Origin of the sequence: Micromonospora sp. NPDC093243, assembly GCF_044753725.1 — a bacterium.
Classification (GTDB): Bacteria; Actinomycetota; Actinomycetes; order Mycobacteriales; family Micromonosporaceae; genus Micromonospora.
Window position 1 is genome coordinate 567,779 of sequence record NZ_JBIVNT010000003.1, and the last position, 113,517, is coordinate 681,295.

The following is a 113,517-nucleotide window of genomic DNA, read 5'->3' on the forward strand; positions in this document are numbered from 1 at the left end:
GGCGCCGACGACTGAGGCCGCCGCCGGGCGGGCCGGCCGACGAGGGTACGCGGTACCGGTCGGTGGCGCCGCTGCCGGCGACGCGCGGCGTGCCGGGGGCCGCGGGTAGTGTTCGAGATGTTGGCCGGTCGGGGGCCGGGTGGCGGGTGCCGCCCGTTTCCGGCTGGGAGCGGGACACCGTGGAGGTGGCGGAGATGACGGATCCGGCCAAGGTACGCCGGCACGCGGAGCGGGTGCGCGAACTGGTCGCGTCGGTGGTGCGGAGCCAGATCAAGGACCCGCGGCTCGGCATGATCACCATCACCGACGCCCGGATCACCGCTGACCTGCGCGACGCCACGGTCTTCTACACCGTGCTCGGCGACGCGGCCGCCCAGTCGGGCACGGCCGCCGCGCTGGAGAGCGCCAAGGGTCTGCTGCGCAGCACGGTGGGCAAGGCCCTCGGGCTGCGTCACTCGCCGACGCTGACCTTCGTCCTCGACGACGTGCAGGACCAGGTCAAGCACATCGACGACCTGCTCGCCGCAGCCCGCAACGCCGACGCCGAGGTGCAGCGGCTGGCCGCCCAGGCCAAGTACGCCGGTGAGGCGCAGCCGTACCGGCTCGACGAGGAGACGGACGAGAGCGACGCCGAGGACGAGGACGACAACCCGCCCGCGGGCGGGGATCGGCGGTGACCGGGGCGGGTGTTCCGGCCGGCGCCGTCGTCGAGGCGGTGCCGGAGACCGGCCCGACCGCGGCCGACTGGGCCGCCGCCGAGGCTCTCATCCGTGAGCTGCCGCCGGACGGCCGGGTGCTGCTGATCTGCCACGTCAACCCGGACGGCGACGCGCTGGGCAGCATGCTCGGCTTCGGCCTGGGCCTGCGGCGGCTCGGCGTACGCCGGATGCAGGCCACCTTCCCGGGGCCGCCGGAGGTGCCCGAGCCGTTCCGTGGCCTCCCGGGCCTCGACCTGCTGGTGCCGGCGACCGAGGCGTACCCGGATCCCGATCTGGTCATCTGCTTCGACGCGGCGAGCGAGTCGCGCCTCGGCGAGCTGGTCGACCGGCTCGACACCGCGGGCGCCGCGCTGGTGCTCGACCACCACGCCTCGAACACGCGCTTCGGCGGGGTGCACCTGGTCGACTCGCGCGCCGCGGCCACCTCGGTGGTCGCCGAGCAGCTGCTGGCCCGGTTCGGCGTCCCGCTGGACGCCGGCATCGCCGAGTGCTTCTACGTCGCGCTGACCACCGACACCGGTTCGTTCCGGTTCGACGCGACCACGCCCGAGGTGCACCAACTGGCCGCCCGGCTGCTCGCCACCGGCATCCGTCCCGGTGATATCTCCCGGCGGGTCTTCGACACCCGACCGTTCGGGGCGATCCGGCTCTTCGGCGAGGTGCTCGGCCGGGCGCGGCTGGAGCCGGCCGCGGCCGCCGGCCGGGGATTGGTCTGGACCTGGGCCACTCTGGACGACCTGGCCCGGCACGACCAGCGTCCCTACGTGCTGGAGGCGCTGATCGACTCGGTGCGCTGCACGGCCGAGGCCGACGTGAGCTGCGTGCTGAAGCAGACCGTGCCCGGCGAGTGGGCGGTCTCGATGCGCAGCAAGGGGGCGGTGGACGTCAGCCGGGTGGCGGTGGCCCTCGGTGGCGGCGGGCACCGGTTCGCCGCCGGGTTCACCGGGCGGGGCGCGGCCGAAGAGGTCGTGGCGACGATTCGTGGGCAACTCGACGCGGCGCTGATCCCGACCGTGGTGGGCTGACGCCGGGGAAGATCGGGGTCAGCTCCGGGAGCGGCACCCTTCCCGCACCCGCCGCGGGCGGGGAGAATCACGGAATGGAGCAGCCCCACGACCTCACCGTCACCGTCGAGGCGCCCCGCGCCTGGGACCGTCCCGCCGTCTCCGTACCCGTGCTGGTCTGCCTCTCCCTGGTGGGCGGCCGATTCGCCTCCTTCTCCACCGAAGCCAATCTCTACACGCTCGGCACCGGCGGGGTGCTGATCTGGCTCGGACTGAGCAACCGGGTGCCGCGCCGGCCGGCGCCGGCCCGGCTGGGCACCGGCGCCGCGTGGTGGGCGCTACCGGTGGTGATCTTCGGGGTCTTCGAGGGCGCCACCTTCGTGCTCGCGGTGGGCGACGACTTCCCCACCTTCTCCCGGCTCGCCGATCCGCTGCTGGAGGACCAACTGGCCCGCTCTGCGGCCTGGTTCGCCTGGCTCGCCGCCTTCTGGGGGCTGGTGCGGCGATGATGCGGGCGCTCGCCATCGGTGGCTTCCTCGCCGCCATGGCGCTCTTCGCGACCATCGAGTGGCTGGCCCGCCGGGAGGGCTCCCGGATCCCCACCCTCGGCGAGGTCTGCGCGTACGTCATGCGCTACGAGGTGGGTCCGGTGCCGGTGGGCCGGATCGGTCTCTTCGGCTTCTGGTGGTGGCTGGGTTGGCACTTCCTGGCCCGCTGACGTCGCCGTCCCGACTGTCCAGATGCCGGGAACGAGGCGCAGCCCGGCTGACTGAACGCTAATTTGGGAACGGCCCTCGCCGCATTGATCGGCGCAGGTCACGGGGGTGGCGCCACACCCGGTGCCGCCTCTCTCCAGGGTCGACCGACCCGGGCTCACGCTGCCCAGCCGGCCGCTCCGGCAACCCCGGACCGCCGTCGAGGCGCTCAGCAGGACCGCCCGTGAGGGCCGCCGTCCGTCGGTGGCTCGCACCCTGGAAGGGAGCACCACGATGCCGAGCAAGCCCAAGACCGAGACCACTGACGACGCCCGCGAGCAGGCCCGCCGCGCGCTGCAGACGTCGATGGACACCCGTCAGTGAGCCGTACCGTCCGGCGGTGACGCCGCCGACGCCCCGCGCCGACAGCGTCACCGCCCCTCCGGCGTCGACGTCCTGACCCGACCGGCGCGCCGGTACCCGCCGGCTCCCGGCGGGCGCTACCGTCGCCCGGTGCACCGGATCCTGGTCGTCGGCAGCGCCGGGGCCGGCAAGACCACCCTCGCCCGCGAGATCGCCCGCCGGCTCGATCTCCCGCTGATCCACCTTGACCGGCACTTCTGGCAGCCCGGCTGGACGCCGCCCGGCGAGGCCCGCTGGCGTGAGACGGTCGCCGAGTTGGTTGCTCGACCCTCCTGGGTGATGGACGGCAACTACGGCGGCACTCTCGACCTGCGCCTGCCCCGGGCCGACCTGCTCGTCCTCTGTGATCTGCCCCGGCTGCGCTGCCTGGGCCGGGTGCTGCGCCGTCGTTGGGCGCACCGCGCCACCCCGCGCGACGACCTGCCCACCGGCTGCCAGGAGCGGATCGACCTTCAGTTCCTCCGCTACGTGTGGCGCTATCCCCGCGACTCGCGACCCCGGCTGCTCGCCGCGGTCGCGTCCCGGGCCCCGAACCTGCCGGTGGTCCGCCTGCGCGGTCGCGCCGACGCCCGCCGCTGGCTCAATTCGCTTCCCGCCGCCCCGCCCTGAGGCCCAGGACCCCCTGCGGTCCGGCGACCCCGAGTCTGCCGAGGAAGATCGACACCTTGTCGGCGGCATTGCGGTGTCCAACGCCTCAGGACCCCCCAATATCGGCGATACGGAGTGGATCACCACCTGAAGGGCCGTTCCGTAGCGAGATCTGGACCGGCGGGCGACGGCGGGCGTAAGTCATCAGCCGTCTTGCGCTCCTTACGGAGGTCGTGCCAGGATCGGCGGCGATGAGCCAGCCAGCCGCCTCCGTCACCGCGCCCGCCACCGGCGGGTCCGTCTCGCCGCGCCGGATCGCCGCGCTCGCCCTGCCGGCCCTCGTCGTGCTCGCCGCCGAGCCGCTCTACGTGCTGGTCGACACGGCCGTCGTCGGTCATCTCGGCCGGGTTCCGCTGGCCGCGCTCGCCGTCGGCGGCACCGTCATGACGCTCACCGCCTGGCTCGGCACCGTGGTCGCGTACGGCACCACCGGCCGCTCCGCCCGCCGGTTCGGGGCGGGCGATCGGGCGGCCGCCGTCGCCGAGGGCGTGCAGTCGTCCTGGCTCGCGTTCGGCGTGGGGCTGCTGGTCGCGATCGGCATGCAGCTCGGCGGCGGGGCGCTGGCCCGTACCCTCGTCGGCGCCCCCGGCGAGGTGGCCGACGCCGCCGCGCAGTGGCTGCGGATCGCGTCGCTCGGCGCCCCGGGCCTGCTGCTCGCCGCGGCCGGCAACGGCTGGCTGCGCGGCATCCAGGACACCCGTCGTCCGCTGCTCTTCGTGCTCGGCCCCAATCTGCTCTCCGCCCTGCTCTGCCCGCTGCTGGTCTACCCCGCCGGGCTGGGTCTGGCGGGCTCGGCGGTGGCCAACGTGGTCGCGCAGACCATCGCCGGTGGGCTCTTCGCCGCGGCGCTGATCGCCGAGCGGGTCTCGCTGCGGCCCCGGCCCCGGCTGATCCGGCAGCAACTGGTGCTCAGCCGCGACCTGCTCATCCGCGGCGCCGCGTTCCAAGCGAGCTTCCTCTCCGCGACCGCCGTGGCGGCCCGCTTCGGCGCGGCGGCGGTGGGGGCGCACCAGATCGCCCTGCAACTGTGGTTCTTCACCGCGCTGGTGCTCGACGCGCTCGCGATCGCCGCCCAGTCGCTGATCGGCGCCGCGCTCGGCTCCGGAGACGCCGCCGCAGCCCGGGCGCTGGCCCGCCGGATCGGGCTGCTCGGCGGCGTCTGCGGCCTCGGTTTCGCGGTGCTGATCGCCGCCAGCGCCGGGGTGCTGCCCTCCTGGTTCAGCTCCGACCCGCAGGTCCGTGAGCAGGCGATGGTGGCCTGGCCGTGGTTCGTCGCGATGCAGCCGCTGGCCGGGGTGGTCTTCGCCCTGGACGGCGTGCTGATCGGCGCCGGCGACGTCCGCTACCTGCGCAACCTCACGGTGGTGGCCGCGCTGGGCGGCTTCCTGCCGGCGATCTGGCTGGCCTACGGGCTCGATCTGGGGCTGGGCGGCATCTGGGCCGGGCTCACCCTCTTCGTGGTGCTCCGGCTGGTCGCCCTGCTGCTGCGGCTGCGCTCCGGCGGCTGGGCGGTGGTCGGCGCGGTCCGCTGACCGGCGGCCTCAGCACTCCTCGCCGTCGCCCGGACGCCAGTCGGGCTGGTAGACGTCGCCGGTCGGGCCCGGGGTGGGGATACGGATACCCAACCGGTCCTTCTCCGCGAGTGCCAGATAGCCGCGCTTGATCGCGGCGCAGTCGGCGTTCTGCAGGGTGCTGGCGGCCTCCTGCACCCAGAGGCCGCGGGACGCCGGCAGGACGTCGGCCGGCAGCGGCAGGTGCCAGACCACCCGGTCGCGGACCGTGACCAGCTCCGCCCCGGGCGGATACTTCTGCGCCTGCCACAGGTCGAAGGAGTAGACCCAGAGGAAGCTCGTGGTGATCTCGAGGACGCGGATGCCGTCGCCGTCGGTGGTCGCGCGGTAGGTGATCGTGCCCTTCGCCCGGACGCCGTCCTGCTCCACCCAGTCCGGGTCGGCGTCCCGGTCGATCCGGGTCGCGTAGTTCAGGGCCACGCCGTCGGTCAGGTCGCCCCGGATGTCGGCCCGGTTGTCCGGGGCCAGCAGGGCGAGGAAGGGCTTCGCGTCGTTCGCCGCGACCATCGAGCGGTCGAGTCGCGCCTTGATGAGCGCCTGCCGTACCCGGCCCAGCCCGTCCGCGACCTGCTTGGTGCTGAACGGTCCGGCCGCGCGGGCGGCCGGCAGTTCGATCGCGTCGGCCCCCACCGCGAAGGACTCCGCGGGGGTGCCGACGTACACCCCGAGGGTGTTGCCGCTGGCGTCGGTGGGTCTCGTGTCGACGGTCCGGTCGCGGCGTGGCAGCAGCGGTTCGCCGTCGCTCATCCGCTGGCGGAAGCTGATCGCGCTCACAGCCAGCACCACGACCAGGCCGGCGGCCATCAGGGCGCCGACGCCGCCGAGCAGCTTGCCGCCGTGCTCCTCCCAGCCCAGCCGGAACCGCTCGGATCCGGTCAACGGGTGCTCCGTCCGCGGCTCACGCATCCAGTCCGGGATCCGGACCGGCGGGTCGTCGTCCACGTCGGGCACGACGGTGCGGGTCGGGGTGGGGGCGGAAGGATCGATGCTCATACGGGGTCGGTCCAGGGGGCGAGGCGGCGAGGGGCGCATGATCATCGCATCCGCCGGTGCCCGGTGCGGGCCGCGATCGCTGTCCCCGGGTGATCCGAGCCTTCCGACCGATCTCCGTACCAGCCGAACGCCTGACCACGCCGGCGGCGCCCGGCCAGGCAGCGGCGCCCGTGGGGTCGTCTGGCAGGCTTGGGTGTCGTGAGCACAGACGGTCTGATCGTGGTCGACAAGCCCGGCGGCATGACGTCGCACGACGTGGTGGCGCGGATCCGCCGGTTGGCCCGGACCCGTCGGGTGGGCCACGGCGGCACGCTCGACCCGATGGCGACCGGGGTGCTGGTGATCGGTGTGGGCCGGGCCACCCGGCTGTTGACGTACGTGATCGGCGCGGGCAAGAGCTACACCGCCACGATCCGGCTCGGCCAGGCCACCGTGACCGACGACGCCGAGGGGGACGTGATCTCCACCACCCCGGCGGGGCGGATCACCGACGAGGCGATCCGGGACGCGCTCGCCCCGCTGACCGGCGAGATCGACCAGGTGCCGAGCGCGGTGAGCGCGATCAAGATCAACGGACAGCGGGCGTACAAGCGGGTACGCGAGGGGGAGAGCGTCGAGCTGCCGGCCCGCCGGGTCACCGTCTCCCGGCTGGAGCTGCTCGCCGTCCGGCGCGACCAGCCCGACGTGATCGACGTGGACGTCGACGTGACCTGCTCGTCCGGCACGTACATCCGGGCCATCGCCCGGGACGTGGGCCTCGCCCTCGGGGTGGGCGGGCACCTGACCGCGCTGCGGCGTACCGCGGTGGGCGGCTTCGGGCTCGCGGAGGCCGCCACGCTCGACGAGCTGGAGGAGCGCGCGCCGGAGGTGGTCACCCTGCCGCTCGCCGCGGCGGCCGAGCGGTTCTTCGCGCGCCGGGACGCGACCGCCGCCGAGGCGACCGTGCTCTCCCATGGCGGGCCGCTGGACCCGGCCGGCATCGCCGGGCCGTACGCCGTCTTCGACCCGGCCGGCGGCCTGATCGCTATCGTCAGCGAGCGGGACGGCCGGGCCCGCGCGGAGATCGTGCTCGCGCCGGCCTGACGGCGGGGCGGGGCCGGCGGTAAACCGGCGGGTTCGCGGGGCAGGCCGGCGGGGCCGGACGGAGAGCAGGGGAGAAGCGGCATGCAGCGGTGGCGGGGGTACGACGCGGCGCCCGGTGGATGGGGGCGCTCCGTCGTCACCATCGGTGTCTTCGACGGCGTGCACAAGGGGCACCAGGCGACCATCGGGCACACCGTGGCCCGGGCGCGGGAGTTGGGCGTGCAGTCGGTGGTGGTCACCTTCGACCCGCACCCGGCCGAGGTGGTGCGCCCCGGCTCGCACCCGGCGGTGCTCACCGAACAGGCGCGCAAGGCTGAGTTGATCGAGGCGCTCGGCGCCGACGTGCTCTGTGTGGTGCCGTTCACCCCTGAGTTCTCCCGGCTGTCGGCCGAGGCGTTCGTGCACGACGTCCTGGTCGAACACCTGCACGCCGCGCTGGTGGTGGTCGGTGACAACTTCCGCTTCGGCCACAAGGCGGCCGGTGACGTGGCGCTGCTGGAGCGGCTGGGCCGGACCTTCGGCTTCGGGATCGAGGCCGCCCCGCTGGTGGCGGCGGACGGCACCGTCTTCTCCTCGACGTACATCCGCTCCTGCGTCGACGCCGGGGACGTGGGCGCCGCGGCGGCCGCCCTGGGCCGGCCGCACCGGGTGGAGGGCGTGGTGGTCCGGGGCGACCAGCGCGGCCGCGAGCTGGGCTTCCCGACCGCCAACCTGCTCTGCCACCGGTACGCCGCGATCCCCGCCGACGGGGTCTACGCCGCCCGGCTGATCCGCCGGGGCCAGCGGGAGCCGCTGATGGCGGCCGTCTCCGTCGGCACCAATCCGACCTTCTCCGGCCGGGAGCGGCGGGTGGAGGCGTACGCCCTGGACTTCGACGGTGACCTCTACGGGGAGCGGCTGGCGCTGGACTTCGTGGCGCACCTGCGCGGTCAGGTGCGCTACGACTCGATCGAGCCGTTGATCGCCCAGATGCAGCAGGACGTCGAGCGGACCCGCCGGGCGCTCGGCTGACCACCCCGGGCGCCCCGTCGGGTGCTCGCGGCGGCGCGGCGCGAACCCGGCACGTGGCCCTTGACCGGGTGCTCCCGGCGACAACTGGTAGTCTGGCGGGGACGTCGGATGACCGACGTGGGGCCTCGCGTGCCTGCTCGACGCCGCGGGTGCGAGGTGCCGGTCCGAGTCCGGTCCACCGGACGGACGGCGGACATCATTGATCAACCCATCGAAACAGGGAGAACATGGCGCTCGACCAGGAAGCCAAGGCCAAGATCCGCTCGGAGTACGCGACCGCCGAGGGCGACACCGGTTCGCCGGAGGTGCAGGTCGCGGTCCTCACCAAGCGGATCGCTGAGCTGACCGAGCACCTGAAGGTGCACAAGCACGACCACCACAGCCGCCGTGGGCTGCTGCTGCTGGTCGGCCGTCGCCGTCGGCTGCTCAACTACGTCCAGAAGAAGGACATCAACCGCTACCGGTCGCTCATCGAGCGGCTCGGCCTGCGCCGATGACGTGACGGGGGAGTGGCCACCGGGCCGCTCCCCCGTTTCCGGTACCACAGAAGAACAGGGCCGCGCGACCACCCGACAGGGAGCCGGTCAGCGTACCGGTCTCCGGTAGTGGCCCCCGGGAATCCCGGCATCATGCCGGCCACCCGGGCGCTTCGATCGAAGACCGGCCGTCTGAGCAGCTCCCCGTGTCGTGGGCCCACGACGCGAAGGAGCACGACAGCACATGACCGAGACCAACCTCGGCACCGAATCCCGCACCGCCGTGATCGACAACGGGTCCTTCGGCACCCGTGAGATCACCTTCTCCACCGGCCGGCTCGCCCGTCAGGCCGCCGGCTCCGTCGTCGCCCAGCTGGGCGAGACGGTGGTCCTCTCCGCCACCACCGCCGGCAAGCAGCCGAAGGAGCAGTTCGACTTCTTCCCGCTGACCGTCGACGTCGAGGAGCGGATGTACGCCGCGGGCCGGATCCCCGGCTCGTTCTTCCGCCGCGAGGGCCGGCCCAGCGAGGACGCCATCCTCACCTGCCGGCTGATCGACCGGCCGCTGCGCCCGTCGTTCGTCAAGGGCCTGCGTAACGAGGTCCAGGTCGTCGAGACCGTCCTCGCGCTCGACCCGCAGCACCCGTACGACGTCGTGGCGATCAACGCCGCCTCGATGTCCACCAAGCTCTCCGGCCTGCCGTTCTCCGGCCCGATCGGGGCAACCCGGGTCGCGCACATCGACGGCCAGTGGGTCGCCTTCCCGACCCTGGAGGAGCTGGCCCGGGCCACCTTCGACATGGTCGTGGCCGGCCGCACCCTGCCCGACGGCGATGTCGCGATCATGATGGTCGAGGCCGAGGCGACGCCGAACGCGGTGACCCTGATCGCGGGCGGCGCCACCGCGCCGACCGAGGAGATCGTGGCCAGCGGCCTGGAGGCCGCGAAGCCGGCGATCCGCGAGCTGTGCCGCGCGCAGAGCGAGCTGGCCGAGGTGGCCGCCAAGCCGGTCGCCGAGTTCCCGGTCTTCCTGGACTACCAGGACGACGCCTTCGCGGCGGTGGCCGACCTGGCCCGCGCCGAGGTGGCCGAGGCGCTCCAGATCGCCGGCAAGGCCGACCGCGAGGAGGCCCTGGACCGGGTCAAGGCCAAGGTCGCCGAGGAGCTCGGCGGTCGGTTCGAGGGCCGGGAGAAGGAGCTCAGCGCCGCCTTCCGGTCGCTGACCAAGTCCGAGGTGCGCAACCGGGTGCTGCGCGAGCAGATCCGCATCGACGGCCGCGGCCCGCGCGACATCCGTCCGCTGACCGCCGAGGTCGGCGTGCTGCCGCGGGTGCACGGCTCGGCGCTGTTCGAGCGGGGCGAGACCCAGATCCTCGGCGTCACCACGCTCAACATGCTGCGCATGGAGCAGATGGTCGACACCCTCTCCCCGGAGAACCGCAAGCGCTACATGCACAACTACAACTTCCCGCCCTACTCGACCGGTGAGACCGGCCGGGTCGGCTCGCCGAAGCGGCGCGAGATCGGCCACGGCGCGCTCGCCGAGCGGGCGCTGATCCCGGTGCTGCCGTCGCGCGAGGAGTTCCCGTACGCCATCCGGCAGGTCTCCGAGGCGCTCGGCTCCAACGGCTCCACCTCGATGGGTTCGGTCTGCGCCTCGACGCTGGGCCTGCTCAGCGCCGGTGTGCCGCTGAAGGCGCCGGTCGCCGGCATCGCCATGGGCCTCATCTCCGACGAGGTCGACGGCAAGACCCAGTACGTGACGCTGACCGACATCCTCGGTGCCGAGGACGCGTTCGGTGACATGGACTTCAAGGTCGCCGGCACCCCGGAGTTCGTCACCGCGCTCCAGCTCGACACCAAGCTCGACGGCATCCCGTCGGACGTGCTGGCCGCCGCGCTGCAGCAGGCGAACGAGGCCCGGCAGACCATCCTCGGCGTGATGCAGGCGGCGATCGAGGCTCCGGCCGAGATGTCGGAGTACGCGCCGCGGGTCACCACCGTCAAGATCCCGGTCGACAAGATCGGCATGGTGATCGGCCCGAAGGGCCAGACCATCAACGCCATCCAGGACGAGACCGGCGCCGAGATCTCCATCGAGGACGACGGCACGATCTACGTCGGTGCGACCAACGGCCCGTCGGCCCAGGCCGCGGTGGACCGGATCAACGGCATCGCCAACCCGACCCTGCCGAAGGTGGGGGAGCGGTTCCTCGGCACGGTGGTCAAGACCGCCGCGTTCGGCGCGTTCATCTCGCTGCTGCCGGGTCGCGACGGCCTGCTGCACATCTCCAAGGTGGGCGACGGCAAGCGGGTCGAGAAGGTCGAGGACTTCCTCAACGTCGGCGACCGGGTCGAGGTGGAGATCGCGGACATCGACGCCCGCGGCAAGATCTACCTGGACAAGGTCCGCCCGGAGGGCGCCGAGGCGCCGGCCGCCACGGAGGCCGCCGACGGCGAGCGTCCGGCTGGCCGCGACCGCGGCGACCGGGGCCCGCGGGACCGTGGTGACCGGGAGCGCGGCGGCAGCCGTGGCCCGGAGCGCGGTGACCGTGGCCAGGGTGGTCAGGGCGGCGAGGGTGGCGAGGGCGGCGAGCGTCCGCGCCGCCGGACCCGGCACAGCTGACCGTCCGTACCGCAGCACCTCCACCCCTCGTCGATCTGGGAGCAACACGTGAGTCGGGCCATTCGTGCGCCGTTTCCGCCGGATCGACGGGGGGTGGCTCCGTCCGGGGCCGCCGGGGCGGGTCGCTCCGGCGGCGCCGCCCGAGCGGTGACCCGGACGATCAGCGACGACCCGCTGGGCGGCACGGTACGGCGTACCGTGCTCCCCAGTGGGCTGCGCGTGCTCACCGAGGCGATCCCGGCGATGCGCAGCGTGTCGTTCGGCATCTGGGTGGCGGTCGGCTCGCGCGACGAGACCGGCCCGCAGTCCGGTGCCGCGCACTTCCTGGAGCATCTGCTCTTCAAGGGCACCCGCAAGCGCAGCGCGCTGGAGATCTCCTCGGCGATCGAGGCGGTGGGCGGCGAGACCAACGCCTTCACCACCAAGGAGTACACCTGCTACTACGCCCGTGTGCTGGACGAGGACCTGCCGCTGGCGATCGACGTGATGTGCGACCTGGTCGCCGACTCCGTGCTGGAGGAGGCGGACGTCGAGACCGAGCGGGGCGTGATCCTCGAAGAGATCGCCATGCACGACGACGAGCCCGGTGACGAGGTGCACGATCTCTTCGTCCAGGCCGTCTACGGCGACCATCCGCCGGGCCGGCTGATCTCCGGCACCGAGGAGACGGTCACCCCGATGACCCGGCGGCAGATCCAGGACTTCTACCGCAGCCGCTACACCGCTCCGCAGATCGTCATCGCCGCCGCCGGCAACCTGGACCACGCCGCGGTGGTCAAGCTGGTCCGGCAGGCGCTGCGCGACACCCCACTGGACACCGACGCGGCGGTGCCCGCGCCGCACCGCTCGACCACCCCGGCCGTACGCACCCAGCCGGCGACCACCCTGGTCGAGTCGAAGGAGACCGAGCAGGCGCACGTCATCCTCGGCTGCCCGGGCATCGACCGGGCCGACGATCGCCGGTTCGCCCTGGGCGTGCTCAACAACGTGCTCGGCGGGGGCATGTCCAGCCGGCTGTTCCAGGAGATCCGCGAGCAGCGCGGCCTGGCCTACTCGGTCTACTCCTACGCCAGCCAGTACGCCGACACCGGCCTCTTCGCCGTCTATGCCGGCTGCGCGCCGGGCAAGGTCGACGAGGTGCTTCAGCTGACCCGCGCCGAGCTGGCCCGGGTGGCCGCCGGTGGGCTGACCGAGTCCGAGGTGGCCCGGGGCAAGGGGATGTCCAAGGGGTCGTTCGTGCTGGGCCTGGAGGACACCGGCTCGCGGATGAGCCGGCTGGCCAAGGGCGAGCTGCTCTACGGCGACCTGATGCCGGTCGACGAGCTGCTCTCCCGGGTCGACGCGGTGACCGTCGAGGAGGTCAACACCCTCGCCGCCGAGCTGCTCGCCCGGCCGATGTCCCTGGCCGTGGTGGGCCCCTTCGCCCCGAAAGACTTCACCACCCTCTGACCCGCGCCTTCTGCCGGCGTCGATCATGCAGTCGTGGTGCCAGGCTCAGCCACATTCGCGCCTTTCATCACCCACCACAACTGCATGATCGACGGGATGGGCCGGGTGGCGGACCGCGGGGTGTTGGGCGGCCTGGTTGGGATAGGTTGTGGCCCGTGAGTGACGAGCAGGAGAGAAACCCGGTCGAGCCGCTGCGGGTGGGCGTGTTCGGTGCCCGGGGCCGGATGGGCGTCGAGGTGTGCAAGGCGGTCGACGCGGCGTCCGACCTGGAGTTGGTGGCGGTGATCGACCAGGGCGACGGCCTCTCCGCCGCCTCGGACGCCGGCGCCGAGGTGGTCGTCGACTTCACCACCCCGGACGTCGTCATGGACAACCTGCACTGGTGCATCGACCAGGGCATCAGCGTGGTGGTCGGCACGACCGGCTTCACCGAGCAGCGACTGCAGCGGGTGCGCGGCTGGGTGGCCGGCAAGCCCGGGGTCGGCGTGGTGATCGCCCCCAACTTCGGCATCGGCGCGGTGCTGATGATGCAGTTCGCCGCCCGCGCGGCCCGGCACTTCGAGTCGGTCGAGATCATCGAGCAGCACCACCCGCGCAAGCTCGATGCGCCCAGCGGCACGGCGACGCACACCGCCCGGCAGATCGCCCAGGCCCGGGCCGAGGCCGGTCTCGGGCCGGTGCCGGATGCCACGAAGGACGAGGTTCCGGGTGCCCGTGGCGCCGAGATCGACGGCGTACGCGTGCACGCGGTGCGGGCCACCGGGCTGGTCGCGCACCAGGAAGTGATCTTCGGGACCACCGGAGAGACGCTGACCATCCGGCACGACTCGTACGACCGGGCCTCGTTCATGCCCGGGGTGCTGCTGGCCGTCCGCGCGGTGCGCAACCGCCCCGGCCTCACCGTCGGCCTGGACGCCCTGCTCGACTAGCTCGACGCCGATTATCGCGTGGCCGCCATGCCGGCGCGGTCCTAGGCTGCCCCGGTGATTGATGCTGATTACCGCGATCGGGACGGGCGCCGGGTCACCCTCCGCCCGGTGGACGACGACAACTGGCGGACGGTGGCCGACGTCGCGCCCCGTGACGACCAGCGGAACTGGGTGGCCGCGCTGGCCGCCCGGTACCTGCTGCTGACCAGTCGCAGCGAGGTGTGGCGGTCGCTCGCGGTGTACGCGGACGAGACCGTCGTCGGCCACGTCATGTGGGGCGTGGACGACGACGGTTCGCACTGGATCGGCGGCATGGTGATCGACGCGGCGGAGCAGGGCCGGGGAGTCGGCCGAGCCACCGTGGCCACGCTCGCCGGCTGGCTGGCCGTTCGGGACGGCAACCCGCCGGTCCGGCTGTCGTACCACCCGGAGAACACCGCCGCCGCGGCCCTCTACACCGCTCTCGGCTTCCGCCCCACGGGAGTGGTGGAAGACGACGAACTGGTGGCCGAGCTGACCACCCCGCCCACCCCGTGAACCGGTCGATCATGAGGTTGCGGTCGTTCTGGAGATCCAGAACGCCGTCAACCTCATGATCGGCGCTGGTGCGGAGCAGGCGGGGTCAGCTGTGGGTGGGGGTCGCGGTCGGAGCGGGACGTGGGGCCGGGACGGCCGGGGTCTGATCGCTGATCACGGTCAGTGGCGCGGGTAGGCCGGTGACGGTGGGGTGGCCGGCGCGGTCGACCGTCACCGTGACCGGGGCGCCGGCGACCCGCAGCCGGTCCACCGTGACCGCGCCCAGCTCCGGCCCGGCCAGCGGCGCGAGCCGGACGGTGCCGCCGGGCACGTCCGGGTAGAGCCCGGCGGCGGCCTGGACCAGCAGCACCCCAGCGGCCGCTGCCCAGGCCTGCGGCCGGCACGCCGCGGGGTACGGCACCGGACGGCCGACCAGCGACCGATCGTCGCCGCCGTACAGCTCGGGTAGCCGGTAGTCGAACGCCTCGGCCGCGCCGAGCAGCCCGTCGGCGAGGCCGAGCGCGGCGTCCCGGAAGCCGGCTCGGGCCAGCCCGGCGAGCACGATCGCGGTGTCGTGCGCCCAGATCGACCCGCAGTGGTACGACAGCGGGCTGAACCCGGCGTCGTCGGTGGACATGGTGCGCAGGCCGAACCCGCCGGCCAGCGCGTCGCTGCCGAGCAGCCGGGCCACCTGCGCCTCTTCCTCGCCGGAGAGCAGCCCGGTGCCGAGCAGGTGGCCGATGTTGCTGGTCAGCGAGTTGACCGGGCGCTTGTCCCGGTCCAGGGCGAGCGCCGGCTGGGGGCCGTGCGGCCCGTCCACCCAGAACGCGGCCCGGAACCGGCGGGCCAGCCGGTCGGCGTACCCGCGCCAGCGCTCCCCGCCGGGGCGGTCGAACGCGTCGAGCAGCGCGGCGGCGTGAACGGCCGCCTCGTGCGCGTAGCCCTGCACCTCGGCCAGCACGATCGGCGAGGTGGCCAGGGTGCCGTCGCGGAACCGGACGGCGTCGCCGGAGTCCTTCCACCCCTGGTTGGCCAGGCCGTGACCGGTGGTGTCGATGTATTCGACCAGCCCGTCGCCGTCGGCGTCGGCGTGGTCGGCGAGCCAGCCCAGCGCCGCCTCCAGGTGTGGCAGCAGCGGCTCGACCTGCTCGGCGGGCAGGCCCCAGCGCCAGGCGTCGTGCAGCAGGTTGATCCAGAGCATGGTCGCATCGACCGTGCCGTAGTAGGCCGGCGGCAGCCGCAGCGCGTCGTCCAGCGTGAACTCGTGCCGCCGCAGCTCGTGCAGGATCTTGCCGGGCGCCTCACCGGTGCGCGGATCGACCCGGGTGCCCTGCCGGCGGGCGAGCACCCGGAGCGTGCTGGCGGCCAGCTCGGTGCCGAGCGGCAGCATCATCCGGGCGGCCCAGAGGCTGTCGCGCCCGAAGAGGGTGAGGAACCAGGGCACCCCGGCGCCGAGGAAGACGTCGTGCGGTGCGCCGGTCTCGGCCAGCCGCAGGCCGCGCAGGTCGTCCAGGCTGCGGTCGAGGAGCCGAACCAGCCGCCGGTCGTCGGCCCGCAGCGCCGGCCGGGACCAGGTGGGTTCGCCCGGCGGGCAGACCACCACCGCCCGCGGGTCGTCGACGGTCAGCCGCCAGTGCAGCACCGCCGTGCCGCCGGGCGGCAGCTCGACCGGCCAGGTCAGCCGGGGCGTGCTGGCCCGCTCGCCGGTGGCCTCGGTCTCGGCGTCGTCGCCGGTCACGGTGACCGTGATGCCGTCGGCCGCCCAGGTCAGCTCGCCGGGCCGGCCGGTCTTGGCGGTCAGCGCCTCGGTGGCGCCGCCGGACTTCACCACCTCGATCGGGGCCAGGTCGCAGCCGAGCTCGACGCTGACCCGGGCCCGCACCGGTACCGAGGCGGTGGAGACGACCCGCAGCTCCTCGCTGAGCCCGCGCGGGGTGAGCCGGCGCAGCCGTTCGATCCGGACGGTCGGGTCGGGGGTCGGGTCGCCGAGCCACCGGGCCAGGCCGACGAAACGCACGGCGTGCGGACCGTCGGCGCCCTGGGTGAGCCCTTCGGGTTCCCGGCCGTCGACTCGCAGCTCGGCCCGGGAGAGCACCCGGGCGTCGGCGTGGAAGACGCCTTGGACACCGGCCGGGCGGATCTGCCCGGTCGCATCCCCCAGCGCGCTGGTGGGGGCGAGGACGGTACCCACCAGCTCGTGCAGCAGGGGTTGCAGAAGGCGTTCGGTCACGGTGCGGCTCCAGATCCTGTGGGGGCGGGACGGACGTCTTGACAACTCGTCCCGGGCGGTGCAAAGTGCGAAACATTCCAGAAACTTGAACGATCTAATCCTGCCGTATCCAAATTGGATCGTTCAAGATGGCGAGAGGGATTTTGTGGCCGAAAAGGTGACCATCGCGACGGTGGCCCGGCACGCCCACGTGAGCCGCCAGACCGTCTCCAACGTGATCAACGCGCCGCACATCGTGCGCGAGGAGACCCGGCAGCGGGTCCAGGAGGCGATCAGCGTCCTCGGCTACCGGGCCAACCAGGCCGCCCGGCAGATGCGCACCGGCCGTTCGCAACTGATCGCCGTCCGGATCGAGCCGACCCGGGACGGGATCAACGGCTCGGTGCTCGACCGGTTCCTGCACGGCCTCACCGAGGCCGCCGAGACCGCGGGCTACCGCACCCTGCTCTACACCGCCGCCGACGACCAGCAGGAGATCGCCACCTACGACGACCTGCTCAGCGCGTACGACCTGGATGCCTTCGTGCTGACCGGCACCGACCACGGCGACCCCCGTACGGCCTGGCTCGCCGAGCGCGGCGTGGCCTTCGTGACCTTCGGCCGGCCGTGGGACGACCCGACCGCACACCCGTGGGTCGACGTCGACGGCGCCGCCGGCACCGCCCGGGCCACCGCCCACCTGTTGACCCGCGGCCACCGCCGGATCGGTTTTCTCGGCTGGCCCGCCGGGTCCGGCGTCGGCGACGACCGGCGTGCCGGCTGGCGGGAGACGCTGCGCGCGGCCGGGATCGACCCGACCGACCTGGACCGGGCCACCGAGGACGGCGTCGCCGAGGGCGAGCGGTTGATGCGCGACCTGCTCGTCGCCGCCGAGCCGCCGACCGCCGTGGTCTGCGCCAGCGACTCGCTCGCGCTCGGGGCCATGCAGGCCGTCCGCGGCGCCGAGCCGGCGGTCGCGGTGATCGGCTTCGACGACACCCCGGTCGCCGCCGCGATCGGGTTGACCAGCGTCAGTCAGCCCCTCGCCGAGGCCGCCGCGAGCTGCGTGGACCTGCTCACCGCCGTCCTCGACGGCGACCAACAGACCCCTGCCCCCGTGCTGCTCCAGCCCTCGCTGGCCCTGCGGCACACCGCTTAACCCCCTTCCCCCAACAGGAGAACCAGATGGCACCTCGAACCCTCACCCGGGCGACGGTGGCCGGCCTCGCCGCCGTCGCCCTGCTCGGCTCCGCCGCCTGTGGCAGCGGCTTCGACGACAACTCGGGTGACGCCGCCCAGTCCAGCGGCCCGGCGAACATCCAGATCCTGATCGGCTCCTCCGGCGACGCCGAGACCAAGGCGGTGCAGGACGCGGCGGCCAAGTGGGCCAGCAGCTCCGGCAACACCGCCACGGTGACCGCCGCGCAGGACCTCACCCAGCAGCTCGGCCAGGCCCTCGCCGGCGGCACCCCGCCGGACGTCTTCTACGTGGACGCGACCCGGTTCGCCGATTACGCCAGCGTCGGCGCCCTCGAGCCGTACGGCGACAAGATCAGCAACACCGGCGACTTCTACGAGAGCCTGCGCACCACCTTCACCTACGACGGCAAGCTCTACTGCGCGCCGAAGGACTTCTCCACCCTCGCCCTGCAGATCAACACCGACCTCTGGACGAAGGCCGGCCTGACCGACGCGGACGTGCCGACCACCTTGGACCAGCTCACCGCGACCGCCCAGAAGATCAAGGCCAAGGGTCAGGTGGCGCTGGCGCTGGGAGACACCCGGGACCGGATCGGCGCCTTCATGGTGCAGAACGGCGGCTGGCTGATGAGCAAGGACGGCAAGCAGCCCACCGCCGACACGGCGGAGAACCTCGCCGCCCTCCAGTACGTCAAGACCATGCTGACCACCGGCCTGGCCCGCTACCCCAAGCAGCTCGACGCCGGCTGGTCCGGCGAGGCGTTCGGCAAGGGCAAGGCCGTGATGACCATCGAGGGCAACTGGATCAAGGGCGCGCTGCAGAACGACTTCCCGAACGTCAAGTACAAGGTCGTCCCGCTGCCGGCCGGCCCGAAGGGGCAGGGCACGCTCTCCTTCACCCAGTGCTGGGGGATCGCCGCCAAGTCGGCGCACAAGGAGCAGGCGATCAAGTTCGTCGAGGCGATGACCAGCGGCGAGCAGCAGATGGCCTTCGCCACCGCGTTCGGTGTGATGCCGTCCCGCCAGTCGGTGCGTGACCAGTACACCGCCGCCTTCCCGGCGGACAAGCCGTTCATCGACGGCGTCGAGTACGCGCAGGGCCCGGTGAACGCCCCGAAGATGGACAGCGTGCTGCGGGACCTGGAGGCCGGCCTGCAGAGCCTGGCCAACGGCGACCCGAAGACCGTCCTGGCGAACTTCGACAAGAACGCCGAGGCGGCGCTCGGCGGCAGCTGAGGCGATGGTGCGGGGGCCCCGGGGAGATCCCGGGCCCCCGCACCCGCCTCCGCCCGGACAGGGAGGGAGGGGAGATGGCGACCGAGGCGATCGCGGCACCGGCCACGGCGGGCGGTGACGCGCCCCGTCGGCGCGGCCGCGGCACCCGCAGCAACGAGAACGCCGCCGGCTGGCTCTTCATGGCCCCGGTGATCGTGATCCTCGGGCTGTTCCTGCTGCTGCCGATCCTGATGGCGCTCTGGGTGAGCCTGACCGACTGGAACGGCCAGGGCAGCCCGTTCACCGCCGACGTGCCGTTCGTCGGCACCGAGAACTACACCCGGCTGTTCACCGAGGACGGGCTGGACCGCCGCGACTTCATGACCAGCATCCGGAACAACATCTACTACGTCGGCATCGTGGTGCCGGTGCAGACCGCGCTCGCCCTCGGCCTCGCGCTGATGGTGAACAACCGGATGCTCAAGGGGAAGGGCTTCTTCCGCAGCGCCTTCTACTTCCCCTCGGTCACCAGCTCGGTCGCGATCAGCGTGGTCTTCCTCTTCCTGTTCGCCAACTCGGGCGTGATCAACAACCTGCTCGGCTTCGTCGGCATCGACGGGCCGGAATGGTTCGCCGACTCCCGGGGCGTCCTGCATCTGCTCTTCGGTGCGGTCGGCGTGGACACCCCGCCCGCCGCGATGACTTCGGGCGGCCCGCTCGGGCTGACCTGGTGGGACTGGCTGTCCGGGCCGAGCGTGGCGATGATCTCGATCATCACGCTGGTCATCTGGACCACCTCCGGCACCTTCATGCTGATGTTCCTCGCCGCGTTGCAGAACGTCCCGGTGACGCTGGACGAGGCCAGCACCCTGGACGGGGCGACCCGCTGGCAGCGGTTCCGGCACGTCACCCTGCCGATGATCAAGCCGACCACCTTCCTGGTGCTCACCCTCGGCCTGATCGGCTCCTGGCAGGTCTTCGACCAGGTGTACGTGATGAGCCAGGGCGACCCGGCCAAGACCACGCTCACCCCGGCCTACCTGTCGTACCGCACCGCGTTCCGGGACTTCGACTACGGCTCCGGCGCGGCGATCTCGTTCGTGCTGTTCCTGATCATCATCGTGCTGACGCTGATCCAGCGCCGGGTGCTGGCCGACCGGGACCCGGTCCGGCGGCGGCGCGGCCGGTGGCGTCGGCGCGTACCGGAGGGGTCGTGACATGGCCGTGCTGACCGACCGCCCGCCGGTGGCGGCGGCGCCCGCGCGGCGCGGCCGCCGCCCGGCCCGCACTGTGGTGTCCCGTTTCCTGGGGTACGCCACGCTGGTCTTCTTCGGGCTGGTCTTCCTCTACCCGTTCGTCATCCAGCTCGCCAACTCGCTGAAGACCGAGCCGGACTCGGCGGCCAACCCGCTCTCGCCCTTCCCCGACCCGCTGACGCTGGCCGGCTTCGAGCGGATCTTCGCCGGCACCAACTTCCCGCTCTGGGTCGGCAACTCGCTGCTGGTCACCGTGCTGGTCACGGTGGGCCGGGTGTTCTTCGACTCGCTCGCCGGCTACGCGCTGGCCCGGCTGCGCTTCCGCGGGCGGTCCGGGCTCTTCGCCGCGGTCATCGCGGTGATGGCGGTGCCCGGCGTGGTGCTGCTCATCCCGAAGTTCCTGGTGCTCAACCAGCTCGGCATCTACAACAGCTACGCCGGCCTGATCGTGCCGTTGCTCGCCGACGCGGCCGGCGTGTTCATCATGAAGCAGTTCTTCGAGTCGATCCCGGTCAGCGTCGAGGAGGCGGCCCGGATCGACGGGGCAGGAGTCTTCCGGACCTTCTGGTCGGTGGTGCTGCCGATGGCGAAACCGGCGCTGATCACCCTGACCATCCTCTCCTTCCAGGGCTCCTGGAACGAGTTCCCGCACAGCCTGGTGGCGGTGCAGGACCCGAACCTGTTCACCCTGCCGCGCGGCCTGGCCGACCTGGTCAGTGGCTCCCTGGGCAAGGGGAGTCAGTATCCGCTCAAGCTGGGCGCCGCCCTACTGGCCACCATCCCCGTCGCGATCATCTTCGTGATCTTCCAGCGCTACTTCGTGCGCGACGCCAACGACGGCTCCGACAAGGGCTGAGCTGAGCGGTGGCGGTCCCCGGGTGTGCCGGGGACCACCACCGGCTCAGCTCTGCTCGATGACCGACATGATGTTGCCGGCCGGGTCGGTGAACCAGGCGATGGTCGGCCCGTTGCCGCGCATGATCCCCTTGTCGTCCTGCGGCATCCCCTCGTAGCGGGCGAAGGTCACCCCGCGCGAGGTCAGCTCCTCGACCGTCGCGTCGACGTCCTCGACCGGGAAGTTGAGCACCGTGTAGCTGGCCGGCACATGGTCGGCCTTCGGATAGACCAGCACCGGGCGGTCCCCGGCCAGGTGCAGCGTCAGCAGCCCGCCCATCGCGTCGTCCCGCGTCACCCGCAGGCCGAGCGTGTCGGCGTAGAACCGCTGCGCCCGGTCGGTGTCGTCGACCGAGAAGCCACTGAACGCCCGCGAGTCCGCGAACATGGTCGTCTCCCTCGTCCGGTCGTGCTCCGTCGGTGGGTCGTGCCGGGCCGCTGGGCCCTTCCTGCGTCACAGTAGGCGCGCGATCCGACGTGCGCGGGCGACACGACGGTGACGGAGGAGTGGACGACCGATCGGCGGTGCGTTCAGTCCGCCTCGACCGGCTCGGTCGGGACCGCGACGTGCAGCCGCAGTTGGGGAACCAGCATGTCGTCGACGTCCAGCGCACGGACCGCGCCGTCCGGCTCCCAGCCGGTGCTGGTGAGGAACTTGCGGGTCGCCTCGTCGGCGTCGAACGCCCAGGCCACCGCGCGGTCCGCGCCGTCCTCCCGCCACAGGTCCACGCTGGCGGCGAGCAGCCGGCTGCCGTGCCCGCGCCGGCCCCAGCGCGGCTCCACCAGCAGGTCGGTGACGGCCACGACGCCGTCGCCCAGCCCCTCGGCCGGCTCGCCGGGGGCGAGCGCCTCGGCGTCGGCCGGACCGGAGGCGGCGAACCCCACCAGATACGATTGCTCGGCCTGTTCGACGGCGACCAGCACGCGGTGGGCGCCGGAGGGCGGCTCCTGCACCGCGGCGGTCCACCGCCGGGCGAGCCACGCCTCGTCCAGGTTGTCGAGGACGTGCCGGGGGAGGATCCGGCGATAGGCGACCCGCCAGGTCGCGAGCTGGATGCGTGCGATCTCGCCGGCGTCCTCGGGACGCGCCGGGCGGACGTACCCGAGAGCCATGGGACGTGAGCCTACGCAGGGCGAGGGAGGCGACGGTGGCGCAGGGTGCCAGAAGGACGACCGGGCAGGTCGTGGGCGTGCTCCTGCTCGCCGTGGCGGTGGCCGCGTTCCTGTCCGTCGCCGCCGTCCGGCACGGCTTCTTCGACCTTCAGGTCTACTACGGCGCGCTGACCTGGTGGGTGCACGACGGCGGGGAGATCTACGACTACCTGCGTCCGTTCACGCAGTACGGCTTCACCTACCCGCCGTTCGCGGCCCTGGTGATGTTGCCGATGGCGTACCTGCCGTGGGTGGCGGCGATCGTGGTCAGCGTGACCGCCACCGTGGTGGTGACCGCGATGCTCCTCTGGTGGCTGCTCGACCCGATCGTCCGCCGGGCCGGCTGGACCCCCTGGTTCACCCTCGCCGTGGCGCTCTGTCTCGCCGCCGCCTTCGAGCCGATGCGCGAGACGGTCAACTTCGGCCAGGTCAACATGCTGCTGCTCTTCCTGGTCGCGGTCGACCTGCTGCGGCTGCTGCCGGCCGGCAACCGCTGGGCCGGCATCGGCATCGGGCTGGCCACCGCGATCAAGCTGACCCCGGGCATCTTCATCGTCTACCTGCTGGTCACCCGACGCTGGCGGGCCGCGCTCACCGCGATGGCCACCACGGCCGGCGCGAGCCTGCTCGCCGCCGCGCTCTTCCCGGACGCCTCCCGCGAGTTCTGGACCGAGGCGCTCTGGAACACCGGCCGGGTGGGCGAGTTGGCGTTCGTCTCCAACCAGTCGCTGCGCGGCGTGGTCGCCCGGCTCGACCCGGAGCACCCGAGCACGCTGGCCTGGTTGGTACTGGTGCTCGGCACGCTGGCGCTCTGGGCCTGGCGCTCCCGCCTCGCCGCCGCGGCCGGCGACGAGGCGACCGGGCTCGCCCTCACCGGCGCGGTGATGTGCCTGGTCAGCCCGGTGACCTGGGTGCACCACCTGGTCTGGCTGCTGCCGGCGCTGATCCTGCTGGTGGAGCACGCCGTGCGGGCGTCCGCCGGCGGCCGTCGGCGCCGCCTGCTGCTGGTCGCCGCCATCGTCGGGTACGGGTTGCTGTGCAGCCGGATCGTCTGGGCGTGGGAGAAGGACTTCACCGGGGTCGACGGGTTCCTGGGCAGCAACACCTACGTCTGGATCAGCCTTGCCGTGGTGGCGTTCCTGCCGGTCCGCCGCTGGGTCGCGCGGGACGGGTCAGCCGCCGAGGCGTCCGGCGTACCGCAGCTCGACCAGGCCGACGGGCGGGCGCCCGCCGGCCAGCGGCACCGGATAGGTCGACCGCTCACCGTCCGGTGACAGGCCGGCCCGCTCACAGAACCGGCGGGCCCGGTGGTTCTCCGCCAGCACCCAGAGTCGGTAGGCCGACCATCCCCGGGCCGCCAGCCCGTCCCGCGCCGCGGCCAGCAGCGTCCGGGCGGTGCCGTCCCCCCAGTGCGCCGGCTCGACGAAGAGGGCGAGCACCTCGCCGCAGCCCGGGTCGAGTTCGGCCCGGTCCTGGTTGACCCGGTACGGGCCGAACGAGGTGAAGCCGACGACGTCCCCGCCGTCCGCCTCGGCCAGCAGCGTGGTGAACGGGTGCTCCGGATCGGCCGTGCCGATGTCGCGGCGACGCTGCGCCCAGGCCGCCACGTTCAGCCGCCGCAGCACCTCGTCCGGCATGATGCCGGCGTAGCCGGCCTGCCAGCCGTGCACGTGCACCCGGGCGACCGCCTCGGCGTCGTCCGGCTCCTCGGAGCGGATGGTGAGCATTGCACCGTTCTATGCCTCACGGGGCGGTAGGTCCAGTATCGCGCTACGGCGTCGTACCCATGAATTAAGGTCGCCGACGATGACCGCACCGGAATCACTCTCGCTCGCCCAGGCCCGGCGGGTGGCGCTCGCCGCCCAGGGCTTCGCCGACCCGCCGCCCACCGGCGTGTCGACCCGCCGGCACCTGCGCCGGGTGCTCGACCGGGTCGGGCTGATCCAGATGGATTCGGTCAACGTCCTGCAACGCGCCCACTACCTGCCGCTCTACAGCCGGCTCGGGCCCTACCCGACCGAGCTGCTCGACACCGCCGCCTACCGCCGCCCCCGGGAGCTCTTCGAATACTGGGGGCACGAGGCGTCCCTGGTCCCGGTCGCGCTGCACGCGGCGCTGCGCTGGCGGATGGCCCGGGCGCGCAGCGCGTCCTGGGGCGGCATGCAGCGCATCGCCGAGGAGCAGCCCGAGCTGGTCGCCTGGGTGCGCGACGAGGTGGCCGCCCGGGGGCCGTTGACCGCCGCGGAGATCGAGCACGACGCACCCCGGGAGACCGGCAACTGGGGCTGGAACTGGTCGGCGGTGAAGCGGGCGCTGGAATACCTGTTCTGGGCCGGCGAGGTCACCGCGGCCGAGCGCACCAGCTCCTTCGCGCGCCGCTACGACCTGCCCGAGCGGGTGCTGCCGGCGGCGGCGCTGGACGCGCCCACCCCGACCGACGCCGAGGCCTACCGGGCCCTGGTCGCCCTCGCCGCCCGGTCGCTCGGGGTGGCCGCCGAGCCGGAGCTGCGCGACTACTTTCGGCTGCCGCTGCTCGGGGCCCGGCAGGCGATCGCCGAGCTGGCCGAGGCCGGCGAGCTGCTGCCGGTCACGGTGCCCGGCTGGCGGCAGCCGGCGTGGCTGCACGCCCAGGCCCGGCTGCCCCGGTGGATCCGCGGCAATACCCTGGTCAGCCCCTTCGACCCGCTGATCTGGGAGCGGGCCCGCACCGAGCGGCTCTTCGACTTCAGCTACCGGATCGAGATCTACGTGCCGGCCCCGCAGCGGGTCTACGGCTACTACGTGCTGCCCTTCCTGCAGGGGGACCGGTTCACCGCCCGGGTCGACCTCAAGGCCGACCGGAAGTCCCGGGTGCTGCTGGTGCCGGCCGCCTGGGTCGAGCCCGGCGCCGACCCGGGCGAGACGGCCGTCGCCCTCGCCGCCGAGCTCTACCGGCTCGCCGGCTGGCTCGGTCTCGACGCGGTGGCCCCGCCCACCGGCGGTGACCTGGCCGGCCCGCTGGCCGCCGCGCTGGTGGGCGTCGCCGGTGTACGGTGACCCCGTGACGAGCGTTGACGGCGCCGGCCCGCCTCAGCCACCGACGGGCGCGCTGGACGCCCCGCCTCAGCCGTGGCCGGCCGGGCAGGTTCCGCCCTATCCGGCGCCCTACCCGATGCCGGAGCCCGACCGGCTCACCCGGTTCGTGGTCCGGCTGCACGACCGCTCGCCGCGCTGGGCGGTGCCGCTGGCCGCGGTCGGCTGTGTCGCCGCCGGCATCGGCTACGCGCTGATCAGCGACCCGACCCACTCGTCTCCCGACGCGGCACCGACCTGCCTGCTGAAGCTCACCACCGGGCTGGACTGCCCGGGCTGCGGCGGCACCCGCGCGCTCTGGTACGTGCTGCACGCCGACCTGCCGGCCGCCGCCCGGCACCACTTCCTCTTCGTCTTCGCGCTGCCCTTCCTGGCCTACCTCTTCGTGGCCTGGGCCGGCCGGCAGGCGTTCGGCTGGCGGCTGCCGCAACTGGGGATCAGCAGCAAGGTGATCGGTGGGTTCCTGGCCGCCTGGCTCGCCTTCTCGGTGCTGCGCAACCTGCCCTGGGCCCCCTTCACCTCGCTCTACGTCTGACCGCCCCGGCTGACCCGGCCCCGGCTCCGCCTGCCGAGGCCGCCGGGCCTGGGCTGTCCCGGTGTTCCGAAGCTGTCGACCTGCTCCAGATATGAACACCCGGGGGTGCGCGTCCTCGTTGCCGGACGGTGGGCATCTGTTCGGGGCCAGCGGCGCACGGCTGGCGACCACCCTGCTGGTTCACATATGGAGCAGTTCGACAGCGCCGCATGATGACGTGACCGGTGTCGAGCGGGCCTTCGGCGGGGCGTCGGGCGGCCGGTGGGGTGACTGACGTTGCATCGGGGCGAGCCGGACTTGGGCCGTGCCGCCGCCACCACTACAGTCCCAGGCATGCCGGAGATGGTGCAGCCCCAGGTGAAGCTCGTCGCGTGGACCCACTTCGAGGCGCCGGACGAGGTGCCGTGGTCGACCGACGCCGACGGCGGCCAGGCGCTCGCCGAGTTTGCCGGGCGGGCCTGCTACCAGAGCTGGAAGAAGCCGAACCCGGCCACCGCCACCAACGCCGGCTACCTGGCGCACATCCTGGAGGTCGGCCACCTCTCGGTGCTGGAGCACGGCTCGGTGACCTTCTACTTCACCGGGGTCTCCCGCTCCTTCACCCACGAGCTGATCCGGCACCGGCACTTCTCGTACTCCCAGCTCTCCCAGCGGTACGTCCCGGAGCGGGACGCGGCCATGGTCGAGCCCGCGGTGATCGCCGAGGACCCGGAGCTGCACAAGAAGTTCGTCGAGGCCGCCGAGGCGAGCGTCCGGGCGTACACCGAGCTGCTGGAGGGCTTGGAGCAGCGCTTCGCCGACGAGCCGAACCCGACCCTGCGGCGCAAGCAGGCCCGGCAGGCGGCCCGGGCGGTGCTGCCCAACGCCACCGAGACCCGGATCGTGGTGACCGGCAACTACCGGGCCTGGCGGCACTTCGTCGCCATGCGGGCCACCGAGCACGCCGACGTGGAGATCCGCGAGTTGGCGGTGGAGTGCCTGCGCCAGCTGCAGAAGGCGGCCCCCAACGTCTTCGCCGACTTCGTGATCACCACCCTCCCGGACGGCACCGAGGTGGCGTCCAGCCCGCACGCCGAGCTCTCCTGAGCCCTTCCCCGGCGGGCGGCCGAGGCTCGTCCGCTAGGTTGGAAGCATGACGCACGACCACCCTGACACCCCCGCCCGGGCGGTGTCCCGTCCCTTCGGGCGGGTGCTCACGGCCATGGTGACCCCGTTCACCGCCGACGGCTCGCTCGATCTTGACGGTGCCGCCCGGCTGGCGAACCACCTGGTCGACGAGCAGGGCAACGACGCGCTGGTGGTCAACGGCACCACCGGCGAATCGCCGACCACCACCGACGCGGAGAAGGAACGACTGATCCGGGCGGTGGCGGAGGCGGTCGGCGACCGGGCGAAGGTGGTGGCCGGGGTCGGCACCAACGACACCCGGCACACCATCGAGCTGGCCGCCGCCGCCGAGAAGGCCGGCGCGCACGGGCTGCTGGTGGTCACGCCGTACTACAACAAGCCGCCACAGAGCGGGCTGCTGCGTCACTTCACCGCGGTCGGGGACGCCACCGGCCTCCCGGTGATGCTCTACGACATCCCGCACCGCTCCGGCGTGCCGATCGCCACCGAGACCATGGTGCGTCTCGCCGAGCACGCGCGGATCGTCGCGGTGAAGGACGCCAAGGGCGATCTCACCGCGACCAGCTGGGTGACCAGCCGCACCAACCTCGCCTTCTACAGCGGCGAGGACTCGCTCACCCTGCCCGCGCTGGGCGTCGGCACGGTCGGCGTGGTGGGCACCTCCACGCACTTCACCGGCGCGCTGACCAAGCAGATGATCGAGGCGTACGACGCGGGCGAGAACGCCGCGGCGCTCGCCCTGCACCGGCGGCTGCTGCCGCTGTACACCGGCATCTTCCGTACCCAGGGCGTCATCCTGGTGAAGGCGGGCCTGGCGGCGGCCGGCCTGCCCGCGGGCCCGGTGCGGCCCCCGCTGGTGGACGCCACCGACGACGAGATCGCCCAGCTGCGCGCCGACTGCGCGGCGGCGGGTCTGGAGCTCCCTGAATGACCGAACGACACTACGGACGCCGGATGACGGCGTCCAAGAATGAGGTGGACGCGTGACCGAGGCGCACATCGAGGCGGAACTCCCCCCACCGCTGCCGGAGGGCGGACTGCGGATCATTCCGCTCGGCGGGCTCGGCGCCATCGGTCGGAACATGACCGTCTTCGAGTACGACGGCAAGTTGCTGATCGTCGACTGCGGGGTGCTCTTCCCCGACGTCGAGCAGCCGGGCGTGGACCTGATCCTGCCCGACTTCGGGCCGATCCTGGACCGGCTCGCCGACGTCCAGGCGATCGTGCTCACCCACGGCCATGAGGACCACATCGGCGCGGTGCCCTACCTGCTCGCCCACAAGCCGGACATCCCGCTGGTCGGCTCGCAGTTCACCCTGGCCCTGGTCGAGGCGAAGCTCGCCGAGCGGCGGATCCAGCCGTACACGCTGACCGTGCGGGAGGGCGGCCGGGAGCGGCTCGGCCCGTTCGAGTGCGAGTTCTTCGCGGTCAACCACTCGATCCCGGACGCGCTCGCGGTGGCCATCCGCACCCCGGCCGGCCTGGTGCTGCACACCGGCGACTTCAAGATGGACCAGCTCCCGCTCGACGGCCGGATCACCGACCTGGCCGGCTTCGCCCGGCTCGGCGCCGAGGGTGTGGACCTGCTGCTGTCGGACTCCACCAACGCCGAGATCCCCGGCTTCGTCACCCCGGAGCGGGAGATCGGGCCGGTGCTCGACTCGATCTTCGCGAAGGCCAAGGGGCGGATCATCGTCGCCTCGTTCGCCTCGCACGTGCACCGTGTGCAGCAGGTCTTCGACTCGGCCATCGAGCACGGCCGCAAGGTCGCGCTGATCGGCCGGTCCATGGTCCGCAACATGGGCATCGCCCGCGACCTCGGCCTGCTCAACATCCCGGCCGGCCTGGTGGTCAGCATCGAGGAGGCGACCACGCTGCCGCCCGAGCAGATCGTGCTGATGTCCACCGGCTCGCAGGGTGAGCCGATGAGCGCCCTGGGCCGGATGGCCAGCGGCGACCACCGGCACATCACGATCGCCCCCGGCGACACGGTGGTGCTGGCCAGCTCGCTGGTGCCCGGCAACGAGACCTCCGTCTACCGGGTGATCAACCGGCTGGCCCGGGCCGGCGCGGTGGTCGTGCACAAGGACGTCGCCAAGGTGCACGTCTCCGGTCACGCGCCCGCCGGTGAGCTGCTCTACCTGCTCAACGTGGTCCGGCCCAGCAACCTCATGCCGGTGCACGGCGAGTGGCGGCACCTGCGTGCCCACGCCCGGCTCGGCATCGAGTCCGGGGTCGCCGCGGACCGGGTGGTGCTCTGCGAGGACGGCGACGTGGTCGACCTGGTCGAGGGGCGCGCCGCCCTGGTCGGGCGGGTGAAGAGCCGGTACGTCTACGTCGACGGCCTCGCCGTCGGCGACGTCAGCGAGTCGCTGCTGACCGAGCGGCGAATCCTCGGTGACGGCGGCTTCATCGCCACCACCGTGGTGGTGGACTCGGTCACCGGCAAGGTGGTGGCCGGCCCGACGCTCTCCGCGAAGGGCTTCTCGGAGGACCCGGAGGCGTTCAACCCGGTGATCCCGCTGGTCACCGAGGCGCTCAACCGGGCCGCCGCGGACGGCATCACCGACCCGCACCAGCTCCAGCAGATCGTCCGCCGGACGGTGGGGCGCTGGGTCAACGACGCGTACCGCCGGCGACCGATGATCGTTCCGACCGTGGTCGAGGTCTGACCGGCGCCGAACCACGTCGACCCGGGTCGGCTCCGACGTCCCCGTGAACGTCGGTGCCGACCCGGGTCTGTTCTAGGCGGCCCGCCGGCCGTCGGATCAGCCGCGGGCGAGGCGACGCCGGAGCAGCAGCAGACCGGCTCCGAGGGCCAGCAACGCCGCGCCCAGCAGGGCGTACGTCAGACCGGCCGGCCCGGTGCGGGGCAGTTCCCCGGTGCTCTGGCCGACCGGGGCCGCGGTGGGCGTACCCGTGGCGCCGGCCGGCGGCGCGGTGGTGGCCGGGGCGCCGGCGCCGGCGAGGCGCAGGGTGACCGAGGTGTCCGGGTTGGTGTAGCGGTTGCCCGGGCCGAGGAAGAGCCGGACGGTCTTGCTGCCCCCGGTGACGGCCAGCCGTAGCCGCACCGTCTCGGTGGCGCCGGCGGCCAGCTCACCGGCGCGCAGCACCTCGCAGCCCGCGCCGTTCATCCGGCCGCTGTCCGAGCAGCCCGGCTCGATCACCCGGACGCCCTGCGGCGTCATCAGGTTCAGCGAGTACCCGCCGAGCCGGAAGGTGCCGGCGTTGGTCACCCGCGCCGTCACGGTGGTCTCCCCGTTGACGACCGGGCCGGCGCTGGCCCGCAACCGCAGCGCGATCCTGTCCGGCCAGTTGACCCGGAACTCGGTGGGCCGTTGTGTGGCGCCGGCCGCGTCCCGGCCGGCGACCGTTCCGTGCGCGCTCACGCCGAACACCGCTTCGGGGGTGGACGAGGTCACCGTCAACCGGTACTCGCGTCTGCCGCCGGGCGGGATCTGCGCGCCACCGCAGGTCCAGTCCTGGCCGGAAGCGCCGGCGGGGCGGCAGTCCCCACGCCCGGTCAGCTCCGTCCAGGGCGGCAGGCGCAGCACGAAGAAGCCCTTCGCCGCCGCGGCTCCCTCGTTGACGACGGTGACCGCCAGCGGCCCGGACGGCCGCCACGGGTCCTTGCTGAGGAAGACGATGTCCGCCCGGGCGAGGATGGTCGGCCCGCCGGCCCGGGCGGTGGCGCTCGGCGAGGAGGTGGGGGACGACGACGGGGTGGGGGCCGCCGGGGCGTGCGCGGCGGCGGGCGCGGCGACGGCGGTCAGGCCGAGCAGCGTGGCGGCGGCGGCGAGGGCGCTGGCGCGGAACGGACGGATCATCGTGGGCTCCCGGTTCGGTGTGGGTGACGGTGACATCACCCCCGTGCCGGGGACCGGGTTGCGTCGCTGTCGGATCGCCGCCTGTGACAACCCCGGCCGCAACCGTCGGGGCCGCTCGCGGGTCAGGGTAGGGCGGCGACCGCGTCCGCGTACGCGACGCCGGTGCTCACCGCCGCGTCCAGCAGGACGGTCAGCTGCGCCGGGGCCACCCCGTGCGCCAGGTCGGTGCTGACGTCGCCGGCCAACGCCAGCTCGACACCGAGGTCGTGCACGTAGGCCTTGGGCAGCAGCCGGTCGTGGTTCCACGCGTTGCAGAACGCGTACGCCTCGATCCGCCGCCCCGCCGGCAGCCGGCGGGTGGCGAGCGCCCGGGCGTGCAGGATCTCGCCGCGCTCGCCGACCTGCCGGAACTGGATGACCGCCGCGCCCCACCGGCCGACCACCGTGCCGCCGTCGTCCACCGCGTACCGGTCGCCCCGGCGGTCCAGCGCGGCCGTGATCATCGACAGGGTCAGCGGCGCCGGTTCCAGTTCGGGCGGCTCCGGGTCGTCCGGCGCCGCGTCTGCGGCGTCGTCGGCCGGGTCGGTGTCGGCGGGCAGCGTCGCCGGCGTGGCCACCGGCCGCTCGGCCAGCCAGGCCGCCATCCGGCCGGACTGGTGCCCGGTGCCGTTGCGAGCGTCGAAGCTGCCGGCCAGCTCGGTGGCGATGCCGAGCAGCACGGCACCGAGCGTCGCGACGTCGAGGTCGGTGGCCGGTCGGTCGCCGAAGGCCGGCCGGTGCACCGTGCGCCCGCCCAGCCCCGCCTCGACGGCGAGCGCGCAGACCAGGGCGCCGGCCGCGGCGAACTCCATCGCGGGAAGGTCGTCGTGCGGCTGGTCGAGCCGGGGCAGCTGCTCGGCGAGGATGTCCAGTCCGCGGCCCGGATGCCCACCGATCGCACAGAACCGCAGGTGCGCGGCGAGGTGCGGGAAGGCGGCACGCTCCCCGCGGTGCCGCCGGTAGGCCCGCACGTGCGCCGCGCCGGCGCGCTCCGGCTGCCCGGTGCGCAGCCAGGGCAGCAGCGCCACGACCAGCGCCCGCTCGGGCTGGTCGGTGCAGTCGACCGTGCCGTCGAGCACCTCCCGTAGCTCGGCCAGCGCGGCGGACCACTCGCCCCAGCCGGCGAGCAGCTCCGCCCGGCGGGCCGGCGCGCAGCCGGGGCAGCCGTCGGCCGGCCCGGGCTCGGCCGCGGCCCAGCGGTCGTACCAGTCGCGGGCGGTCGGCTCGTCACCCAGGTGGTCGGCGATCCGGCTACGCAGCTCCGCGACCGCCTCGGCGTCGGCGCCGACCCGGCGGGCCAGGTCGTCCACGGACCGCACCTGGTCCAGCCCGACGCGTGGGGTGCCCAGGAGCGCCTCGACCGCGCAGCGCTGGTGGCGCAGCAGCAGGTCGGCCTCGATGTCGCTGAACAGCTCCGGCCGGCGGTCGAGGACGGCCAGGCAGCGCCGCACCGGCTCGACCAGCCGCCACCGCTCGCCGTGCAGCAGGGCCGTCTCGATCAACGCGAACCGGGCGTCCACCGCGGACCGGTCGTCGCCGCTCGCGTCGGCCTGCGCGGCGATCCGCTCCAGCTCCACCAGCCGGGCCGGGCCGTCGGGCAGGTCCCGGGCGTCGGCGAGCGCGGCGGTCAGCTCGCGGTTGCGCGGTGCCGGCCCACGGTTGCGCCCGACCAGGTCGGCGAGGTCGCCCAGGCGGCCGGGCCGCCGTTCGCCGGGCCCGGTCACGCCACCACCCCGCCGGGGAGCTGGCGGACCCCGGCGGCGAGCTGGCAGCCGGCGGTGATGCCGCAGTCGAGCAACTGGTCGAGCTGGTGCGGGGTCACCCCGCGCTCCAGGTCGGTGATCACCTCGCCGCAGATCCGGGCCCGACCGCCGTCGTCGACGTGCACGAACGCCTTCGGCCAGAGCTGGTCGTGGTTCCACCCGTTGCAGAACTCGTAGAGCGCCGGTACCTGCTCGATCGGGAAGGTCGGCGCGACCATGGTGCGGATCTGGAGCAGTTCCCCGGCGGCGCCCAGCCGGAGGAACCAGATCAGGTTGTCCTCCCAGCGGCCGACCAGATCGCCGTCGGAGTCCGGCGTGACGACGTACCCACGATTGCGCAGCACCGCGGCGATCAGCTCGCCGGTCAGCGGTCGCAGCCGCCGCGGGTGCCCGGCCAGCGGGTCGTCCGGACCGTCCTCGATTCCCGGCGACGCCATCGGGCATCCCTTCTGAGGCAGATATCACGGCTTGCAGCGGAGTCCGTGCTGCGACGCGCGGACACGACCCGGAAAAGCGGCGTTCTGCCGGGCCGCGCCGTTACGGTGATGCTATGGCGGGCCGTACCTCTCAGGCGAGCCGGCGGCGCGGCGCGTCGCCGCGCGGTGCGACGAACACTCGCGCCCGTCAACCGGCGAAGAAGACCCGCGCCCCGGTCCGTCGCCGCACCCGGCCCGCCCGCCCCGGCCCCGCCGTCTACGTCGGACGGGCGGTCGGTGCGTTGTGGATGGGGCTGGCGCACGGCGTCGGCTGGGCGTTCCGGGCGGCCGGCCGGCAGGCGGCCTCGGCCCGCGACCTCGACCCGGAGCACCGGCGCGACGGCGCCGGGCTACTGCTCTTCGGGCTGGCCCTGCTCAGCGCGGTGGGGATCTGGTTCTCCGGCGCCGGTCCGGTGGGTGCGCAGCTGGCCGACACGGTCCGGCTCTTCCTCGGCGCGATCTCCGTCGTGGTGCCGGTGCTGCTGATGATCGGAGCCTGGCGGTTGATGCGTCAGCCCGGCGACCCCGAGCACCGTGGCCGCGGGTTGGTCGGCTGGGGCTCCATGCTGATCGCGACCGCCGCCGTGCTGCACATCGGGCAGCAACCGGTCGACCCCGGTCAGCGTGACTTCGCCGGCGGCCTGGTGGGCGCCGGGGTCGGCAGCATGCTGGAGCGCGCGGTGACCGCCTGGGTCGCCGTGCCGCTGCTCATCCTGCTGCTGCTCTTCGGCCTGCTGGTGGTCACCGCGACGCCGATCAACAAGATCCCGGAGCGGCTCGGTCTGCTGGCCGGCACGCTGGTCGCCGCACCGTCCACCCCGGACGCCGAGGAGACTCCGGTCAAGCCGGCGCGCAAGCGGCCCGCGAAGCGGGTGCCGCCGCTCGACCCCGACGACTTCGACGACGACCTCGAGGGCGCCGACCTGCAGGAAACCCTTGTGCTGCCGCGCAAGGCGCCGGGCAAGGTGCCGGCCAGCCGGCGGCCGGTGGAGCCGCCGGAGCACTCGCCCGCGCCACCGACCCGGGCCGAGCAGCTCGCGCTGACCGGCCTCGCCGGCGACTACACCCTGCCGCCGGCCAACATGCTGAGCGGGGGAGCGGCGCCGAAGACCCGGAGCAAGGCCAACGACGAGGTCATCGCCGCGCTCACCGGCGTCTTCGACCAGTTCGACGTGGACGCCGCGGTGACCGGCTTCACCCGCGGCCCGACGGTCACCCGCTACGAGGTCGAACTGGGTCCGGGCGTCAAGGTCGAGCGGATCACCCAGCTCTCCCGCAACATCGCGTACGCGGTGAAGTCGCCGGATGTGCGGATCCTCAGCCCGATCCCGGGCAAGAGCGCGGTCGGCGTGGAGATCCCCAACACCGACCCGGAGAATGTGGCGCTCGGCGACGTCCTGCGGTCCCGGACGGCGACCAGCGACCACCACCCGATGGTGGTGGCGCTCGGCAAGGACATCGAGGGCGGCTACGTGGTCGCCAACCTGGCCAAGATGCCGCATATCCTGATCGCCGGCGCGACCGGCGCGGGCAAGTCGTCCTGTCTCAACACGCTGCTTGTGTCGATCCTCACCCGGGCCACCCCGGACGAGGTGCGGCTGCTGCTGATCGACCCGAAGCGGGTCGAGATGACCGGCTACGAGGGCATCCCGCACCTGGTCACCCCGATCGTGACCAACGCGAAGAAGGCGGCCGACTCGCTCGACTGGGTCGTCCGCGAGATGGACATGCGCTACGACGACCTCGCCGCGAACGGGGTCCGGCACATCGACGACTTCAACCGCAAGGTGCGCAACGGCGAGATCAAGGCCCCGCCCGGCAGCGAGCGGGAGATGCGGCCGTACCCGTACCTGCTGGTGATCGTGGACGAGTTGGCCGACCTGATGATGGTCGCCCCGCGCGACGTCGAGGATTCGGTGGTCCGGATCACCCAGCTGGCCCGGGCCGCCGGCATCCACCTGGTGCTCGCCACCCAGCGCCCCTCGGTCGACGTGGTGACCGGCCTGATCAAGGCCAACGTGCCGTCCCGGCTGGCCTTCGCCACCTCGTCGCTGGCCGACTCCCGGGTCATCCTCGACCAGCCCGGCGCGGAGAAGCTGCTGGGCCGCGGTGACGGGCTGTTCCTGCCGATGGGCGCCTCGAAGCCGATCCGGATCCAGGGCGCCTGGGTCACCGAGCGCGAGATCGCCGACGTGGTCAAGTTCTGCAAGGACCAGCGGGAGCCGGAGTTCCGCCCGGACGTGCTGGCCCCGGCGCAGGAGAACAAGAAGAAGATCGACGAGGACATCGGCGACGACCTCGACCTGCTCGTGCAGGCGGTCGAGCTGGTGGTCACCTCGCAGTTCGGCTCGACCTCGATGCTCCAGCGCAAGCTGCGGGTGGGCTTCGCCAAGGCGGGCCGACTGATGGACCTGATGGAGACCCGGGGCGTGGTCGGGCCGTCCGAGGGCTCCAAGGCCCGCGACGTGCTGGTCAAGCCGGACGAGCTGGAGGAGGTCCTGGTCGGCCTCCGTGGCGGCGATGACTGACGTGGCGCCGCTGGCCGAGGAGATCTTCCCGATCCTCACCACCGGGGACCTCCCGGCGGCGCTGCGCTTCTACCGGGACCTGCTGGGCGGCACGGAGACCTACCGCTTTCCCGAGTCGGGCGAGCCGGCCTACGTCGCGCTGAGCCTCGGCACCGGTCAGCTCGGCATCGGCCGGCAGGACGAGCCGGGCACGCTGACCAACGACCGGGTGACGCTCTGGGTCTACGTGGCCGACTGCGCGGCCGCCGTCGACCGCCTGCGGGCGGCCGGCGTGCCCGTGGTCGCTGAGCCGGCGGCGCAGCCGTGGGGCGAGCGGATGGCGGCGGTGCTCGACCCGGACGGCAACCGGGTGCTGGTGGCCGACCGGGGCTGACCCCGGACAGCATCGGGCCCGCCGGCGTGCGGCGGGCCCGGATGGGGGTGGGGTCAGGAGTTGATGATCGCGTTGAAGAGCACGATGCCGAGGACCGCGCCGACCACGCTGGCTGCGGCGGCGTACCAGCCGAGCGGCTTGTCGCCGAGCACCGCGCCGACGATGCCGAGGACCAGGCCAACCAGGCCGAAGAGCACCGGGACGATGAAGATCGCCAGGACGGCGAAGACGAAGGCCAGGATCGTGCAGACGCGGGCGGCGCTGCTGCGGGGCCGAGCGGTGGTGGGAATGTCAGTCATGACGTCCTCCAGGTGAGAGCCTTGTCGGTCGCGGCCCTGACTACCCATTCCGGCCGTCCGATACGCATCCGGGTCGATACCGGCCCTGCGGCCGAGCGGTTGCCGGTCGTCGGCCGGCTCAGTGGAAGATCTTCAGGCCGGCCACGCCGGCGATGACCAGCAGCAGGCAGACGATCCGCGGCAGGCTGGTCGACTCGTGCAGCGCGACCATGCCCACCACGGCGGTGCCGACCGCGCCGATGCCGACCCAGACCGCGTAGCCGGTGCCGACCGGGATGTCGCGCAGCGCGTACGACAGGCCGGCCATGCTCAGCACCAGCGTCACCGCGAAGACCGCCGACGGCACGGGGCGGCTGAACCCGGCGCTGCGGTCCAGGGCGATCGCCCACGCGGTCTCGAGCAGTCCGGAGATCACCAGCACGATCCAGGCCATCGCGTCACCTCTGCGGGGAGCGCCCGGACCACCGGGGCCGGGACGAGTCGGGTCTGTACGTCAGTCGGGGCGTCTTCACCTGACCGGGTACGCCCACCGCTCGTCCGGGGTGGCCGACCGGGCCACCTCAGCCGACGGTAGCACCGGGCGTGGCCGCCGCCGGGCCGGACCGGGGCGGACCCCTCCCGACACGCCGGGGCGGAGTGAACCAAGCCACCGCGCGTTGACCTGAAGCTGACTTCAGCTTGCAGGATTGCGGTCATGACCGTGCTCTTCACCGACTCCGACGTGTCCGCCGCGCTGGACGCCGCCACCACGGTCGACGCCATGCGCGCCGCCGTGCTGGCCGCGTACGAGGGCCGGCTGGTCGCCCCGCCGCGCGCCTCGGCCTCGCTGGGTGGGGGCCGGATGGTGCTGACCGCCGGGCACCTCACCGGCGAGTGGTACGGCTACCGCTCGTACGACACCTTCGGCCACCCGGAGTCCGAGCAGGTGGTGGTGCTGCACGACGGGCGCACCGGCGCGGTGCGGGCGGTGGCGGTCGGCGAGGAGCTGGGCTCGCGGCGCACCGGCGGCCTGGGCGGCGTGGCGGTGGACGCGTTGGCCCGACCCGACGCGGCGACGCTCGGCGTGATCGGCTCCGGCCGGCAGGCCTGGACGCAGGTGTGGGCAGCCGCCGCGGTGCGCCCACTGCGCGAGGTGACCGTGCACAGCCGCTCGGCCGCCCGCCGGGAGGCGTTCGCCGCCCGGGTCCGCGCCGAGCTGGACGTGCCGGCCCGGGCGGTCGACTCGGCCCAGGCGGCGGTCCGCGACCGCGACGTGGTGGTGCTCGCCACCACCAGCGAGGCGCCGGTGCTCGACGCCGCCCACCTCGCCCCGGGCACCCACGTCAACGCGGTCGGCTTCAAGCAGCGCGACCGCGCCGAGTTCGGGCTCGACCTGCTGGACAGCGCCGCTCTCCTGGTCACCGACTCGCCGGCCCAGGCGGCCGCGTACCACCCGCCGATGCTCGCCGCGCTGCCCGCGTACGCCGGACGGCTGCACGACCTGGGCGCGGTGCTCGCCGGGGCGGTCCCCGGCCGGACCGACGCGGACCAGATCTCGCTCTTCTGCTCCACCGGCCTGGCCGGCACCGAGGTCTTCCTGCTCGACCGGCTGGCCCGCGTGGGCGCCGCGACGGGCTGATCGGTAGCGCCTCGGCAGCCCACGTGCGTGGGACCCCCTGATCGGCCCGGTACCCTCGGAGGGTGTCTGCCTTCTCCCCTTCCGACAACTCCAGCTCGGCGCGTCTGGCGCCGCGTGGCGAGCTGTCGTCCGCCGCGGGCCGCCGCGTCGCCCTGCTGACATTGGGCTGTGCCCGCAACGAGGTCGACTCGGAGGAGCTGGCCGCGCGGCTGCACGCCGACGGTTGGCAGGTCACCACCGACGGCGAGGGGGCCGACGTGGTGGTCGTCAACACCTGCGGCTTCGTGGAGAAGGCCAAGCAGGACTCGATCCAGACCCTGCTGGCCGCCGCCGGGACCGGCGCCAAGGTGGTCGCCGCCGGCTGCATGGCCGAGCGGTACGGCCGGGAGCTGGCCGACAGCCTCCCCGAGGCGCAGGCGGTGCTCAGCTTCGACGACTACCCGGAGATCGCCGCCCGGCTGGACGCGGTGGTGGCCGGCGAGACGGTGACCGCGCACACCCCGCGCGACCGCCGCGAGCTGCTGCCGCTCACCCCGGTGAAGCGTCGCGAGGCGGCGGTGTCGCTGCCCGGGCACGGCACGCTGGCCCGGACGGCCGTGGAGACCGACGAGCACACCCCGGCGCACCTGCGCCAGGTGCTGCGCCGCCGGCTGGACACCGGCCCGGTCGCCTCGCTCAAGCTGGCCAGCGGCTGCGACCGCCGCTGCGCGTTCTGCGCCATCCCCGCCTTCCGCGGCGCGTTCGTCTCGCGTACGCCGGACGAGCTGCTCGCCGAGGCGGAGTGGCTGGCCAAGACCGGGGTCCGGGAGCTGGTGCTGGTCAGCGAGAACTCGACGTCGTACGGCAAGGACCTGGGTGACCCGCGGGCGCTGGAGAAGCTGCTTCCGCAGCTCGCCGGGGTCGACGGCATCGTGCGGGTGCGGGTGAGCTACCTCCAGCCGGCCGAGACCCGGCCCGGCCTGGTCGAGGCGATCGCCACCACGCCGGGTGTGGCGCCCTACTTCGACCTGTCTTTCCAGCACTCCAGCGAGCCGGTGCTGCGCCGGATGCGTCGGTTCGGCTCCACCGACCGCTTCCTGGAGCTGCTGGCCGGCGCCCGGTCGCTCGCCCCCGAGGCGGGGGCGCGGAGCAACTTCATCGTCGGCTTCCCCGGCGAGACCCGCGCCGACGTCAGCGAGCTGGTCCGGTTCCTCACCGAGGCGCGGCTCGACGCGATCGGCATGTTCGACTACAGCGACGAGGACGGCACCGAGGCCGCCGGGCTGCCCGGCAAGGTCTCCGCCGCCACGATCAAGCGTCGCTACGACCGGCTCAGCGCGCTCGCCGACGAGCTCTGCTCCCAGCGGGCCGAGGAGCGGCTCGGGTCGACCGTCGAGGTCCTGGTCGACTCGGTCGACGACGGTGTCGTCGAGGGGCGGGCGGCGCACCAGGCCCCCGAGGTGGACGGCTCCACCACGCTGGTCGCCCCGGAGGGCGGCGGCGTCGATCTTTCCGCGCTGCGCCCCGGCGACCTGGTCCGGGCGACGGTGACCGGTACCGAAGGCGTGGATCTGCTCGCCGTACCGGATGAGATGATCTCGGCGGCGCCCGGCGCGGCACGGTGACGGCGGGGCCGGACGAGGCGGGGAGGCCACGTGGTGGGGTGCCGGGAACGCCACGGCGGAGGGCGGCGGTGACCGGGGCGACCGAGTCGACGCCCGCCCGGGTGGTCCGCGCGGTCCCGCTGCTCAACGCGGCCAACGCGCTGACCGCGCTGCGCCTGCTGCTGGTGCCGGTCTTCGCGGCCACCGTGGTCGCCTCTCAGATGACGCACGCCGGCTGGCAGATGGCGGCCTGTCTGATCTTCGCGATCGCCTCGGCGACCGACCTGGTCGACGGTTGGATCGCCCGCCGCTTCGGGCTGGTCACCTCGGTCGGCAAGGTGGCCGACCCGATCGCCGACAAGGCGCTCACCGGCGCCGCCCTGGTGCTGCTCAGCTGGTACGACCGGCTGCCCTGGTGGGTGACGGCGGTCATCCTGGTCCGCGAACTCGGCATCACCGCGCTGCGGTTCTGGGTGATCCGGCACGGCGTGATCGCGGCCAGCCGCGGCGGCAAGATCAAGACTGCGCTCCAGATCCTCGCCATCGCCTGGTACTTCTGGCCGATGCCCGACGCCCTCGCACCGGTCGGCCCGTGGATCATGGCTGCGGCCGTCCTGGTGACGGTGGTCACCGGCTTCGACTACATCGCCCAGGCCGTCCGCCTGCGCCGCCCGCGCCCCTGACCCGCCTCCGGCGCTCCGTCACGTCGACTCTGGCGTTGGACGTGCGAGAAAGCCTGGTTCACCTCATGATCGACCGAACTGGGGCAGGATGGCTGGTCGGGAGCCGGTCGGGTTGATCGGACGCCGGACGGGGAAGGACGGGGGCATGGAGAGCGACGCCAACGGCGAGCGGCCGGTCGGCAGCCCGGCGGCCGGAGTGGTGCACAGCCTGGCCGAACGGCACGAGACGCTGGCCACCGTCGAGTCGCTCACGGGCGGGCTGCTCGCCGCCGCCATCGTGGAGATCGCCGGGGTCAGCGGGGTCTACCGGGGCGGCCTGGTGGTCTACGCGACCGAGCTGAAGGCGGAGTTGGCCGGGGTGCCGACCGGGCTGCTGGTTGAGCGTGGCCCGGTCGACCCGGACGTGGCGGTGGCGCTGGCCGAGGGAGGCCGGCGGCGCTGCGGTGCCGACTGGGGGGTGGCCACCACCGGCGTGGCCGGTCCGGAGCCCCAGGACGGCAAGCCGGTCGGGCTGGTCTACACGGCGGTGGCCGGGCCGCACGGCACCGTCGTCCGGCAGCTCGACCTCGACGGCGGTCGGGACCACATCCGCTCCGCCGCCGTGATCGAGGCGCTGCGGCTGCTGGCCGAGCGGATCCGTGAGGCGGACGTGGCTGACGCCGAGGCGGCCGAGGCCGACCCGGCGGCCGTCGGCCACTGAAGCGGCGCCGCGCGGATCTGACGGGCGGGGCGGGATGTCGGCGGGCCCGGCAACGGGTACGGTTGCGGGAAGGCTCCGACGGTCGGGGCCGGCGCGGTCCGCCGCGTCCGGTCGGGCGGTCGCCCGGAGCGAGTTCAGCCCTCAGGGGGAGGTGCGATGGTCCTGCTACGCCGGGTGATCGGTGACGCACTGCGGGCGCGCCGGCAGGGGCAGCAGCGCACCCTGCGGGAGGTCTCCTCCGCCGCCAACGTCAGCCTCGGCTATCTCTCCGAGATCGAGCGCGGCCAGAAGGAGCCGTCCAGCGAGCTGCTGGCCGCGATCTGTGACGCGCTCGGCGCGCGCCTCTCCGAGCTGCTGCGTGAGGTCAGCGACACCGTCGCGCTCGCCGAGCAGATGCCCAACGTGCTGGTTCCGGTGCACGACGAGCCGGCCGAGCCCGCCAAGGTGCCGGCGGGTGCGGTGGCCAGGTCCGCCGGCCGGGGCGTCCGCCAGGTCAGCGCCGACGGCAAGGTCGCCGTCTCGGTCCGCCAGGACTCGCCGCTCAAGGCCACCCTGCGCAGCACCCGGGTCCGCTCCGCGAAGCGCGACCGCGACGTGGTCTGCGCCGCCTGATTCCCGCCCGCCCGCACGCCATGGCCGGCATCGCCCGGTCCGCGTAGGCTTGATCGCGGAGGGTGTCGGCCCGTCGGCTCGCCCGGTACGGGTGCCGGTCTGGCGCTCGGCTGGGACGATGGAGTGACTGCCGCGCCAGGGCGGGGTCGTCCCACCCGGCACCGTCGAGGCGGAGCGACGTTACTGAGGGGACCGCGGAGATGGCCAACCCGTTCGTCAAGGGGTGGAAGTACCTGATGGCGCTCTTCGGCGCCCGGATCGACGAGCACGCGGACCCGAAGGTTCAGATCCAGCAGGCCATCGAGGAGTCGCAGCGCCAGCACCAGGCGCTCGTCCAGCAGGCCGCCGCGGTGATCGGCAACCAGCGCCAGTTGGAGATGAAGCTCTCCCGGCAGATGTCCGAGGTCGAACGCCTCCAGGCCAACGCCCGGCAGGCACTGGTCCTGTCCGACCAGGCCCGGGCCCGGGGCGACGAGGCCGAGGCGGGGCGCTACGAGCAGTCCGCGCAGACCCTGGCCACCCAGCTGGTCACCGCCGAGCAAGCCACCGAGGACCTGAAGACCCTGCACGACCAGGCGCTGGGCGCGGCAGCCCAGGCCCGCCGGGCGGTCGAAAACAACTCGATGATCCTCCAGCAGCGCCTCGCCGAGCGCACCAAGCTGCTCAGCCAGCTGGAGCAGGCCAAGATGCAGGAGAGCGTGGCCCGCTCGCTGGAGTCGATGTCGGCGCTCACCGCCCCCGGCACCACTCCCTCGCTGGACGAGGTGCGGGACCGGATCGAGCGCCGCTACGCCACCGCGATGGGCCGCGCCGAGCTGGCCGGCAACTCGGCCGAGGGCCGGATGCTCGAGATCCAGAAGGCGACGCTCGACTCGGCCGGCTCGGCCCGGCTGGAGCAGATCCGGTCGAGCATGGCCGGCGAGCAGCTCGGCGCGCAGCAGCGGCCGGCCGCGGAGCAGCCGACGCCGGCCGGGCCGGCCACCGATCCGGCCGCCGCAGCCCGGCTCGACGAGCTCCGGGCCAGCATGGCCCGCGAGCGGGGCACCGGGGACACCACCGCCGCCGGCTGAGCGGCCGGTCCGAGGAGGTCAGGGTGGCAGACGAGCGTACGCGGCACTTCCGGCGGCTGAGCCGGCTGCGCCGCTCCGCCCGACGGTGGAGCGTGCTGGCCGGCGGGCTCGGCGGCGCGGCTGTCGTGCTGACCCCGTACGCCGGGCTCGGTCTGCCCGACGCGGCCTGGATGGGTGCCGCGGGCAGCGCGGTGGCTCTCGCCGCCTGGCGCTGGATCGACCTGCGGGCGCTGGCCGCCCAGCCGGCGCCGCCGGCGCTCGACCCGGCGGAGGCCGCCGCCCGCTCCCGGGCCCGGCTGGTCGCCGCCGTCGAGCGCCTTCCGATCGGCCCCGGCGTGCTGTCCGAGGTACGCCGGGTCCGTGCCCGGGTGGCGCTGCGTGGCACCGGCGCGGCCGCGTCGTGGGCCCGACTGGACCGGGCGGCGCTCACCCTCGCCGGGATGGCGAACCGGCTGACCGGAATCGCCGAACCGGCCGCACTGGAGGCCGCCGCCGCCGACCGCTCGCTGCGGGACCTCGCCCACCGGGTGGCGAGCGTGGAGCGGGCGCTGCGGCTCGCCCCGGTCGACGCCCGGCCGCCGCTGGCCGACGCGCACCGGGTGCTCACCGAGCAGCTGGAGAGCGGCGTCGCCGCGTACGAGCGGCTGGTGGTGGCCGCCGCCGGCTACGTCGCCGAGGACGCCCGTCCCGACGGCCCGCACCCGGCCGCGTCCCGGCTGACCGAGGCGACCGACCTGCTGCACGGCGTGGCGTCGGCGCTGGCCGAGCTGCGCGCGGTCGGCGACCCACTGCGCGCTCCCACCCGCTGACCGTCCGTTCCGGGTCACGGCGGCGTGGTGATCGCGACCGGGGCGGTGAACGGTGAGCTGCCGACCACGTTGAACGCCCGGATCCGGTAGTGGTACGTCACACCGCGGGCCAGCCCCGTGTTGGTGAAGCCGCGCCCGCTCACCGTGAAGGTGGCCACCTCCTGGCCGAACGCCGGGTCCAGCGCCCGCTGCACGATGAACCCCGAGCCCGGCCCGGCGGCGGCGCCGGGCGCCCAGCCCAGGATCACCGTCGCGGTGTCCGGGCCCGGCGTGGCGGCGGTGCCGCTCACCGAGGTCGGCGTGGCCGGCGCCGGTGGCGTGGTCACCGCGGCCACCGTCGACCAGGGTGAGGCCGCGCCGAGGTAGGTGGTCCGCACCCGGTAGTAGTACGTGGTGTCCGGGGCCACGGCGGCGTCCAGGTGGTTGTCGCCGACACCGATCGCGGTGGTGCCCGGGCCGCTGGTGAAGGTCGGGTTGGTGGCCCGCTGCACGTCGATGCCGGTGGCGAAGGAGCGGTTCGCCCAGCGCACGGAGATCCGCAGCGGTGCGGCCGGCGGTACCGCCGCGGTCACCCCGGCCGGGGCGGTGAGCTGCACCGACGCCGGCACGCTGTTCGACCAGGACGAGCAGCTGACCGCGTTCTCGGCCCGGATCCGGTAGTGGTAGGTGACGCCGGGGGTGACCGTGGCGTCGGTGTACCGGGTCGCGGTGGCGGCCACGGTGATCGTGGTGAGCCCGTCGGTGAAGGTGGCGTCGGTGGCCCGCTGCAGCAGGTGGCTGGTGGCCGGGGGGCGACCGCCGTTGCCGGTCCAGGCCAGCGCGATCGCCGGCAGCGCGGTGGCCGAGCCGGGGGCGGGGGTGGCGGTCAGCCCGGTGGGTGCCCGGGGCGAGACCCGCAGCACGAGCGGCCGGCTCATCCCCAGGTCACGGTGCCCGGCGAGCTGGGTGTGCCAGCGGTACTCCCAGCCGAGATTGACCAGTTGGTTGACCACCAGCGCGGGCCGGCCGTCGACCGGGCTGACCGGAGTCGAGCCGGTCCTGGCGCCGGCCGGACGGGACGGGTCGAGCAGTCGGACACTGTCGCCGATCTTGAACGGCAGGACCGGGGCGACCGGGCGCAGCGCCACGATCACGTCCTCCCGGGGGTTGACCCGGACGACCTCCTTCCAGCCCAGCTCACCGCCGTCGGGCGGGCGGATCGTGCCGTCCCAGCCGACCCGGTTGACCACCTGCAGGTCGCAACCGTCCAGGCGGATCGGCTCGGTCTGCCGGCTGTTTCCCACGATCCGCCAGAGCTGGGTGCCGTCGGCCGGGGCGCCGACCGGCACCGCCGGGTCGGCGGCGAAGAGGATCTCGGTGGCCGGGTCGGTGGTGCCGAGGGGCAGGGTGGCGGGGGAGAGCGGGCCGGCGTGCGGGTGGGCGACGCCGAGCCGACCGGCGAGCCGGCCGTGGCCGGCCTCGAAGATCTGCTGCACGGCCTTGACGGCGATCGGCACGGTGACCGGGGCGGCGCCGCCGGGCGGGGTGAAGGCGACCGTGGTGGCGTGCACCGGCACCACCGTCGCCGTCGTCGTCCGGGTGCCGATCGCCGCGTCGTAGGCCGGCTGCGGCACGATCGGCGGGCGCTGGCTGGCCGCGTACGCGCGGGGCAGCCGCTCCCGGAGCCGGGCCAGGTCGTACGGCTGCGCCGGGGCGCCGTTCACCCGGAACTGCAGCAGGGTGCGGGTGTTCGGGCCGTAGCCGGGGCGGGTGGCGGGTGCGCCGCCCTCGGCGGTCCGGTCCGGCGCGTCGGTGTGGTGGTCGTAGCGCGGGTCGAAGCCGGGCAGCGGGGCGGGGCAGTCGTTGTAGAGGATCAGGGTGCCGCCCGGGGGCACGGCGGAGAAGTCCACCACGACGTCGGCCCGCTCGCCGGGGGCGAGCAGCAGGGCGTGCCCGTCGACGTTGAGCACGGTGGGGTCGCGCCGGTCGTACCGGTAGCCGACCGGCCGGTTCGGGATCACCACCGGGGCGGGCAGCAGCCCACCGTCGTTGCCCACCTGGATCAGCTCCGGCCCGGCCGCGTCCGGGTCCGGCACTCCGCCGTCGCGCCCGTCGACGGGCCACTGTGCGGGCCGGCCGGGGGCCCGCACCGCCGGCACCATCGGCACCTCCCCGGCGTCGGCGTCGAGCAGGTTGCCCTCGTCGTCCCACATCGGCGCGTCCGAGCGGGCCCGGTAGAGCTGGAGGTTGAGGCTGCGGTCCAGGCAGGCGTTGAGGATCCGGAACCGGTACGTCCGGGGCTGCACCTCCAGGTAGGGGTAGGCGACCCCGTTGACCAGCGGGGTGTCACCGAACGCCTCGGGCACCGCGCTGGGATGCGGCACGCCCGGCGTCAGCGGTGGCTCCTCGGCGGCGGCCACCGGGTCGTGGTGCGGGTTCGACACCGGCCCGGGGTGTCCCGTCCCGGTCCCGTTCGGGTCGGTGGCCGCGCGCGGGTGGCCGTCGAGGTCGGGGCCGCCGTCCGTCGCGGTACGCGACCACGGCCCGTAGTCCCAGCGGCCGGTCGGGTTGATCCCGCCGCCGCGGTAGGGGTTCTGCCGGGGCTGGTAGACGTGCGGGTGCCACAGGCTGCCCCGGGAACCCCAGCGGTCCCGGTCCCAGGTCGGATCCTCGCCGGCGAGCTGAGTGTCGTCCGGCACGAAGGTCTTGTCCTGGATCACCAGCGGCAGCTCGTCCTCGGGGAGCACGCCGTCGGCGACGAGCTGCTCCTCAGCCGGGTCGGTGAGCAGGTAGAGCGCGAGCTGTCCGGAGTAGACGGTCAGCCGCGCGAGACCGACGGTGTTGTCGTGGAACCACATCAGCCGGCCGCTCTGCTCGTTCGGGTAGTAGAGCGTGGTGGCGCCGGCCCCGGGCGGCGGCATGTCCGGGACGTGGGTCAGCCCGGTGCCGTTCGGGTACGGGGTGATCTCGCCGGCCGGGGTGACCCACTGCCACGGGTTGCCCGCGCTGATCCAGCCGGTCTGCGCGCCGGCCAGGTGCAGCACCGCCCGGTTCTGCGGGTACGGCGCCGGGCCGTCCAGCGGCCCGATGCCGGCCCCCTCGACGCTCTCGTCGACCGGCAGGAAGAGCTCGCCGGCCCGGCCGGTGGGGAGCTGGTTGATGAACTTGATCCGGACCGGCCGGCCCCGGCGGGCCCGGATCAGCGGGCCGAGGAACCACGGCCGGCCGGGCGGCACGACGGTGTTGTGCCCGGCCGGGTCGGTGCCGAGGTTGAGCTGCCGGTAGCCGCGCAGCCGGGTGGCCGGCAGGTCCCGGTGCAGCCGCTGGGCGTACTGCTGCAGCCCGATCTCGTAGTAGTCGCAGCCCGGGTAGCTGATGGTGTCGGGCACCGCCACGGGCAGGTACCCGCCCAGCTCGGTGCGGCCGAGCGGCCCCGGGCGCGGCAGCGCGTCGACGAACTTGCGCAGCCCGGTGCCGGCCAGCACCCGGTCGTCGGCGTCGCGGACCGGCCGCGGGCTGTAAGCGAAGTTCGGCACCGGGCCGAAGCACCGCGGCACGGCGGCGGGATCCAGGCTCGCCGGTGCCGGGGCGGCAGCGTCCTCGGCGGTCCGGGCGGCCGGTACGGCTGCCGCCGCCCGGTCGGCCTCGACGGTGTGGCCGTTGGCGCCGCGCGCCGCGCGGTCGGTCCAGGTGGCCCGGAGTCTGCGAAACATCGCCATGGCTCTCCCCGGGGTCGGGGCGCGACCGTTGCCACCCCGGCGTGGCGACCCGGTCGGGCCGGCTCTGCTGACGATCGGTGAGCGTCCAAACGCAGCATGCGACGCCGACGGCCGGTTAGGAATTACCCAATCGTCCGTTTCTGGGCGGCGGGTGGGGTGGGCCCGGGCAGTCAGCCGGCCGGCAGTTCCGGCTGGCACCTCGGGCACCAGTAGGTGACCCGTTCACCCAGCTCCTGCTTGCGGATCGCGGTGCCGCAGCGGCGGCACGGCTGGGCGCGTCGGCCGTACACGTAGCTGGTCTGCCCCCGGTGCAGCGAGCCGGTGGTGCTCTGCGTCCAGCGCCCCCGGTTCGCCGCGAGCAGCTTCTGGGCGAGGGCCGCCAGGCCGGGCAGGTCGGGTACCGCGCGCACCGGCGTCCACGGCGAGAGGCCGCGCAGGAAGAGCAGCTCGCACTTGTAGAGGTTGCCGACGCCGGCCAGGTTGCGCTGGTCGAGCAGCGCCTCGCCGATGGTGGCGTCCGGGTCGGCGGCCAGTCGACGGGCCGCCTCGGCCGCATCCCAGTCCGGGCCGAGCAGGTCCGGGCCGAGGTGGCCGACCAGGCTCTCCTCCGCCGCGGTGGGCAGCAGCGCCAGCTCGTGCAGGTGATAGCCGACCGCCACCGCCCCGGGGCTGCGCAGCACCACCCGGATCAGGTGCGCCGGCCGGGCGGACCAGCGTTCCCCAGGGGCGTACGCCCGCCAGGCACCGTCCATCCGCAGGTGCGAGTGCAGCGTCCAGTGCCGGTCCGGCACCGGCTCGCCGGTGCCGGCTTCGGCCGGGGCGGCGTCGGTGGTCGGGGCGGCGGCGGTCGGGGCGGCGGGGGTCGGGGTGGCGGTGGTCGGGGCGGTGAGCCGGAGCAGCAGGTGCTTGCCGCGGCTGGCCGACTCACGCACGGTCCAGCCGGTCAGGTCCGTGGTGGCCAGCTGCGGCACCCGGAAGTCGCTCGCGGTCAGCGTCGCACCGGCCAGCGCGCGGTGCAGGACGCGGGCGGTGTTCCAGACGGTGTCGCCTTCGGGCATCCTCCCATCCTCTCTCGTCCGAGCTGCATTCGCATGTATCGCTATTTGTACCGTACTTCCGCTTGATCTCCCGATAAGGGGACTATCAGGGAGTTCTGAGGAGAATGCACATGAAAGTAGCTCGTTGCCGTGTCCGTCCCGCCGTCCTCGCCGCCACCCTCTCCCTCGCCCTGACCGTCGCGCTGGTGCCCGCCGCCGGCCCGGTACCGGCCGCGCCGACCCACGGCAACGCCCTCACCCTCGCTCCCGCCGCACCGACCGCGGAACGGTGGAGCCTCGATCTCTCGGTCGTCGACGGCGACGACGTCAACATCCGGCGTACCCCGGCCGGGCTCCAGCTGCGCGACGCCCGCCCGAGCGCGGCCCGGGCCGCCCGCAGCCCGCACAGCGCGGCGGCCGAGGGGACTCTCCTCACCGCGCCGCGCACCCTGTCCCGGCCGGTCACCCAGATCCGGGCCGAGGTGACCGCGCGGACCGCCCCGGGCGCCACGGTGGAGGCCCAGGTGCGCGGCTGGCGCGCGAGCGGCTGGACCGAGTGGCGCAGCGCCGCCGCCGGCGCGGTCTTCGACCGGCCGGTCACCCGGGCGCAGACCCGGGTGGTGCTCACCGCCCGCGACGCCCGGGCCGCCGCCACGGTCACCGGGGTCCAGCTCACCGCGGACTCGCGGGCCGCGGTCTCCGCCACCATCCCCGCGCGCACCTACCGGGTGTACGCGACCCGGATCGGGCTCGTCGGCGAGACCACCGCCAACGGGCGGATCGTCCAACCGCGGGACCACTTCGTCGCGCTGCCGTCCCGGCGCGGGCTCGCGCCGCAGAACAGCGGCGACTACACCGTCCGGGTCTGCACCACCACCGGCAGCCGCTGCGAGTACGCCCCGGTCTGGGACGTCGGGCCGTGGAACACCCGGGACGACTACTGGAACCCGAGCTGGGTTCGGGAGAACTGGAAGGACCTGCCGCAGGGCCGGCCCGAGGCGCAGGCCGCCTACCAGTCCGGTTACAACGGTGGGCGGGACCAGTTCGGCCGTACCGTGCTCAACCCGGCGGGCATCGACCTGGCCGACGGCACCTTCTGGGACGGGCTGCAACTCACCACGAACGCCTGGGTCGACGTGGCCTACCTGTGGACCGGTGGCGGGTCGCGTGGCGTGGTCGGCGACGGGCCACTCAACATCCGTAGCGGTGCGGGCACCGGCTACGCGGTCCGGGGACTGGCCGCCCGCTACGCCAACGTGCCGATCGAGTGCTACGTGACCGGCCAGTCGGTCAGCGGGCCGTACCGCACCACCACCCGGTGGAACCGCCTGGCCGGCGGGCAGTACGTCAGCCACGCGTACATCTCGGCCGTCTACGGCGCGACCGTGGCGCGCTGCTGACCCGGGCTCGACCGCCCGGGGCCCGGCGCCCCGGGCGGGTCGGGGGTCAGGGGCGCTCGTCCGGGCGGGCCGGGCGGACCATGTCCTGGTAGCGCGGGTGGCTGGCGCCGTAGACGGCGAAGTTGAGTCGGGCGTGGGTCAGGCTCAGGTCGCCGTTGGGGCCGCCGCGAACCACGTCGGCGTCGGTGTCGGACTGGCCGTCATCCGTCCAGAAGCAGACCGGGCAGGTGCCACCACCGGTCCGGGAGGCGCAGCAGGGACAGGCAACGGGAACCCAGTGCTCACCCACCGGGGCAGCATTCCACAGTTGAGAATCAGTCGCCCACCCGCACTCGACCGTGGATGGTCAGCAGATCACCGGGCGTCACGCCGAGCAGCTCCACCGCTCGACCGCGGTTGACCGCCACGGCCACCCGGCCCGCCGAATCGGGGTGCACCAGCAGGGCGCCCGGAGGCGCGTCGCCGAACGTCCGGCCGCGTACCGCCGGCCAGCCGGGACCGGAGTCCACGGCCGCTCCGGGTGCCGGCGCGGTGACCCGGACCGCCGGCGGCAGCCCGTCCAGCACCTCCGCCGCGGCGGCGAGCTGGACGTTGCCGAAGGTGTCCACGGTCAGCACCTCGGCGGTGAAGCCGCCGGGATGCGCGGTCACCACCGGCGCCGGCAGCCGGACCAGCTCCGTCGGGTCGAGCGCGGGACCGGCCTCGGCCAGCGGCGCGCCGAGCGCGAGCCGCGCCGCGACCGGCGCGAAGACGTCCCGACCGTGGAAGGTGCCGGACACCCGGGGCGCCAGCCAGGCCGGGTCGGTCAGCTCGACCGCGGCGCTCACCCCGCCCAGCGCGTCGGCGGCGTCGAGCAGCAGCCCGTTGTCCGGCCCGACCAGGAACCCGCCCGGGCTGGCCAGGGCGATCCCGCGCCGTGCCGTGCCGACGCCCGGATCGACCACCGCCACGTGCACCCCGACCGGCAGGTACGGCACGGTCTGGGCGAGCACCGTCGCGCCGCGCCGCACGTCGGCGGGTGGCACCAGGTGGGTCACGTCGATCACGCGGACGGCCGGCGCGATCCGGGCGATCACGCCGTGGCAGGCGGCCACGAAGCCGTCGGTGAGGCCGTAGTCGGTGGTCAGCGAGATCCAGGGTGCGGCGGGCATGCCGGCAGGCTAACGCCCGCGGCCCGGCCCGCGCGGGTGTGCCTCGGAGGAGGTCAGGGTGCGGTGCGCAGCTCCAGGATCAGCTCGTCGTGCAGCGGGATGCCGTCCTCGCCGGTCAGCGGGATCTCCGGCTTGAGCCGTCGGGCCCGATCCACCGCGCCGGGGTCCACCCCGACCAGTCGCAGGCCGCGCCGCTGGTAGAAGCGCAGCGCCCGGAGGTTGTCGTTGGAGGTGATCAGCCAGAGCCGGGCCAGCCCCGCCGACCGGGCGGTCTGCGCCGCCGCGGCCAGCAGCGCGGTGCCGACGCCACCACCGGGCAAGCCGGCCACCAGACTCACCACCTCGAGTCCGTCGCCGTCGCGGTGGTGAGCGAGGGCGCCGAGCACCGCGCCGGCGGCGTCCACCGCCACCAACGTCGGCAGCGTACGCAGGTCGTAGCGGGTGTCGTGGGCGATGACGTACGGGCCGCCCCACTCCCGCTCGTGCAGCGCGTCCACCGCGGCCCGCTCGCCCGGCCGCGCCGCCCGTACCGTGATCCCGTCCACGTCACCCTCCCTCGCCGGCACCGGATGGTAGCCGGGGGGCGACCGGGCGGCGCGGGTCTGTCGAGCTGGCGGATATGGGACACGGCGACTGGCCGACCGGCCACTGCCGCCGCCCGGGCCGGTTCGGCAGACTGCCCTGGTGACACATCGGAGCCTGCCCGCCGTCGCGGTACTCGTGGTCGCCGCTGCCCTCACCGCCGGCTGCGGTGGTGCCGACGGCGACCGGCCCGCAGCCGCCCCGCCAGCGGCCAGCCCTTCCGCCGCGGCCAGCCCGTCCCCGGCGGTGTCGCCGACCGCCGCCGACTCGCCCCCGGCGGTTCCCCGGGCCGGGGACGCCCCGGCCGTGCAACCGCCCACCGAGCGTCGCCCGGCCAGCCCGCCACCGGTGGTGCTGCCCCGCCGCCCGGCCGGGTCGCCGGGGGCCAAGCAGGTGATCGACGCGTTCCGGGCCGCCGGCCTGAAGGTGCCCAACCCCCGCGACCGTTCCGTCGACTGTGGACCTGACGGGCTCGGCCTGGGCTGCTCCGAGCTGATCGCCACCGACGCGGTCACGGTCTACGTCTTCCCCGACGAGACCAGCGCCGGCGATCTCGCCGCGACCTGGGGCGGCCAGTCGTACCGCCGGGGTCCGGTGGTGCTCAACTATCTGGAGGCCCGGACGCCGGCCGCCGACCGCCCCCGCTACGAGCGGGTGCTCGCCGGCCTGTAGCGACCCGATCGGCTGGTCAGCCGCGCAGGCGCAGGCCGCGGGGGGTGGCCCGGAAACCGGCGGCGGTCAACGCGTCGCGCAGCGGTGAGGCGTGCACCGCCTCGCCGTCGGCGCGCTCGACCGAGATGGCGCCCAGCGCACCGGAGTGGACCGCGTCGGCGAGCGCCTTGGCGGCCGCGGCGAGCGCCTCGGCGTCGGCGGTGAAGGAGAGCAGCGTGCGGCCGCCCCGCTCCACGTAGAGCGCCAGGTCGCCGCCGACCAGCGCGACCAGGGCGCCCGCCTTGCGGCCGGCCCGGTGCCCGCTGGCCGGCGCGTCGCCGTCGCCCGAGTCGACCGCGCGCTCCGGCCAGGGCAGGGCGGCGCCGTAGGGATTGGCCGGATCGGTGGCGGCGAGCACCAGGGGTGCCCCGCCGCGCCCCCGGGCGCCGTCGGCCGGCTCGGCCAGGGCCCGGATCCGGTCGACCGCGCCGGGCACGGCGAACTGCGCCGCGCCCAGCCCCTCGACGAAGTAGCCCCGGCGGGCCGCGCCGCGCTCCTCGAGCGCGGAGAGCACCGGGTAGACCGCCGCGAAGCCGCCGACCACCTGCTCGGCCACGACCGCGCCCCGGGTGACCACGCCGTGCCGTTCGAGCAGCACGTCGGCCAGGGCGGCAGCCCGTCGGGTCGGGTCGGTGTCGCGTTCGGGCAGCCGTGACCAGCGCCCGGCCACCGTGGGCGGGCCGCTGCGGGTGGGCAGCGCCACCCGGCCGGGCCGGCGGTAGCGGGTCCGCGGCGCGGACGGCCGGGACCGGTGCGCCCCACCGGCGCCGAGCACCGCCCGCAGCGGGGCGAGGGTGTCGTTGGTGAGGTGCCCGGCCCAGACCAGGTCCCAGACGACGGCGGTGAGCGCGGCGTCGTCGGTGGAGTTGACCCGATCGGCGAGTGAGCGGAAGAAGAGCGCCTGACCGTCGGCGAGGGCGTCGAGCACCGCCTCGTGCAGCGGGGTGAGGGCCAGTGCCTCGTCCGCTGGCGGGAGCAGCAGCGGCGCGGCGTCGGCGTAGGCGAGGGTGACCCAGCCGTCCCCACCGGCGATCGCACCGGAGCCGGCCCAGAGCACCTCGCCGCTGGCGCAGAGCTCGTCGAGCTGGGCGGGGGAGTAGTCGGCGACCCGCCCGGGCAGCACCAGGCGCTCCAGCGCCGAGGCCGGCACCGCCGCGCCCTGCAACTGCTCGACAGCCGCGGCCAGCGCCTCCACCCCACGGGCGGACGAGCCGACCTGCTGCCAGCGGGGCAGGAAGGAGGCCAGCGCCCGGGGTGGCACCGGCTCGATCTCGCGGCGCAGCGCGGCCAGCGAACGGCGGCGCAACAGCCGCAGCACCTCGGCGTCGCACCACTGGCTGCCGGCGGTGTCCGGGGTGAACTCGCCGGAGACCACCCGGCCGGTGGCGGCGAGCCGGCGCAGCGCCTGCTCCACCACGAAGACGCCGAGCCCGAACCGGGCCGCGCAGCTGGCCGCGGCGAACGGGCCGTGCGTGCGGGCGTAGCGGGCGACGAGGTCACCGAGCGGGTCGGCGACCGGCGCGAGATAGGCCTCGGCCACCCCGACCGGCAGCGCCACGCCGAGCGCGTCGCGCAGCCGGGCTGCGTCCTCCACGCCGACCCAGCGCTCCTCGCCGGCGATGCGGACCCGCAGCACCCGCCGGGCCGCCTCGAGCTCGGTGAGCCACTCGACCGGCGCCCCGCGCTCGGCCAGCTCGACCGTGCTGAGGTCGCCGAGCACCCGGAGCAGCTCGACGACGTCCTCCGCGTCGCGCGGGCGGCGCTGCTCGGTCAGCCAGCGCAGCTGCCGCTCGGTCTCGACGAGCACCGCCGGGTCGAGCAGCTCGCGCAGGTCGACCCGGCCGAGCAGCTCACCGAGCAGGGCGGAATCCAGCGCCAGCGCGGCGGCTCGCCGCTCGGCGAGGGGGGCGTCGCCCTCGTAGAGGAAGGCCCCGACGTAGCCGAAGAGCAGCGAGCGGGCGAACGGTGAGGGCTGGCTGGTCTCCACCTCGACCAGCCGGACCTTGCGGGCGGCCAGGTCACCCATCAGCTCGGCCAGCGCCGGCTGGTCGAAGACGTCCTGGAGGCACTCCCGGGCGGCCTCCAGGGTGACCGGGAAGTCGGCGTATTCCCGGGCGACGTCGAGCAGCTGGGCGGCGCGCTGGCGCTGCTGCCAGAGCGGCTGCCGGCGGCGCGGGTCGCGGCGGGGCAGCAGCAGGGACCGCGCCGCGCACTCGCGGAACCGCGAGGCGAAGAGCGCGGACGTGCCGACAGACTCCTCGACCAGCTGGGCGATCTCGTCGGGCTCGAAGGCGACCACGTCGGCGCCCGGCGGCTCCTCGGCGGTGTCGGGCAGGCGCACCACGATGCCGTCGTCGGAGGGCATCACCTGCGCGTCCACCCCGTAGCGTTCGGCCAGCCGACGCCCGATGGCGAGCGCCCAGGGCCCGTTGACCTTGGCACCCAGGACGCTGTGCACCGCGAGCCGCCAGTCGCCCAGCTCGTCGCGGAACCGCTCGACCACGATCGTCCGGTCGTCGGGCAGCGAGCGGGTGGCCCCCCGCTGCTCGCGCAGGTAGGCCATCAGGTTTCCGGCCGCCCAGTCGTCGAGCCCACCGGCGCGCAGGGCGGTGATCGCCGCCTCGTCGCTCTGCCGCAGCAGCGCGCGGATCCGGGCGCCGATGGCGCGGCCCAGCTCGACCGGCCGGCCCAGCGAGTCGCCCTTCCAGAAGGGCATGCGGGCCGCCTGCCCCGGGGCGGGGGAGACGAGCACCCGGTCGGGAGTGATCTCCTCGATCCGCCAGGAGGAGGAGCCGAGCAGGAAGACGTCGCCGACCCGCGACTCGTAGACCATCTCCTCGTCGAGCTCACCGACCCGGGCGGCACGCTCGGCGCCGGCCAGGAAGACGCCGAAGAGGCCTCGGTCGGGGATGGTGCCGCCGCTGGTCACCGCGAGCCGCTGCGCGCCGGGACGACCGGTGAGCAGGTCGGCGGCCCGGTCCCAGACCAGCCGGGGACGCAGCTCGGCGAAGGCGGTCGACGGGTAGCGGCCGGAGAGCATGTCGAGCACGGCGTGCAGCGCGGAGTCGGGCAGCTCGGCGAAGGGCGCGGCGCGGCGCACCAGCACGGCCAGGTCGCCGACCCGCCACGGCTCCAGCGCGACCATCGCGACCACCTGCTGGGCCAGCACGTCGAGCGGATTGCGCGGAAAGTGCAGCTCCTCGATCGCGCCGTCGCTCATCCGCTCGGCGACCACGGCGCAGGAGAGCAGGTCACCGCGGTGCTTGGGGAAGACCACCCCGCGGGAGACCGCGCCGACCTGGTGGCCGGCCCGGCCGACGCGTTGCAGCCCGGCGGCGACGCTGGGCGGCGCCTCGATCTGTACGACCAGGTCGACCGCGCCCATGTCGATGCCCAGCTCCAGGCTGGAGGTGGCGACGACCGCCGGCAGCTGCCCCGACTTGAGCGCCTCTTCGATGTGCTTGCGCTCCTCGCGGGAGACGCTCCCGTGGTGGGCCCGGGCGATCACCGGCGCCGCGCCGCTGGCCGCCCCGGACTGGGCCATCACCTCGGCCGGCGGCCGGGCCCCGCCCGCGGGCGGAGCGTCACCGACCTCCTCGGCGGCCAGCTCGTTGAGCCGGGCGCAGAGCCGCTCGGCGCTGCGCCGGGAGTTGGTGAAGACGATGGTGGAGCGGTGCGCCCGGATCAGGGCGAAGACCCGCTCCTCCACCGCCGGCCAGATCGACGCGCGGCGGGGCCCCGGCCCGCCCAGGTCGTCCTCCGGCGGCTGCTCCTGCTCGTCGAGGCGGGTCATGTCCTCGACCGGGACCTGGACGGCGACCTCGATGGTCTTCGCGCTGGGCGGCTGCACCACGTCGACCGGCCGCGCGCCGCCGAGGAACTGGGCGCAGCCGTCGATCGGCCGGACCGTCGCGGAGAGGCCGATCCGCTGGGCCGGGGCGGGCAGCAGCTCGTCGAGACGCTCCAGGGACAGGGCGAGGTGGGCGCCGCGCTTGCTCCCGGCGACCGCGTGCACCTCGTCGACGATGACCGTCTCGACGCCGCGCAGCGAGTCGCGCGCGGCGGAAGTGAGCAGCAGGAAGAGCGACTCAGGCGTGGTGATGAGGATGTCCGGCGGGGTGCGGGCGAAGGCCCGACGCTCGTCGGCGGGGGTGTCGCCGGTGCGCATTCCGACGGTGATCTCGGGTGGGGCGACGCCGAGTCGGGTGGCGGCCTGGCGGATGCCGGCGAGCGGGGCGCGCAGGTTGCGCTCGACGTCGACCGCGAGCGCCTTGAGCGGGCTGACGTAGAGCACCCGGCAGCGGTGCCGGGCCTCGGCCGGGGCGGGCTCGCGGGCCAGCCGGTCCAGCGACCAGAGGAACGCGGCGAGCGTCTTGCCGGAGCCGGTGGGCGCCACCACCAGCGCGCTGTGCCCGGCGGAGACCGAGCGCCAGGCGCCGGCCTGGGCGGCGGTGGGGGCGGCGAAGGCAGCGCGGAACCACTCCCGGGTCGCCGGGCCGAACCCGGCCAGCACGTCGGTGCCCACCGCGTCGGGGCCGCCAGTCACATCCGCCACCTCTCCATCCTGCCGCGCCGGTGTGACAACCCGGCCGGCTGGAGCGCTGTTTGTGTCCGGCAACAGCGCTTACGAGGCGGATATGACGCTTGATGCGTTAAGTCTCACTTAACTGCTTGCTTGTGATGCACAACATAAAGTAACTTCACTCAGGACAAGAATCGGGGCGGAGGGGATCGGATGCCGGTCGAGCGGCGCAACGTCGAGCCCGGCACCGACGTGCTCATCCGCAAGGTCGACAGCCATCTCGCCGCCGTCCGCGTCGGCCTGCACGGGCCCGAGCTTGAGCTCGCCGAGCGGCTGGCCCGCTGCCTACGCGAGCTGGTCGTCACCACCGCCCAGGCGAGCGCCGCCGACCGCGGCCAGGTCCGCGCCGCGGTCCACTACTTCGTGCTGCGCCGCGAGAGCCGTGGCCGGCTGCTGTCGGTGCGTTCGCTGGCCGCCGCCGAGCGGGTGGTGGACCGGGTCGCCCGCCAGCTCGGCCGCGCCGACCTGTTGGCCGAGCCGCCGCGCCACGACCTGGTCGCCAGTCGGGAGTCGATCCGCCCCGGGAACGCCGTCTCCCGCTGAACCGTCGCCCCGGAGCCCGGCTGACGCTTCGCCAAAGCCTCGCCGTGGGTCGTTCGCCCGTCCCCGCCCGCTCGGCGCTCCCTGATGCCGCCCGCCGACCGGCCGGGCAAGACCGGCGTTGAGGGTGATTTCCGGAAAAGGTGCCCGAAGGGGAGCGAACTGGCGTCTGATCGCTCGTAGGCGCCGACCGCGGGCGGCGTCCGCCACTGCCACCACGACCGGGAGTGCGGGTGCTCGTACTGCTCATCCTCCACCTCGTGGCGGCACTCCTCGCGCCGTTCCTCGTCCGCTGGTGGGGCCCGCGCGCCTGCTATCCGCTGGCCCTGGCGCCGGCCGCCGCGTTCGGCTGGGCGCTGGCCCGCACCCCCGCGGTCCGCGACGGGTCAGCGGTGGTCGAGACCTACCCGTGGATCGGGCAGTTGGGGCTCGACATCGCGCTGCGGCTGACCACCCTCTCCTGGCTGCTGACCCTGCTGGTCGGCGGCGTCGGCGCGCTGGTGCTGGTCTACTGCGCCCGGTACTTCACCCCGGGCTCGCTCGGCCTGGCCCGCTTCGCCGGCGTCCTCGTCGGATTCGCCGGGGCGATGCTCTGCCTCGTCCTCGCCGACGACCTGCTGCTGCTCTACGTCGGCTGGGAGCTGACCACGATCTTCTCGTACCTGCTGATCGGGCACAGCACCGAGCGGCGGTCCAGCAGGTGGGCCGCCGCCCAGGCGCTCACCGTCACCACGCTGGGTGGGCTGGCCATGCTGGTCGGCTTCATCATGATCGGCGAGCACGCGGGCACCTACCGCTGGTCGGAGATCGCCGCCCGGCCGTTGCCCGGCGGCGGTTACCTGGTGGCCGCGGTGCTGCTCGTCCTGGTCGGGGCGCTCTCCAAGTCGGCGGTGCTGCCGTTCAGCTCCTGGCTGCCGGTGGCGATGGCGGCGCCCACGCCGGTCAGCGCCTATCTGCACGCGGCGGCGATGGTGAAGGGCGGCATCTACCTGATCGGTCTGCTCGCGCCGGTGCTCGCCACCGTCGGGCCGTGGCGACCGGTGGTGGTCGTCGCCGGCCTGGCCAGCATGCTCGCCGGTGGCTGGGCCGCGCTGCGGCAGACCGACCTGAAACTGCTGCTGGCGTACGGCACGGTGAGCCAGCTCGGCCTGCTGGTGGTGCTGATCGGCGCGGGCACCCCGGACGCCGCGCTGGCCGCCGTGGCCATGCTCCTCGCGCACGCCCTGTTCAAGGCGGCGCTGTTCCTGGTGGTCGGGGTGATCGACCACGGCGTGGGCACCCGGGACCTGCGCGAACTCTCCGGGCTGCGGCACGGCGCCGGTCCGCTGGTCGCCGTCGCGGTGCTCGCCGCCGCGTCCATGGCCGGGGTGCCCCCGCTGGTCGGCTTCGTCGCCAAGGAGGCGGCCTTCGCCGCGTTCACCGACCAGCCGGTGATCCTCGCCGGGCTGGTGATCGGCACGGTCCTCACCGTCGCCTACAGCGCGCGCTTCCTCTGGGGCGCGTTCGCCGACCGCCCCGACGTGGAACCCACCCGGCTCACCCGGATCGCCCCGCCGCTGTTCGTACCGCCGGCGGTGCTCGCCGTGGCGGGGCTGGTGGCCGGTCCGCTCGCCGGCGGGCTGGACGTGCTGCTCCGCCCGTACGCCGAGCTGTTCGGCGCCCTCGACGCGCACCTGGCGCTCTGGCCCGGGCCGACCCCCGCGCTCGGCCTCTCCGGGCTGGTGCTGGTCGCCGGTGGGCTGCTCTTCGCGCTGCGCGGCCCGCTCGCCCCGGTGCTGGCCCGGCTCCGCTCGCCGGTCGGCGGCAATGCCGGGTACGAGTGGATCATCGGTCGCTTCGACCGGTTGGCCGTGGAGGTCACCGGCGCCACCCAGCGCGGATCCCTTCCGCAGTATCTCGGCATCATCCTGGTCGCGCTGGTGCTGCTGCCCGGCGGGGCGATGCTCGCCGCCCGCCCCTGGCAGGAGCGGATCGCCGCCTGGGACACCCCGCTGCAACCGGTCGTCGCGCTGGTGCTCGCGGTCGCGGCCGTGCTCGCGGTCCGCGCGCGTCGCCGGTTGACCGCGATGCTGCTGGTCGGGGTGACGGGCTACGGCACCGCCATGCTTTTCGTCCTCTACGGCGCGCCCGACCTGGCGTTGACCCAGTTCCTGGTGGAGACGGCGACCATCGCGGTCTTCGTGCTGGGGCTGCGCCGCCTGCCGGAACGGTTCTCGGCCCGGCCGCTGCGCCGGGCCCGGTGGCTCCGCCGGGCGATCGGCGTGGCGGCCGGACTGGTCACCGCCGGTCTGGCCCTGGCCGCGGTGGGCGCCCGCCAGGCGCCGGCCATCTCCACGGCCTTTCCGGAGCTGGCGTTCGACGAGGGGTACGGCCGCAACGTGGTCAACGTGACCCTGGTCGACATCCGGGCCTGGGACACCATGGGGGAGCTGTCGGTGCTGGTGGTGACCGCGACCGGGGTGGCCAGCCTGATCTTCCAGCGCTCCCGGACCGGGCCGCGCCCGCGCCGGCCGGAGCCGGCCCGCCGGGCGGACCGACCCGGCCGGCCGGTCTGGCTGCGCGGTGGCGCCCGGCTGCACGAGCGGCGACGCTCCATCGTGCTGGAGGTGGTCATCCGGCTGATCTTCCACACCGTCGTGCTCTTCTCCCTGTTCCTGCTCTTCTCCGGGCACAACGCGCCGGGCGGGGGCTTCGCCGGTGGGCTGGTGGCGAGTCTCGCGCTGGTCGTGCGCTACCTGGCCGGCGGCCGGTACGAGCTGGCCGAGGCGGCGCCGATCGGGGCCGGCACGGTGCTCGGCGCCGGGCTGGCCGTCTCGATCGGCACCGGCGTGGTCGCCCTGCTCGCCGGCGGGTCGCTGCTGGAGAGCGCGCGGATCGACCTCTACGTCCCGCTGATCGGCGACTTCTACGTGGTCACCTCGCTCTTCTTCGACATCGGCGTCTACCTGGTGGTGGTCGGGTTGATGCTGGACATCCTGCGCAGCCTCGGCGCCGAGGTGGACCAGCACATCGAAGCGGCCGGCACCGGCGCGCGCGGCCTGGCCGTCGAGCCGGGGGAGCAGCGGCCATGACCGCGGGGGGCTCGGGGCCGACGCTGGTGCTGGTGATCGCCGTCGGGGTGCTGGTCGCCAGCGGGGTCACCCTGCTGCTGGAGCGGAGCCTGACCCGGATCCTGCTCGGCGTCATCCTGCTGGGCAACGGGGTCAACCTGCTCATCCTGCTGGGCGGCCGGTCGGGCAGCGCCCCGGTGGTCGGCACCGGCCCGGTGGACCGGATGAGCGACCCGTTGGCCCAGGCCATGGTGCTGACCTCGATCGTCATCACCTTCGGGTTGACCGCGTTCCTGCTCGCGGTCAGCTACCGCAGCTGGTATCTGACCGGCGACGACGAGGTGCCGGACGACCTCGAGGACCTGCAGATCATCCGCCGGGCCGAGCGGGACGAGGTGGCCACCACGGACCTCGGCGGAGAGGGCCCGGACGCCGATCCGGAACAGGTCGACCCCGAGCCGGCGCGACGCCGGCTGCGGCGCGGGGAGGGCGTCGAATGACCGGGAACCCGCGCCCCGGCCCGAACCGGGTGGCCCGGTGAACCGGCTGGTGCCGCTGCCGGTGGTGGTGCCGCTGCTCGGCGCGGCGCTCACCCTGTTGCTGGCCAACCGGCCCCGGCTGCAGCGGAGCGTCAGCGTGGTCGGGCTGACCACCACGCTGGCGGTCGCCGTGGCGTTGCTGGTGCAGGCGTACCGGCACGGGCCGGTGGTGCTGGCGATCGGGGGTTGGCCGGCGCCGGTCGGCATCGTGCTGGTCGCCGACCAGCTCGCCGCGCTGATGGTGGTGGTCTCCTCGGCGGTCACCCTCTGCGTGCTGCTCTACTCGATCGGCCAGGGACAGGGGGAGACCGGCGAGACCGCCCCGGTGACCATCTACCACCCGACCTATCTGGTGCTGACCGCCGGCGTGACCAACGCCTTCCTCGCCGGTGACCTGTTCAACCTCTTCGTCGGCTTCGAGATCCTGCTGGCCGCGAGCTTCGTGCTGATCACCCTGGGCGGCACCGAGACCCGGATCCGGACCGGGTCGACGTACGTGGTGGTGAGCATCCTGTCATCGATGGTCTTCCTGGCCGCGGTGGGGCTCGTCTACGCGGCCACCGGCACGCTCAACATGGCTCAGCTCGCCCAGCGCCTGGACGCGCTGCCGGACGGCGTACGGCTGGCGTTGCAGTTGATGCTGCTGCTCGCCTTCGGGGTGAAGGCCGCCGTCTTCCCCCTCTCGGCCTGGCTGCCGGACAGCTACCCGACCGCGCCGGCCCCGGTCACCGCGGTCTTCGCCGGCCTGCTCACCAAGGTCGGCGTCTACGCGATCATCCGGACCGAGACACTGCTCTTCCCGGGCGGGCAGGTCGACGAGCTGCTGATGGTGGTGGCCGGACTCACCATGCTGGTCGGCATCCTCGGCGCGGTGGCGCAGTCGGACATGAAGCGACTCTTCTCGTTCACCCTGGTCAGCCACATCGGCTACATGATCTTCGGGGTGGCGTTGAGCACGGTGGCCGGGCTCTCCGGCGCGATCTTCTACGTGGTGCACCACATCACCATCCAGACCACCCTCTTCCTGGTGGCCGGCCTGGTCGAGGAGCGGGCCGGCAGCACCGACCTGCGCCGGCTCGGCGGGCTGGCCCGGGTGACACCGCTGGTCGCCGTGCTCTTCTTCGTACCGGCGATGAACCTCGCCGGGGTGCCGCCGTTCTCCGGCTTCCTCGGCAAGCTGGGGCTGCTCCAGGCCGGCGTGGCGGCCGGTGGACCGCTGCCCTGGGCGCTGGTCGCGGCCGGCGCGGTGACCAGCCTGCTCACCCTCTACGTGGCCTCCCGGGTGTGGAACATCGCGTTCTGGCGGGCGCCGCGGCTGGCCGACGCCGGCGCCGCCCGGCTGCCCGGGCTGATGATCGGGGCCACCGTCGGCCTGGTCGCGTTCGGGCTGGCGTTGACCGTGATCGCCGGTCCGCTCTTCGACGTCACCGCCGACGCCGCCACCGACCTGCGGGACCGGACCCCGTACCTGCGGGCCGTCCTGCCCGGTGGTCCGCCGTGACCCGGCCGGAGCGCAGCCGGGTGGGGCGCTGGCGGGACCAGGCGCTGGCGCTCGGCTGGCTGGTGCTGATCTGGAACCTGCTCTGGGGCGACTTCACCTGGGGCAACCTGGCGGGCGGGCTGCTGGTCGGCGGCGCGGTGCTGGTCTTCTTCCCGCTGCCGCCGGTCACGTTCGGCGGCCGGCTGCGCCCCCGGGCGCTGCTGGTGTTCGCCGCACGCTTCGTCACGGAGCTGGTGGCGGCGAGCGCGCACGTCGCCCGGATCGCGGTGCAGCCCGGCTGCCGGCCGCGCGGGGCGATCATCGCGGTCCGGCTGCGGGTGCGCACCGACCTGAACCTGGCGCTCACCGCCGAGGCGATCTCGCTGGTCCCGGGCACGCTCATCCTCGAGGTGGACCGGGACACCGGAACGCTCTACATGCACGTGCTCGACGTCCGCGGGCCGGCGGACCTGGTCGAGAACCGGGCCCGGGTGCTGGAGGTCGAGCGGCGGATCGTCCGGGCGCTCGGCTCGGCCGCCGAGGTACGCCGGGTGGAGGCCGACCCTGCCGACAAGGAGAACCATCCGTGATCACGTTCCTCGCCGTCGTCCTCACCGTCCTGTTCTCGGTGACCGCGCTGCTCGCGCTGGTCCGGCTCTACCGGGGGCCCTCGCTGCTGGACCGGGTGGTCGCCGCCGACATGCTGCTCGCCACCATGGTCGGCGCGGTGGGCGCCGAGGCGGCGGTCAACCGGCACGCCACCACGCTGCCGGTGCTGGTGGTGCTCTCCCTGCTGGGGTTCGTCGGTTCGGTGTCGCTGGTCCGGTTCGCCGTACGGGAGGAAATCTGATGCTCGCCACCATCGCCGACTGGCTCGGCGCCGTCTTCCTGGTCGCCGGCGGGCTGCTCGCGCTCGCCGCCGGGATCGGGGTGCTGCGCTTCCCGGACGTGCTGGACCGGATGCACGCCGCCACCAAGCCACAGGTGCTCGGGGTGCTGCTCCTGCTGGCCGGGGTCGCGCTGCGGCTGCGTACCGTCGCCGACCTCGGCATGGTGCTGCTGGTCGCGGTCTTCCAGCTGGCCACCGCCCCGGTGGCCGCCCAGATGATCGGTCGGGCCGCGTACCGCTCCGGCCGGGTGAACCGGGAGCTGCTCGACGTCGACGAGTTGGCCGACCGATGACCGCGCTCCGACGGGGTGAACCGGACAACCGGCGCCTTCGGCCCACCCTCAGCGGACGTACAGCGGACGCCGATAAAATGGCGGCATGATCGACTCTTCTGCCCAGGAGGGCAGCAGTAGCCAGCCGGGTCGTGCCCGGCATCCGATGGCCCCCACGTCGTCGCGGGGAGCCCTGAGCGTCCCGTGTTGATCGTCCTAGGCCTAGTCCTGATCATCGTTCTCACCGCCGCCACCGGCTACTTCGTGGCCCAGGAGTTCGGCTACGTGGCCGTCGACCGGGGCAAACTCCGGCAACTCGCCGACGACGGTGACCAACCCGCCGCCCGCGCGCTCGAAGTGACCGGTCGGCTCTCCTTCATGCTCTCCGGTGCGCAGCTCGGCATCACCGTCACCGCCCTGCTGGTCGGTTACGCCGCCGAGCCGTACCTCGGCGCCGGCCTCGCCGACCTGCTCGGGGTGGCCGGGATCGCCGAGTCGCTCAGCCTGCCGCTCTCGGTGGTGCTGGCCCTGGTCATCGCGACCGTGGTGCAGATGGTCCTCGGTGAGCTGGCCCCGAAGAACCTCGCCATCGCGCGCGCCGTCCCGGTGGCCCGGGCGCTGTCCCGCTCGACCCTGATGTACCTGAAGGTGGCCGGTCCGGTGGTCCGGCTCTTCGACCGGTCCGCGGTGCGGCTGCTACGCCGGATCGGCATCGAGCCGATCGAGGAGCTGCCCAGCGGCGCCACCCCGGAGGACCTGGAGCAGATCATCGCCGAGTCCCGCCAGGAGGGGCACCTGGACGCGGAGATGTCCACCCTGCTCGACCGGGGGCTGGACTTCCGCGAGCTGACCGCCGGCGAGGCCATGGTGCCCCGGGTCGACGTGCACACGGTGCGCGCCCACGAGCCGGTCAGCCGGGTGGTCGAGCTGCTGGACACCGGCCACTCCCGTTTTCCGGTGCGCGGCGCGGAAGGCGTCGACGACCTGGTCGGCGTGGTCGGCATCGCCGACGTGCTCGGCGTGCCCCCGCAGCAGCGCGCCACCACACCGGTGAGCGCGGTGGCCGTACCGCCGCTGCTGGTGCCCGAGACGCTGCCGCTGCCGACCGTGCTCGACCGGCTCCGCTCGGGTCACCGGCAGCTGGCGTGCGTGGTCGACGAGTACGGCGGCTTCGCCGGGGTGATCACCCTGGAGGACATCGCCGAGGAGCTGGTCGGCCCGATCCGCGACGAGGACGACCCGCCCGAGCGGGCCCCGGCCCGACAGGACGACGGTTCCTGGGTGGTGCCGGCCCGCTGGCGGATCGACGAGGTCGCCGACAGCACCGGCATCACGCTGCCCGAGGCTCCGGAGTACGACACCCTCTCCGGCCTGGTCATGCGGGAGCTGGGCCGGGTGCCCGAGGTCGGCGACCGGCTGGAGATCAGCCTGCTGGCCGACGGTGAGGACGGCGAGGTCGACAGGCGTGCCCTGGTCGAGGTGCTCGCCGTCGACCGGCACGTGGCCGACTCCGTCCGGCTCCGGGTCACCGAACCCGGCTCCCCCCGCCGCGAGGTGTCCGCGTGAGCGCGAGGAGTGAGCTTGCGAGCCCCGCAGTCGCGAACGAAAGGCTGCTCCGCGTGAGCGCGAGGAGTGAGCTTGCGAGCCCCGCAGTCGCGAACGAAAGGCGGGCCCGATGAGCCCCGGGATCGCGCTGCTCACCTCGGTGGTGCTGCTGGCGCTGAACGGCTTCTTCGTGGCCGCCGAGTTCGCCCTGGTGGCGAGCAAGCGCTACCGACTGGAGCAGGCCGCGGCGGGCGGCGGGCGCGCGGCCCGGGCCGCGCTGGACGGCGTACGCGAGCTGTCGCTGATGCTCGCCGGCGCGCAGCTGGGCATCACCCTGTGCACGCTGGGCCTCGGTGCGCTCGCCGAGCCGGCCATCGAGCACCTGCTCAGCCCGGCATTGCACGCGGTGGGGCTGCCCGACGCGGCGAGCCACGCGGTGGCGCTGGTGTTCGCGCTGGGCCTGGTCACCTTCCTGCACCTGGTGGTCGGGGAGATGGCGCCGAAGTCGTGGGCGATCACCGACGCGGAGCGCTCGGCCACGCTGCTGGCCCTGCCGTTCCGCGCCTTCGCCCGGGTCGCCCGGCCGGTGCTCTCCGCGCTCAACGCGGTGGCCAACGCGATCCTGCGGCTGGTCCGGGTGAACCCGCAGGACCAACTGGCCCAGGTGCACGGCCCGGACGAGCTGCGCATCCTGCTGGAGCAGTCCCGCGAACACGGGTTGCTCGGCGCCGAGCAGCACCAGCTGCTGACCAGCATGCTGGAGTTGCAGGGCACCACGGTGGCCCAGGTGATGGAGCCGTTCGCCACGATGGTGACGGTCCGCCGGGACGAATCCGCCGAGCGGATCGAGGAGGTCAGCCGGGAGAGTGGCCGGTCCCGGCTGGCGGTGCTGGACGCCGGCGGCGACGTCTGCGGGCTGGTGCACGTCCGGGAGGCGGTGCGGGCGGTCACGACCGGCCAGTCGGCGACCGCCGGTGAGCTGATGAGCAGCGCCTTCACCCTGCCGGCCGCGGCGTCGGTGACCGAGGCGGTGGCCGCGATGCGGTCCCGTCAGTCCCAGCTCGCGTTGGTGCGCAACGGCGGTGGGCCGGCCCGGCCGATCGGTTTCGTGGCGCTGGAGGACCTGCTGGAGGAGGTCATCGGCGAGTTCGACGACGAGACCGACACGGTGCCGCGCGGACGCCGGTTGCGATAAATCGGACGCTTCGCCGAACCCGGGGTGACCACCCGCGCGGTCCGCCAGAGTTGAGGGCGGGCGCGCGGCCCGGGACGGAGGGGATCCGGTGCGGTACACGGGAGTGTCGCCGGAGTCGGGCCGCACCGGCCTGTCGGTGCGGACCGCCCTGGCCAACCCGAGCACCCGCCCGGGGCTGCGGCTACCCGGCCGGGTCACGGTCATCGCCGGCGCGCTCGACGTGTCGGTGCGGCATGTCCGGCTCGGCCTGGTCACCACGGCCGAGCCGGACGACCCGTCCGCGCCGCGCCGCCTGGTGCAGTTCCACCAGGCGGAGTTGACCGGCGGGTTCGTGCTGCCCGCCGGCCGGGGCCGGACCATCCCGTTCCAGTTCCCGATGCCGTGGGAGACCCCGGTGAACATCTTCGGCGGGGCGCCGCTGCTCAGCCTGCGAATGGGGCTGCGTACCGAGGTGGCCGTCGAGCCGGAGCTGGACCAGGGCGCGATGGTGCCGGTCTTCGTGCACCCGCTGCCCACTCAGGCGCACGTGCTGGCGGCGCTGGACACCCTCGGCTTCACCCTGCGCCAGGCCGGGCTGGTCGACGCCCGGCTGCCCGGGGTGGCGCACACCCTGCCGCTGCACCAGCGGGTCGGCTTCTGGGTGGCGCCGCTCTACGCCGGCCCGATCACCGAGATGGAGGTCGTCTTCGTGGCCAACTCGGCCGGCCTGGAGGTGATCCTCTGGATGGACCGCCGACTGGCCCTGGCCGGGATAACCCACCAGAGCATCAGCCGGTTCCGCATCTGGCACGCCGACGCCGACCGGCGCGACTGGGTGTCCACGGTGGACGGCTGGCTGCGAATGGCGATCAACCGGCACGCGGCGGCGGCCTCGCACGCCGACTGGTCGGCGCAGATCAAGGAGTCGGCGCACGTCAGCCGGGCACCGGACGAGCCGGTGCCGCCCGGTTACGGCCTCGGTGGCACGGCGGGCGGCGCCGGCATCGGCGGGGGCGGTGGCGGCGGCGACGGCACCTGACCCGCCGGCGGCGGGTCGGCCGGGTGCCTAGATGCTGGCGGTGGCGAGTTTGATGCTGAAGCCGAGGAAGAGGGCGGCCACGCCGGTGGTCGCGCCGACCGCGAGCCGGCGGCGCTGGCGGAACTGCGCGGCCAGGAAGGTGCCCGCGAAGATCAGCATGGTCAGGTAGAGCGCGCTGGTCACCTGCGCGATCAGCCCGAGCAGCACGAACGACAGCGCCGGCCAGGCGTAGCCCGGGTCGACGAACTGGATGAAGAACGAGATGAAGAAGAGGATCGCCTTCGGGTTGAGCAGGCTGATCACCAGCGCCTTGCGGAACGGGCTGCGCATCGCCGCCGGCTCCGCCGCGTCGATCAGCCGCGGCGTACTCGGGTCGTTGCGGTCGCGCCAGCGCCGCCAGGCGCCGCGCAGCATGGTCAACCCCACGTAGCCGAGGTACGCCGCGCCGGCGTACTTGACCACGAGGAAGAGCGGTGGGTACGCCTGCAGCAGCGAGGCCACCCCGGCGGCGGAGAGGACCATCAGCACCCCGTCGCCGAGGAAGACTCCGCCGGCGGCCCGGTAGCCGGCCCCCACTCCCCGCTTGGCGGCGGTGGAGAGCACGAAGAGGGAGTTGGGCCCGGGCAACAGGATGATCGCCACGGTGCCCAGCACGTACGTTCCGAGGTCGGTGATGCCCAGCACGCCCGCCATCATCACGCCACCGGTGTCGTCCGGCGAAGCCTTTCCCGCAGCGCGAGCTGTGCGTTGGGCCACTCGTCGACGGTCATCGCGTACTGCACGGTGTCCCGCCACGACCCGTCGGCGCGTTGCCGGTGCATCCGCAGCACGCCCTCGCGGGTCGCGCCGAGCCGTTCGATGGCCCGCTGCGAGCGCTCGTTGCGGATGTCGGTGTGCCAGACGACCCGCAGCGCGCCCAGTTCGTCGAAGGCCCGGGTGAGCAGCAACAACTTCGCCTCGGTGTTGATCCCGGTGCGCCACCAGGGCCGGCCCAGGAAGGTGTAGCCGATGGCGACCGCCCGCCGCTGCGGATCCACCTCGTAGTAGGAGGTGGTGCCGACCACGGCGCCGGTCACCGCGCAGCGCTGCACCCAGGGCACCCGCTCGCCCCGGTGCTGCGCGGCCAGCGCGGTGGCGACCACCTCGGCGGTCGCGGCCGCGTCGGCGGGCAGGGCGGTGCCGAGATGCCGCCAGACCTCCTCCTCGGCGGTGGCGGCGTGCAGCTCGTCGGCGTGCGCGAGGTCGAGCGGCTCCAGGACGACGTGTTCACCGCGCATCGTCGCCGGCTCGTGCCACGGCGACCGGGCCGCCCGCAGATAGGCGGGGACCGGCGCGGTCACGCCGGCGTCGGGCTCCGGTGGGCCGCTGGTCAGCCGCAACGGCACCACGCCGGCCCAGTGCGGCAGGCCGAGGTCGGCCGGGTCTTCACCGACCCCACCGGTGCGGGTCCGGAGCGAGACCTCGTGCAGCGGCAGCGCCAGCAGGGCGGTCTCGGCCAGCTCCCGGCGGTTCGGCGGCCGGCTCTCCGCGGCGCGTCCGGCGCCGACCTTCTCCACCAGGGCGGTCATCGCGTCGGCCTTCTCCCGCTCGTCGGTGACCAGGTGGGCGGTGCCGTGCGCGATCACCGACCGGTAGTTGGCGCTGTGGTGGAACTGCGAACGGGCGTAGACCAGCCCGTCGAGCAGGGTGACGGCCACGGAGACCGACAGCCCGTCGCCCCGGGCGGCGAGCAGCGGCCGACTGCCGGTCGAGCCGTGCAGATAGAGGGTGTCGCCGATCCGGACGTGCAGGGTGGGCAGCACCCGTGGCTCGCCGTCGACGGTGAACGCGAGCGCGCAGTGGTACGCCTCGTCCAGCACCTCGTGGGCGGCGGCCCGGTCGTAGCTCATCCGGTCCCGGGAGCGGCTCGCCGTCGTTCGCGGCGTCCGGGGATAGGTGCTCCGGTCGACTGGGTGCATCGCGTCCGCCTTTGTTCTAGTACAATCCCTTATTTGTGTCAGCACGCTATCAGGTCACCGGGACCACGGCAGTCGAGATTTCGGCCAGCATCGAGTCCGGCATCCGCACCACCGCCCTGCCGCCGGGGTCGGCGCTGCCGCCCGTCCGGGCGCTCGCGACCGAGCTGGCGGTCAGCCCGGCCACGGTCGCCCGCGCCTACCAGGAGCTGCGCCAACGCGGGCTGGTCGCCACCGCCGGCCGGCACGGCACCCGGGTCCGGTCCCGGCCGCCGGTCGCCGCCCCCCGCGCGGCGCTGGCCCCGCCGCGCGCCCCCGGCCTGCGCGATCTCGCCGCCGGTGAACCGGATCCGGGCCTGCTGCCCCCGCTCGGCCCACACCTGGCCGCCCTCGCCGCCGACGCCGGCCCGCCGGTCAGCTACTCCGGTGCCGGCGTGCTGCCCGAGCTGGCCGAGGCGGCCCGGGCGCGGCTCGCCGCCGACGGCGTACCCGCCGGGGAGTTGACCCTCGCCGGCGGCGCGCTCGACGGCATCGAGCGGCTGCTCGGCGCGCACCTGCGCCCCGGTGACGCGGTGGCGGTGGAGGACCCGGGCTGGGCCAACCTGCTCGACCTGGTCGCCGCGCTCGGGCTGCGACCGATCGGCGTACCGGTCGACGACGAGGGGCCGGTGGTGGCCGGGGTGGCGGAGGCGCTCGCCGCCGGGGCGCGGGCGCTGATCGTCACCAGCCGGGCGCAGAACCCGACCGGAGCCGCCGTCTCGGCGGCCCGCGCGGCGGCGCTGCGCGAACTCCTCGCCGACCGGCCGGACCTGCTGCTGATCGAGGACGACCACGCCGCCGAGCTGGCCCGGGTGCCGCTGCACCCGCTGGCCGGGGCGACCCCGAGCTGGGCCTTCCTCCGCTCGGCGAGCAAACCCTTCGGCCCCGACCTGCGGCTGGCGGTGCTGGTCGGCGACGAGACCACGGTCGCCCGGGTGGCCGGCCGGACCCGGGTCGGTGCCGGCTGGGTCTCCACCGTGCTGCAACGGCTCCTGCTCGCGCTCTGGCGTGACCCGGCCGTCGCCGAGCTGGTCGAGCGGGCGGCCGACAGCTACGACCGGCGCCGCGACGCGCTGCTCGTCGCGCTGGCCGAGCGCGGGCTCTCCGCGCAGGGCCGCAGCGGCATCAACGTCTGGTTGCCCGTCCCGGACGAGACCAGCGCGGTGACCGCGCTGCGCGACGGCGGCTGGTCGGTGGCGCCCGGCGCGCTCTACCGGATCGCCGGGCCGCCCGGCCTGCGGATCACGGTCAGTTCGCTGGCCGACGCCGACATCGGGCCGCTCGCCGACGCGGTGGCCCGCGCCGTCCGGCCGCCGCGGCCGACCGGGTTCACCGCCTGAGCCGCGCCCACCGGGCCGGCCCGACCGGTTGCCCGGGCTGGCGCGACCGGTTGCCCGGGGCGGTCCGGGCGTGGCGGCCGTGCGGGCGGGTAAGCGCGGCGCCGGAGGTGAGCCAGCATGGCGTCGACCGGTACGAAGAGGGGCATCTGGATCGCGATCGCGGTGGCCGTGATCGTGATCATCATCGTGGTGATCGCGCTGATGTCCGGCGGTGGCGGCGGTGGCGGCGGCGGGTACTGAGGTGCGACGGCGGCAGCCGTGCGGCGCGGGCGGGCAGCGCTTCCGGCGTGGCGGCGTACCCGGCGATGCCGCCCGAAGAGGTATATAAAGTCGGCATGGCCGAGCAGACCGAGACCGCCCCCGGCGCCCAGCGGTTCATCCCGCCCGGTGCGGACACCCTCGACGAGTTGCGGGCCGCGGCCGGCGGCTGTCGGGGCTGCGAGCTCTACCGGGACGCGTCGCAGACCGTCTTCGGCCGGGGTGACGAGAGCGCCCGGGTGGTCTTCGTCGGCGAGCAGCCCGGCGACATGGAGGACCAGAAGGGACTGCCCTTCGTCGGACCCGCCGGCCGGCTGCTGCGTCGGGCGGTCGACGACGCCGGCCTGGAACCGGGGCACATCTACCTGACCAACGCCGTGAAGCACTTCCGCTTCGAGCTGCGCGGAAAGCGGCGCATCCACCAGACCCCGGACCGGGTGCACATCACCGCCTGCCGGCCCTGGCTGGTCGCGGAGTTCGCCCGGCTGCGCCCCGAGATCGTCGTGGTGCTCGGGGCCACCGCCGCCAAGGCGCTGCTCGGGCCGAACTTCCGGGTCACCCGGCAGCGCGGCGAACTGCTGCCCTGGCCGGCGTCGGCCCAGCACCCGGAGGACTTCCAGCGGGTGCCGGTGGACAGCGCCGGAAAGGTGGCCGACACCCCGCCGGCCCAGTTGCTCGCCACCATCCACCCGTCGGCGGTGCTGCGCGCCGACGACCAGGACAAGGCGTACGAGGGACTGGTCGCCGACCTCACCGTCGCCGCCGGCGCGCTCACCTGACGGCCGGCGGCGGTCAGCCGCCCGCCGTGATCTTGCCGAACACGTCGTAGGCGGCACCCACGCCACCGCCGGCCCCGTCGCCCGGGTCGGATCGGCCGACAGCGAAACCGACTGCCGCCGGCCGGCCCGGGTGCGCAAGGATGGGGACGCTCGGCACCCCTTACCGGCGAGGAGTTCGCATGGCCACCGACCTCACCGCGCCGGCTCCGGTCCGCCCGGACGTCGCGCCGATCCAGCGGCGTACCCTCCGGCTGCTCTTCGCCACCCAGATCATCGGCGGCGTCGGGGTCACCATCGGCATCGCGGTGGGCGCGCTGCTCGCCGCGCGGATCGCCGGCACGGCGGCGGCCGGCCTCGCGCAGAGCTGCGGCGTGGTCGGTGGGGCTCTGCTCGCCGTCCCGGTCACCCGGATCATGACCGGGCACGGCCGGCGCCCCGGCCTGGTGGTCGCCTACCTCGTCGGCGCGGCCGGCGGCGTGCTGGTGGTGCTGGCCGCGGCCACCGGCTGGGTGCCGCTGCTCTTCCTCGGCATGCTGCTCTTCGGCGGCGGCAGCGCGGCCAACCTGCAGGCCCGCTACACCGCGGTCGACCTCGCCGAACCGGCGCGTCGGGGGCGGCAGCTCTCCCTGATCGTCTGGGCCACCACCATCGGCGCGGTGGCCGCGCCGAACTTCGCCGCGCTCGCCGACCACACCACCGGCGGTTGGGGACTGCCGCCGCTGGCCGGCCCGTTCGCGTTCAGCGCGGCCGCGTTCGTGCTCGCCGCCGGCGTACTGCTGGTGCTGCTGCGGCCCGACCCGCTGCTCACCGCGCGCCGGCTGGCGGCGGCCGACGCCCCGGCCGGCTCGGTCGCCGCACCGGCCGCGACCGCCCGCGGCGCCGGCATGCGGGCGGCCTGGTCGGCGGTACGCGGCCGGCCGGCCGCCCGGCTGGGCATCGCCGCGGTCGCGGTGGGCCACCTGGTGATGGTGGCGGTGATGTCGATGACCCCGGTACGGCTCGGCGAGTCGCACTCCGACGCCGACGTGCTGCGGGTGGTCGGCATCGTGCTGAGCCTGCACATCGCCGGGATGTACGCGCTCGCCCCGCTGGTCGGCTGGTTGACCGACCGGCTGGGGCGGCGGCCGGTGATCCTCGGCGGCGTCGGGCTGCTGCTGGCCGCGTGCGCGGTCGCCGGCACCGCCGGGCACCACACGCCCCGGCTCTCCGTCGGCCTGCTCCTGCTCGGTCTGGGCTGGTCGGGGACCATGGTGGCCGGTTCCACGCTGCTCTCGGAGTCGGTGCCGACCGGCATCCGGCCGAGTGTGCAGGGGCTCTCCGACCTGACCATGGGGTTGGCCGGCGCGGGAGCCGCCGCGCTCAGCGGGTTTGTCATGCGGATGGCCGGTTATCCGGTCCTCGCCCTGCTCGCGGCGGTCGCGGCCGTGCCCCTGGTGGCGCTAGCGTTGCGGCCGGTGCCGACCGGGGCACCGGACGAGGAGGGCTGATCACGTGCGGCTGACCGACTTCTGGGCGCGGCTGGAGGAGGCGTTCGGCCCCGGCTACGCGGCCAGCATCGCCCGCGACCAGGTGCTCGCCCAGCTCGACGGACGGACGATCGAGCAGGCGCTGGCGTCGGGGGAGCAGGCGCACCTGGTGTGGCGGGCGGTCTGCGCCGCGTACCCCGACCGGGTGCCCGCGCGGCTACGCTGAGCAGCGATTTCCGCCGCTCCGCGTGTCGCTTGCCGAGTCGTACACCTGTTCGGCTATTGTCCACAGCGGGGTGCTCGTCCACAGCTCGCGGCCCGTCGGCTGGTTTTCTGTCGGACCCAGCGCCTAGCGTGTCCGCGTGACGCGAAGCTCAGCAAAGACGCCGGCGAAGGCAGGGGTGGCAACCATGGCAGCAGGGCCTGACCGGGAGAAGGCACTAGACCTTGCTCTCGCTCAGATCGACAAGCAGTTCGGCAAGGGCTCGGTGATGCGGCTGGGGGAGCGGCCGGTCATCCAGACCGCGGTGATCCCGACCGGTTCCATCGCGCTCGATGTCGCGCTCGGCGTGGGCGGTCTGCCGCGCGGCCGGGTGGTCGAGGTCTACGGCCCCGAGTCCAGCGGTAAGACGACGGTGGCGCTGCACGCGGTGGCCAACGCCCAGCGGGCCGGCGGCATCGCGGCCTTCATCGACGCCGAGCACGCGCTCGACCCGGAGTACGCGAAGGCCCTCGGCGTCGACACCGACGCGATGCTCGTCTCGCAGCCGGACACCGGCGAGCAGGCGCTCGAGATCGCCGACATGCTGATCCGCTCCGGCGCGCTCGACATCATCGTCATCGACTCGGTGGCGGCCCTGGTGCCGCGCGCCGAGATCGAGGGCGAGATGGGCGACAGCCACGTGGGCCTCCAGGCCCGGCTGATGAGCCAGGCGCTGCGGAAGATCACCGGTGTGCTCAGCAACACCGGCACCACGGCGATCTTCATCAACCAGCTCCGCGAGAAGATCGGCGTGATGTTCGGCAGCCCGGAGACCACCACCGGTGGTCGGGCGCTGAAGTTCTACGCCTCGGTCCGGCTCGACGTGCGGCGCATCGAGAGCCTCAAGGACGGCACCGACGTGGTCGGTAACCGCACCCGGGTCAAGGTCGTGAAGAACAAGGTCGCGGCGCCGTTCAAGCAGGCCGAGTTCGACATCATGTACGGCAAGGGCATCTCGCGCGAGGGCTCGCTGATCGACGTCGGCGTGGAGCAGGCGATCATCCGCAAGTCCGGCGCCTGGTACACCTACGACGGCGACCAGCTCGGCCAGGGCAAGGAGAAGGCCCGGGAGTTCCTCAAGGAGAACCCGGACGTGGCCGCCGAGATCGAGAAGAAGATCCTGGAGAAGCTCGGCGTCGGGATCGGCGCCGGCGACGCGGCCGGCGGGCCGGAGCTGCCGCCGGTCGACTTCTGATCTGACCCGTGGCAGGACGACGAGCCCGGACGGGGCGGGGCTGGGATGCCAGCCCGCCCCGCTCGGGCGACGCCAACACCCCACCTCCTCCCCGCCGAGGCCGGCGATCCCGCCCCGCGGGCGATGACGCCGGTCTCGACGCGGCCGACGGCGGCGGCTCGCCGACTCCGCCGCGCGACGAGGCGGAGCTGGCCCGGGAGATCTGCCTGCGGCAACTCGCCGTGCGCCCGCGCACCCGGGCCGAGCTGGCCGGTGCGCTGGCGAAACGGGGCATCTCAGACGAGGTCTCGGCCCAGGTGCTCGACCGCTACGACGAGGTCGGCATCATCGACGACGCCGCGTTCGCCCGGGCCTGGATCTCCAGCCGCCACAACGGGCGGGGCCTGGCCCGGCGGGCGCTGGCCAACGAGCTGCGCCAGCGCGGTGTCGACGGCGAGGTCGCCAGCGAGGCCCTCGGTGAGCTGAGTGAGGAGACCGAGGCGGAGACCGCTCGCGCCCTGGTCGAGCGGAAGCTGCGTACCGCCCGGGGTGAGCCCGACGCGGTCTTCCGCCGGCTGGTGGGCATGCTGGCCCGCAAGGGCTACCCGCCCGGCGTGGCGATCCGGGCGGTGAAGGACGCGCTCGCGGCGCAGAGCGCCGAGGCCGCCGAGTTCGCCGAGCAGATCGACGCCGACGCGCTCGCCGATGCCGAGGGGGAGCTCGACCGCGACAGCCGGCCGGCCGGTTGACCGGCGGCCAGCTCGGCTCGCGGCGTACGTGGCAAGACGGTCGACGCCGCCGGCGTTCGTCCGATGCGCCGAGGCGGTGCGAGCCGTGCTGAAGGCGTGCCTCAACGGCGGGCGGGGTCGTGACGAGCACCCCGCCGTGCCGCTCACCCCCGCCGAGTTGGCCGCCGACGCGGCCCGCTGTGCCGCGCTCGGCGTGCTGGCCGTGCACGTCCATCCGCGGGACGCCACCGGCGCCGAGTCGCTGCGCCCCGACGTGATCGCCGATGCGCTGACCGCGATCCGCGCTGCCCGGCCCGGCCTGCCGATCGGGGTGAGCACCGGCGCCTGGATCGAGCCGGACCCGGGCGCCCGGGTGGCCGCCATCCGGGCCTGGCGAGGGCTGCCCGACTTCGCCTCGGTCAACGCCCACGAGGAGGGCGCCGAAGCGGTTGCCGCTGTGCTGCACGAGCGGGGCGTCATGGTGGAGGCGGGACTCTGGACGGTCGACGCGGTTGCCGCCTACCGGCGTTGGCGGGTGCCGGCGGGCCGGATCCTCGTCGAGTGCATGGCCGAGCAGCCCGCGGTGGCGCTGGCCGACGCGGCCCGGATCCTCGCCGCGCTGCGGGCCGCCGGCGGAGACGCCCGGCGTACCGGTGGCGACGACACCCCGCCGGTGCTGCTGCACGCCGAGGGGGCGGCCACCTGGCCGTTGCTCGCCGAGGCGATCCGCCGGGGCCTGCACACCCGAATCGGCCTGGAGGACACGCTCCAGCTGCCGGGCGGCGAGCCCGTCGCGGACAACGCGGCGTTGGTAACCGCCGCGCTCGCGGCCGGCGCGCACTGACGGGCCCGGCCCGTCGGCGCCGGCGTCGGACGATCCACTTCGTCTCGACGACCCGGCGGGATCCGCGGCACCGGATGCGGCGATGTCACCGATCGCTGTCGACCGGGTGCCCGGCACCGGCGGTTTCCCGCCTCCTGCCGAGCGTCCTGGGCCCTTGAACAGGCGCGGGACCGGCATGACGTCGCTCGACTCGCCGCGTTTGTCCGATGGTGTCCGAGGCGATATCAGCGGTGAGTGACATCACAACTTCTCTCCGTTCGGGGGGTTTGATCATGAGTTCTTGACCAGACCACCCCTCGCGACCTAGCCTCGCCATACAGGCTCACATTGCCCGACCAGCGCAGGCTAAGCGCACAACATAGATCTCGTAACAGAACAGCATCACTTTGGCCGACTCATCGGCCTTTGGCGACAGCTCCGGGCAGGCCGGCCCGGAGCCCGCGACAACTGCACCCGGCCGCCGACGATGCCCGAGGGCACCGCCGGCGGAGAAAGCTACCCACCCACGGCCAGCCGCTCCGGTCGGGCGTCCAGAGTCGCAGGAGCGTGCCGTCGGCACGGTGACTGCGGCGCCGACGTTCAGGGGAGGCGGCCATGGCGGGGCGGCACAGGTTAAGCAGCGGTCCGCGCGGAGTGCCGGCATGAGCGAGCGTCAGCGAGCGAATCATCGACTCAGGGCGGCCGTGCCTCATGGCGGCACGCAGCGCAGCGGAGTGCCGGCATGAGCGGCTTCGACATCGTGCTCCTCGCCGCCGTACTGATCCTGGCCGTGGTGGTCATCGGCGCGGTGCTGTTCGGCGTCCGGACTCTTCGCCAGATCGGCGTGGCTCCGGTGCCGGAGGACCCGGCCTTCATCGCCGAGAAGGACCGGCAGGAGCAGTCCCTGGCCGCTCTGCGCAGCGCGGCCGACCAGGCGAACAGCACCATCGACGTGGCGAAGTCCGCGGCGGCGGCCGCCCGGGCCGAGGCCGCGGCCGCGAACGCGGAGGCGAAGTCGGCACGGGCCGAGGCCCGGCGGATGCTCGACGACGCGCGTGCCGAGGCCGACACCGTGCTCGAGCGGGCCCACAAGCAGGCGGAGGCCGACGCGGAGCAGCTGCGCACGGCCGCCCGACGCAGCGGTGAACGCGAGGTCGCGGTACTCGCCGCGACGACCCGGGAGCAGGCGGCCGAGGTGGAGCGGCGGGCCGCCCGGATGGACGAGCGGGAGCGGCTGCACACCGAGGAGGTGGAGCGGCTCGCCGAGCGGGAGCGGCAGCTCACCGCGGCCAGCGCGGCGCTGGCCGCCCGGGAGACCGCGCTCAACCAGCGGGAGGCCGAGCTGGCCGAGGCGGAGGAGTTGCGCCGCCGGGAGCTGGAGCGGGTGGCCGGGCTCACCGCCGACTCGGCTCGGGCGGAGCTGATCGAGGCGATCGAGACCCAGGCGAAGCGGGAGGCCGCGCTGCTGGTCCGGGACATCGAGGCGGACGCCCGCGGCACCGCCGAGCAGCGCGCCCGGCACATCGTGGTCGACGCGATCCAGCGGGTGGCCAGCGAGCAGACCGCGGAGAGCGTGGTCAGCGTCCTGCACCTGCCGGGGGACGAGATGAAGGGGCGGATCATCGGTCGCGAGGGGCGCAACATCCGCGCCTTCGAGTCGGTGACCGGGGTCAACCTGATCATCGACGACACCCCCGAGGCGGTGCTGCTCTCCTGCTTCGACCCGGTCCGCCGGGAGGTCGGCCGGCTCACCCTGGAGAAGCTGGTCCTGGACGGGCGGATCCATCCGCACCGGATCGAGGAGGTCTACGACCTGGCCCGGCAGGAGGTCGAGCAGCTCTGCCGGCGGGCCGCCGAGGACGCGCTGGTCGAGGTCGGCATCACCGAGATCCACCCCGAGCTGGTCACCCTGCTCGGCCGGCTGCGCTACCGCACGTCGTACGGGCAGAACGTGCTCAAGCACCTGGTCGAGACGGCGCACATCGCCGGCATCATGGCGGCCGAGCTGCGGCTGGACGTGCCGACCATCAAGCGGTCGGCGTTCCTGCACGACATCGGCAAGGCGCTCACCCACGAGGTGGAGGGCAGCCACGCCATCATCGGCGCCGACCTGGCCCGCAAGTACGGCGAGAGCGAGGACGTGGTGCACGCCATCGAGGCGCACCACAACGAGGTGCCGCCGCAGACGATCGAGGCGGTGCTGACCCAGGCCTCCGACGCCTGTTCCGGCGGTCGGCCGGGCGCTCGGCGGGAGAGCCTGGAGGCGTACGTCAAGCGGCTGGAGCGGATCGAGGAGATCGCGGCCAGCAAGCTCGGCGTGGAGAAGGTCTTCGCCATGCAGGCGGGCCGGGAGATCCGGGTGATGGTCAAGCCGGACGACGTCGACGACATCGGCGCGGCCGTGCTGGCCCGGGACGTGGCCAAGCAGATCGAGGAGGAGCTGACCTACCCCGGTCAGATCCGGGTCACCGTGGTCCGCGAGTCCCGGGTCACCGAGATCGCCCGCTGACCCGAACCCTGAGCCGAGTCCCCCGGCCGGGCAACCGGCCGGGGGACGGTAACCCGAAGGGCCGCCCCGAATGTCGGGGCGGCCCTTGGTCGTTCTTGCGGGTTGGCTCAGACGCCGCCGCCCATGCCGCCGCCCTCGGCCTGCGACATCAGCGCTGCCGGCGGCGGGTTCTGCCCCGCGGTCCCGGCGGTCTTGCGGCCCCGGGAGAGCCGGCGCTGGACGTACTGGGCCAGCTTCGACAGCGAGTAGTTGACCGCGATGAAGAGCACCGCGATCACCACGTAGACCTGGATCGGGTTGCCCAGCACGCCGATGATCTGCTTGCCGATGTTCAGGGTTTCCTCGTAGCTGATGATGAAGCCGAGCGAGGTGTCCTTGAGCACCACCACCAACTGGCTGATCAGCGCCGGCAGCATGATCCGGAACGCCTGCGGGAGCAGGATCATCCGGGTGGTCTGCAGCGGGGAGAGACCGATCGCCGCGGCGGCCTCGCCCTGCCCGCCGGGCAGGCCCTCCATGCCGGAGCGGAGGATCTCGGCGATCACCACCGAGTTGTAGATGGTGAGGCCGATGACCAGGTACCAGAGCGTCTCGAAGGTGACGCCGAACTCCGGGAAGCCCCGGGCCACGAAGAAGATGGTGATGACCACGGGAAGGCCGCGGAACACCTCGACGCAGACCCGGGTGACCCCCGACAGCACCACGCTCAGCCCGCGCAGCAGGTACGACACGGGGGTGGCGAAGCCGGTGAACCGGCGCCGGGCCAGGCTCTTGAGCTGGATCCGCAGGACCGCCAGCAGGGTGCCGATCACCAGTGAGGAGATGATCGCCAGCACCGCCGCGATCAGGGTGTTCTTGAGGCCGAGCCCGATCCGGTCCCAGACCAGCGAGAAGTTCTCGTTGGCGGGGTCGATCAGCGGCCCCCAGAGCTCCATCGAGAACTGGCCCTTGTCGCTGAGCGGCCGGTAGATCAGGAAGTACGCGCCGACCAGCAGCAGCACGGTGGCGACGAGGCTGCTGACGAGGGTGATCCGGCGCTGCCGGGGCCCGGGTACGTCGTAGAGGACGGTCTGCTGGCTCATCGGGCCACCGCCTGCCGCTTCTCGATCCGGTCGAGGAGGGCGCCGAGGGGAACCGTCATGATCAGGTATCCGATCGAGATGCCGATGGCGACGGGGATGAAGGCGTAACCCTCGGCCCCGGTGAGCTGGTCGGCGGTGGCCGACAGGTCACCGACCACGCCGAAGAAGCCGATCAGCGCCGAGTTCTTGATCATCGCGATGATCACCGAACCGAGCGGCACGATCGAGGCCTTCCAGGACTGGGGCAGCACCACGTACCGCAGGTTCTGGCCGAAGGTCAGCCCCAGCGACCGGGCGGCCTCGGCCTGCCCGGCCGGCACCGCGTTGACGCCCGAGCGCAGCGCCTCGCAGACGAACGCCGCGGTGTAGAGCACCAGGGCGATCAGCGCGAAGCGGAAGTAGGGCAGGTCGGTGTCGAGCCGGCTGAAGACCGCTTCGAGGCCGGGAACGCGGAGGAAGTCCGCGTTCGAGCCGAGCGCCGGCAGGCCGAACGCGGCGAAGAACATCACCACGGTCAGCGGCATGTTCCGGAAGATGTTCACGTAGCCGGTGCCGACCGCCCGCAGCGGCGGGACCGGCGAGATCCGGAGCACCGCCACGATGGCGCCCAGGATCAGGGCACCGATCGCGGCGAGCACGCAGATCTGGAGGGTGAGCCAGAAACCACCCGCGAAGACGTCGAACTTGTCGATGAGAACACTCACGGGTCGGTCTTCCTCCCCACCCTCCAGATCGGCGGAATCAGATCAGTAGCGGTTGACGGTCGGGGCGCTGCCGAGCTCGGCGCCGAACTTGCCGGCCGTGTCGTCCCACGCCTTCTTCCAGCTGCCGTCGGCGAAGGCCTTGTCCAGCGTGTCGTTGATGAAGGTGCGGAAGTCGTTGTCTTCCTTCTTCACCCCGATGCCGTACGGCTCCTTGGTGAAGTTGTCACCGGCGAGCTTGAACGAGGCCTCGTCCTTGGCGATGTAGCCGAGCAGGATCACGTTGTCCGTGGTGACCGCGTCGACCTGGCCGCCCTTGAGGGCGTCCCGGCACTTGTCGTAGGTGTCGAAGAGCACCAGCTGGGTGGCGACGTCCTTGACGTACTGCTTGATCGTCTCGGCGGGGGTCGAGCCGGTCACCGAGCAGACCTTCTTGGTGCCGTCCTTGAAGGAGTCCGGGCCGGTGATCGCGGCGTCGTCCTTCTTCACCATGATGTTCTGGCCGGCCTCGTAGTACGGCCCGGCGAAGGCGATGCGCTCCTTGCGCTTGTCGTTGATCGTGTACGTCGCGGCGACCAGGTCGACCGTGCCGTTGACGATCACGTCCTCGCGGACCTTCGAGGGGGCCTCGACCCACTCGATCTTGTCCTCGGGGATGCCGAGCTCCTTGACGATGATCTTCGCGACCTCGACGTCGAAGCCCTCCGGCTTGCCGGACAGCCCCTTCTGGCCGAAGCCGGGCTGGTCGAACTTGGTGCCGATCTTGATGGCCTGCGCCTTGTTGAGCCGCTCCATCGTGCTGCCGGCCGCGAACGACTTGCTGCCGGCGCCGGTGCCCTCGCCGGCGTCGTCGCCACCACAGGCGGTCAGGCCGAGCGCCAGGGTGGCGGCCGCCGCGAGCGCCGCTACACGCGTGATACGCATACTCTTCTCCTTCTTCGGTTGGACCCGCCGGGGGATGGCGCGCTCCACTGACAGACGCCTAGTGCGTGAGGATCTTGGAGAGGAAGTCCCGGGCCCGCTCACTGCGAGGGTTCGCGAAGAACTCGGTCGGCGGAGCATCCTCGACCAACTGCCCGTCGGCCATGAAGATGACCCGGTTCGCCGCGTGCCGGGCGAAGCCCATCTCGTGGGTCACCACGACCATCGTCATGCCGTCGCTGGCGAGCGAGGTCATCACGTCGAGCACCTCGCCGACCATCTCCGGGTCGAGCGCGCTGGTGGGCTCGTCGAAGAGCATCGCCTTGGGCTGCATGGCCAGCGCGCGGGCGATCGCGGCGCGCTGCTGCTGGCCGCCGGAGAGCTGGGCGGGGAACTTGTCGGCCTGGTTGGCGATGCCGACCCGGTCGAGCAGGGCCAGGCCGCGCTCGCGGACCACCGCCGGCTTCTCCTTGCGTACCTTGATCGGGCCGAGGGTGACGTTCTCCAGGATCGTCTTGTGCGCGAAGAGGTTGAACGACTGGAAGACCATGCCGACCTCGCTGCGCAGCTTCGCCAGGGCCTTGCCCTCGGCCGGCAGCGGCTGGCCGTCGAAAGTGATGGTGCCGGAGTTGATCGGTTCCAGGCGGTTGATGGCGCGGCACAGCGTCGACTTGCCGGAGCCGGACGGCCCGATCACCACGACCACCTCGCCCCGGCCGACCGACAGCGAGACGTCGTCCAGCACGTGCAGCGGCCCGAACCACTTGTTGACCGAGTCCAGCACGATGAGCGGTTCGCCCGTCGTCACGTCGTCCACCGTCCCTGTCGTCTCCCGGATCGGGGTGCGATGACCCCCGGTTGGGCAACTGTAGGCGGGGGGATGTGGCGGAACGCAACTCGGTTGGTCACGGAGCGGTAACACCAGCTGTGATCGGCGTCGGGTGTCCGATTTCGACCGCGAATCGGTCTCGGCGGCGGTGGCGTTGACGGGCCCGGTGCCGGGATCATGGGGGGATGACCGAACCGGTACGGCTGACCCGGTACGCCCGGGGCGGCGGCTGCGCCTGCAAGATCCCGCCGGGCGAGCTGGAGGCGATGGTGGCCGGGCTCGGCCCGGCCACCGGCACCGCGGAGCTGCTGGTCGGCCTGGACCACGGCGACGACGCCGCGGTGGTCCGGCTGGACGAGCGGACCGGCCTGGTGAGCACGGCCGACTTCTTCACCCCGGTCGTCGACGACGCCTACGACTGGGGCCGGATCGCCGCGGCCAACGCGCTCTCCGACGTGTACGCCATGGGCGGCACCCCGCTGGTCGCCCTGAACCTGCTCTGCTGGCCGCGCGACGTGCTGCCGCTGGAGCTGGCCCGGGAGGTGCTCCGCGGCGGGCAGGACGTGGCCCGCGACGCCGGCTGCCACCTGGCCGGCGGGCACAGCGTCGACGACGACGGCCCGAAGTACGGGCTGGCGGTCACCGGAGTCGTCCGCCCGGAGGACCTGATCACCCTGGACGCGGGCCGGGCGGGGCTGCCGCTGTCGCTGACCAAGCCGCTCGGCGTCGGGGTGCTGAACACCCGGCACAAGACGACCGGCGAGCGATTCCCCGAGGCGGTCGCCACGATGAGCGCGCTGAACCGGGACGCCGCCCGGGCGGCCGTGGCCGCCGGCATCCGCTGCGGCACCGACGTGACCGGCTTCGGCCTGCTCGGGCACGCCTCGAAGCTGGCCCGCGCCAGCGGGCTGACCGTGGCGATCGACGCGGCCCAGGTGCCCTACCTGGCCGGGGCCCGGGAGGCGGTCCGGGACGGCCACGTCAGCGGGGGCAGCCGGCGCAACCTCGACTGGGTCAGCCCGTGGACCGACTTCGGCGCCGTCGGGGAGGAAGAACGGCTGCTGCTGGCCGACGCGCAGACCTCGGGCGGGCTGCTGGTCGCCGGTGAGCTGCCCGGCGCGCCGGTGGTCGGCGAGCTGCTCCCGGCCGGCGAGCATCGGGTCGTCATCCGCTGAGACGCGGTCGCCCGTGTCGAGCGGCGAAGCGGCACCATACCCGATAATCTGTCATCTTCCCGCTACTAGGAGCAATGCCGGTCCAGTAAATTTTGCCCGGAATGGTCACAGACCGGTAACTTGCCCCCGGCTGGGGTCAAATGCACCCCACCATCGTCAGTAAGGCCCGATCCGGGGCCGGTGGGACGAACGCAGCGAGGAGGCGGCATGACCGAGCTGTGGAACTGGAGAATCGACCAGGTACGACCCGTGGCGATCTACCCGGCGTTGGCCGAGGCACTCGGTCGGGTGGTGATGCCGTTGGCAGTCGCCGACCCGGCGCGGCTGCCCACGTACGCGGTGATCTGCGACGTCTGGCAGGCGCCGGGGGAGTTCGCCACGATCGTGGACTGCTACGGGGTGCCCGACCGGCTCTCCGAGCACGCCAGCATCGCCGGGCTGGCCCGGCTGCTGGACCGCAACTGCCTGCTACGCGACGACACCCTCGACGCCGGCCGGCACCTGCTGGTCACCCCGGACGGGACGATCCGCCCGGTGCACTTCGACGTCCAGGAGACCGACGACGGCGAGGTGCTCAGCAACCAGCGGCTCTGCACCGAAGCCGACCCCGGGTGCCGGGGCTGGTCGCAGTGTCACCGCTCGCGGTGGGCCCCCGACACGGTCGCCCCGGTGCTCGCGGCGGCCTGACCGTCCCGTGACGCGGCCCCGCCGCGCACCACGAGCTGGTCGAGCAGGGTCCGGGTGGCCTCCGCCACGGCGGCCACCGCCGCGTCGAAGGCGGCGGCGTTGTGCGCGGCGGGCGCCCGGAAGCCTGAGATCTTCCGGACGTACTGCAGCGCCGCCGCCTCGACGTCGGCGTCGGTCACCTGCGGGGTGTACGGCTCACGCAGGGTCTTGATGCTCCGGCACACGGCTCCTCCTCGGTTCTGGTCCATCCGGTGGGCCCGGATACGCTGTCCTCGTCATGACTACCGCAGCGGCGGGCAGCCCGCGCACCTACCAGGTGCGGACGTACGGCTGCCAGATGAACGTGCACGACTCCGAGCGCATCTCCGGGCTGCTGGAGCAGGCCGGCTACGTCCGCGCGCCCGAGGCCGACGAGCAACCCGACGTGGTGGTGTTCAACACCTGCGCGGTCCGGGAGAACGCCGACAACCGGCTCTACGGCAACCTCGGTCATCTGCGCCCGGTCAAGGACAAGCACCCCGGGATGCAGATCGCGGTCGGCGGCTGCCTGGCCCAGAAGGACCGCGGCGACATCGTCCGTAAGGCGCCCTGGGTCGACGTGGTCTTCGGCACGCACAACATCGGCTCGCTGCCGGTGCTGCTGGAGCGGGCCCGGCACAACGCCGCCGCCGAGGTGGAGATCCTGGAGTCCCTCGACGTCTTCCCGTCGACGCTGCCGACCCGCCGCGAGTCGACGTACGCCGGCTGGGTGTCGATCTCGGTGGGCTGCAACAACACCTGCACGTTCTGCATCGTGCCCTCCCTGCGCGGCAAGGAGAAGGACCGCCGCCCCGGTGACGTCCTCTCCGAGGTCCGCGCGCTGGTCGACGAGGGCGTGCTGGAGGTGACCCTGCTCGGGCAGAACGTCAACTCCTACGGCGTCGAGTTCGGCGATCGGCTCGCCTTCGGCAAGTTGCTGCGCGCCTGCGGCGACATCGACGGCCTGGAGCGGGTCCGGTTCACCAGCCCGCACCCGAAGGACTTCACCGACGACGTGATCGCCGCGATGGCCGAGACGCCGAACGTCTGCCACTCGCTGCACATGCCGCTCCAGTCCGGCTCCGACGACGTGCTGCGCGCCATGCGCCGGTCGTACCGGTCTGACCGCTACCTGGGGATCATCGAGAAGGTCCGGGCGGCGATGCCGGACGCGGCGATCACCACCGACATCATCGTCGGCTTCCCCGGCGAGACCGAGGCCGACTTCGAGCGCACCCTCGACGTGGTCCGCGAGGCCCGGTTCTCCTCGGCCTTCACCTTCCAGTACTCCAAGCGCCCCGGCACCCCGGCCGCCACGATGGACGGACAACTGCCCAAGCAGGTGGTCCAGGAGCGCTACGAGCGGCTGATCGCCTGCGTCGAGGAGATCACCTGGGCGGAGAACAAGCGCCAGCTCGGCGAGACCGTCGAGGTGCTGGTCGCGGTCGGCGAGGGGCGCAAGGACGACCGGACCGGTCGGCTCTCCGGCCGGGCCCGCGACGGCCGGCTCGTGCATTTCGCCACGGGCGCGCTCGCCGGGCAGATCCGCCCCGGCGACATCGTGCACACCACCGTCACCTACGCCGCCCCGCACCACCTCAACGCCGACGGTGACCCGCTGTCGCACCGGCGGACCCGGGCCGGCGACGCCGCCGAGGCCGGCCCGGGTCCGCGTACCCCGGGGGTGCTGCTCGGGCTGCCCGGGCTCGGCGCCCCGGCCGCCGCGCCGGCGGCTGACAACGCCTGCGCCGCGCGCTGATCCCGGCCGCCGGCCCGGCGGTCACGCTTGACGCACGGAAGCCCCGGTCCGCACGGACCGGGGCTTCCGACGTACGTCAGCTCAGCCGGACTGCTCGGCGAGCTGGAGGAACTGCCGCTTCGAGGCGAGCGCCTGCTCGGCCTCCCGGACCCGCCGGGCGTCACCAGCCGCCTGGGCGCGGGCCAGCCGCTCCTCAGCCTCGGCGACCTGAGCACGCATCTGGGCCAGCAGGGGATTGTCCGCCGGGGTCGTCCGACGCCAGGCCGAGTCCATCACCTCGCGGACCCGGTCGTCGATGACCCGCAGCCGCCGCTCCAGCCCGGCCGCCGCCTCACGCGGGACCCGACCGGCCTCATGCCACTGTGCCTGGATCTCCCGCAGCTTCGCCTGGGCGCCCTTGGGGTCGGCGTCCACGTCGAGCGCCTCCGCCTCGGCGAGCAGCGCCTGCTTGCGCTCCAGGTTGGCGCGCTGCTCGTTGTCGCGCGCCGAGAAGACCTCGCTGCGCCGAGTGAAGAACTCGTCCTGCGCGGCCCGGAACCGGTCCCAGAGCTTCTGCTCGGCCTCCTTGGAGGCACGCGGCGCGGCCTTCCACTGAGTCATCAGGTCCTTGAGCTGGTTGGCGGTGGCCGCCCAGTCGGTGGACTCCTTGAGCTTCTCGGCCTCGGCGACCAGCTCCTCCTTCACCGACTGCGCCTGCTTGCGCTGCGCGTCGAGGGAGGCGAAGTGGGCGCCCCGCCGACGGGTGAAGCCGTCCCGGGCGGCGGCGAACCGCTTCCACAGCTCGCCGTCGGTCTTCTTGTCGACGCCGCGGATCGTCTTCCACTCGTCGAGGATCTCCTTGAGCCGGTCGCCGGCGGTCTTCCAGCCGGTCGACTCGGCGGCGAGCTTCTCGGCCTCCTCGACCAGGGCCGTCTTGCGGGCCAACGCCTCGCCGCGGGCCGCGTCCCGCGCCGCGCGGGCCTCCCCGGCCTTCTCCTCGGCCACGGTGGCGAGCTTGTCCAGCCGCGCCGCCAGCGCGTCGATGTCGCCCACCACGTGCGCCTCGGCGAGCGAGGCCCGGATCCGGCGGATCGTGGTCAGCGAGTGGCCGGCGTCAGCCGCACCGGAGTTGAGCCGGGCCTCGGTCAGGTCCACCTCGGTCACCAGGTCGGCGAAGCGGCGCGCGAAGTGTGCCAGCCCCTCCTCCGGTGCCCCTGCCTGCCAGGATCCGACCACCCGCTCACCCTCGGCGGTCTTGACGTACACGGTGCCGTCCGCGTCCACCCGTCCGAAGGCAGTCCAGTCGCTCATGTGCCCATCCTCGTTCTCCCGGCGTCGGAAGAGCAGTCTCCCGATCACCGCCACAGCGCAGCCAAGTTTCTCCCGGCATTGTCACAGGTCCGACCCGGTCCCCGTCGAGCGCCTATCGCCGACCGTGACCATACGGTGTCCTAGCGCCCGGATGACCGGATCGGCGCGGAGACTCACCGGGAAGTCCGGCTACGGTGATCGGGTGCCACTGGTCGCCGCCGCCGTCTGCCCGCATCCGCCCCTGCTCGTGCCCGAGGTGGCCGGCGCCGCCGCGCCCGAACTGGACGATCTCCGCGCCGCCTGCGACAGCGCCGTCGCCGCGCTGTTCGCCCACCGGCCGGACGCCGTGGTGCTGATCGGTGACGGGCCCGTCACCGGCTGGATCGGCCCGCCGGCCACCGGTTCACTGCAACCCTGGGGCGTCGACCTGGCCGTACCGCTCGATCCGACGATGCCCGACCGCGGCGCGGTGCTGCCGCTGAGCCTGACCATCGGCGCCTGGCTGCTGACCCGCCACGATCCGCGACCGCCGGTGGCCGCGCTCCAGGTCGCCCCCGACGCCGGGCCGGCGCTGCTGCGCGAGCTCGCCGGGCAGGTGCACGACCACGGCCCACGGGTCGGGCTGCTGGTGCTCGGCGACGCCTCGGCCTGCCGGGGCGAGAAGGCACCCGGCTACCACGACCCGCGCGCCGAGCCGTACGACCGGGCGGTCGCCACCGCCCTGGCCGGCGCGGACGCCGACGCGCTGCTCGGCCTGGACCCGGTGCTCTCGGCGCAGCTGCGGGTCGCCGGGCGTGCGCCCTGGCAGGTGCTGGCCGGCGCGGCCCGCGCCGCCGGCGGCGACTGGCGCGGCGAACTGCGCTACGACGCGGCCCCCTACGGCGTCGCCTACCTCGTCGCCAGCTGGACCCCGGCGTGACCGGGCCGACCGATCCCGGCGGCAGCCGCCCGCCGGTCGGCACGGTCGTCGCGGTGGTGGGGCCGACGGCGGCCGGCAAGTCGGCGCTGAGCATCGCGCTCGCGCACGCCCTCGACGGGGAGGTGGTCAACGCCGACTCGATGCAGCTCTACCGAGGGATGGACATCGGCACCGCCAAGCTCACCGCGGCCGAGCGGGACGGCGTGCCGCACCACCTGCTGGACATCTGGGCGGTGACCGAGCCGGCGAGCGTCGCCGAGTACCAGCGGCTGGCCCGCGCGGCGGTCGACGACATCCTGGCCCGGGGTCGGGTGCCGCTGCTGGTCGGCGGCTCCGGGCTCTACGTCCGAGCGGTGCTGGAGCGCTTCGAGTTCCCCGGCACCGACCCGGCGGTGCGCGAACGGTTGGAACGGGATCTGGCCGAGGCGGGCCCCGCGCCCCTCTACGCCCGGCTGCGGGAGATCGACCCGTCCGCCGCCGCCAGCATCCTGCCCGGCAACGGCCGTCGGATCGTCCGGGCCCTGGAGGTGATCGAGCTGACCGGGCGGACGTTCACCGCCTCGCTGCCGGAGCCCACCCCGTACTACCCGTCGGTGCAGCTCGGCGTCGACCTGGACACCCCGCTGCTGGACGAGCGGATCGCCCGGCGGGTCGACCGGATGTGGGCCGACGGGCTGGTCGCCGAGACCCGGGAGCTGGTCGGCCACGGCCTGCCGGAGGGCCGCACGGCCAGCCGCGCGCTCGGCTACCAGCAGGTGCTGCGTCTTCTCGCCGGGGAGTTGACCGAAGACGAGGCGCACGAGGAGACGATCCGCGCGACCCGCCGGTTCGTCCGCCGGCAGCGCTCCTGGTTCCGGCGTGACCCGCGCATCCACTGGCTCGACTCGGCCGCGCCCGACCTGATCGAGGCCGCCCTGCGGTTGGTGCCGGCCGCTGCGCGATGATGGGTAGGTGGAGTTCACCAAGGGGCACGGCACCGGCAACGACTTCGTCGTGCTGCCCGATCCGGACAATCAGCTCGAGTTGACTCCGGGCCTGGTCGCCGGCCTCTGTGACCGGCGGCGGGGGATCGGCGCGGACGGCGTGCTGCGGGTGGTCCGGGCGGCGAAGCACCCGGACGGCGCCGGTCAGGCCGGCGAGGCCGAGTGGTTCATGGACTACTGGAACTCCGACGGCTCGTACGCGGAGATGTGCGGCAACGGCGCCCGGGTCTTCGTCCGCTATCTGCTCGACACCGGGCTGGCCACGCCGGACGGCGCGGTGCTGCCGGTGGCGACCCGGGCCGGCGTCGTGCGCGCGCGCGTCGAGGGGGAGGAGACCATCGCCGTCGAGATGCGCCGCCCCCAGCTGTACGACGCGTCCACCGCCTCGCTGGGCGGTTTGACGCTGACCGGCACCGCGGTGGACGTGGGCAACCCGCACCTGGTCTGCTCGCTGCCCGCCGGGCTGGACCTGCCCACGCTTGACCTCACCCGGGCGCCCGGCTTCGACCCGGCGGTCTTCCCGGCCGGGGTGAACGTCGAATTCATCACTCCCGGCGACCCGGTCGACGGCGCCGACGGGCACGTGCTGATGCGGGTCTACGAGCGTGGCTCGGCCGAGACGCTCTCCTGCGGCACCGGGGCCTGCGCGGTGGCCGCGGTGGCCCTGCACGACGACTCCCGGGACACCGGCGTGGTCGCGGTCGACGTCCCCGGCGGTCGTCTCACGGTCACCGTCACCCCGGATTCCTGCTGGCTGGCCGGCCCTGCCGTACTGCTCGCCACCGGTGAGGTCATCCCCACCGCCCTGATGCCCTGACCCGGCCGCTCTCCTGCCCTGACCCGGCCGCCCTTCCGGCGTGACCCGGCCGCGCTGCGGATGACCCGGCCGCCCTTGCGGCCTGATCCGGCCGCGCCGCGAATGACCCGGCCTCCCTTCGGATGATCGACTCCGTTACGCCGACCTGGCGGTATCCCGGCACGCCGCATACCGCGAGTCGCCGACCTGGCGGTATCCCGGCACGCCGCATACCGCGATGTCGCCGACCTGGCGGGGCCATCCTCGTCAGCCGGCGCCGCGGCGCCAACCCCTCCGCAGCCTTTGCTCTGCTGTAGCAGAGGCAACACCCGGCGTCCGCTATCCGAACACCGGGTGTTGCCGTGGCTGAAGCAGAGCAAAGCGTGCGACGGCCTTCCCCTCCCGGGCGGTGCCGGCCTCTCCCGGGGCGGTACCGGGCGGCTTGTGCCTTCCGGTGGCAGACGCCGGACGGGCCGAGCGTTCCAAGGGACGTGCCGGGCGGACCTGCCAACCGGGCCGTGCTACCCGGCGGGTATGCCGGGCGGCTGCGGCGCCGGAAGGAACGGTCAGGGGGTCGCGGAGGCTCCGGCGGCGATCTCGGGGAGGTCGGCGGGGCCGGGGTCGGCGGCGGGCACCGGGGACGGGTTGTTGGCGGCGGCGCGGACCGCTGCCGCCACCGCCGGGGCGACCCGGGAGTCGAAGACGCTGGGCACGATCACCGTGGGGTTGATCTTTTCCTCGCCGACCACGTCCGCGATGGCCCGGGCGGCGGCGATCGCCATCTCCTCGGTGAACTCCTCGGCGTGCGCGTCCAGCATGCCGCGGAACACACCCGGGAAGGCCAGCACGTTGTTGATCTGGTTGGGCTGGTCCGACCGGCCGGTGGCGACGACCGCGGCGTACTTGCGCGCCTCGCGCGGGTCGACCTCCGGGTCCGGATTGGCCAGCGCGAACACGATCGCGTCCTTGGCCATCTTGGCGATGTCGTCACCGGTGAGCAGGTTCGGCGCGCTCACCCCGATGAACACGTCCGCGCCCTCGATGGCCCCGGGCAGGTCGCCGGAGTAGTTCTCCCTGTTGGTGTTGTCGGCCAGCCACTGCCAGGCCGGGTTCAGGTCGCTGAGCCCGCGGTGCAGGGCGCCCTGCCGGTCGTACGCGATGATGTCGCCGACGCCCTGACGCAGCAGCAGCTTCATGATCGCGGTGCCGGCGGCGCCGGCGCCGGAGACGACCACCCGGACGTCCGCGAGCTGCTTGCCCACCACCCGCAGCGCGTTGGTCAGCGCGGCCAGCACGCAGATCGCGGTGCCGTGCTGGTCGTCGTGGAAGACCGGGATGTCCAGGGCCTCGCGCAGCCGGGCCTCGATCTCGAAGCACCGCGGCGCGGCGATGTCCTCCAGGTTGATCCCGCCGTACGCCGGTGCGATCGCCTTGACGATGGCGACGATCTCGTCGGTGTCCTGGGTGTCGAGCACCACCGGCCAGGCGTCCACCCCGCCGAAGCGCTTGAACAGCGCGGCCTTGCCCTCCATCACCGGCAGCGACGCGGCCGGCCCGAGGTTGCCCAGGCCCAGCACCGCCGAGCCGTCGCTGACCACGGCCACGGTGTTGCGCTTGATGGTCAGCCGCCGGGCGTCCGCGGGGTTCTCCGCGATCGCCATGCAGACCCGGGCCACCCCGGGGGTGTACGCCCGGGACAGCTCGTCGCGGGTGCGCAGCGCGACCTTCGGGGTGACCTCGATCTTGCCGCCCAGGTGCAGCAGGAAGGTCCGGTCGGAAACCTTGCGGACGTCCACGCCGTCGAGCGCGGTCAGCGCCTCGACGACCTGGTCGGCGTGCCCGGCGTCGGCGGTGTCGCAGGTGAGGTCGACGAGCACGTGCGTCGGATCGGAGTCGACCACGTCCAGCGCGGTCACGATCGCCCCGGCCTCCCCGACGGAGGTGGTCAACCGCCCGATCGACGAGGCGTCCGCCGGTACGGCGATCCGGATCGTGATGGAGAATCCGGCACTCGGCAAGCGGGTGATGGCCACAGTGTTCCCTCCGTCAGCGCTGAGCGGCTCGACTCGCATTTCTACCCGCATGCCCAGCTCGGCCGGCATCCGACCCCGCTACCGGTGGGTACGGCCACGGGCATATAGCAGGTGCGTCGGGCGTTGCTACATGTCAGGATTGCTCAGTACCCGGCAGAACGGACAGGAGAACAGCTTGCGAGACCAGGACACCGTCGTCGCTCCCTTCGAGGACGAGGAGCTCGACGCCACCACCGGCGAGTTCGAGCTGTCGGAGCGGCAGGCGCTGCGGCGGGTCCCCGGCCTCTCCACCGAGCTCACCGACGTCACCGAGGTGGAATACCGCCAGCTCCGGCTGGAGCGGGTGGTGCTCGTCGGCGTCTGGACCGACGGCAGCCAGCGTGACGCCGAGAATTCGCTCGTCGAGCTGGCCGCACTGGCCGAGACCGCCGGCTCCCAGGTGCTCGAGGGGCTCATCCAGCGGCGCAACCGACCCGACCCGGCCACCTACATCGGTCGCGGCAAGGTCGACGACCTGGGCTCGGTGGTGCTCGCCACCGGCGCCGACACGGTCATCTGTGACGGTGAGCTCTCCCCGTCCCAGCTGCGCAACCTGGAGCAGCGCACCAAGGTCAAGGTCGTCGACCGGACCGCGCTGATCCTCGACATCTTCGCCCAGCACGCCAAGAGCAAGGAAGGTAAGGCGCAGGTTGAGCTGGCCCAGCTCGAATACCTGCTGCCCCGGCTCCGCGGTTGGGGTGAGACGCTGTCCCGGCAGACCGGTGGTAGCGCCCGCGGCGGCGGCGCCGGCGGTGGCGTGGGTCTGCGTGGTCCCGGTGAGACCAAGCTGGAGACCGACCGGCGCCGGATCCGCACCCGCATCTCCCGGCTGCGCCGCGAGATCAAGGGCATGCGGACGGTACGCCAGACGAAGCGCTCCCGTCGCTCCCGTAACGCGATCCCCGCGGTGGCCATCGCCGGCTACACCAACGCCGGCAAGTCCAGCCTGCTCAACCGGCTGACCGGCGCGGGCGTGCTGGTCGAGAACGCGCTGTTCGCCACCCTCGACCCGACCACCCGCCGGGCCACCGCGGCCGACGGGCGGCTCTACACCCTCTCCGACACGGTCGGGTTCGTCCGGCACCTTCCGCACCAGATCGTCGAGGCGTTCCGCTCGACGCTGGAGGAGGTCGCCGAAGCCGACCTGGTGGTGCATGTGGTCGACGGCACCCACCCGGATCCGGAGGAGCAGGTCCGGGCGGTGCACGAGGTGCTCGCCGAGGTGGGCGCCGACCGGCTGCCCGAGCTGTTGGTCGTCAACAAGACCGACGCGGCCGACGAGGAGACCCTGCTGCGGTTGAAGCGGCTCTGGCCGGACGCGATCTTCGCCTCGGCCCGTTCCGGACGCGGCATGGACGACCTGCGGGCCGCCGTCGAGGCGCGGCTGCCGCAGCCGGCGGTGGAGGTCCGGGCGGTACTGCCCTACGACCGCGGCGATCTGGTGGCCCGGGTGCACCGGCACGGCGAGGTGCTCAGCACCTCCCACCTGCCCGAGGGCACCCGGCTGCACGTGCGGGTCAACGAGGCGCTCGCCGCCGAGCTGGCCCCGTACGAGGAGGGCCGCGCGGTCCCGGCCGGGGCGTGAGCCGTACCGGCGTCACCCGGTGGAAACCTGGGACATGCGACACTGGCGCAATGCGCCGCGCTGTTTCCTCGGTCACGGTCGCCCTCGGAATGCTCGGGGCGACCGTGGCGTTCACCGGAGCCGCACTGGCGGCACCCGCCCCGGCCGCCCCCGCCCCCGAGCCCGTACCGGGCAAGAAGCGGTGCACGATCGCCGACGAGCGACTGCGTGAGCTCTCCGGTCTGGTGGCGACGAAGAGCGGCTACATCGTCATCAACGACGGCACCGAGATCGAGGCCCGCAAGCGGGTCTTCTACCTCGACACCAAGTGCAAGATCTCGAAGGACCCGGTCAGCTACTCCGGCGGCGGCCCGTTCGACACCGAGGACCTGGCGCTCTCCCCGGACGGCAAGACGATCTGGATCGCCGACACCGGCGACAACGTCACGTCGAAGACCCGCCGCGAGCGGGTGGCGGTCTGGACCATGCCGGTCGCCGGCACCAAGCGGCCGGTGCTGCACCGCCTCTCCTATCCGGAGGGCAAGCCGCACGACGCCGAAGCGCTGCTGATCGGCGATGACAACAAGCCGCTGGTCATCACCAAGGTGACCTCCGGCAAGGCCGAGATCTACCGTCCGTCGGGCGCGCTCAAGAACGGCGACACCGACCCGGTGCCGATGGCGAAGGTCGGCGAGATCACGCTGCCCAAGACGCAGACGGAGAACCCGCTCAACACCTTCGGCCGGGTGGCGATCACCGGGGCCACCCGGTCGCCCGACGGCAGCAAGGTCGTGCTGCGGACCTACGCCGACGCCTTCGAGTACGACGTCGCCGGCGGTGACATCGTCGGGGCGCTCACCACCGGCAAGCCCCGGGTGACGCCGCTGACCGACCCGTTCGGCGAGGCGATCAGCTACTCGACCGACGGGAAGACCTTCCTCACCGTCTCCGACGGCGGGCAGTTCACCGAGGAAGACCCGGTCGACATCCTCAGCTACACCCCCTCCACGACTGGCGCGGTGCCGGTCTCCGACGAGGCGGCGGCCAAGTCGGCTGCCGGCCCGTCCTGGTTCAGCAGCCTCAGCCTGACCGACCTCACCTATCTGATCGCCGCGGTCGGCGTGGTCGGCGCGTTGCTGGTCGGCGCCGGCATCGTCGGCATCCTGCGGGCCCGGCGCAAGCCGGCCCCCGACGACGGACCCGGTGGCTCGGAGCGTGACGACGACCTGCCCGGTGGGCGGGCGGACGACGACCGGGGCGCTCGTGGCGGGGTCTACGGCGGCGCCCCCGCGGGCAGCGGGGTCTACGGCGGCGGTCCGGGCCGCGGCCCTGCGGAGCCGGCCGGCGGTGGCGTCTACGGCGGTGGTCGACCGGCCGGCGGCTCGGGTGGCGGTGGTCGACCGGCCGGCGGCTCAGGCGGCGTCTACGGCGGTGCCCGTCCGGCCGGCGGTGGTGGCGGTGGTGGCGTCTACGGCGGTGGGGGTTCCGGTGGGGGCCGCCCGCCCGCCGGCGGGCGTCCCGGCAACGGCGTGTACGGCGGCCAGCCCGGCGGCGGGCAGCCGCCCCGAGGTGGCGGCTACGGCGGCGGTCGCGCGGAGCCGCCCCGGCGTGGCGGGCCCGACCCGGACTACCGGGGTCAGCGCGGTGGGCGCCGGCGCGACGACGGGGATCCCTACGACCAGTACCCCGGTGGCGGTCGCGCCTACCGGGGCGACCGTTACTGAACCTCGCCCGATCACTGAACGGCATGGCCCGGGTGACCGCCTGCTCGGCGGTCACCCGTGGCGGCTGCGTCAGATCCGGCGCAGCACCGCGACGACCCGGCCCATGATGGTGGCGTCGTCGCCGGGGATCGGGTCGAAGGCCGGGTTCTGCGGCATCAGCCAGACGTGCCCGTCGCGACGCCGGTAGGTCTTGACGGTCGCCTCACCGTCGAGCATCGCGGCCACGATGTCGCCGGCCTCGGCGGTCGGCTGCTGGCGGACCACCACCCAGTCGCCGTCGCAGATCGCCGCGTCGAGCATCGAGTCGCCCTTGACCTGGAGCATGAAGACCTCGCCCTCGCCGACCAGCTCGCGGGGCAGCGGGAAGATGTCCTCCACCGCCTGCTCGGCGAGGATCGGCCCACCGGCGGCGATCCGGCCCAGCATGGGCACGTAGGCCGGGGCGGGGCGCTGGGCGCGGGTCAGCTCGTCGTCGACGATGTCGCTGGGGGCGCGGACGTCGACCGCCCGCGGGCGGTTGGGGTCGCGCCGCAGGAAGCCCTTCTTCTCCAGCTCCTTGAGCTGGTAGGCGACGCTGGACGGCGAAACCAGGCCGACCGCCTCGCCGATCTCCCGGACGCTCGGCGGGTAGCCGTGCCGCTCCACCCAGGTGCGGATGAACTCCAGGATCCGCCGCTGCCGGGCGGTCAGGTCGACCGACGCGGGGTCGGGGAAGGCGCTGACCACCGGAGTGACCGGGCGCACGGTGGGCTGGCCCGTCCGGCTGCGCGCGGCGCTCCGGCGCCGAGTGGCCGGTGGACCCGCCTCGGCGATCTGCTGCGGGTGCTTCGGCCGGCTGGCCCGGTCCTCGGTCACGTCCGTCCTCCCTGGTCGGCGCTGGGTGCCTTGGCGGCTCGTGGTGCGTGCGGTGGTGCGGTTGTGCATGATGGTGCGCTGCGGGGTGGTGCGGTGGCCGGTGCGGTGAGATCCGCCGCGACCGGTTGTTCTTGACCGTATAGGTGAGATCGGTCATTTTCAAACATCTGTACGACGTCTCACCGGCGTGTCGCGGCGAAAACCATTCCCCTCGTACGCCTGTTCTGATAGATGGTACGTCGGTTGGTACGTGTGTTCGAAGCTTCGCCGCTCCGATCGTGCGCTCCGCCGGACGGTCGGGTGGGCTCGGCCGGCCGGACGGTAACCCCGCGAGGGTCCGCCCGTTGGGCTTCCCGGCGGGTCGGTCATCGGGGCGCGGCCGGGTCGGGCGGGGCGGATCGGCCGTGGTGCCGGGTGACGCGCCGGACACGCCGGCCAACTTGACCCGGGTCCGTCGGCGACATACGGTCGACCCCTAGATGTAGTAGTCACATGGGCGTAAGTTGCCTATAGGTTGGGTCCGACTACCGACCGCACTCCCGTACAGTCGCACGGCGGGCGGCCATTCGAGCGATGGCGCCGCCGTGGCCGATGGTGTCCGGGAGTGCCCGGTGCGGCAGCAGTCGATCAAGGAGGTCAGCGATGCGGTGTCCGTACTGCCGGCACGCCGACTCCCGCGTGGTCGACTCGCGGGAGGCCGACGACGGCCAGCTCATCCGGCGGCGACGGTCCTGCCCGGAGTGCGGCAAGCGGTTCACCACGGTGGAGGAGGCCGTCCTCGCGGTGGTCAAGCGCAGCGGGGTGACCGAGCCGTTCAGCCGGACGAAGATCATCGGCGGGGTGCGCAAGGCGTGCCAGGGCCGGCCGGTGGACGACGACTCGCTCGCGCTGCTCGCACAGCGCGTCGAGGAGACCGTGCGGGCCAAGGGCGCCGCCGAGATCCCCAGCCACGAGGTGGGGCTGGCGATCCTGGGCCCGCTGCGTGACCTGGACGAGATCGCCTACCTGCGGTTCGCCAGTGTCTACCGGTCCTTCGACTCGCTCGCCGACTTCGAGCGCGAGATCGAGACGCTGCGGGCCGCGGCCCGCGCCCGGGAGAGCAACGGGGCCGACGCGGTCGAGGCCGCCGGCCGTACCAGCTGATTTTTTTGCGAGTTACTGACAGTCGGATCGCACGGCAGGCGGCCGTGTGGACGAGGGGGCGGATGAGATGCCGGGGGATGGTGTGACAGCGAGCAGGTCACGGAGCAAGGCTGGCGCGGGCCTCAAGATCGAGCGGGTCTGGACGACGGAGGGGGTCCACCCGTACGACGAGGTCAGCTGGGAGCGCCGGGACGTCGTCATGACGAACTGGCGGGACGGCTCGATCAACTTCGAGCAGCGCGGGGTGGAGTTCCCCGAGTCGTGGAGCGTCAACGCGGCGAACATCGTGACCACCAAGTACTTCCGGGGCGCGGTGGGGACCCCGGAGCGGGAGTGGTCGCTCAAGCAGCTGATCGACCGGGTGGTCACCACCTACCGGACCGCCGGTGAGGAGTACGGCTACTTCGCCAACCCGGCGGACGCCGAGGTCTTCGCCCACGAGCTGACCTGGATGCTGCTCAACCAGGTGTTCAGCTTCAACTCGCCGGTCTGGTTCAACGTGGGCACGCCGTCGCCGCAGCAGGTCAGCGCGTGCTTCATCCTCGCGGTCGACGACTCGATGGACTCGATCCTCGACTGGTACAAGGAGGAGGGGCTGATCTTCAAGGGCGGCTCCGGCTCCGGGGTCAACCTGTCCCGGATCCGTTCCTCCAAGGAGCTGCTCTCCTCCGGCGGCACCGCCTCCGGCCCGGTGAGCTTCATGCGTGGCGCCGACGCCTCGGCCGGCACCATCAAGTCCGGCGGCGCCACCCGGCGGGCGGCCAAGATGGTCATCCTCGACGTGGACCACCCGGACATCGAGGAGTTCGTGGTCACCAAGGCGCGCGAAGAGGACAAGATCCGCGCCCTGCGTGACGCCGGGTTCGACATGGACCTCGGCGGCTCCGACATCGTCAGCGTGCAGTACCAGAACGCCAACAACTCGGTGCGGGTCTCCGACGAGTTCATGACGGCGGTGGAGAACGGCGGCGGCTTCGACCTGCGTGGCCGGCTGGACGGCTCGGTGATCAACACCATTGACGCCAAGAAGCTGTTCCGCACCATCTCCCAGGCCGCCTGGGAGTGCGCCGACCCCGGCCTGCAGTACGACGACACGATCAACGACTGGCACACCTGCCCGGAGACCGGCCGGATCACCGCGTCGAACCCGTGCTCGGAGTACCTGCACCTGGACAACTCCTCGTGCAACCTGGCCTCGCTGAACCTGATGAAGTTCCTCCGCGCCGACGGCAGCTTCGAGGTGGAGAAGTTCGTCAAGTCGGTCGAGTTCGTCATCACCGCGATGGACATCTCGATCTGCTTCGCCGACTTCCCGACCGAGAAGATCGGTGAGACCAGCCGGGCCTACCGGCAGCTCGGCATCGGCTACGCCAACCTCGGCGCGCTGCTGATGGCCTCCGGCATGCCGTACGACTCGGAGCAGGGCCGCTCGGTCGCCGCGGCGATCACCTCGCTGATGACCGGCACCGCCTACCGCCGGTCCGCCGAGCTGGCCGGCGTCGTCGGCCCGTACGACGGCTACGCCCGCAACGCGGAGCCGCACAAGCGGGTCATGCGCAAGCACGCCGCCGCCAACGACGAGATCAAGCCGGCCGGCACCGTGGCCACCGCGATCGTCCGCGAGGCCACCAAGCAGTGGACCCAGGGCAACAAGATCGGCGACAAGAACGGCTGGCGCAACTCGCAGGCCAGCGTCCTCGCGCCGACCGGCACCATCGGCTTCATGATGGACTGCGACACGACCGGCGTGGAGCCGGACCTGGCGCTGGTCAAATTCAAGAAGCTGGTCGGTGGCGGCTCGATGCAGATCGTCAACCAGACCGTTCCGCGCGCGCTGCGCAGCCTCGGCTACCCCGAGGAGCAGGTCGAGGCGATCGTCGAGCACATCGCCGACCACGGCCACGTGGTGGACGCCCCCGGCCTCAAGCCGGAGCACTACCCGGTCTTCGACTGCGCGATGGGCGAGCGCTCCATCGCCCCGATGGGCCACGTGCGGATGATGGCGGCGATCCAGCCGTTCGTCTCCGGCGCCATCTCCAAGACGGTCAACATGCCGGAGGCGGCCACCGTCGAGGACGTCGAGAAGATCTACTTCGAGGGCTGGAAGCTCGGCCTCAAGGCGCTGGCGATCTACCGGGACAACTGCAAGGTCGGCCAGCCGCTCTCGGTGGCCAAGTCCAACAAGGCCACCGAGCCGGCCGCCGTCGAGGCCGCCCCGGCCGCCCCGGCTGCGGTGGAGAAGGTCATCGAGTACCGGCCGGTGCGCAAGCGGCTGCCGAAGAAGCGCCCGTCGGAGACGGTCTCCTTCTCCGTCGGCGGCGCCGAGGGCTACCTCACCGCGTCGTCCTACCCGGACGACGGCCTCGGCGAGGTCTTCCTCAAGATGTCCAAGCAGGGCTCCACCCTGGCCGGGGTGATGGACGCCTTCTCGGTGGCCATCTCCATCGGCCTGCAGTACGGCGTTCCGCTGGAGACGTACGTCAGCAAGTTCACCAACATGCGCTTCGAGCCGGCCGGTATGACCGACGACCCGGACGTGCGGATGGCCGCCTCGGTGATGGACTACATCTTCCGTCGGCTGGCGCTGGACTTCCTGCCCTACGAGCGCCGTGCGGAGCTGGGCATCTTCACCGCCAGCGAGCGGGCCGCCCAGCTGCGGGCCGAGGCCGAGGCGGAGAGCGCCGCAGTGACCGGTGCCGAGCTCACCGCGATGGCCTCGTCCGCCCCGGTCGAGACCAAGCCGGAGGAGCCGAAGACCGGCCCGGTCGCCCAGCCGGCCAAGGAGACCGCCGACATCGTCGCCGCCAAGCCGGCGCCGTCGGTGGGTTCCAGCACGGAGCTGCTGGAGGCCGTGATCGGCAAGGCCGCCGACGCGCCGCTCTGCTTCACCTGCGGTACGAAGATGCGCCCGGCCGGCAGCTGCTACGTCTGCGAGGGCTGCGGCTCCACCAGCGGTTGCAGCTGACGTACGAGCAGCGTCTGCTGCGACGCGGTTGAACGACAGTGGCCGCCCGACCCCGGTACCGGGGTCGGGCGGCCACTGGTATGCGCGGACTTCCGGCTACTGGTTGGCGCGCTCGGCGGCGCGTACGGCGTTGCGGAACAGCATCGCGACGGTGGTCGGCCCGACCCCGCCGACCCGGGGGGTGATGGCGCCGGCGACCTCGGCGCAGGCCTCGTCCACGTCCGGCAGGAGGCGTCGCCCGTCGTAGCGGACGCCGGCGCCGATGACGACGGAACCCGGCTTGACGTGCTCGGGTCGGACGATGCTGGGTACGCCGGCCGCGGCGACGAGGATGTCGGCGCGGCGGGTGTAGCGCGGCCAGTCGGGGACACCGGTGTGTACGACGGTGACGGCCGCGTTCGCGGTCGGGCGCTTCTGCGACAGCAGCATCGCCAGCGGCCGCCCGAGGGTGGCGCCGCGGCCGAGGATGACGACCTCACGGCCGGCGACGGGGATGTCGTAGTACGCCAGCAGCGCTTCGATGCCGGCGGGGGTGCACGGCAGCGGGCCGGGCACGCCGACGGCGAGTCGGCCCATGTTGAGCGGATGCATGCCGTCGACGTCCTTGTCCGGGTCGATGGTCTGCAACGCCGCGTCGTAGTCCAGGTGCGCCGGTACGGGGTACTGCACGAGCAGCCCGTGCACGGCCGGGTCGGCGTTGAAGCGGGCGATGGCCCGGTGCAGGTCGTCCTGGGTGGCGGTGGCGGGCAGGTGCTCGTGCGGGGAGGCGAACCCGAGGGCGGCGGCCTGGCGCTGCTTGATGCCGATGTAGCGCGCGCTGGCGTCGTCGTCCCCGACGAGGATGGTGGCCAGGCTCGGGGTGATTCCACGGCTGGCCAGCCGGGCGGCAGCGGCGGAGGTCTCGGCCAGGACGGCCTCGGCGACGGGCGCGCCGGGCAGCAGCCGGGCCGGGCCCGACGTGGTGATCTCGGTAGATGCGCTGGTCATCTGGGTAGGAACTCCTCGGCGCGGGCGCCCAGGCGGTCGACGCCCGCGAGAGGCTCCCCGATGGTTCCACCATCCCTGTGCCGCCAGTCGCCGGTAGCTCGATGATGCCGTATCACCAGGGCGGACGGGCACGCCGGGGTCAGGGCTGGGCGAAGAGCGGGCCGTAGTTCGACCGGAACATCTTCTCGCCGAGGCGGCGCAGCACCGCGTCGCGAAGCACCGGCGGCAGCCCGGTGGCCCTGTCCCGACGATGGGTCTGGCTGAGCACCCAGTCGGTACGCGGACGGCGGCGCTGCTCGTACCCGCGCAGCGCCCCGGCGAGGCTCTCGGCGGCGGCCAGCGACTCGGCCAGCACCAACGCGTCCTCCAGGGCCATGGCCGCGCCCTGGGCCATGTTCGGCGAGGTGGCGTGCGCGGCGTCACCGACCAGCAGCACCGAGCCCCGCGACCAGGAGTCGAGTACGACCTCCTGGTTCGGCCCGGCGTGCAGGGTGCTCGAGTCGGAGTCGAGGGCGTCGAGCAGGGTGGCGACCGGTTCGGTGAAGCTCGCGCGTAGCTCGTCGCGCCAGCCCGGCCGGTCGGCGACCGGGCCGTCGTTGTAGTAGCAGTACGTCTGCTCGGCGCTGATCGGAATCGTCAGGAACTGCTTGCCGCGCCCCAGCTGCACCGACCAGACCGGCTCGGCGTCGATCCGCGGGGCGAGCCACCGGTAGGCGTACTGGCCGAGGGGGCGTGCCGCCTGCCCGTCGAAGGCGAGCCGGCGGATGGCCGAGTTCACCCCGTCCGCGCCGATCACCAGGTCGTAGCGTTCGGTGCTGCTGTCGTCGAACTCGACCGCGACCCGGTCGCCCTCCTGCACGAGCGCGACCGGCTGATGGCCCCACCGGATCGGGGCGTCCCCGACGCCGGCGAAAAGCGCCTGGTGCAGCCGCGCCCGGGGCAGCGAGACGCAGGGCCCGACGCCCTGCCAGAGGGCGGCGACGTCGATGTCGAAGAGGCGGCGACCACGCTGGTTGGCGCTGCGCTGCCGGGTGATCCGCACGGCGACGTCCGTGACCGCCTCCCGCAGGCCCAACTCGCCCAGCATCCGGGTCGCGTTGCCGGTCAGGTAGATGCCGGTGCCGGAGTCGGCGGGCCCGGTGGAGCGCTCGACGACGTCCACCGTCGCGCCCCACTTCTCCAGCGCGGCGACGGTGGCCAGCCCGGCGACGCCACCGCCGACGATCAGTACCCGGATCCCCTCGCCCCGCACGATCAGTTCCTCCTCGGTGCCCCTACCGCCGGCTGAGCTGCTGCTCGACGTGCCGGCCGGCGGTGAACTCTACGAGGTGCCGGAGGCGGCCGACGTCATCGGGGATACGGGCGCGGGAACCACGGATGAACTGCGCGGGGCCCGGTGGGAGCTGCGTCACGGACCTGGGACAGCGGCCGGGGTGGGTTGCGAGGATCGGGGGATGACGACCGCCGATGCGTACGTCGAGTTCGGCACCCGGGAGACGCGGGGCGTCTCGCCGTCGTACGAGCGTCTGTCGCTCGCGGTGTCCCGCGATCGCGAGCTGCTGGACCTGCTCGACGAGTTGCCGCCGGCCAAGCGGCAGCCCAATCTGCTCTTCGGCGTCGTACGGCTGCTCGGCGGCCCGCTCGACGACCCGGCCGCCTTCCACGACCACGTGGTGGCGAACTGGCCGGCGATCGCGGCGCAGATGCGGGTACGGGCCACCCAGACGAACGAGGCCGGGCGGTGCGCCGTGCTGCTGCCGGTGCTCGCCGCCTTGCCGCAGCCGCTCGCCCTGTTGGAGGTCGGCGCGTCCGCGGGGCTCTGCCTCTACCCCGACCGGTACGCCTACCGCTACGGCGAGCGTCAGGTCGGCGCGGGCGAGCCGGTGCTCGACTGCGCCGCGGTCGGGGTGCCGGTGCCGGCCGCGCGGCCCGAGGTGGTGTGGCGGGCAGGTCTGGACCTGAATCCGCTCGACGTGACCGACCCGGCCGACATCGCCTGGCTGGATGCCCTGATCTGGCCGGAACAGACCCACCGCCGGGCCCGGCTACGCGCCGCGGCCGCCGTCGCCGCGGCCGAGCCACCGCGGCTGGTCCGCGGTGACCTGGTGGACGACCTCCCGGCGCTGGCCGCTCAGGCGCCGGCCGACGCGACGCTGGTGGTGTTCCACACCTCGGTGCTCTACCAGGTGCCCCAGCCCCGGCGCGACGCGTTCGTCGAGCTGGTACGCGCACTGCCCGGCCATTGGCTCGCGAACGAGGCGCCGGAGGTGCTGCCCCACGCCGCGCTGCCGGCGTCGCCCGGCGAGGCGATGCACAACGTGCTCGCGCTGGACGGAACGCCGCTCGCCTGGACCCGGGGGCACGGGCAGGCGATGGTCTGGATGGGGTGACGGTTCGACGCGGAGCTGCCCGCGCGAGCTGACGAAGGCGGCGTCGGGTGAGCGAAGGCTGACCGTCACCGGAACGGGACAGCGCGTGAGATCGATCATCAGTAGGCTCGGGCTCCCGAGGGCCCGACCCTGGTGAGGTGCTCATGGCGAAGCCATCGTTCCCGCGTCCCACGCCGGGTCTTGTGGCCGCGTTCCTGCTGCCACTGCTCTGGGGGCTGGCCGTCGGCTACTGGACGCCGCGCGGGCCGGGCACGGGTTTCGAGGCCGTCGCGTCGGTCGCGGTCAGCCTCGCCGTCGGCCTGGTGGCCGGCTGGCTGAGCCGGTCGCGTTGGGCGATGCTCGCTGGGCCCGCGCTCTTCGCGGTGGCGGTGGAACTGGTGCGGATCCGGCTGCGTGGTCCGACCGTGGACGCCCCGCACCTGAGCGGCTTCGGTTTCGCCGCGCTGCTGCTCGGGCGGGGCCTGCACGGCCTGTTCACGCTGCTGCCGCTGCTGGTCGGCGCGGCCTACGGGGCCGGCCTCGCCCGGCGCGCGACCCGGCCGGTCGCCGGCGAACCGCCAGCCGCCAGCGGACCCGCGGCCACCGGCGAGACGGCCGCGGCTGACCAGTCGGCTGCCGCCGGTGAATCAACCATCGCCGACCAATCGGCTGTCGCTGGCGAGCCAGCCGCCGCCCGGCAACCAACGACTGCGCCGCGCCGGCCGGGTCGGGTGTGGCTGCGCCGGGGTGCCACGGGTCTGCTGGCGGCGGTGGTCCTGCTGGTGGCGGTGGTGGCGGCGCTGCCGGCCCGCACCGACCGGATCAACGGTGGCATCGCCGAGCTGAGCACGGTGGACACCGGGGCCCGCTCGCTGGGGCTGATGCTGCGCGGGGCCGACCCGGCCGCGCCGGTGCTGCTCTTCGTGCCCGGCGGGCCGGGCTCGTCGGAGATCGGCGCGATGCGTCGGCACCTCGCCGCGCTGGAGCAGCGGTTCGTGGTGGCCACCCTGGATCGGCGGGGCGCGGCGAAATCGTGGGACGCCTTCGCGCCGTCGTCGTCGTTCACCCTGGACAGCGAGGTCGCCGATCTCGTCGCCGTGGTGGAGCGGCTACGGACGCGCTTCCGGCAGGAGAAGATCTACCTGGTGGCGCACTCCGGCGGCTCGCTGGTCGGGGTCACCGCCGTGCAGCGCCGCCCCGAGCTGTTTTACGCCTACGTCGGCGTGGGGCAGGCGGTCGACCTGCGGGAAGCCGACCGCCGCCAGTACGCCGACACCGTCGCCTGGGCCCGCCGCACCGGCCGCGACGGCCTCGCCGATCAGCTCACCGAGCTGGGCCCGCCGCCCTACGACCGGATGTACGCCTACGAGGCGCTGCTCGCCAACGAAGCGGGCGCCTTCGACTACGACCGGCCGGGCGTCGGGACGTCGGGGATCGTCGACGTTCCGGAGTACACACTGCTGGAGCAGGTGCACGCGCTCGTCGGGCCGCTGGACGGGTTCGACGCGCTCTACCCGAAGGTGCAGGACGTCGACCTCCGGCGTCAGGTGCGCCAGCTCCAGGTGCCGGTCTGGCTGGTCGACGGCGCCCACGAGGTGCCCGGCCGGCTGGCCCTGCTCAAGGAGTGGTACGACCAGCTCCAGGCGCCCCGCAAGGAGCGGGTGGTCCTCGACGGGGCCGGCCACCGGTCACTCTTCGAGCGACCCGGCCCGTTCACCGACCTGCTGGCCCGGGTCGTCACCGAGACCAGCGGCGTCGGCGTCTGAGCCGCCACCGGCCAGGGCGCGGCCGCGATCGGGTCGTGGTGCCTCAGCCCACCGCGCGCTCGTGGCGGAGCAGCACCACGCCGTTGCCGAAGACCCGGCTCTCGGCCAGCCGCAGCTGCGCCCGCTCGTCCCGGACGGGAAAGAGCGGGCGGCCCCGGCCGAGCAGCACGGGGTGCACGTAGGTCCGGTATTCGTCGACCAGGTCGTGCCGGGCGAAGGCGGCCAGCAGCTCGGCGCCGCTGAGCGCCAGGTCACCGCCGGGCTGGGCCTTGAGCCGGTGCACCTCGTCGGGGTCGACCTCCCGGACGATGGTGGCGTTCCACTCGGCCCGACCGAGCGTGCGTGAGTAGACGATCTTCGGCATGTCACGCCAGATGGCGGCGAACTCCTTCACCGGGGCCGGGCTCGACGGCTCCTGATCGGCCGTCGGCCAGAACGCGGCCATCAACTCGTAGGTGGTCCGTCCGTTGAGGAAGGCGCCCATCGTGCGGAGTTCGGCGTTGAAGTGCTCGTGCAGCTCGTCGTCGACCTGGTGCCAGCTGATGTCACCGCCCGGCCCCTCGAAGTAGCCATCCAGCGAGACGCTCATCTGGACGATGATCTTCCTCATTCGGGCCCCTTCCGCGGCGTCGATGATCCCGGTCGAGCTTGCCCGGACCCTACGACGAAACCGCTGCCGACGCGCCCGGTTCGGCCATGTCCCGCATGGTGCGCAGCGGGGAGAAGACCACGAAGAGACAGGCGCTCCAGGTGCCGAGCACGCAGATCCAGAGTGCCGTCCGCAGGCCCAGCGCCGTGCCGAGCGCCCCACCGACCAGTGCGCCGAGTGGGATCACCCCGAAGCAGATCCACAGGAAGGCCGCGTTGACCCGGCCCAGGATCGCCGGCGGGGTGATCCGTTGCCGGTAGGTCGTGGACGCCACGTTGAACAGCACCGCGTTCGCGGAGAAGGCGGCCAACCCGACGCCGTAGAGCAGCACACCCCAGCCCGGGCGGGCCAGCGGCATCAGCAGGTAGAACGGGCCGGGCACGGCCATCGCCACCCAGATCACCCGGGCCGACCCGATCCAGGCGGCCAGCCGCGCGGCCAGCGCGCCGACGATCAGCCCGCCGACCGCGCTGACCGAGAAGACCAGGCCGACCTGCACCGGTGAGGCGTGCAGTTCGCGCAGCATGAAGGTGACCTCGATCGAGGCGGACGCCATCACGAAGAAGTTCGAGGTGGTGGTGCACGCCAGGATCTTCACCAGGATCGGTTGGCGGCGGATGAAGCCGAGCCCGTCGGTCATCTCCACCCGCAGCGGCACCCGCTCCCGGGGTGCCGGTGGGTTCTCCGGGGCCGCCTCCCGGATCTGCAGCAGGGTCACCGCGCTGAGCAGGAAGGCCAGCCCGTTGCTGAAGAACGTCCGGGTCGCGCCGACCAGCCCGATGAGCACCCCGCTGACCGTCGGGCCGACCAACTCGGCGCCGTCCTGGCTCATGATGAGCTTGGCGTTGCCGTCGACCAGTTGCGCCGCCGGCACCAGTCGGGGCAGCAGGCTCTTGTACGCCACGGTGAAGAAGACCGTCAGCACCCCGGAGAGCCCGACCACCGCGTACAGGAAGCCGAGGGTGAGCTGACCGACCAGCGCGGCCACCGGCAGCGCCAGCATCAGCGCGGCCCGGCCCACGTCACAGAGGATCATCAGCCGGCGCTGGTCCACCCGGTCCGCGACGATCCCGGCCGGCAGGGAGAACACCAGGTACGGCAGCCAGGCCAGGAAGGTGAGCAGCGAGACCTGGAAGACGCTGGCGTGCAGGGTGTCGGCGGCCAGCAGCGGGACCGCCACGCCGGCGATCCGGGTGCCCAACTCGCTGACCGTCTGGCCGCTCCACAGCAGCAGGAAGTTCCGGCTCCGCAGCAGCGACGGTGCTCGGGTGGTCGCGGAGGCCGGCGGATCGGCGACGTGCTGGCTCACGTGCTTGCCTGTCTGTGCGAACGGACACGGTGCCGCGCCGGCGGCGATCCGGGCGGCTCGCCCAGGAGGGCCTCGCGGACCCTACCGGGGGGCTCCACGGGCGGGCGCGGCATTTAAGCCGGCGGGAGGGCTCCGGCGTCCAGCCAGGCCGTGGTCGCGCTCGGGTCGGCGCCGCTCGCCCCGGCCACCAGGAAACCGAGCCGGCGCAGGTGCGCGGCGGCGTCCAGGTCGGTGCCCCCGAGGGCCTGATAGTGGCTGACCAGCAGTCGTCCGCCCGGGGCGACCAGGTGGGTGAGCGCGTGCCGCACCAAATCCGCCCGGCGGGCCACCGGCACCAGGTCGAGCAGCACGTGCACGAAGGTGAACCGGCTGCCGTCGGCCGGCCGCCAGTCGATCGCGTTGCCCGCCGTGATCCGGTCCGCCCAGTGCGGCAGCCGGGCCCGGGCCGCCGCGACCAGTCCGGGGGCCAGGTCGACGCCGTACGGCTCGACCCGGTGGCCGCGCTCGGCCGCCCACTCCCGCACCGACTCCATCAGCAGCCCGTTGGCGCAGCCCAGGTCGAGGAAGCTGCCGTCCCGGTCGATCCCGTCGACCACCATCTCCCGGCCGGCGCGCCACGCCGCCGCGTCCCCGCCGAACCCCGAGCCCTGCTGCGGCGTCGACCCGCGCAGGTACGCCGGCTCCAGCAGCCGCCGGCTGTCGGCGTACCAGCCGGCGTCGTCCTGGCGAGCGTAGGAGCGCTGCCCGTCCCGTACCGCGGTCGCCTCGGCCGCGCGCCCGGCGGCGGCCAGCCGCTCGGCGATCACCTCGGCCGGTCCGGTGATCAGCGCCACCCGGGCGTGCGGCCGACCGCCGGCATAGCGGTCGCCGTCGGCCCAGACGTACCAATGGTCGCCGTCTGCGGCGAACGGGTGCATCCGCTGCCGCCGGAACCCGGCGGTCTCCAACGGGATCCGCAGGCCCGCGTCGAGCAGCCAGTGCTCGCCGGGCCGCACCGACCCGCCGGGCAGCCGGGGCCGGCCGTCCGCATCAGGCACGGCGGCGCAGCTCCCGTCCGGCAGGAACGCCACCACCGTCAACCGGCCGACCGCGTCCCGCGCGGGGTCGGTCTCGCACAGTCGGTACGGCATCAGGTGAGCCTCCGCCGGACAGACCGCCCACGCCACCGGTTATCGGCCCACCGCCACCAGCCGCCGCCGGCCGAACTGCGCGGCACGGGTACGGTCCGGAGGCCGCTCCGGCCGGTCGGGCGGCGGAACGGAGGTCCCGGCGGTGTCCGTCGCGCTCATCACCCTCGGCGGCACCATCGCGATGGGCGGGGTGGACCGGGCGCGACCCGGCGTGGTCACCCGACTCACCGGCGCGGACCTCACCGCCGCCGTGCCGGGCCTCGACGAGCTGGGCGTACCGCTGGAGGTCCGCGACGTCCACGCGGTGCCCAGCGCCAACCTCACCTACCGTCAGTTGCTCGACGTGGTCGACGACGCGTCGCGGGCGGTGGCCGGCGGGGCGACCGGGGTGGTGGTCACCCAGGGCACCGACACGCTCGAGGAGTCCGCGTTCCTGACCGACCTGGTGTGGCCGCACACCGCGCCGCTGGTGTTCACCGGCGCGATGCGCAATCCCACGCTGGCGGGCGCCGACGGGCCGGCGAACCTGCTCGCCGCCGCCCGGGTCGCCGCCGCGCAGGCGGCCCGCGACCTCGGCGTGCTGGTCGTGGTCAACGACGAGGTGCACGCCGCCCGCTTCGTCCGCAAGACGCACAGCACCAGCACCGCGACCTTCGCCTCGCCGAACGCCGGACCGATCGGGTAGGTGATCGAGGGGGAGGTGCGGGTGCTGGCCCGGCCGCCGCGTCGCGATGCACTGCCACCGGTCGACCCGGACCGGCTCGACGCCACCCGGGTCGCCCTCTACCCGGTCACCCTGGACGACGACGGCCTGCTCCTGGCAGGGGTCACCGACACCCACCACGGGCTGGTGGTCGCCAGCTTCGGGGTGGGGCACGTGCCGGCGGCGTTGGCCCCGGTGCTGGGTGACCTCGCCGGCCGGATGCCGGTGCTGCTCACCTCCCGGTCCGGGGCGGGCTCGGTGCTGCGCCAGACGTACGGGGCGGTCGGCTCGGAGACCGACCTGCAGCGGCGCGGGCTGCTCAACGGCGGACTGCTCGACCCGTACAAGGCGCGGGTGCTGCTGCGGCTGCTGCTCGCCGCCGGCCTGGAGGGTGCGGCGCTGGTCGATGTGCTGGCCCGGTTCCGCTGACCGCCGGCCGGTGTTCCTAGACTGCGCCGGTGACCGGTGAGCGACGTCCGCTGGCGCCCCGGGCGCTGACCGAGCCGCACCCGTCCCGGCTGCCGCCCGAGCACCCGGACCGGGAGCGGGTGCTGGCCGCGCACACCGCCGCCCTGACCGCCGGGGAGGCCGGCTACCTCGATCCGGCGAGCGGACTCTTCGTGCTCACCGCCGGTTTCCTGGCCCGGCGGGGCACCTGCTGCGGCCGCGGCTGCCGGCACTGCCCGTACGTCGACGACTGACCCGGCGCGGTCTTTCGGCACCACGTCTTCCGTCCGGCGGGGGATGCCCGTACGGTGTCCGACGGACAACGGCGGGCACCCCCCGCCGGACGATCGCGGAGGTTCCATTGCGCGCCCGGATCTGGCTCGTCGCCTCGGCCGTACTGCTGACCGCCGGGTGCGCGTCGGAGCGCGAGCCGGTGGCGGTGCCACCGCCGGCGCCGGTCGCGGTCGACGTGGCCGCCGCCTCCTCCGGCGGCGCCTGCCGGCTGCTGGACTTCGCGGTGATCGAGAAGCACGTCAAGGCCCGGTTCGACGTGGCGGCGGCGAGCGAGCGCGGTGACACGCACAGCTGCGTGGTGCGGGCCGACAAGGCCACCCTGCCGGAGCTGACCCTGACCGTCACCGAGACCTCGATGGACAAGGCGACCTTCGCCGCCGACGTGGTGCCGGACTCGGCCGCCAAGGTCACCGGGCTGGGTCAGCAGGCGTTCCGGCGGGCCACCGCCGCGACGGGCGGGCACGGCCCGGTCGCGGAGGTCGGTTGGCTCTCCAGCGACGGTCGGCTGGCCACGCTGAGCTGGGTCAGCCCGCGCGGCACCGCGAAGGCGGCCGTTGACAAGATCGCCGCGGAGCTGGTGGCGCTGGCCAAGAAGCTCAACACCCGGGCGTTGTGACGCAGATCGCCCGGCGACTCCCCGTCACCGGACGGGAGGCCGCCGGGCCACGGCTGACGGTCAGCCGGCGGCGACGAAGACCCGGGACGCGACCTCGCGGGGCAGCCGGATGCGGTCGCCCGACCGGTCGATCGACACCCCGTCGCGCTCCTGGGCCACGGTCACCGTGGCGCCCGGGTCGACGCCGGCGGCGTGCAGCTGGCGCAGTACGTCGGCGTTGGTCTGCACGCTCTCGCAGATCCGGCGGACCACCACCGGCCCGGAGAGGCCGGGGAAGGCCAGATTGCGCTCGCCCTCGACCACCGAGGCCGCCTCCGGCTCGGGCGAGCCGAGCTCCTCCAGCCCCGGGATCGGGTTGCCGTACGGCGAGCGGGTCGGCCGGTTGAGCAGGTCGTAGACCCGCTTCTCGACGGCGTCGCTCATCACGTGCTCCCACCGGCAGGCCTCGTCGTGGGCCTCCTCGTAGGGCATGCCGATCACGTTCACCAGCAGCAGCTCGGCGAGTCGGTGCTTGCGCATCACCGAGACGGCGGTGTTGCGGCCCTGCGAGGTGAGCATCAGGTGCCGGTCGCCCTCGACCGTGAGCAGGCCGTCGCGCTCCATCCGGGCGACCGTCTGGCTCACCGTGGGACCGCTCTGCTTCAAGCGCTCGGCGATCCGGGCGCGCAGCGGCGGCACACCCTCCTCCTCGAGCTCGAGGATGGTGCGCAGGTACATCTCCGTCGTGTCGACCAGGTCGTGTCTGTTCACTTCCGTCCCCTTTCGGCGGCGGAGTCAACTGCGCGATCAGTCGAAACAACCAGGTCGTGTCTCACAGCAGTGGTCCTCCGGTGATCGATGTTACCGCGTTGTACGAGTAACGACCGCCGCCGAACCGCGGGCTTGCCGTGCGGATGGTGTTCACTGGTCGCCATGTCCGGTACCGACGATCTGCTGGTCGAGCCCGACCGGCTCGCCGCCGAGCTCGACTCCGCCGATCCGCCCACCCTGCTCGACGTCCGCTGGCGCCTGGTCGGCCCGCCCGGCCGGGACGACTACGCCGTCGGCCACCTGCCCGGCGCGATCTTCGTCGACCTGGACACCGCCCTCTGCGGGCCGCCCGGCGCCGCCGGCCGGCACCCGCTGCCCGACCCGGCGGCGCTGCAGGCGACGCTGCGGGCCGCCGGCGTGCGGGCCGGTCACCCCGTCGTGGTGTACGACGGCGGCGACGGCATGGCCGCGGCCCGCGCCTGGTGGACGCTGCGCTGGGCCGGGCACCGGCAGGTCCGCCTGCTGCACGGCGGCTACCCGGCCTGGCTCGCCGCCGGCCTGCCCGGCACGGTCGAGGTGCCGCAGCCGGAGCCGGGCGACGTGACGGTCCGGCCCGGCGCGCTGCCGGTGCTCGACGCGGCGGCAGCCGCGCGACTCGCGGCCGGCGACGGGCTGCTGCTGGACGTGCGGGCCGCGCCGCGCTACCGGGGCGAGACCGAGCCGATCGACCCGGTGGCCGGGCACGTCCCGGGCGCGGCGAACCTGCCCGCCCCGGAGTACGTGGGCCCGGGCGGACGTTTCCCGGCCGCCGAGGCGCTGCGTGCGCGGTTCGCCGCGGCCGGGGTGGCCGACGAGCAACCGGTCGGGGCGTACTGCGGCTCCGGGGTGACCGCCGCGCAGGCGGTGCTCGCCCTGCACCTCGCCGGCCGGCCGGACGCCGCGCTCTACGTCGGATCGTGGAGCAACTGGGTGGCCGACCCGGCCCGCCCGGTCGCCACCGGGCCGACACCCGGGGCCTGAGCAGCGCGTGCGGTGGGGCACCGCCGGTCCACGTGCGACGATGGGCTCATGTCCGACGACACGGTGGTGGTGTGGGACGAGTCCCTGCTCGCCTACGACATGGGTGACCATCCGCTCGACCCGGTCCGGGTGGAGCTGACCGTCGCGCTCGCCCGCGAGCTCGGCGTTCTCGACCGGCCGGGGGTGCGCCTGGTCAAGCCGGAGCCGGCCGACGACGCGCTGCTCACCCGGGTGCACGACCCGCGCTATCTGGCGGCCGTGCGGGCCGCGCCGAGCGACCCGCTCTTCGCGGGCTTCGGCCTGGGCACCTCCGACAATCCGGTCTTCGACGGGATGCACGAGGCCAGCGCGCTGATCACCGGGGCGAGCGTGGCCGCCGCCGAGGCGGTCTGGCGGGGCGAGGCCCGCCGGGCGGTCAACGTGGCCGGCGGGCTGCACCACGCGATGCCGGCCCGGGCCGCCGGCTTCTGCGTCTACAACGACCCGGCGGTGGCCATCGCCCGCCTGCTCGACCTCGGCGCCGAGCGGATCGCGTACGTGGACGTGGACGTGCACCACGGCGACGGCGTGCAGCAGGTCTTCTGGAACGACCCGCGGGTGTTGACGGTCAGCCTGCACGAGACCCCGCTCGCTCTCTTCCCCGGCACCGGCTTCCCGGACGAGACCGGCGGCCCCGGCGCGGAGGGCACCGCGGTCAACATGCCGCTGCCCCCGGGCGTCAACGACGCGGGCTGGCAGCGCGCGTTCCACGCGATCGTTCCGTCGGTGCTGCGCGCGTTCCGGCCGCAGCTGCTGGTCACCCAGTGCGGCGCGGACGGGCACCGGCTCGACCCCCTCGCCGACCTGCACCTCTCCGTCGACGGGCAGCGGGCGACCTACCTGGCCCTGCGGGCGCTCGCCGACGAGCTCTGCGAGGGCCGCTGGGTCGCCACCGGCGGCGGCGGTTACGCGCTGGTCGAGGTGGTGCCCCGCGCCTGGACCCATCTGCTGGCGGTGGCCAGCGGCGAGCCGATCGACCCGGCGGCGCTCACCCCGCCGGCCTGGAGGGAGCTGGCCGCCAGCCGCCGGCCGGGTCGGGAGGTGCCGCTGCGGATGACCGACGACGTCGACCCGTCGCACCAGCCGTGGCAGCCGACCGGCGAGCCGAACGCGGTGGACCGGGCGATCGCGGCGACGCGCAAGACGGTCTTCCCGCTGCTCGGGCTCGACCCGTACGACCCGCGCGACTGAGCCGGCCGGAGGAGGGCTGCCGGTGACGACCGTGGAGCAACCGGTGGACGTGCTGCTCAGCGACGGCACCACCGTCCAGCTGCGACAGATCCGCCCGCAGGACGCCCCCGCGATCGTGGCGATGCACTCGCGCTTCTCCGAGCGCACCCGCTACCTGCGCTACTTCTCGCCGTACCCACGCATCCCGGAGCGCGACCTGCGGCGCTTCGTGACCGTCGACCACCACGACCGGGAGGCGTTCGTGGTGCTGGTCGGCGGGCGGATCGTCGCCGTCGGCCGGTACGAGCGGCTCGGGCCGGCGGCGCCCGAGGCCGAGGTGGCCTTCGTGGTGGAGGATGCCTACCAGGGGCGGGGGATCGGCTCGGTGCTGCTCGAGCACCTGGCCGACGCGGCCCGCCGGGTCGGCATCGTGCACTTCGTCGCCGAGGTGCTCCCGGCCAACGGGGCGATGTTGCGGGTCTTCTCCGACTTCGGCTACCAGGTGCAGCGCCAGTTCGCCGACGGCGTGGTGCACCTGACGTTTCCGATCGCGCCCACCGAGGCGACCCTCGAGGTGCA

At 73.6% G+C, this 113,517-nt stretch carries 105 protein-coding genes and 2 riboswitches (2 of these 107 only partly in view); of the genes, 73 read left to right on the top strand and 32 right to left on the bottom strand.

The genetic code is table 11. The features are described 5' to 3' along the window. The 7 genes from ACIP9D_RS12245 to ACIP9D_RS12275 all read left to right on the top strand — a co-directional run. Window positions 1–15: the end of a DUF503 domain-containing protein gene (locus tag ACIP9D_RS12245; RefSeq protein ID WP_350869781.1), read on the top strand. The gene continues 279 nt to the left of window position 1, outside the view; only the last 15 of its 294 coding nucleotides appear in the window; its start codon lies off the left edge, out of view; it ends in the stop codon at window positions 13–15. Between the two features lie 179 nt (window positions 16–194). Then, window positions 195–677: a 30S ribosome-binding factor RbfA gene (gene rbfA / locus ACIP9D_RS12250; RefSeq protein ID WP_350869968.1), complete on the top strand. Its 483-nt coding sequence runs from the start codon at window positions 195–197 to the stop codon at window positions 675–677. A gap of 38 nt (window positions 678–715) precedes the next feature. Further along, entirely contained in the window at window positions 716–1,744 is a 1,029-nt protein-coding gene (locus tag ACIP9D_RS12255) for a bifunctional oligoribonuclease/PAP phosphatase NrnA (protein ID WP_350869970.1), read from the top strand. A gap of 74 nt (window positions 1,745–1,818) precedes the next feature. After that, entirely contained in the window at window positions 1,819–2,232 is a 414-nt protein-coding gene (locus tag ACIP9D_RS12260) for a hypothetical protein (protein ID WP_350869783.1), read from the top strand. Beyond that, complete coding sequence (locus ACIP9D_RS12265; RefSeq protein WP_350869972.1) at window positions 2,232–2,441, top strand: DUF6186 family protein; 210 nt, start codon at window positions 2,232–2,234, stop codon at window positions 2,439–2,441. Before ACIP9D_RS12260 ends, ACIP9D_RS12265 begins: the two co-directional genes overlap by 1 nt. Window positions 2,442–2,931: 490 nt before the next feature. Next, window positions 2,932–3,450, top strand: a complete 519-nt coding sequence (locus tag ACIP9D_RS12270; RefSeq protein WP_350869785.1) for an AAA family ATPase — start codon at window positions 2,932–2,934, stop codon at window positions 3,448–3,450. 230 nt (window positions 3,451–3,680) lie between these two features. Beyond that, entirely contained in the window at window positions 3,681–5,021 is a 1,341-nt protein-coding gene (locus tag ACIP9D_RS12275; protein WP_350869788.1) for an MATE family efflux transporter, read from the top strand. A 9-nt stretch (window positions 5,022–5,030) separates the two neighbouring features. Here ACIP9D_RS12275 and ACIP9D_RS12280 read toward each other — a convergent pair whose 3' ends face one another. Then, the gene (locus ACIP9D_RS12280) at window positions 5,031–6,053 is read right to left on the bottom strand and encodes a hypothetical protein (protein ID WP_350869789.1); all 1,023 of its coding nucleotides are present in this window, start codon (window positions 6,051–6,053) and stop codon (window positions 5,031–5,033) included. A gap of 198 nt (window positions 6,054–6,251) precedes the next feature. Between ACIP9D_RS12280 and truB the strand changes: the two genes are divergently transcribed. From truB to ACIP9D_RS12315, 7 genes are all read left to right on the top strand, one after another. Beyond that, a complete protein-coding gene (truB, locus tag ACIP9D_RS12285; protein WP_350869791.1) occupies window positions 6,252–7,136 on the top strand; it encodes a tRNA pseudouridine(55) synthase TruB in 885 nt (294 codons plus the stop codon). A gap of 81 nt (window positions 7,137–7,217) precedes the next feature. Then, window positions 7,218–8,147, top strand: coding sequence for a bifunctional riboflavin kinase/FAD synthetase (locus tag ACIP9D_RS12290; RefSeq protein ID WP_350869793.1), 930 nt, complete (start codon window positions 7,218–7,220; stop codon window positions 8,145–8,147). Between the two features lie 227 nt (window positions 8,148–8,374). Then, window positions 8,375–8,644: a 30S ribosomal protein S15 gene (rpsO, locus tag ACIP9D_RS12295; protein WP_067302624.1), complete on the top strand. Its 270-nt coding sequence runs from the start codon at window positions 8,375–8,377 to the stop codon at window positions 8,642–8,644. Between the two features lie 223 nt (window positions 8,645–8,867). Further along, entirely contained in the window at window positions 8,868–11,249 is a 2,382-nt protein-coding gene (locus tag ACIP9D_RS12300; protein WP_350869794.1) for a polyribonucleotide nucleotidyltransferase, read from the top strand. A 48-nt stretch (window positions 11,250–11,297) separates the two neighbouring features. Continuing rightward, on the top strand, window positions 11,298–12,698 hold the full coding sequence (locus tag ACIP9D_RS12305; RefSeq protein ID WP_350869796.1) for a pitrilysin family protein: 1,401 nt from the start codon (window positions 11,298–11,300) through the stop codon (window positions 12,696–12,698). 155 nt (window positions 12,699–12,853) lie between these two features. Beyond that, window positions 12,854–13,627 (top strand): 4-hydroxy-tetrahydrodipicolinate reductase, encoded by a 774-nt coding sequence (dapB, locus tag ACIP9D_RS12310; protein WP_350869798.1) that lies wholly within the window; start codon window positions 12,854–12,856, stop codon window positions 13,625–13,627. 54 nt (window positions 13,628–13,681) lie between these two features. Further along, window positions 13,682–14,164 (top strand): GNAT family N-acetyltransferase, encoded by a 483-nt coding sequence (locus ACIP9D_RS12315; protein ID WP_350869801.1) that lies wholly within the window; start codon window positions 13,682–13,684, stop codon window positions 14,162–14,164. Window positions 14,165–14,249: 85 nt separating this feature from the next. On the opposite strand, the gene ACIP9D_RS12320 is transcribed toward ACIP9D_RS12315, so the two are convergent. Then, window positions 14,250–16,373, bottom strand: coding sequence for a glycogen debranching N-terminal domain-containing protein (locus ACIP9D_RS12320; RefSeq protein WP_350869803.1), 2,124 nt, complete (start codon window positions 16,371–16,373; stop codon window positions 14,250–14,252). A 157-nt stretch (window positions 16,374–16,530) separates the two neighbouring features. Between ACIP9D_RS12320 and ACIP9D_RS12325 the strand changes: the two genes are divergently transcribed. From ACIP9D_RS12325 to ACIP9D_RS12340, 4 genes are all read left to right on the top strand, one after another. Beyond that, window positions 16,531–17,511, top strand: a complete 981-nt coding sequence (locus ACIP9D_RS12325; RefSeq protein WP_350869805.1) for a substrate-binding domain-containing protein — start codon at window positions 16,531–16,533, stop codon at window positions 17,509–17,511. A gap of 26 nt (window positions 17,512–17,537) precedes the next feature. Then, window positions 17,538–18,788, top strand: coding sequence for an extracellular solute-binding protein (locus ACIP9D_RS12330; protein ID WP_350869807.1), 1,251 nt, complete (start codon window positions 17,538–17,540; stop codon window positions 18,786–18,788). 74 nt (window positions 18,789–18,862) lie between these two features. Beyond that, window positions 18,863–19,984, top strand: coding sequence for a sugar ABC transporter permease (locus ACIP9D_RS12335; RefSeq protein ID WP_350869808.1), 1,122 nt, complete (start codon window positions 18,863–18,865; stop codon window positions 19,982–19,984). A 1-nt stretch (window position 19,985) separates the two neighbouring features. After that, window positions 19,986–20,879, top strand: a complete 894-nt coding sequence (locus tag ACIP9D_RS12340; protein WP_350869810.1) for a carbohydrate ABC transporter permease — start codon at window positions 19,986–19,988, stop codon at window positions 20,877–20,879. A 45-nt stretch (window positions 20,880–20,924) separates the two neighbouring features. On the opposite strand, the gene ACIP9D_RS12345 is transcribed toward ACIP9D_RS12340, so the two are convergent. Then, the gene (locus tag ACIP9D_RS12345; RefSeq protein WP_350869812.1) at window positions 20,925–21,305 is read right to left on the bottom strand and encodes a VOC family protein; all 381 of its coding nucleotides are present in this window, start codon (window positions 21,303–21,305) and stop codon (window positions 20,925–20,927) included. A gap of 143 nt (window positions 21,306–21,448) precedes the next feature. Continuing rightward, window positions 21,449–22,030: a GNAT family N-acetyltransferase gene (locus ACIP9D_RS12350; RefSeq protein ID WP_350869814.1), complete on the bottom strand. Its 582-nt coding sequence runs from the start codon at window positions 22,028–22,030 to the stop codon at window positions 21,449–21,451. Window positions 22,031–22,065: 35 nt separating this feature from the next. Here ACIP9D_RS12350 and ACIP9D_RS12355 point away from each other — a divergent pair, with 35 nt between their 5' ends. Next, a complete protein-coding gene (locus ACIP9D_RS12355; protein WP_350869816.1) occupies window positions 22,066–23,343 on the top strand; it encodes a glycosyltransferase family 87 protein in 1,278 nt (425 codons plus the stop codon). Here ACIP9D_RS12355 and ACIP9D_RS12360 read toward each other — a convergent pair. Further along, window positions 23,242–23,796: a GNAT family N-acetyltransferase gene (locus ACIP9D_RS12360; RefSeq protein WP_350869817.1), complete on the bottom strand. Its 555-nt coding sequence runs from the start codon at window positions 23,794–23,796 to the stop codon at window positions 23,242–23,244. The genes ACIP9D_RS12355 and ACIP9D_RS12360 overlap by 102 nt on opposite strands. 79 nt (window positions 23,797–23,875) lie before the next feature. Between ACIP9D_RS12360 and ACIP9D_RS12365 the strand changes: the two genes are divergently transcribed. From ACIP9D_RS12365 to ACIP9D_RS12385, 5 genes are all read left to right on the top strand, one after another. Continuing rightward, entirely contained in the window at window positions 23,876–25,105 is a 1,230-nt protein-coding gene (locus ACIP9D_RS12365; RefSeq protein WP_350869819.1) for a DNA glycosylase AlkZ-like family protein, read from the top strand. After that, entirely contained in the window at window positions 25,095–25,676 is a 582-nt protein-coding gene (locus tag ACIP9D_RS12370; protein WP_400449800.1) for a DUF2752 domain-containing protein, read from the top strand. Before ACIP9D_RS12365 ends, ACIP9D_RS12370 begins: the two co-directional genes overlap by 11 nt. Before the next feature lie 342 nt (window positions 25,677–26,018). Beyond that, window positions 26,019–26,762 (top strand): FAD-dependent thymidylate synthase, encoded by a 744-nt coding sequence (gene thyX / locus ACIP9D_RS12375; protein WP_350869975.1) that lies wholly within the window; start codon window positions 26,019–26,021, stop codon window positions 26,760–26,762. 46 nt (window positions 26,763–26,808) lie between these two features. Continuing rightward, the gene (gene dapA / locus ACIP9D_RS12380) at window positions 26,809–27,735 is read left to right on the top strand and encodes a 4-hydroxy-tetrahydrodipicolinate synthase (RefSeq protein ID WP_350869821.1); all 927 of its coding nucleotides are present in this window, start codon (window positions 26,809–26,811) and stop codon (window positions 27,733–27,735) included. Between the two features lie 52 nt (window positions 27,736–27,787). Further along, window positions 27,788–29,476: a ribonuclease J gene (locus tag ACIP9D_RS12385; RefSeq protein ID WP_350869823.1), complete on the top strand. Its 1,689-nt coding sequence runs from the start codon at window positions 27,788–27,790 to the stop codon at window positions 29,474–29,476. Window positions 29,477–29,572: 96 nt separating this feature from the next. Here ACIP9D_RS12385 and ACIP9D_RS12390 read toward each other — a convergent pair whose 3' ends face one another. The 3 genes from ACIP9D_RS12390 to ACIP9D_RS12400 all read right to left on the bottom strand — a co-directional run bounded on the left by ACIP9D_RS12390 (window position 29,573) and on the right by ACIP9D_RS12400 (window position 32,870). Further along, a complete protein-coding gene (locus tag ACIP9D_RS12390) occupies window positions 29,573–30,631 on the bottom strand; it encodes an LPXTG cell wall anchor domain-containing protein (RefSeq protein WP_350869825.1) in 1,059 nt (352 codons plus the stop codon). Between the two features lie 122 nt (window positions 30,632–30,753). Continuing rightward, entirely contained in the window at window positions 30,754–32,394 is a 1,641-nt protein-coding gene (locus tag ACIP9D_RS12395; protein WP_400449802.1) for a YbjN domain-containing protein, read from the bottom strand. Beyond that, window positions 32,391–32,870, bottom strand: coding sequence for a YbjN domain-containing protein (locus tag ACIP9D_RS12400; protein ID WP_350869827.1), 480 nt, complete (start codon window positions 32,868–32,870; stop codon window positions 32,391–32,393). Before ACIP9D_RS12400 ends, ACIP9D_RS12395 begins: the two co-directional genes overlap by 4 nt. A 113-nt stretch (window positions 32,871–32,983) precedes the next feature. Between ACIP9D_RS12400 and ACIP9D_RS12405 the strand changes: the two genes are divergently transcribed. Next, window positions 32,984–35,437 (top strand): DNA translocase FtsK, encoded by a 2,454-nt coding sequence (locus tag ACIP9D_RS12405; RefSeq protein ID WP_350869829.1) that lies wholly within the window; start codon window positions 32,984–32,986, stop codon window positions 35,435–35,437. Further along, entirely contained in the window at window positions 35,430–35,810 is a 381-nt protein-coding gene (locus ACIP9D_RS12410; RefSeq protein WP_350869831.1) for a VOC family protein, read from the top strand. Before ACIP9D_RS12405 ends, ACIP9D_RS12410 begins: the two co-directional genes overlap by 8 nt. A 53-nt stretch (window positions 35,811–35,863) precedes the next feature. On the opposite strand, the gene ACIP9D_RS12415 is transcribed toward ACIP9D_RS12410, so the two are convergent. Further along, window positions 35,864–36,109, bottom strand: a complete 246-nt coding sequence (locus ACIP9D_RS12415; protein WP_350869833.1) for a hypothetical protein — start codon at window positions 36,107–36,109, stop codon at window positions 35,864–35,866. 118 nt (window positions 36,110–36,227) lie between these two features. Next, the gene (locus tag ACIP9D_RS12420; RefSeq protein ID WP_350869835.1) at window positions 36,228–36,542 is read right to left on the bottom strand and encodes an SMR family transporter; all 315 of its coding nucleotides are present in this window, start codon (window positions 36,540–36,542) and stop codon (window positions 36,228–36,230) included. 63 nt (window positions 36,543–36,605) lie between these two features. After that, window positions 36,606–36,672, bottom strand: a riboswitch (guanidine-III (ykkC-III) riboswitch). A gap of 131 nt (window positions 36,673–36,803) precedes the next feature. Here ACIP9D_RS12420 and ACIP9D_RS12425 point away from each other — a divergent pair. The 7 genes from ACIP9D_RS12425 (at window position 36,804) to ACIP9D_RS12455 (ending at window position 43,184) form a co-directional block, all read left to right on the top strand. Then, window positions 36,804–37,727, top strand: coding sequence for an ornithine cyclodeaminase family protein (locus tag ACIP9D_RS12425; protein WP_350869838.1), 924 nt, complete (start codon window positions 36,804–36,806; stop codon window positions 37,725–37,727). A 104-nt stretch (window positions 37,728–37,831) separates the two neighbouring features. Beyond that, window positions 37,832–39,331: a 30S ribosomal protein S12 methylthiotransferase RimO gene (gene rimO / locus ACIP9D_RS12430; RefSeq protein ID WP_350869979.1), complete on the top strand. Its 1,500-nt coding sequence runs from the start codon at window positions 37,832–37,834 to the stop codon at window positions 39,329–39,331. 68 nt (window positions 39,332–39,399) lie between these two features. After that, window positions 39,400–39,993 carry a CDP-diacylglycerol--glycerol-3-phosphate 3-phosphatidyltransferase gene (gene pgsA, locus ACIP9D_RS12435; RefSeq protein ID WP_350869840.1) on the top strand — a complete coding sequence of 198 codons (594 nt, stop codon included), beginning with the start codon at window positions 39,400–39,402 and terminating at the stop codon, window positions 39,991–39,993. Window positions 39,994–40,138: 145 nt separating this feature from the next. Further along, a complete protein-coding gene (locus ACIP9D_RS12440; protein WP_350869841.1) occupies window positions 40,139–40,693 on the top strand; it encodes a CinA family protein in 555 nt (184 codons plus the stop codon). A 156-nt stretch (window positions 40,694–40,849) separates the two neighbouring features. After that, entirely contained in the window at window positions 40,850–41,305 is a 456-nt protein-coding gene (locus ACIP9D_RS12445; RefSeq protein WP_350869843.1) for a helix-turn-helix transcriptional regulator, read from the top strand. Between the two features lie 200 nt (window positions 41,306–41,505). Next, a complete protein-coding gene (locus ACIP9D_RS12450; RefSeq protein ID WP_350869844.1) occupies window positions 41,506–42,375 on the top strand; it encodes a PspA/IM30 family protein in 870 nt (289 codons plus the stop codon). Between the two features lie 23 nt (window positions 42,376–42,398). Further along, window positions 42,399–43,184, top strand: a complete 786-nt coding sequence (locus ACIP9D_RS12455; RefSeq protein ID WP_350869846.1) for a hypothetical protein — start codon at window positions 42,399–42,401, stop codon at window positions 43,182–43,184. Window positions 43,185–43,198: 14 nt separating this feature from the next. Here the strand turns inward: ACIP9D_RS12455 and ACIP9D_RS12460 are convergent, their stop codons facing one another. Continuing rightward, a complete protein-coding gene (locus tag ACIP9D_RS12460) occupies window positions 43,199–46,882 on the bottom strand; it encodes a hypothetical protein (RefSeq protein ID WP_350869848.1) in 3,684 nt (1,227 codons plus the stop codon). 170 nt (window positions 46,883–47,052) lie between these two features. Continuing rightward, window positions 47,053–47,940 carry a zinc finger domain-containing protein gene (locus tag ACIP9D_RS12465; protein WP_350869850.1) on the bottom strand — a complete coding sequence of 296 codons (888 nt, stop codon included), beginning with the start codon at window positions 47,938–47,940 and terminating at the stop codon, window positions 47,053–47,055. Window positions 47,941–48,050: 110 nt separating this feature from the next. On the opposite strand from ACIP9D_RS12465, the gene ACIP9D_RS12470 reads away from it, so the two are divergent. After that, on the top strand, window positions 48,051–49,319 hold the full coding sequence (locus ACIP9D_RS12470; protein ID WP_350869852.1) for a hypothetical protein: 1,269 nt from the start codon (window positions 48,051–48,053) through the stop codon (window positions 49,317–49,319). Window positions 49,320–49,365: 46 nt separating this feature from the next. Here the strand turns inward: ACIP9D_RS12470 and ACIP9D_RS12475 are convergent, their stop codons facing one another. The 3 genes from ACIP9D_RS12475 to ACIP9D_RS12485 are packed head-to-tail and all read right to left on the bottom strand — an operon-like array spanning window position 49,366 to window position 51,015. After that, a complete protein-coding gene (locus tag ACIP9D_RS12475) occupies window positions 49,366–49,608 on the bottom strand; it encodes a CPCC family cysteine-rich protein (protein WP_350869854.1) in 243 nt (80 codons plus the stop codon). A 25-nt stretch (window positions 49,609–49,633) separates the two neighbouring features. Next, the gene (locus tag ACIP9D_RS12480; protein WP_350869856.1) at window positions 49,634–50,470 is read right to left on the bottom strand and encodes an SAM-dependent chlorinase/fluorinase; all 837 of its coding nucleotides are present in this window, start codon (window positions 50,468–50,470) and stop codon (window positions 49,634–49,636) included. 53 nt (window positions 50,471–50,523) lie between these two features. After that, a complete protein-coding gene (locus ACIP9D_RS12485) occupies window positions 50,524–51,015 on the bottom strand; it encodes a GNAT family N-acetyltransferase (protein ID WP_350869858.1) in 492 nt (163 codons plus the stop codon). 139 nt (window positions 51,016–51,154) lie between these two features. Here ACIP9D_RS12485 and ACIP9D_RS12490 point away from each other — a divergent pair, with 139 nt between their 5' ends. Continuing rightward, window positions 51,155–51,724 (top strand): hypothetical protein, encoded by a 570-nt coding sequence (locus tag ACIP9D_RS12490; protein WP_350869860.1) that lies wholly within the window; start codon window positions 51,155–51,157, stop codon window positions 51,722–51,724. Between the two features lie 16 nt (window positions 51,725–51,740). Here the strand turns inward: ACIP9D_RS12490 and ACIP9D_RS12495 are convergent, their stop codons facing one another. Then, on the bottom strand, window positions 51,741–56,309 hold the full coding sequence (locus ACIP9D_RS12495; RefSeq protein ID WP_350869982.1) for an ATP-dependent helicase: 4,569 nt from the start codon (window positions 56,307–56,309) through the stop codon (window positions 51,741–51,743). A 189-nt stretch (window positions 56,310–56,498) separates the two neighbouring features. Between ACIP9D_RS12495 and ACIP9D_RS12500 the strand changes: the two genes are divergently transcribed. The 10 genes from ACIP9D_RS12500 to ACIP9D_RS12545 all read left to right on the top strand — a co-directional run bounded on the left by ACIP9D_RS12500 (window position 56,499) and on the right by ACIP9D_RS12545 (window position 66,873). Beyond that, window positions 56,499–56,888: a hypothetical protein gene (locus ACIP9D_RS12500; protein ID WP_350869861.1), complete on the top strand. Its 390-nt coding sequence runs from the start codon at window positions 56,499–56,501 to the stop codon at window positions 56,886–56,888. Window positions 56,889–57,118: 230 nt separating this feature from the next. Next, on the top strand, window positions 57,119–59,956 hold the full coding sequence (locus tag ACIP9D_RS12505; RefSeq protein WP_350869863.1) for a Na+/H+ antiporter subunit A: 2,838 nt from the start codon (window positions 57,119–57,121) through the stop codon (window positions 59,954–59,956). Next, entirely contained in the window at window positions 59,953–60,435 is a 483-nt protein-coding gene (locus ACIP9D_RS12510) for a Na(+)/H(+) antiporter subunit C (protein ID WP_350869865.1), read from the top strand. The genes ACIP9D_RS12505 and ACIP9D_RS12510 overlap by 4 nt, the downstream gene beginning before the upstream one ends. 37 nt (window positions 60,436–60,472) lie before the next feature. After that, window positions 60,473–61,975, top strand: coding sequence for a Na+/H+ antiporter subunit D (locus tag ACIP9D_RS12515; RefSeq protein WP_350869867.1), 1,503 nt, complete (start codon window positions 60,473–60,475; stop codon window positions 61,973–61,975). Further along, window positions 61,972–62,544 (top strand): Na+/H+ antiporter subunit E, encoded by a 573-nt coding sequence (locus ACIP9D_RS12520; protein ID WP_350869869.1) that lies wholly within the window; start codon window positions 61,972–61,974, stop codon window positions 62,542–62,544. Before ACIP9D_RS12515 ends, ACIP9D_RS12520 begins: the two co-directional genes overlap by 4 nt. After that, entirely contained in the window at window positions 62,541–62,804 is a 264-nt protein-coding gene (locus ACIP9D_RS12525) for a monovalent cation/H+ antiporter complex subunit F (RefSeq protein WP_350869870.1), read from the top strand. The genes ACIP9D_RS12520 and ACIP9D_RS12525 overlap by 4 nt, the downstream gene beginning before the upstream one ends. Continuing rightward, entirely contained in the window at window positions 62,804–63,136 is a 333-nt protein-coding gene (mnhG, locus tag ACIP9D_RS12530; RefSeq protein ID WP_350869872.1) for a monovalent cation/H(+) antiporter subunit G, read from the top strand. Before ACIP9D_RS12525 ends, mnhG begins: the two co-directional genes overlap by 1 nt. 183 nt (window positions 63,137–63,319) lie before the next feature. After that, window positions 63,320–64,681, top strand: a complete 1,362-nt coding sequence (locus ACIP9D_RS12535) for a hemolysin family protein (protein WP_350869874.1) — start codon at window positions 63,320–63,322, stop codon at window positions 64,679–64,681. Window positions 64,682–64,790: 109 nt separating this feature from the next. Further along, complete coding sequence (locus ACIP9D_RS12540) at window positions 64,791–65,855, top strand: hemolysin family protein (protein WP_350869876.1); 1,065 nt, start codon at window positions 64,791–64,793, stop codon at window positions 65,853–65,855. Window positions 65,856–65,943: 88 nt separating this feature from the next. Next, window positions 65,944–66,873, top strand: a complete 930-nt coding sequence (locus ACIP9D_RS12545) for a sporulation protein (RefSeq protein WP_350869878.1) — start codon at window positions 65,944–65,946, stop codon at window positions 66,871–66,873. Window positions 66,874–66,900: 27 nt separating this feature from the next. Here ACIP9D_RS12545 and leuE read toward each other — a convergent pair whose 3' ends face one another. Next, entirely contained in the window at window positions 66,901–67,569 is a 669-nt protein-coding gene (gene leuE / locus ACIP9D_RS12550) for a leucine efflux protein LeuE (protein WP_350869879.1), read from the bottom strand. Beyond that, window positions 67,569–68,831: a bifunctional pyridoxamine 5'-phosphate oxidase family protein/GNAT family N-acetyltransferase gene (locus tag ACIP9D_RS12555; protein WP_350869881.1), complete on the bottom strand. Its 1,263-nt coding sequence runs from the start codon at window positions 68,829–68,831 to the stop codon at window positions 67,569–67,571. The genes leuE and ACIP9D_RS12555 overlap by 1 nt, the downstream gene beginning before the upstream one ends. Window positions 68,832–68,866: 35 nt before the next feature. On the opposite strand from ACIP9D_RS12555, the gene ACIP9D_RS12560 reads away from it, so the two are divergent. The 9 genes from ACIP9D_RS12560 (at window position 68,867) to rny (ending at window position 78,206) form a co-directional block, all read left to right on the top strand. After that, the gene (locus tag ACIP9D_RS12560) at window positions 68,867–70,207 is read left to right on the top strand and encodes an aminotransferase class I/II-fold pyridoxal phosphate-dependent enzyme (protein WP_350869883.1); all 1,341 of its coding nucleotides are present in this window, start codon (window positions 68,867–68,869) and stop codon (window positions 70,205–70,207) included. Between the two features lie 117 nt (window positions 70,208–70,324). After that, window positions 70,325–70,447 (top strand): hypothetical protein, encoded by a 123-nt coding sequence (locus ACIP9D_RS12565; RefSeq protein WP_350869885.1) that lies wholly within the window; start codon window positions 70,325–70,327, stop codon window positions 70,445–70,447. Window positions 70,448–70,542: 95 nt separating this feature from the next. Then, window positions 70,543–71,244, top strand: a complete 702-nt coding sequence (locus ACIP9D_RS12570; RefSeq protein ID WP_350869984.1) for a UdgX family uracil-DNA binding protein — start codon at window positions 70,543–70,545, stop codon at window positions 71,242–71,244. Window positions 71,245–71,384: 140 nt separating this feature from the next. Then, window positions 71,385–72,731, top strand: a complete 1,347-nt coding sequence (locus ACIP9D_RS12575; RefSeq protein WP_400449821.1) for an MFS transporter — start codon at window positions 71,385–71,387, stop codon at window positions 72,729–72,731. A gap of 4 nt (window positions 72,732–72,735) precedes the next feature. Then, a complete protein-coding gene (locus tag ACIP9D_RS12580) occupies window positions 72,736–72,936 on the top strand; it encodes a DUF3046 domain-containing protein (protein WP_350869890.1) in 201 nt (66 codons plus the stop codon). Window positions 72,937–73,120: 184 nt separating this feature from the next. After that, on the top strand, window positions 73,121–74,167 hold the full coding sequence (recA, locus tag ACIP9D_RS12585) for a recombinase RecA (RefSeq protein WP_121677980.1): 1,047 nt from the start codon (window positions 73,121–73,123) through the stop codon (window positions 74,165–74,167). An 8-nt stretch (window positions 74,168–74,175) separates the two neighbouring features. After that, a complete protein-coding gene (locus tag ACIP9D_RS12590; protein ID WP_350869893.1) occupies window positions 74,176–74,895 on the top strand; it encodes a regulatory protein RecX in 720 nt (239 codons plus the stop codon). 85 nt (window positions 74,896–74,980) lie between these two features. Next, window positions 74,981–75,718: a 3-keto-5-aminohexanoate cleavage protein gene (locus tag ACIP9D_RS12595; RefSeq protein ID WP_350869895.1), complete on the top strand. Its 738-nt coding sequence runs from the start codon at window positions 74,981–74,983 to the stop codon at window positions 75,716–75,718. Window positions 75,719–76,439: 721 nt separating this feature from the next. Further along, window positions 76,440–78,206 (top strand): ribonuclease Y, encoded by a 1,767-nt coding sequence (gene rny, locus ACIP9D_RS12600; RefSeq protein ID WP_350869897.1) that lies wholly within the window; start codon window positions 76,440–76,442, stop codon window positions 78,204–78,206. 107 nt (window positions 78,207–78,313) lie between these two features. On the opposite strand, the gene ACIP9D_RS12605 is transcribed toward rny, so the two are convergent. From ACIP9D_RS12605 to ACIP9D_RS12620, 4 genes are read right to left on the bottom strand one after another with little or no spacing between them, the layout of a single operon-like run. Continuing rightward, window positions 78,314–79,288, bottom strand: a complete 975-nt coding sequence (locus tag ACIP9D_RS12605) for an amino acid ABC transporter permease (protein WP_350869899.1) — start codon at window positions 79,286–79,288, stop codon at window positions 78,314–78,316. Beyond that, window positions 79,285–79,992 carry an amino acid ABC transporter permease gene (locus tag ACIP9D_RS12610; protein ID WP_350869900.1) on the bottom strand — a complete coding sequence of 236 codons (708 nt, stop codon included), beginning with the start codon at window positions 79,990–79,992 and terminating at the stop codon, window positions 79,285–79,287. Before ACIP9D_RS12610 ends, ACIP9D_RS12605 begins: the two co-directional genes overlap by 4 nt. Window positions 79,993–80,034: 42 nt before the next feature. Then, window positions 80,035–80,913: a glutamate ABC transporter substrate-binding protein gene (locus ACIP9D_RS12615; RefSeq protein WP_350869902.1), complete on the bottom strand. Its 879-nt coding sequence runs from the start codon at window positions 80,911–80,913 to the stop codon at window positions 80,035–80,037. 58 nt (window positions 80,914–80,971) lie between these two features. Beyond that, window positions 80,972–81,727, bottom strand: a complete 756-nt coding sequence (locus tag ACIP9D_RS12620) for an amino acid ABC transporter ATP-binding protein (protein WP_350869904.1) — start codon at window positions 81,725–81,727, stop codon at window positions 80,972–80,974. Window positions 81,728–81,924: 197 nt separating this feature from the next. Between ACIP9D_RS12620 and selD the strand changes: the two genes are divergently transcribed. Together selD and ACIP9D_RS12630 are read left to right on the top strand one after the other, a co-directional pair. Further along, window positions 81,925–82,914, top strand: a complete 990-nt coding sequence (selD, locus tag ACIP9D_RS12625; RefSeq protein ID WP_350869906.1) for a selenide, water dikinase SelD — start codon at window positions 81,925–81,927, stop codon at window positions 82,912–82,914. A 207-nt stretch (window positions 82,915–83,121) separates the two neighbouring features. Continuing rightward, window positions 83,122–83,601 carry a hypothetical protein gene (locus ACIP9D_RS12630; protein ID WP_350869908.1) on the top strand — a complete coding sequence of 160 codons (480 nt, stop codon included), beginning with the start codon at window positions 83,122–83,124 and terminating at the stop codon, window positions 83,599–83,601. On the opposite strand, the gene ACIP9D_RS12635 is transcribed toward ACIP9D_RS12630, so the two are convergent. Further along, the gene (locus ACIP9D_RS12635; RefSeq protein WP_350869910.1) at window positions 83,547–83,825 is read right to left on the bottom strand and encodes a DUF2277 family protein; all 279 of its coding nucleotides are present in this window, start codon (window positions 83,823–83,825) and stop codon (window positions 83,547–83,549) included. The two genes, ACIP9D_RS12630 and ACIP9D_RS12635, sit on opposite strands and share 55 nt — an antisense overlap. 53 nt (window positions 83,826–83,878) lie before the next feature. On the opposite strand from ACIP9D_RS12635, the gene miaB reads away from it, so the two are divergent. Further along, window positions 83,879–85,378: a tRNA (N6-isopentenyl adenosine(37)-C2)-methylthiotransferase MiaB gene (gene miaB / locus ACIP9D_RS12640; protein WP_350869912.1), complete on the top strand. Its 1,500-nt coding sequence runs from the start codon at window positions 83,879–83,881 to the stop codon at window positions 85,376–85,378. A gap of 81 nt (window positions 85,379–85,459) precedes the next feature. On the opposite strand, the gene ACIP9D_RS12645 is transcribed toward miaB, so the two are convergent. Next, window positions 85,460–86,668 (bottom strand): DUF349 domain-containing protein, encoded by a 1,209-nt coding sequence (locus tag ACIP9D_RS12645; RefSeq protein ID WP_350869914.1) that lies wholly within the window; start codon window positions 86,666–86,668, stop codon window positions 85,460–85,462. Between the two features lie 151 nt (window positions 86,669–86,819). Between ACIP9D_RS12645 and ACIP9D_RS12650 the strand changes: the two genes are divergently transcribed. From ACIP9D_RS12650 to dapF, 3 genes are read left to right on the top strand one after another with little or no spacing between them, the layout of a single operon-like run. Next, window positions 86,820–87,587 (top strand): class III extradiol dioxygenase subunit B-like domain-containing protein, encoded by a 768-nt coding sequence (locus tag ACIP9D_RS12650; RefSeq protein WP_350869916.1) that lies wholly within the window; start codon window positions 86,820–86,822, stop codon window positions 87,585–87,587. Beyond that, window positions 87,584–88,531, top strand: coding sequence for a tRNA (adenosine(37)-N6)-dimethylallyltransferase MiaA (miaA, locus tag ACIP9D_RS12655; protein ID WP_350869919.1), 948 nt, complete (start codon window positions 87,584–87,586; stop codon window positions 88,529–88,531). The genes ACIP9D_RS12650 and miaA overlap by 4 nt, the downstream gene beginning before the upstream one ends. Before the next feature lie 7 nt (window positions 88,532–88,538). Next, a complete protein-coding gene (gene dapF / locus ACIP9D_RS12660) occupies window positions 88,539–89,387 on the top strand; it encodes a diaminopimelate epimerase (protein ID WP_350869921.1) in 849 nt (282 codons plus the stop codon). Between the two features lie 545 nt (window positions 89,388–89,932). On the opposite strand, the gene ACIP9D_RS12665 is transcribed toward dapF, so the two are convergent. Next, window positions 89,933–91,399 (bottom strand): NAD-dependent malic enzyme, encoded by a 1,467-nt coding sequence (locus ACIP9D_RS12665; RefSeq protein WP_350869923.1) that lies wholly within the window; start codon window positions 91,397–91,399, stop codon window positions 89,933–89,935. Between the two features lie 130 nt (window positions 91,400–91,529). On the opposite strand from ACIP9D_RS12665, the gene hflX reads away from it, so the two are divergent. Together hflX and ACIP9D_RS12675 are read left to right on the top strand one after the other, a co-directional pair. Beyond that, complete coding sequence (hflX, locus tag ACIP9D_RS12670; protein ID WP_396697936.1) at window positions 91,530–93,023, top strand: GTPase HflX; 1,494 nt, start codon at window positions 91,530–91,532, stop codon at window positions 93,021–93,023. A gap of 50 nt (window positions 93,024–93,073) precedes the next feature. After that, window positions 93,074–94,726, top strand: a complete 1,653-nt coding sequence (locus ACIP9D_RS12675) for a hypothetical protein (protein ID WP_350869926.1) — start codon at window positions 93,074–93,076, stop codon at window positions 94,724–94,726. A 69-nt stretch (window positions 94,727–94,795) separates the two neighbouring features. Here the strand turns inward: ACIP9D_RS12675 and lexA are convergent, their stop codons facing one another. Further along, the gene (gene lexA, locus ACIP9D_RS12680; protein WP_350869929.1) at window positions 94,796–95,581 is read right to left on the bottom strand and encodes a transcriptional repressor LexA; all 786 of its coding nucleotides are present in this window, start codon (window positions 95,579–95,581) and stop codon (window positions 94,796–94,798) included. A gap of 642 nt (window positions 95,582–96,223) precedes the next feature. Here lexA and nrdR point away from each other — a divergent pair. Further along, the gene (nrdR, locus tag ACIP9D_RS12685; RefSeq protein WP_350869931.1) at window positions 96,224–96,724 is read left to right on the top strand and encodes a transcriptional regulator NrdR; all 501 of its coding nucleotides are present in this window, start codon (window positions 96,224–96,226) and stop codon (window positions 96,722–96,724) included. A gap of 67 nt (window positions 96,725–96,791) precedes the next feature. Continuing rightward, window positions 96,792–99,689: a vitamin B12-dependent ribonucleotide reductase gene (locus ACIP9D_RS12690; RefSeq protein ID WP_350869933.1), complete on the top strand. Its 2,898-nt coding sequence runs from the start codon at window positions 96,792–96,794 to the stop codon at window positions 99,687–99,689. Window positions 99,690–99,785: 96 nt separating this feature from the next. Here ACIP9D_RS12690 and ACIP9D_RS12695 read toward each other — a convergent pair whose 3' ends face one another. Next, window positions 99,786–100,676 carry a bifunctional 5,10-methylenetetrahydrofolate dehydrogenase/5,10-methenyltetrahydrofolate cyclohydrolase gene (locus ACIP9D_RS12695; RefSeq protein WP_350875088.1) on the bottom strand — a complete coding sequence of 297 codons (891 nt, stop codon included), beginning with the start codon at window positions 100,674–100,676 and terminating at the stop codon, window positions 99,786–99,788. Between the two features lie 19 nt (window positions 100,677–100,695). Next, window positions 100,696–100,777, bottom strand: a riboswitch (ZMP/ZTP riboswitch). A gap of 38 nt (window positions 100,778–100,815) precedes the next feature. Continuing rightward, complete coding sequence (locus ACIP9D_RS12700; RefSeq protein WP_350875090.1) at window positions 100,816–101,928, bottom strand: FAD-dependent monooxygenase; 1,113 nt, start codon at window positions 101,926–101,928, stop codon at window positions 100,816–100,818. Between the two features lie 202 nt (window positions 101,929–102,130). Between ACIP9D_RS12700 and ACIP9D_RS12705 the strand changes: the two genes are divergently transcribed. Then, window positions 102,131–103,066, top strand: a complete 936-nt coding sequence (locus ACIP9D_RS12705) for a DUF2332 domain-containing protein (protein ID WP_350875092.1) — start codon at window positions 102,131–102,133, stop codon at window positions 103,064–103,066. Window positions 103,067–103,209: 143 nt separating this feature from the next. Then, window positions 103,210–104,811 (top strand): alpha/beta hydrolase, encoded by a 1,602-nt coding sequence (locus ACIP9D_RS12710; protein ID WP_350875094.1) that lies wholly within the window; start codon window positions 103,210–103,212, stop codon window positions 104,809–104,811. Window positions 104,812–104,854: 43 nt separating this feature from the next. Here ACIP9D_RS12710 and ACIP9D_RS12715 read toward each other — a convergent pair whose 3' ends face one another. The 3 genes from ACIP9D_RS12715 to ACIP9D_RS12725 all read right to left on the bottom strand — a co-directional run bounded on the left by ACIP9D_RS12715 (window position 104,855) and on the right by ACIP9D_RS12725 (window position 107,899). Then, window positions 104,855–105,421 carry a dihydrofolate reductase family protein gene (locus ACIP9D_RS12715; RefSeq protein ID WP_350875096.1) on the bottom strand — a complete coding sequence of 189 codons (567 nt, stop codon included), beginning with the start codon at window positions 105,419–105,421 and terminating at the stop codon, window positions 104,855–104,857. Between the two features lie 49 nt (window positions 105,422–105,470). Then, window positions 105,471–106,769, bottom strand: a complete 1,299-nt coding sequence (locus ACIP9D_RS12720) for an MFS transporter (protein WP_350875098.1) — start codon at window positions 106,767–106,769, stop codon at window positions 105,471–105,473. A gap of 113 nt (window positions 106,770–106,882) precedes the next feature. Further along, window positions 106,883–107,899 (bottom strand): class I SAM-dependent methyltransferase, encoded by a 1,017-nt coding sequence (locus ACIP9D_RS12725; RefSeq protein ID WP_350875100.1) that lies wholly within the window; start codon window positions 107,897–107,899, stop codon window positions 106,883–106,885. Window positions 107,900–108,041: 142 nt separating this feature from the next. Here ACIP9D_RS12725 and ACIP9D_RS12730 point away from each other — a divergent pair, with 142 nt between their 5' ends. The 4 genes from ACIP9D_RS12730 to ACIP9D_RS12745 all read left to right on the top strand — a co-directional run bounded on the left by ACIP9D_RS12730 (window position 108,042) and on the right by ACIP9D_RS12745 (window position 109,959). Beyond that, a complete protein-coding gene (locus ACIP9D_RS12730) occupies window positions 108,042–108,584 on the top strand; it encodes an asparaginase domain-containing protein (RefSeq protein ID WP_350875102.1) in 543 nt (180 codons plus the stop codon). Further along, on the top strand, window positions 108,585–109,031 hold the full coding sequence (locus ACIP9D_RS12735; RefSeq protein ID WP_350875104.1) for a hypothetical protein: 447 nt from the start codon (window positions 108,585–108,587) through the stop codon (window positions 109,029–109,031). 29 nt (window positions 109,032–109,060) lie between these two features. Further along, window positions 109,061–109,303 (top strand): DUF5522 domain-containing protein, encoded by a 243-nt coding sequence (locus ACIP9D_RS12740; protein ID WP_350875105.1) that lies wholly within the window; start codon window positions 109,061–109,063, stop codon window positions 109,301–109,303. Window positions 109,304–109,410: 107 nt separating this feature from the next. Continuing rightward, window positions 109,411–109,959, top strand: coding sequence for a hypothetical protein (locus ACIP9D_RS12745; protein ID WP_350875107.1), 549 nt, complete (start codon window positions 109,411–109,413; stop codon window positions 109,957–109,959). Window positions 109,960–110,019: 60 nt separating this feature from the next. Here the strand turns inward: ACIP9D_RS12745 and ACIP9D_RS12750 are convergent, their stop codons facing one another. Continuing rightward, the gene (locus ACIP9D_RS12750) at window positions 110,020–110,709 is read right to left on the bottom strand and encodes a metal-dependent transcriptional regulator (protein ID WP_350875109.1); all 690 of its coding nucleotides are present in this window, start codon (window positions 110,707–110,709) and stop codon (window positions 110,020–110,022) included. 162 nt (window positions 110,710–110,871) lie between these two features. Here ACIP9D_RS12750 and ACIP9D_RS12755 point away from each other — a divergent pair, with 162 nt between their 5' ends. The 3 genes in view from ACIP9D_RS12755 to ACIP9D_RS12765 are tightly spaced (at most 48 nt apart) and all read left to right on the top strand, a layout consistent with a single transcriptional unit that may run on beyond the window. Further along, the gene (locus ACIP9D_RS12755) at window positions 110,872–111,729 is read left to right on the top strand and encodes a sulfurtransferase (protein ID WP_350875111.1); all 858 of its coding nucleotides are present in this window, start codon (window positions 110,872–110,874) and stop codon (window positions 111,727–111,729) included. A gap of 48 nt (window positions 111,730–111,777) precedes the next feature. Beyond that, window positions 111,778–112,959, top strand: a complete 1,182-nt coding sequence (locus tag ACIP9D_RS12760) for an acetoin utilization protein AcuC (protein WP_350875113.1) — start codon at window positions 111,778–111,780, stop codon at window positions 112,957–112,959. A 22-nt stretch (window positions 112,960–112,981) separates the two neighbouring features. Beyond that, a protein-coding gene (locus ACIP9D_RS12765) for a GNAT family N-acetyltransferase (protein ID WP_350875114.1) crosses the window boundary here: on the top strand, window positions 112,982–113,517 show its 5' portion. It continues 2,014 nt past the right edge of the window; 536 of the gene's 2,550 nt are visible here — the first part of the coding sequence; its start codon is at window positions 112,982–112,984; its stop codon lies off the right edge, out of view.

Coding starts and splice junctions, on each gene's coding strand:
- ACIP9D_RS12675 (WP_350869926.1), top strand. CDS start 93,074: ATGCGCCGCGCTGTTTCCTCGGTCACGGTCGCCCTCGGAATGCTCGGG.
- mnhG (WP_350869872.1), top strand. CDS start 62,804: ATGCTCGCCACCATCGCCGACTGGCTCGGCGCCGTCTTCCTGGTCGCC.
- ACIP9D_RS12650 (WP_350869916.1), top strand. CDS start 86,820: ATGACCGGATCGGCGCGGAGACTCACCGGGAAGTCCGGCTACGGTGAT.
- ACIP9D_RS12300 (WP_350869794.1), top strand. CDS start 8,868: ATGACCGAGACCAACCTCGGCACCGAATCCCGCACCGCCGTGATCGAC.
- ACIP9D_RS12405 (WP_350869829.1), top strand. CDS start 32,984: ATGGCGGGCCGTACCTCTCAGGCGAGCCGGCGGCGCGGCGCGTCGCCG.
- dapA (WP_350869821.1), top strand. CDS start 26,809: ATGACGCACGACCACCCTGACACCCCCGCCCGGGCGGTGTCCCGTCCC.
- ACIP9D_RS12510 (WP_350869865.1), top strand. CDS start 59,953: ATGACCGCGGGGGGCTCGGGGCCGACGCTGGTGCTGGTGATCGCCGTC.
- rbfA (WP_350869968.1), top strand. CDS start 195: ATGACGGATCCGGCCAAGGTACGCCGGCACGCGGAGCGGGTGCGCGAA.
- ACIP9D_RS12365 (WP_350869819.1), top strand. CDS start 23,876: ATGACCGCACCGGAATCACTCTCGCTCGCCCAGGCCCGGCGGGTGGCG.
- ACIP9D_RS12415 (WP_350869833.1), bottom strand. CDS start 36,109: ATGACTGACATTCCCACCACCGCTCGGCCCCGCAGCAGCGCCGCCCGC.
- ACIP9D_RS12390 (WP_350869825.1), bottom strand. CDS start 30,631: ATGATCCGTCCGTTCCGCGCCAGCGCCCTCGCCGCCGCCGCCACGCTG.
- ACIP9D_RS12340 (WP_350869810.1), top strand. CDS start 19,986: ATGGCCGTGCTGACCGACCGCCCGCCGGTGGCGGCGGCGCCCGCGCGG.
- ACIP9D_RS12695 (WP_350875088.1), bottom strand. CDS start 100,676: ATGACCAGCGCATCTACCGAGATCACCACGTCGGGCCCGGCCCGGCTG.
- ACIP9D_RS12265 (WP_350869972.1), top strand. CDS start 2,232: ATGCGGGCGCTCGCCATCGGTGGCTTCCTCGCCGCCATGGCGCTCTTC.
- rpsO (WP_067302624.1), top strand. CDS start 8,375: ATGGCGCTCGACCAGGAAGCCAAGGCCAAGATCCGCTCGGAGTACGCG.
- rny (WP_350869897.1), top strand. CDS start 76,440: ATGAGCGGCTTCGACATCGTGCTCCTCGCCGCCGTACTGATCCTGGCC.
- thyX (WP_350869975.1), top strand. CDS start 26,019: ATGGTGCAGCCCCAGGTGAAGCTCGTCGCGTGGACCCACTTCGAGGCG.
- ACIP9D_RS12630 (WP_350869908.1), top strand. CDS start 83,122: ATGACCGAGCTGTGGAACTGGAGAATCGACCAGGTACGACCCGTGGCG.
- ACIP9D_RS12275 (WP_350869788.1), top strand. CDS start 3,681: ATGAGCCAGCCAGCCGCCTCCGTCACCGCGCCCGCCACCGGCGGGTCC.
- ACIP9D_RS12420 (WP_350869835.1), bottom strand. CDS start 36,542: ATGGCCTGGATCGTGCTGGTGATCTCCGGACTGCTCGAGACCGCGTGG.
- ACIP9D_RS12345 (WP_350869812.1), bottom strand. CDS start 21,305: ATGTTCGCGGACTCGCGGGCGTTCAGTGGCTTCTCGGTCGACGACACC.
- ACIP9D_RS12690 (WP_350869933.1), top strand. CDS start 96,792: ATGCCGGGGGATGGTGTGACAGCGAGCAGGTCACGGAGCAAGGCTGGC.
- ACIP9D_RS12460 (WP_350869848.1), bottom strand. CDS start 46,882: ATGGCGATGTTTCGCAGACTCCGGGCCACCTGGACCGACCGCGCGGCG.
- ACIP9D_RS12335 (WP_350869808.1), top strand. CDS start 18,863: ATGGCGACCGAGGCGATCGCGGCACCGGCCACGGCGGGCGGTGACGCG.
- selD (WP_350869906.1), top strand. CDS start 81,925: ATGACCGAACCGGTACGGCTGACCCGGTACGCCCGGGGCGGCGGCTGC.
- ACIP9D_RS12710 (WP_350875094.1), top strand. CDS start 103,210: ATGGCGAAGCCATCGTTCCCGCGTCCCACGCCGGGTCTTGTGGCCGCG.
- ACIP9D_RS12615 (WP_350869902.1), bottom strand. CDS start 80,913: ATGCGTATCACGCGTGTAGCGGCGCTCGCGGCGGCCGCCACCCTGGCG.
- ACIP9D_RS12605 (WP_350869899.1), bottom strand. CDS start 79,288: ATGAGCCAGCAGACCGTCCTCTACGACGTACCCGGGCCCCGGCAGCGC.
- ACIP9D_RS12500 (WP_350869861.1), top strand. CDS start 56,499: ATGCCGGTCGAGCGGCGCAACGTCGAGCCCGGCACCGACGTGCTCATC.
- ACIP9D_RS12425 (WP_350869838.1), top strand. CDS start 36,804: ATGACCGTGCTCTTCACCGACTCCGACGTGTCCGCCGCGCTGGACGCC.
- ACIP9D_RS12350 (WP_350869814.1), bottom strand. CDS start 22,030: ATGGCTCTCGGGTACGTCCGCCCGGCGCGTCCCGAGGACGCCGGCGAG.
- ACIP9D_RS12755 (WP_350875111.1), top strand. CDS start 110,872: ATGTCCGGTACCGACGATCTGCTGGTCGAGCCCGACCGGCTCGCCGCC.
- ACIP9D_RS12715 (WP_350875096.1), bottom strand. CDS start 105,421: ATGAGGAAGATCATCGTCCAGATGAGCGTCTCGCTGGATGGCTACTTC.
- ACIP9D_RS12410 (WP_350869831.1), top strand. CDS start 35,430: ATGACTGACGTGGCGCCGCTGGCCGAGGAGATCTTCCCGATCCTCACC.
- ACIP9D_RS12565 (WP_350869885.1), top strand. CDS start 70,325: ATGGCGTCGACCGGTACGAAGAGGGGCATCTGGATCGCGATCGCGGTG.
- nrdR (WP_350869931.1), top strand. CDS start 96,224: ATGCGGTGTCCGTACTGCCGGCACGCCGACTCCCGCGTGGTCGACTCG.
- ACIP9D_RS12440 (WP_350869841.1), top strand. CDS start 40,139: ATGGAGAGCGACGCCAACGGCGAGCGGCCGGTCGGCAGCCCGGCGGCC.
- ACIP9D_RS12645 (WP_350869914.1), bottom strand. CDS start 86,668: ATGAGCGACTGGACTGCCTTCGGACGGGTGGACGCGGACGGCACCGTG.
- ACIP9D_RS12705 (WP_350875092.1), top strand. CDS start 102,131: ATGACGACCGCCGATGCGTACGTCGAGTTCGGCACCCGGGAGACGCGG.
- ACIP9D_RS12575 (WP_400449821.1), top strand. CDS start 71,385: ATGGGGACGCTCGGCACCCCTTACCGGCGAGGAGTTCGCATGGCCACC.
- ACIP9D_RS12330 (WP_350869807.1), top strand. CDS start 17,538: ATGGCACCTCGAACCCTCACCCGGGCGACGGTGGCCGGCCTCGCCGCC.
- leuE (WP_350869879.1), bottom strand. CDS start 67,569: ATGATGGCGGGCGTGCTGGGCATCACCGACCTCGGAACGTACGTGCTG.
- ACIP9D_RS12260 (WP_350869783.1), top strand. CDS start 1,819: ATGGAGCAGCCCCACGACCTCACCGTCACCGTCGAGGCGCCCCGCGCC.
- ACIP9D_RS12290 (WP_350869793.1), top strand. CDS start 7,218: ATGCAGCGGTGGCGGGGGTACGACGCGGCGCCCGGTGGATGGGGGCGC.
- ACIP9D_RS12360 (WP_350869817.1), bottom strand. CDS start 23,796: ATGCTCACCATCCGCTCCGAGGAGCCGGACGACGCCGAGGCGGTCGCC.
- ACIP9D_RS12555 (WP_350869881.1), bottom strand. CDS start 68,831: ATGCACCCAGTCGACCGGAGCACCTATCCCCGGACGCCGCGAACGACG.
- ACIP9D_RS12480 (WP_350869856.1), bottom strand. CDS start 50,470: ATGCCCGCCGCACCCTGGATCTCGCTGACCACCGACTACGGCCTCACC.
- hflX (WP_396697936.1), top strand. CDS start 91,530: ATGTCAGGATTGCTCAGTACCCGGCAGAACGGACAGGAGAACAGCTTG.
- miaB (WP_350869912.1), top strand. CDS start 83,879: ATGACTACCGCAGCGGCGGGCAGCCCGCGCACCTACCAGGTGCGGACG.
- ACIP9D_RS12540 (WP_350869876.1), top strand. CDS start 64,791: ATGAGCCCCGGGATCGCGCTGCTCACCTCGGTGGTGCTGCTGGCGCTG.
- ACIP9D_RS12280 (WP_350869789.1), bottom strand. CDS start 6,053: ATGAGCATCGATCCTTCCGCCCCCACCCCGACCCGCACCGTCGTGCCC.
- recA (WP_121677980.1), top strand. CDS start 73,121: ATGGCAGCAGGGCCTGACCGGGAGAAGGCACTAGACCTTGCTCTCGCT.
- ACIP9D_RS12445 (WP_350869843.1), top strand. CDS start 40,850: ATGGTCCTGCTACGCCGGGTGATCGGTGACGCACTGCGGGCGCGCCGG.
- ACIP9D_RS12760 (WP_350875113.1), top strand. CDS start 111,778: ATGTCCGACGACACGGTGGTGGTGTGGGACGAGTCCCTGCTCGCCTAC.
- ACIP9D_RS12725 (WP_350875100.1), bottom strand. CDS start 107,899: ATGCCGTACCGACTGTGCGAGACCGACCCCGCGCGGGACGCGGTCGGC.
- ACIP9D_RS12465 (WP_350869850.1), bottom strand. CDS start 47,940: ATGCCCGAAGGCGACACCGTCTGGAACACCGCCCGCGTCCTGCACCGC.
- ACIP9D_RS12450 (WP_350869844.1), top strand. CDS start 41,506: ATGGCCAACCCGTTCGTCAAGGGGTGGAAGTACCTGATGGCGCTCTTC.
- ACIP9D_RS12570 (WP_350869984.1), top strand. CDS start 70,543: ATGGCCGAGCAGACCGAGACCGCCCCCGGCGCCCAGCGGTTCATCCCG.
- ACIP9D_RS12470 (WP_350869852.1), top strand. CDS start 48,051: ATGAAAGTAGCTCGTTGCCGTGTCCGTCCCGCCGTCCTCGCCGCCACC.
- ACIP9D_RS12400 (WP_350869827.1), bottom strand. CDS start 32,870: ATGGCGTCGCCGGGAATCGAGGACGGTCCGGACGACCCGCTGGCCGGG.